Raw genomic sequence first — 115,343 nt, forward strand, 5'->3', positions numbered from 1 at the left:
GGTAGTTTTACCGTGGTCAACGTGGCCGATAGTACCAACGTTGACGTGCGGTTTGGAACGTTCAAATTTTTCTTTAGACATCGCTTGTCCCTCTAAGACACGGATAAATCGGTGATATCACCACATCAACCAGGCATTGCCTGAACTGTTGAATTTTAACGCACAGAGAAGAATCAGGGAGGGAGATTTAGAAGTGGTGCTGATACCCAGAGTCGAACTGGGGACCTCACCCTTACCAAGGGTGCGCTCTACCAACTGAGCCATATCAGCACGGCTTGGAGCGGGCAGCGGGAATCGAACCCGCATCATCAGCTTGGAAGGCTGAGGTAATAGCCATTATACGATGCCCGCATCCTGGAACTCGGCTACCTGTTCTGTCTGTAGCTTGTGAACAACAGAAACGCTTTTCTGCTCTTCGAGTCAACCCGCATTTGCTTGATGACTCCGACTGTGCTTGAGCTCAGTCTAAAATCTGTTGATGAACGCTGTTGCTTTCATCTGGCTTCAGCCGTTAAACGTCAGGACTGAATAGGTGCTTCTTTACAGGAAGGATTCACGTCACTGCGTTCCGTGCCCTTCGGTTCAAACCTTCGAGGTCGAAGCTTCTCGTCCTTCCCCGTGGGGAAGCTGAAAAACTCTGCCTCTCATTAACATCGCGAACGATATTAATGGTGGTGGGGGAAGGATTAAGTCACACTGTTCCTTGCCCTGCCGGGTCAAACCTTCGAGGTCGAAGCTTCTCATCCTTCCCCATGGGGAATCTGGAAGTTTCTGCCTCTCATTAACACTGCAAGCAGTATTAATGGTGGTGGGGGAAGGATTCGAACCTTCGAAGTCGATGACGGCAGATTTACAGTCTGCTCCCTTTGGCCGCTCGGGAACCCCACCTGGGGTACTTGATGGTGCCGGCTACCGGAATCGAACTGGTGACCTACTGATTACAAGTCAGTTGCTCTACCAACTGAGCTAAGCCGGCATCAAGTGGTGCGCATTCTAGGAAGTGTGGCGGCGGGATGCAACAAAAAAATTGCGATAAAAGTTCTTATGGCTGTTATTTGTGCAATTCTTCGCAAAATCTTGCTGCCCGTCAACGGAACCGTACAAAGAAGCGACGATATTGCTATTTTTTAGCCAGCGCAAAAGCGGCGATTTCTTTCTCTGTTTGTCCAGCAGCATTCCCCTGGCGCCTGCGCAAAGCGAATCGGCTGCTGTTTTCGCTGTCGTTTTCATAAAGCGCGCGTTTATTTTTCAATAAATGCGGCCGCCGTTACGTTTGCGTTGGTCGTTTTTATTTTTCCTTCTGATTCCGCCCCGTCTGGTGTTAACCTCCTGCCCATTGTTTTCTGAAATTTACCTTAGTTACGCGAGCGGCAGCAGCGGACAGCGTCTTCTCTGCGCACGCCACAACAGGCAAGTTCTTGCTGGCAGAAGCATGTATATGAGTAAAAAAGAATCCTTGTTGACCACACCCTATCTGCAATTTAACCGTTCGCAATGGGCCGCGCTGCGTGATTCCGTGCCGATGACCCTGAGCAAAGAAGAAATTGCCCGGCTCGAGGGGATAAACGAAGATCTTTCTCTTAATGAGGTCGCGGAGATCTATCTGCCGTTATCGCGTCTGCTTAACTTCTATATCAATTCCGATTTACGCCGTCAGGCGGTGCTGGAGCAGTTCCTGGGCACCAATGGCCAGAAGATCCCCTATATCATCAGTATCGCCGGTAGCGTGGCCGTAGGGAAAAGCACCACGGCGCGCGTGTTGCAGGCGCTGCTGAGCCGCTGGCCGGAGCATCGTCGCGTCGAGCTGATTACCACGGACGGGTTTTTGCACCCCAACGAGGTGTTAAAAGAGCGCGGCCTGATGAAGAAAAAGGGCTTTCCGCAATCTTACGATATGCATCGCCTGGTGAATTTCGTCTCCGCCCTCAAGTCTGGTGCCGCTCAGGTCACCGCACCGGTCTATTCGCATTTGATCTACGATGTTATTCCTGACGGCGACAAGGTCGTGCAGCAGCCGGATATATTGATTTTGGAAGGGCTGAACGTGCTGCAAAGCGGTATGGATTACCCGCACGATCCGCATCACGTTTTTGTTTCCGATTTCGTCGACTTCTCTATCTATGTGGACGCGCCGGAAGATCTGCTGCGCCACTGGTACATTAATCGCTTCCTGAAGTTCCGTCAGGGCGCGTTTACCGATCCGGATTCCTACTTCCATCACTACGCAAAGCTGCCTGAAGACGAGGCCGTAGGCATCGCCACGCAGCTGTGGGAGGAGATTAATCTGATGAATCTGAAAGAGAATATCCTGCCGACTCGCGAAAGAGCCAGCCTGATCATGACCAAAAGCACCGACCATGCGGTCGATCTGGTACGGCTCAGAAAATAGCCTGCCAGACGGCGCCACGGAAGGCGCCAAAGCATTTACCGACGTCCCGCCAGCCAGATAGCGTAAGCCTCATCCCAGATAGCCGCAGGCGTCCCCGCCCTTCCCAGACCAAAACCATGTCCGCCTCGCGTAATTTTGATCTGTTCGACCGGCACGCCCATGCGCCGACAGGCGTCGTGCATGATCTGCGTGTTGTGCGGATTTGAGGTGCGATCGTCGTCCGCCTGGGCCAGAAAGGTAGGTGGGAAGCTACGCGTAACGTAATTTTCCACCGACCAGCCCGCCTCATCCGCTGGCGAAGCGTTTTTTCCGACGATTTCGCTGTGAGTACGCGTATGGGTATAAGGCGCTTCCAGCGTGATCACCGGATAAATCAGGGCAACGCTGTCCGCGACCGGCGCAATCTGATCCAGCGTATCCTGCGGCGCATAGGTCACGAAACCAGGCCGCGCCGCCGACATGCCCATCAGGTGGCCGCCAGCGGAAAAGCCCAGCAGATGTACTTTCCGCTCCATCGAGCGCACCAGCCTGATTGCGCGCTGTGCATCCTGAAAGGGCGCGAGCCGTCCCGCGTGCCATTTTTCGTGCGGCAGCCGATAGCTCAGCACGTAGGCCGTATAGCCACGGGCATTCAGCCAGCGCGCCACCGGCCAGGCTTCGCCGCCCATGCCGATCCAGCGATAGCCGCCGCCCGCCGCGATCAGTACCGCCGAGCCGTTAGGCTCCTGCGGCTGAAAGCGCTGAATAGCGGGACTGACGATATTCGACCAGGCGCCGCTGGCGGACACATGCAGATTGCCGCCCGGCCCGCCCCCGCCCGGCGGCTCGTCAGGCCACAGGGGAATAATGTCTTCTCTGGCAAATAGTTTTCCGGCGGTCATCGCCAACATGGCTGCGCCGGTGCCCATTATTAACCGGCGTCGACTAATCATCTGACATGGTTTTCCTTGGTAACATAAACGCGCCGCGCTCCGTGCCGACGCAGCGCTCTTCGCTAAGACATGCAAAGCGGAGGCCAGAAACGGGCAGGCAGAAGGAGGCGAAGCGGACGAATAATTCTTTATCGGCAAGAAGAACCGCTTTTTTATGCGATTTGCCGGTCGGGAGGCAAGTGAAATTCGCGGCGGGCGCTAAATAACGGCAGGATTGCCCGGAGCCGCTCCGGGCAAAGCGCAATCAGTGCAGGGCGTTTTTATCTTTACGGGACATCGCGTCCAGATAGCCCATCACAAAGGCGGACAGCACAAACGTCAGATGAATAATGACGTACCACATCAGCTTGTTATCAGGAATATTGCGCGCATCCATAAACACGCGCAGCAGATGAATAGAAGAGATCGCCACAATAGAGGCCGCCACTTTATTCTTCAGCGAGCCGGAATCCATTTTCCCCAGCCAGCTCAGCTTTTCTTTGTGCTCGGAGATATCCAGCCTGGAAACGAAGTTTTCATAGCCGGAGAGCATCACCATCACCAGCAGGCCGCCAACCAGCGTCAGGTCAATCATCGACAGCAGCACCAGCACCAGATCGTTTTCCGCCATAGCCAGCACGTTGGGCAGCAGATGAAAAACTTCCTGGAAGAACTTGATCGCCAGCGCCAGCAGGCCCAGCGACAGCCCGAGATAAATAGGTGCCAGCAGCCAGCGCGAGGCGTAAATAAGATTTTCAGTAAGACGTTCCATAGCATTCCATAAGCAGGTTAACACGAGCGGTAGTATACCTGATGGAATGTTAAATTTTTCACGGCACAGGCCTGCACCGGGGGAATTTTACGGATTTACTCCGTTGGCTCGGTCAGTATGCCTGCCGAGGCGGGTTCAAGCACCCGGCGCGCCTGCCGGTCAATGCTGCCGATGCCCAGCGCCAGTTCATCGCCGGCCCGGACAAGCGGTAAGCAAAAACCCGGCTCGCACGCCGTGGTCGTCTGAACGCCCGCTGGCCGAGCGGGAACGGCAGCAAAACCGGTCCCGCTTATCGCCAACGCGATAAGAAAAGCATATTTTTTCATAGGGTATTTATTCAGAGATGCGCGAATTTAGTGCAGCTCGCGATGCTGATTACGATAATCTCTCGGCGTCACGTTAAAGTGTTTTTTAAAGACGCGCTGAAAACACTGCTGGGAGGAGAATCCCAAATCCATAGAGATGGTCATGATGGTTTTATGGGAGGTCACCAGGCTTTTTGCCGCCTCGTCCAGGCGACGATAGCGAATAAAACTGCCCAGCGTCATGCCTTTTTTCTCTTTAAAAGCGCGTTGTAAGTGCCATTTAGAATAACCGGAGCGCGCGGCTACGGCCTCAATATTCAGTCCATCGTCCAGATGCGCTTCAATCCAGTCGATAATCACGTCTACGATTTCACCTTTCACTGACTTTCTCCTGCAGCGGCATCCTGCATATGACGCCGCCATTCCACGATGTAATATTATATCTATATGTTTTTATTAGTTAAATTTTGATATGCAACAAAAGGAATAACTTATCAAAATTTGGCGGAAGGATATAAAGAAGTGTAAAATAGTTCAAATAGATAATTTTAATGTTCGTTAATAGATAGTCTCTATAGAGGTAGCCATGCTGGATCTCAACCTGGTACGCGTTTTTACCGCTATCTATGAAACTCGCAGCGTCAGCGGCGCCGCCGATCGCCTGTTTATTACGCAGCCTTCCGCCAGCTACGCGCTCGCCCGTCTGCGCAGCGAAACCAACGACGAGCTGTTCAAGCGCAGCCGGAAAGGCATGGAGCCGACGCCGACCGCGATGCAGCTCTATAAGGTGTTTAAAAAGTCGCTGACCGGCATAGAAAAAGCCGTGGCGGAAACCCGCATCTTCTCGCCGGAAACCTCGCGCTATAAGTTCCGCCTGGCGCTGACGGACCTGGGCGAGCTGCTGCTGCTGCCCAAGCTGATTACGCTTTTCCGCAGCGTGGCGCCGCATATCCAGCTGGAGGTGATCCCGGTCGACGTGCACAAGCTGGACGAATGGCTACTGACGGGCCGTATCGACGCGGCGCTGTGTAGCCGCAATGAGTCGGTTTCCTCCGCGCAGCGCGAGCTGATGGCCTATGAACGCTATGTCTGCCTGCTCAACGTTGACCATCCGCGAATTAAAGAGAGCCTGTCGCTGGATGAGTATATGCAGGAACGCCACGTCGTGGTCGCTGCCACCAGCGGTCACCACATTGTGGAAGATCGGCTGAAAGAGTTTGAGCTGGAACGCGAAATCGCGCTGGAAGTGCCACACTTCGCCGCGCTGGGCGAGCTGATTGCCTCCAGCGATTTGCTGGTAACGCTGCCTTCCAGCGCCGCCAGGATCTACGCACGTCGCGGCAACGGCCGGATGCTGGAGCTGCCGTTCCACGTGCCGAATCAGGAAGTTTTCCTCTATGCGCACACCGAAATCGGCGATATCACGGCAAAAACCTGGTTCTACAACGTGCTGCGCATCGCCGGGCCGACCATGATCGATCCCTGAGATACCGCGTCCTATAGAAGAGAGCGCGCAAAGAAAACCAGACCCAGTGCACGTTCCAGGAAAGCCGTGTGGCAAGCGCGGCGGATAACGTGCGGAATGTGAAGCGCTTCAAGCCACCTTGTGCATCTTTCTGAATGTATCGCAAAAATTTCCCGTTAATCCCGACAACAGCACAATGACCCGCCTGAAAAGCGCCTCCTATAGTTGATTAAAACGCCCGCGGGCCGTTTTCCTTTCTCTCCTGCCGCTGCGGCAAGCTTCGTCATCTCTGCGCCTGTATTCAGAGCGACAATAAATAAGGGTAAGCACTATGACTGCTAAAAACGGATCGCACGTGCGCGTGTGGATATTAATGCTGATACTGTTTCTTTCCGTTATCGCCTATGCGGATCGCTCTATTTTGTCGATTGCGGGCGGCGCGATTAAAGATGAGTTTGGCCTCTCGCCCATCCAGCTTGGCTTTATCCTGTCGGCGTTCAGCTGGGCCTATGTAATAGGACAGATCCCCGGCGGCCTGTTTCTGGATCGCTTCGGCACCAAAAGAGTGTACGGCGTGACGCTGGTGCTCTGGTCGATCTCCACGCTGGCGATGGGCTTTGTCGGCGAATTCTCTACGGGCCTGACCAGCGCGCTGGTGATCATGTTCACGCTGCGTTTCGCGCTGGGGCTGATCGAGGCACCCAGCTTTCCGGCCAACGCCCGCGTCGCCATTATGTGGTTTCCAAAAGCCGAACGCGGCCGCGCCTCATCGCTGTTCGCCTCCTCGCAGTATTTTGCGGTCGGCATCTTTTCGCCCCTTTCCGGCTGGCTGGTATCCGAATTCGGCTGGCCGTGGCCCTTCTTTGTGCTGGGCGTTATCGGCATCGGGGCCTTCTTCGTCTGGCTTTGGTATATGCAGGAGCCGCGCGCGCACCGCAGCGTGTCGCCGCAGGAGCTGGATCATATCGTCGCGGGCGGCGGCCTGATCGATATCGACTCGGTACAGGAGCGTAAGGAGAAAACCCCCGTTTCCCGCGAAACCTTCCGCAGGCTGCTGACTAACCGGATGCTGTGGTGCGCCTATATCGGTCAGTACTGCATCATCGCGCTGAGCTATTTCTTTATTACCTGGTTCCCTGTCTATCTGGTGCAGGCGCGCGGCATGGATATTCTGCATGCCGGTTTCGCCACCGTGGCGCCAGCGCTGTTCGGCTTTGCGGGCGGGATTTCCGGCGGCATTATTTCCGATTACCTGATCCGCATCGGCTGGTCGGTCTCCTGGGCGCGCAAAACGCCTTACATTGTCGGGATGCTGATGGCCGCGACGCTGATGGCCGCCGCCGTCGCCAACAGCAACTTTTGGGTCATCGCCATTATGTCCTTTGCTTTTTACGGCAAGGGCGTGGCGGCCGGAGCGGGTACCTGGGCGGTGATCAGCGACACCGCGCCGAAGGAAGCGGTTGGCCTGGCGGGCGCTATTTTTAACTGCGTCGGTAATATCGCCGGCATTATCACGCCGATCATGTTCGGTTACCTGGTTGCGCTGACCGGCAGCTACAGCCTGGGCCTGGTGTTTGTCGGCGCGCACTGTATCGTTGCCGCCTGCTGCTTCCTGTTTGTGATGGGGCCGATTGAACGCGTCGGTGGCGAAACGCCGGAAGACAACACTTATCCGACCGGCGCTGCTCCCGTGGTGCGCAGGCTTTAGCGGCCCGTGCGGGAAGACGTTGATCTTCGCACGCAAAACCTTCACTTTAGCGTCATGGTTAATCGGGCAGCGCACCTGCCCGCATCAAGACGGAGTGCCCCTATGTCGCTAACCCTTCTGACGCAGTTGGCCGATCTTCCCGCCAGTCAGTGGGATGCCTTACTGCCGGACGATCAGCCTTTTCTGCGTCACGCCTTTCTCAGCACGCTGGAAGAGAGCGGCAGCCTGGGAAAAGGCACCGGCTGGCAGCCGGAGCACCTGTTGTGGGAAGAACAGGGCGAAATCCGCGCCGCGCTGCCGGGCTACCGCAAAAGCCATTCAATGGGCGAATACGTTTTCGATCACGCCTGGGCAGAGGCCTGCCAGCGCGCCGGCCTGCCCTACTACCCTAAATGGCTGGCCGCCGTGCCGTTCAGTCCCGTTACCGGCGCAAGACTACTGGGCGACCGCGCCTTTGCCGCAAAGCTGCTGCATCACGTGCCCGATTTTCTGCATCAGCGCCAGCTGCACAGCGCCCATATCAACTTTGGCGATGCGCAAACCCGCGAGCTGGTGGCGGCGGAAGCACGCTGGCTGCCGCGTCTTGGCTGCCAGTATCACTGGCGCAACCCCGGCTACCGCGATTTCCAGGACTTTCTGGATACGCTGATGTCGCGCAAGCGCAAGCAGATACGCAAAGAGCGCGAGCTGGTCGCCAGCCAGGGGTTTACGTTCGAGTGGCTGGCCGGTCATCAGCTCAGCGAAGCGCACTGGGACTTTGTCTACGCCTGCTACGCCAACACCTACGCGGTGCGCGGCCAGCGACCCTATCTCACCCGCCTTTTCTTCAGCCTGCTGGCGGAGAAAATGCCGCAGGCCATTCGCGTGGTGCTGGCAACGCAAAACGGCCTGGCCGTCGCGATGGCTTTCAGCCTGATGGACGGCGAAACGCTTTACGGTCGCTACTGGGGCTGCCTGGAAGAGTTTAACCGGCTGCATTTTGAAACCTGTTTTTATCAGGGGATGGATTACGCCATCGCGCACGGGCTGAAGCGCTTTGACGCGGGCGCGCAGGGCGAACACAAGCTGGTGCGGGGTTTTGAGCCGGTGATCACCGAATCCTGGCACTATCTACGGCATAAAGGCTTATTCGAGGCGGTAGCGGACTACCTGAATCAGGAAAGGCCCGGCGTGCAGGCGTGGGCGTTGGAAGCCCGCGCATCGCTGCCTTATCGCCGCGACGGAGAATAACGGGCAGCCTGGACGCTGCCCGCTGATTGATTAATCCTCGCCGACGAAGCCGCCCGTCTGATGTCGCCACAGGCGGGCATACAGCCCATCCAGCGCCAGCAGCTCGCTGTGGCTGCCCATCTCGGCGATGCGCCCTTCCTGCAATACCACCAGCCTGTCCATTTTGGCGATAGTGGAAAGACGGTGCGCGATTGCAATCACCGTTTTGCCGCCCATCAGCGTCTCCAGACTCTCCTGGATCGCCGCTTCCACTTCGGAATCCAGCGCGGAGGTCGCCTCATCCATAATCAGGATCGGCGCGTCCTTCAGCAAGACCCTGGCGATAGCGATACGCTGGCGCTGGCCGCCGGAAAGCTTCACGCCGCGCTCGCCGACCTGCGCATCCAGTCCGACGCGGCCCTGCGGATCGGAGAGCAGCGGGATAAACTCGTCGGCCTTCGCACGATGGATCGCCTGCTGCAACTGTTCTTCTGTCGCATCGGGTCGGCCGTACAGCAAGTTATCGCGAATTGAACGGTGCAGCAGCGAGGTATCCTGCGTAATCATGCCGATCTGCGCCCGCAGGCTTTCCTGGCTGACGTGCGCGATATCCTGGCCGTCAATCACAATGCGGCCGCCGTCCAGGTCATACAGACGCAGCAGCAGGTTCACCAGCGTCGATTTCCCCGCGCCCGACGGGCCGATCAGGCCAATCTTTTCGCCCGGACGAATGGTCAGCTGTAGCTTGTCGATCACCCGGCGCGCGCTGCCATAGTTGAAATCGACGTTCTCATAGCGGATTTCACCCCGATCGACCTTCAGCCTCGGCGCCTGCGGCTTGTCGGCCACGCTGACCGGCTGCGCAATAGTTTGCAGGCCATCCTGCACCATACCGATGTTTTCAAAAATGCCGTTGACTACCCACATGATCCAGCCGGACATATTGACGATACGGATCACCAGCCCGGTAGCCAGCGCGATAGCACCCACGCTAATCAGCGACTGGGTCCACAGCCACAGCGCCAGGCCCGTGGTACTGACGATCAGCAGGCCATTGAGCGTGGTCACCACCACATCCATATTAGTGACCATCCGGCCCTGCTGACGCGTTTTAGCCGTTTGATCGCCGATAGCCTCACGCGCGTAGGCTCTTTCCAAATCGCTGTGCGCAAAGAGCTTTAGCGTGGTGATATTGGTGTAGCCGTCCACAATGGTGCCCATCAGCTTCGAACGCGCGTCGGATGAGGCAACGGAGCGGGATTTCACGCGCGGCACGAAATACCTCATGCTGACGACATAGCCCACAATCCACACCAGCAGCGGGATCATCAGCCGCCAGTCCGCCTCGGCGAACAGCACCAGCGAGGTAATGGCGTAAATCAGCACGTGCCAGAGCGCATCCACGGCCTGGACTGCCGAATCGCGCAGCGCGTTGCCGGTTTGCATAATGCGCTGGGCGATGCGCCCGGAAAAGTCGCTCTGGAAAAAATTCAGGCTCTGGCGCAGCACGTAGTTGTGGTTTTGCCAGCGGATCATGCTGGTCATGCCGGGGTTGATCGTCTGGTGCACCAGCAGATCGTGCAGGCCGATAAAGATCGGTCTGAAAACCAGCGCCACCGCCGCCATCCAGATCAGCTCGCTGGCGTGTTCGCTAAAGAAGCTGGCGGCGGGCGTCGTGTTCACCATATCAATAATGGTGCTCAAAAAGCGGAACAGCGCGACCTCAATCAGCGAAGCGATCAGCCCGATCGCCAGCAGTAAGGCAAAGCTCTGCCACACCTGGCGCAGATAGTAGACGTAAAAAGCCCAGACGCGGTTGGGCGGCGTGTCGCTGGGGGCGTCCTGAAAAATATCGATCAGTTTCTCAAAGCGGCGATACAGCATAGCTAGCTCACTTTTAAAGCCAAAAAATTGATAGTAGTGCATTTTCTGCTGTTATGACCAACGCGGCGCAGGGTGCGGCTTGATTAGGAAACGATCGTTCTCTATTATGAAGTGATGAAAACCTCTTCTTTACGTCAGCCGGGACGCCCGCGCGAATTCGATGCCGATCTTGCTCTGGACGGCGCTATAGCGCTGTTCAGCGAGCAGGGCTACGCCGGGACTTCCATCAGCGAGCTGGCCCGTGCGATGCAGGTCACGCCCGGCAGCCTGTATAAAGCTTTCGCCGACAAGCAGGCGATTTTCCTGGCCGCGCTGACCCGCTACCAGCAGCTGCGCGGCGAGGCGCTGAACCGTCGCCTTGCGGACGCGCCCAACGGGCGGGCCAGAGTGGAGGCGCTGTTGCGCCACTACAGCGAAAGCAGCGTGGGCGAAACCGGGCGGCGCGGCTGTCTGGTGGTGAGCTGCGCCGTCGAGCTGGCGACGCGCAACGACGAGCTGGCGCGCCGTATCACGCAATCGCTGGGGGCCAACGAGGCGCGCTTTGAGGTGTTTCTGCGCCAGGGTCAGCAGGATGGCTCTGTTTCTCCCGATCTTAACGTACCGGCTACGGCAGCCATGCTGCTGTGCCTGACGCAGGGAATGCGCGTGCTGGGAAAAACCGGCCGTACCACAGAAGAGATGGCGCAGCTGGTCGATAACGCCCTGACGCTGCTCGGCTGATATTTCGCTTTTGCGCGCGGCTTGGCGCCGCGCGCCCAACAGACCAAATTACATTCAATTTGGAAACGATCATACCCAAACCGCAGAGGCAACCATGCTTATCTCTACCAACACTGAGGCCGACCGTCAGGCCATTGCCGCCTTTCAAACCGCAACTTTCTGGCAGCAGTTCCGCCAGGAGTACGTTGAGGTCAACGGTATTCGTCTTCATTACGTCACGGGCGGCTGCGGCGAACCCGTGCTGCTGCTGCCCGGCTGGCCGCAAAGCTGGTACGCCTGGCGCTACGTGATGCCGCTGCTGGTCGCTGCGGGCCGCCGCGTGATTGCGGTCGATCCGCGTGGTCTGGGCGACTCGGCCCATCCCGCCGACGGCTATGATATGACCACCACCGCTAACGATATTCATCAGCTGATCGCCACGCTGAAGCTGAACGAGTCTGGCCCGATAGATGTAGTCTGCCACGATATCGGCAGCTGGATAGGCTATGCGCTGGCGGCCGACTGGCCGGAAGATGTGAAACGGCTGGCGCTGTTCGACGCCGCGCTGCCGGGCATCTCGCCGCCGCCGCCGTCCGGCATTCCCACTGACGAAGCCAATGTGAAGAGCTGGCACTTTGCTTTCAATCGACTGAACGATTTGCCGGAAATCCTGTTTACGGGCCGCGAACGCGAGCTGATTAGCTGGCTGTTTGCGGCCAAATCCCTGAAGAGCTGGAGTATCACGCCAGCCGATCTGGAAGAGTATGTCCGCGTTAACCAGCTTCCCGGCGCGCTGCGTTCGGCGCTGAGCTACTACCGCACCGGCTTTTCACCGGCCTCGCTGGCGGCCGCACGGCAGCGGGCGGAGAAAAAATTATTGATGCCGGTTTTGGCCGTTGGGGCGGAAGGCAGCGTGGGCGATACCCTGCTGACGACGCTGCAACAGCTGGCGGTTGAGGTAAAAGGCGGCGTTATCGCCGGCGTGGGTCATTACATTCCGGAAGAGGCGCCCGCAACGCTGGCTGGCCTGCTGGCCGATTTTTTTATACCCTCTGGTAGCCCGACAGACGGTCGGTAGCAGGCCCGCACAGGAAGCGGCAGGCGACGCGCGCATAAGGACAATAACGACCGAGGCAGAGGGGCGGAGATGGAACGGCTTGATTGTGATCGTATGCTGGTGGCGGTAATGGAGCTGGGAAGCTTCGCCGCTGCCGCGGAACGCATGGGCACCAGCAGCGGGCAGGCGTCGAAACTGGTTTCCCGCCTGGAGAGCGAGCTGGGCGTCCAGCTGCTGAAACGCAGCACCCGTGCGCTTTTTCCGACAGAGATAGGCCAGGCCTATTTTGACCGCATCAAAAGCATTCTGGACGACTTCGACGCGCTGGACGCCTCGGTACGTCACGCTTCCGGCAAACCTTCAGGCCGCCTGAAGCTGACCGCGCCGCTGACTTTCGGCACCAGCAGCCTGGCGCCGGTGCTGATAGCCTTTGCCAAAGAGTACCCGGAAATTGAGCTGGACGTCAGCTTCGCCGACCGCATGGTCAATATCGTGGATGAGGGTTTCGACCTTGCGCTGCGTATTGGCAGGCTCAGCGACAGCAGCCTGATTGCACGAAGGCTGAGCGATATCCGTATTATCGTGGCGGCAAGCGAAAGCTACCTGCGCGCGCACGGCACGCCAGAGGATTTGCGTCAGCTGGCGCAGCATGACTGCATCATCGATACCAATTTTCGCGAGCCGCTGAACTGGCAGTTTCGCGACGGCAGCGAACGTATTCTGTCGGTGGCGGTAAAAGGCAGGCTGCGCTTTTCCAATGCTGAAGCCTGCCTGAGCGCCGCCGCCGCGGGGCTGGGCATTGCGCGGATGCCGACGTTTATCGCCGGAAACCAGCTGCGCAGCGGCGCGATCGTGCCGCTGTTTCGCCAGTATGAGATGCCGCCGCTCGGCCTTTACGCTGTCTATCCACCAGCGCGCCATCTGGCGCACAAGGTGCGTGCATTAACGGAATTCCTTGAAGCGCATTACGCAGGCGAGGCCGAGTGGGATCGCGGCTGGTAATTCTTTCCATTTCGGAAGGAATATCCGCGCTGAGCAAGGGATTATCATCCTCATGGGATCCGTGTAGCCTTGAGTGAAACCGTTTCCACAGTGGAGAGCGGCTCAACAGGAGAAGTCCCGTGACGAAAGGATTGATTATTTTACTGCACGGCGTCGGCAGCAACGGTAAGGATCTGGCCGGACTGGGCGCGCATTGGGCAGAAGGTTTGCCTCGGGTGGCTTTCACCAGTCCCAATGCGCCCTTTCCTTTTGAACACGGCGCCGGCTATCAGTGGTTTAGCCTGAGCGGCGTCACGTCTGCTAATCGGGCGGAGCGGGTTTATCACGCGCGGGAGGCTTTCGATCGCCAACTTAGCGCTATTCTGGCAATCCACCAGATGCAGGATCGTCTGGAGAACGTGATGCTGGTCGGCTTTTCCCAGGGCAGCATTATGGCGCTGGACGCCGTAGTTTCCGGGCGCTGGCCGGTAGCGGGCGTGGTGGCGTTTTCAGGCAGGCTGGCGTCGCCGCTGCCTTATGACATGCCGGCGAAAACGCCGGTCATGCTGATCCACGGCATGGCAGACAGCGTTATTCCCTGTGCGGAAAGCGAAGCGGCAGCCAGGCAGCTACGCGAGCTGGGCGCGGTCGTCAGCACCCAATTTGACGCGTCGGTTGGCCATACTATTTCCGCCCAGGGCGCACGCAGCGCCAGCGAATTTATCGCGACGTGCCTGGCGTAGCCGCGCCGTCGTTCAGCCGTTTCTGGTAAAACGCCAGGTTCAGCCAGCGGTCGAACTTCCAGGCGACCTCGTTCAGCGTTCCGACCAGCGTAAAGCCTTTTTTCTCATGCAGAACAATGCTGGCGCGGTTATCCGCGTCAATACTGCCGATCATCAGATGCATCCCTTTTTCCCGCCCCTGCTCAACGATCGCGTCCAGCAGCATTTTACCCAGTCCCTGCCCGCGAAAATCGGGGTGGATATAAATTGAATGCTCAACGGTAAACTGGCAGGCGGCGTGCACGCGAAAAGTGCCGTAGCTGGCAAAGCCCATTAGTCTGCCCGCCTCATCCTCAACGCCGATAACCGGGAAATCATGCTGCCTTTTAACGGCGAACCAGCTCTGCATACTTTCCGGCTGGCGCGGCTCGTAGTCATAGAGCGCGGTAGAATTAACAATAGCGTCGTTGAAAATGGCCAGAATAGCGGCGCTGTGGCGGTCTTCGGTGCAGGTAACGATCTTCATTGCTGGCTGACGTCCTTAATGAGTGGCGATGCGCATAAACAACGGCGGCAGATAGGCCGCTTCGGGCAAAACAGATCGGCGCGGCGGCTCAGGTGGTCAGCAGCGTATGCAGCCTCTGTAAATCTTGCTGGACCGTCGCGATCTCTTCGGCAAATTTTTCCTCGGAGGTAAAGGGCTGCCGGAAGATCGTCATCAGCACTTCCGATCCCTCTTCGTTGCCAACCACCCGCATCGGCACCACTGTCTCCTTGCCAAAACCGGTATCCACGTAGCGATCCATTACGCCATAAGGGTTGTGATCGGTGAAACGGATTTTTTTCGCGCTTTCCGCCCCGACGATTTTCCACCAGGTGCCGTCCTGCTCCAGCGTCGTTTCGCTAAGGGCGCCGATCCATTTCGGAAAATAGTCGGGTTTCCAGATGGTCTCGTAAAGATCAACCCAGTTACGGGGGATGGTCAGACTGATGGTTTGCGATGGCAGCATAGGGCCTCCTGAATTTTTATCGTCAGGGGATTTAACCATCGGCAGGTAAGGATGAAAAGGGGCGGCGGCCCGCCCTTAAAAAGATTTTAACGCTACCTTCGCCGTTTCCGCATCATAAGCGCCTTTCAGGCTGAGATCGACAGGCTGCGGCTGCCAGTTAATCAAGCCGCCTATCTCAAACAGCACCTGACCGTTTTGTCCCGGCGCCCTCTCTGTCACCGGCCGTACCAGCAGCGTTTCCGGAATAATTCTTGGCTCGAAGCGCAGCAGCGCGTTGCGGATGTTTTTCTCAATAATGTGCCAGCTATGGTGGCTGGCATATTTGCCCGTCAGCGGCGCTACGCCATAGTTAAAAACGGAGACCATTAACGCGCCGTGCCGGGCTTCATCCAGCTGTTCTTCAAGGTTCGTGCTGTTAAGCAGGCAGGCGATATCCTTTTGCACGATGGCGCGCAACTCTTTAGCGCTCACATAGCAGGCATCGTAGCTTTCACGCTTTTTTTTCGGCTCGTCGTCCAGCAGCCTTTCCAGCAGCGTAGGCGAAAAACTCTGTTTTCTTTCCATTGCCTACACCTGGCCAAAGCGGATTTCGGCCACTTCCAGCAGGGAAAATTCCCCACTATCAGTAATCAGCACCTTTCTGCCAGCGCCCGTCGCCAGCATAGCGGAAACCTGCTGCCATTCGCTAAGCAGCCCCAGCTTCTCGCTCTGTTCCGCTTCAGCGGTAAGGGGATAGCGGGCAGGCACGTAGCCGTAGTGAAACTCGCCGTCTGTTTTAATATGGGCGGGCGTCCAAATCAGATCGAGCAGATCTTCAGGTCGACGAACGTGCAGCAGCTGCAGCGAGGAAAAAGGCACCTGACGATAGCCGCCAGCGCTGATAAATTCGCAGGCTGGCCCGATACGCCCGTCGCTGTCCGCTATCCAGGCGAACCTTCCCGTTATCTCCCCGCTGCCGGCGCTTTCCGGGGCCAGAGAAAAGGCCTGCTGACGAAGCGTCTCGGCCCGTTCCGGCTCGTTTTCCGCCTGGGCTTTGTTCGCCTGATGCAGCAGCGTCATCCATTCCGGTGCGGCGGCGGTAAACAGGCCAGGGCTGCGTTTACCCGCCAGCACGTCTTCCCGCATCAGCTCGCTGAGGATCAGGTTCTTGCCCAGCTCGCACTGCTTTGGCTCGACGTCATCCAGCAGGGCCAGCGTTTGCAGCTGCATCAGCGCTTTTTCCCATCGTCCATCAAGGCAGTACAGGCCGAACAGTGCATTGCGGCACACGCTATCGTCAGGACGCGCTTTGACATTCGCGGCCGCCTCCGCAATCAGATCGCTTAACGAGGTGGTTTTCAGCAGTGCGGTTAAAGATTTTGCATCATGCATAATGGGTCCATCCTGGGTTAATAAGGGCTGTCCAGCCCGGGCTTATAAAGATCGTGAAAAACCAGTTCCGGTATGGTCTGCTTTTCTTTTGAAGCGATATTCTCTGGGGCCAGCAGTTTTAAAATATCCGTTTTTTCATCATCGAAAATCAGCGGGCCGGTTGTCCCTTCAACGTTCAGCTCCGTCCAGACCTTATCAATCAGCGAAGGCGTCTGGATCAGGCATTCCGTCAACGTTTTCGCCTTCATCTCCTCCCGGACGGCCTCGAAGTAATCATCGCAGTCGGGAAGCCGGGTCAGCGTAGGGCGTTCCTGGGCTACGTGGCGGTGCTGCTCGCCCCAGATAAGAAACTTTTTGTATTCCTCCTCCAGCGCTTCAAGAATGTCCGCGGCGGCTTCTGTCTTCGCCGCCGCGGCCTCGTTAAGGTAGCGATAATCGCCCATATAGTGCCCGCCGCTGGGCAAAATATCGTCCACTTCGGGTAGCGGCCTTTTCTGCAGGGGATCGCCGTCAAGCAGCATATGGCACAGCGCCTCTCCCGGCACGTCTTCATCATCCACTACGGTAAAGCCATAGTGACCCAGCTGGATCGCCGCATTAAGGCGGAGCACGCGGCGCTCGCCCTCTGCCACTCTGCCGTTATCAACCAGACAAAGCAGATCCTTACAGGTATTGAAGATAACTGGCCCGCCAGGCGAGCGGTAAAACCACAGGGCGTCCGACGAACCGGCCTCGCTAAATTGCCCGTTTTGCGGATTGAAGCAGACCGGGCGTTCGACGGTATAACTTTCGCCAAGCGGGAAAGCGGGCTGATTATCGGGCCAGGTCATTAGCAGCTGCACGAGTTAACCGCCGATAGTCACGTTGCCGGAACCGGAGACAACGGCTGCGCCGCAACCGGTGACGTCACCCAGCCTTGCTGCATTGCAGTTGTTGATAAATACGCTGCCCGATCCTGATGCGACGGGCGCGCCGCCATGAAAAGCGCACACTGCGGCGCTGATGCCTGCTGCTGCAGCGCAACAGCCGTTAGTGTGTACATTTCCCGATCCGCTTACTATTGCTCCGCCATGTGCGATTGCATCGCCAAGTCTGGCTGCGCAGCTTCCCATTTTTCACCTCATCTTGCTGTTGGGCTGATGCCAGCCCGGTTACTGATAAAACGCCTGGGGCAACGACGGGCTGGCTATAACGCCGCCGGCTGCTACCCCATGCGCGGTTAAACCACTCTCAAGGCATGGTCGGCACAGGCGTGGTCCTGCCGCCCGGGGTAGGGGCCGGTGTGGTTATCGTCGGCGTCGGCATCGGCGTAACAGTAGGTGTAACCGTCGGCGTGACCGTCGGCGTAACCGTCGGCGTAACCGTCGGCGTGACCGTTGGCGTGACCGTTGGCGTGACCGTTGGCGTGACCGTCGGCGTGACCGTCGGCGTGACGGTTGGTGTAACCGGTGGTACAGGCAGTGGGGGCAGCGGGAAGGGAAGAGCGACAAACCCAAAAACGCTCAGGCTCGGCACGCCCGCGACAAAGCCGCCGCCACCGCCACCGCCGCCACAGCTACAGCAGCTACAGCAGTCGCCAGGATTTAAATCGACTTGTCCTCCCTGAAGCACGATATGGTTAGCGCACAGGATAATTTTTCCCGCGCAGAGCGAAAGCACGCCGCCTGCCGTCAACGACATCGCGCCGCCTGCCGTCGCTGACATAGCGCCGCCCGCAACCATACCGATGTAGCCGCCGACGGCAAGCGAGTAATACCCGCCCACGTTATTCATAAAAGCGCCGCCGACGTTAATCCCTTTCGCACCACCTATCGACTCCGACTGCGCGCCCCCAACCGTAAAGCCCAGCGCGCCCCCCACCATTAACGAACTGCTGCCATTTACCGTGGTGGATTCATTAACGCCAACCACTCTGTTGCTGTTAACACCGATGCTGACAGAGCGCGTCGCGCCGACGGCAAGATCGGAATTCACCCCGATGGTTTGCGTTTCATTACGCTTGGTCAGGCGGGACATATCGCGCTCGGCCTGTTCCCAGTACTGCTCCAGCCCTGGTTTATCCTCAAACTGGATGCCGTTAAAGTTGGTGCGTCCGCCACCTACCGTGCGGCTCACTAATCCGCTTTGCGTGGCGTTGGCAGGCAGATCCCACGGCGGCATGGTGACGTTGTTATAAAGGCTGCCGATCACCAGCGGACGATCCGGATCGCCGTTAATGAAGTCCACGATCACTTCATGACCGACGCGTGGGATATAGATCCCGCCAAAATTGTTTCCGGCCCACGCCTGGCTGACGCGGATCCAGCAGGAATCCGTTTCGCGGTTGTGCCCGTAGCGATCCCATAAAAAGCGCACTTTTATGCGGCCCCAGGTATCCGTCCAGATATCTTCGCCTGGCGGCCCTACCACTACAGCCGTCTGCGGCCCGCTGGTTTTTGGGCGTAGCGCCAGCTGAGGATGGCGATAAATCTTGGTGGTAGGCTGAACGGTGAAATGGCTTTGATAACTGAAATCCCCCATCCCCGTCACCTGGCTGACATCGCTAACGATCAGCTCGCTGGAGATGACCATATATTCCCGGTTCGCTTTCTCCAGCGGGTAATTTTGCAGCTCGAAGTTGGTGCCGCATACCATGCCCCGCAGTTCGCCGGAGCCGGATGCTCTTGATCCGATCGCCCCCCGCTCTTCCATACGGACTTTCGCCAGCTGTTCGCCGATATCTGGCCGATCGTAATCGCCGGGCCAGTGGTAAAGCTCCATGTCGTTAAAGGTGGTTTGACGAGGCTTGCTGTCGGCAGCCGATATATCCGCTCGGGATTTGGTAAAATCGTAATCGTTGGTATACCACCGGCCGGAGGTAATGGTTTCCTGAAATTCAAAACGGGTAATATATTCCTGGCCGGCTTTAGGTTCGCTCGGCATATATTGCAGCACATGATAGGCCTCGCTGGAAAAACGCTTGTGCGCGCCAACGTGATCCACCAGCACCAGCTTATGCTTCTGGTCTTCATGCTCAAAAAACCAGTAAATCCCCCACTCCTCCATCAGGCGCTCGATAAAATTAAAATCCGTTTCACCGTATTGCACCTGAAAATCCAGCTGGGGATAAGAACCGGTTAGCCGTTTTTCCAGCGGAAAGTTATATTCCTCCAGCACCTCGTCAATAATCTCCACCACCGTTTTTTGCTGGAAGATCTTGAAGTCGGAGGTCAGCTCCGTCAGGTAAAGCCAGGGGCGAAGGATAATTTCAAAGATGGCCTGATTCGCATCCCGCCCCAGAAACCTGGCACGCTGCACCAGGCCGGAGATTTCCCGGCTGCCCGCGCCGATGCCCATCAATTCATCCAGCCCGTTGCCGTCCAGCTCTATCGACACGGTCATCTCTTTACCGATCAGCGCTTTAATATCCACGTTCGCCGCTGACTGCCAGGGAATAAGATCGCTGGCTGGCGTTTTGGCAGTTAGCTTGTAGGTATATAAAGAAGAGAACGACTCCTTGCCTTCCAGCTTCGTTAATACCAGCGCGGTTTCACCCAGCAAAAGCGGCATTGCTGAGCTGCTTAACGTTATGGTTCTTGCCATATCAACACCTAATCCTTGGTTTGTATTGCACCCTAAGGGAGCGCCTCTCCCTCTCCTTTTCAGCAGATAATGTGCTGCGAATCGATAATTTTGCCGTAGCGGCTTTGCCGCCAGAGCCACGCTTTGCGATCCGTCTGGATAATTTCCGGCCAGTCCGGCCAGGGCATGCTGCCGACGCCTTTTTCCTCCGTGATGCTTCTGTCGTACTCGCTCAGCTCCGCCAACAGCAAATCCGCATGATAACTGAAGCGATAGCGCTCATTAAGCAGCCGTTCGCGAAACGGGGAGTAGCGAGACCTTAATAAATTAACCCATTTTTTCAAATAGATATCTTGATTAACCACGCCATCCTGATTTTGTTGTGCCATCATAATTCTCGCCAGCCAGAAGGCGATATGAAAGTCAGACGCCAGTTCCTTTTGCAGCCATTGCACGCTGACGGCGGCGTAAATGGCCGAAAGCCCCGCCGCGCGGCTGTTGACCAATGCCCCCACGTAAAAGCGGCCTTTTTTCCGCAACGGCGGCAGAATAAAGCACCACGGGTAATGCGCCGGTAAAAGCTGTCCGGGCAGCGTCGACTGCATCGCCGGCACCACTTTTTCGGCCAGTACGGCGGCGACTTTTTTCCGCTCTCTGCCTGGCAATAACGTTCGCGCCTCTTTGCCAATAATACCGGTACGAATGGCCATATGCCGCTCCGTGCCCCACGGCTTAAAATGCGCCGGGACAGTTAAAATTTTTCAGTAAATCCACGATAAGCTCATCGTTCCAGGTCAGGCCGGTGACCTCGATTTTGACGGGCCGCTGATGCAGATTAAACAGCAGCACCGGCTGGCCGCCAGGCGAAGTCCCAATATCGTTGACGGTATCCAGCCAGCGCATCAGCGCCCAGGGACCGGTGAAGGTCAGGCCGTTTTCCTGCCCCAGAATGCGCGGCTTGGTGCTCATATTGACGACGGATTCCGCACGCGCGCCCGGCCAGTGAAAAAGTTTTGGCGTAACCGGGCCGTGCGAATACCCCATTACGCTGCCGTCAAAGTTGAGGTTAAGCTGGGTAACCGAAGGATCCAGGTAGGGAATGGAAACGGAGAAATCGATACCCGGCGTGCGGCCGCCGTTCTGGAAGAAAGCGCTGCGGATCGCAGCGGCCTGCTCAAAAACATCCAGCGCGTCTGAATCCTGGCTATTAATATCGCCGCGATAGCGCCAGGGCCTTGCTGCCGTATCAACTTTGTCGGCCAGTTTTTTTTGAAAATAGTCATCCAGCACGCCGCCCGTGGCGAAAAAGCGCTCAAAGTCACGCAGGCTGACTTCCTCACTGTTATCCGCAAAAGGATAGCGGCCCTGCAAAGTGTTGCGGCACACTTCGCCCGGCCCTGAGGCGATGGTTTTATTGCTGCTGTAGACGATCTGATGATTGACCCGCCGGTAAGCGCCGTTCAGCAGCGGCGCGATAATATATTTAAAAGGGTCGGGCCAGACGGCGGACTCCGCGCTCAGCCGCTGTCCTGCGTCGGACACCGACGGCAGATTGCCGTTTTTGATCGCGCTGTCGGAGATGACCAGCAGCGTGTACTGATCGTTCAGCACGCCCATAATCTGGTGCAGCTTAGTGCCGGAAGCCGCGCCCATGCCTTTTTCACCGCCGCCCACGAATTCACGCAGCGGCACAAAATAGTTATCCACGCCCTGACGCAGCGCTTTTTTCTCCTGAGCGGCCAGCGCCAGATTAAGCTTTGAGGCGGCATCCACCAGTCGACTGTTGGATAATCCTGAGCTGCTGACACGCTGGTTTTTTAGCAGGTTATCCTGCTGATCCACGGCAAGCGTGGTTTCCCTGACGGCGCGCCTCGCCAGATTTACCAGCGGCGAGTGGGTAGAAACCAGCGTGCGCAGCATGTAGATATCAAAAGAAAGCCCGGTATTGTTCTGGTCTGCATCCTCGCTTTTCAGCCGGATGCTTTGCAAAAAAGCCTGCCATCGCCGCGTATACTCCTTCAGATAAAGCGTCATCAGGGCTTCGCGCGTCGGATCGACAATGCCCGATCCTCTGTCCACCTTCAGCGCTTTCAGGGCGCTTTGCGCCTCGCTATTGCCCATTACCCAGCTATCTTCAGCCTGTAACGCCCGCACGCTGTCGCCCAGCTTTTTTTTAAATACGTGGTGATAGCCTTCCCAGGTAAACAGTCCAGGCATCCCTTTTTCCGCCAGCGCCTCATCGGTAAGGGTAAAAATCTGACCGGCGTCCTCATCGGTCATTTTGCTTAAGGTCAGATTCTCCGGCGCTTCCGCCTGCATCTGCGCTATCACGCGTGCATAAAGTCGATTAACCGGCGTGTTGCGATTAAGTATTTCGCGCGCTTCCGCCACCAGGTTTTTATCCGGTTGCTGGCCATACTGCCGCCAGTCCGGGCGGCTGAATAACGCCTCAAGATGGGCGATAAACAGGCTCCTTTCTTCATAAAGCTGGAGCTTTCCGGCATTGTCCCACTGCCGGGCAATCTCGCTGACCAGCCATGCCCGATCGAACTGGCCCTGTCCTGCCAGCATCAGATAACGTTTAAGCGCGTTGTAAAGTGTCGCAGGATCGCGTTCATAAACGGCGCTCTGCAAAGCCTCATGCGCCTGTTGTTCGATTTGCGGAAACAGCAGCCGCTGCAGAAAATAGTGGTAAAGGCCGTCGGCATCGTGGGTTAAACGCTTGCCGACATAAAGGCCATAGCGGAAAGGAAGATCGGGATGCAACACGTCAAGGCCGTTAAATTCAGGCAGATAGTGCGCCAGATTCAGCAGCAGCGGCAGCTTGCCGGGATCCGCCGCCTGTTGATAGCTTTTGACCTCTGCTTCCAGCCTGGTCGCTTTTTCCCCGGCCGCGACAAGGTAGCCGCCGTTATGATGATAGCTGTGGTAGATCCCGCTCAGTAACCAGCAGCAGGCCGCGATGCAAAGCATATGACCAAAGAAGTTCTGGAAGCGATATTTTGACTCTACCCGTAAATTGCGCCGCACCAGATCGCCATCTTTCAGGATGATGTCGGAAAACAGGGATTTCAGAAAATAGTGCCTGCCCCAGGCAACATCCCTGACCAGCGCCTCGCTCTCACCAGTCAGCGAAGCTGGATAAGCCAACGGCACCGTCTGTCGGTTAGCAATATAGTTGCGCCACTTCTGCATCAGCGTCCCGTTATTGACCATAACGGTATCCTCAGGCTGGTGGCTGCTGACAAAGTAGATACCGCGCAGCGAGGTATAGCCCTGATTTTCATCATAGCGTGAGGCGAAGAAAATCGTCTGCGCCACTTCCGTTACGCTGTCCAGCAGCATGCGGAAATCCTGCGGCAGCACGTACATGCGCTTTCTGTCCGTATTGCTGTATTCCTCCTGTTGGCGCACCGTCATTGCCTTTTCCAGACGATTTTCCAGCAGCGCAAATTCCGCTCCGACCCGTTCGCGCAGATCGCCAATGCCGGTTTTCACCTCTTCCCCCCAGGGGAAAGTCACGCCCCATACCTGCTCGCGCTCCTGCTCGGTCAGGCTGCGGAAATATTCGGCGAACCCCATCAGCCGATCCAGTTTGGTAATCAGCATATAAACCGGAAAGCGTACCCCCAGTCTGCTGCGCATCGCCTCCAGCCTGGCGCGAACTTTCGCGGCCAGATCGTAGAGCTCCGTTTTATTTTTACCCATTACGTCGGTCACGCCGATCGCCACAATCACGCCGTTAATCGCCTCTATCGGACGATATTTTTTAATGGCCTTGATAATACCGTCCCACTCCGGCTGCTCGTCCGACGAATCAAGATATTTTCCGGCCGTGTCGATAAACAGCGCGTCATTCGCAAACCAGCACTCACAGTTACGGGTAGGCGCGCTCTCTTTGCAGACCCTGCTCAGCTGTTCCGGCAGCGGGAAATGCTGGCCCGACGATAAGATCGCCGTGGTTTTTCCCGCGCCCTGCGTCCCGATAGTCATGTACCAGAGAAGCTCGCCGTGCATTTTTCCAAATGAAAAAAACCGCTTAAGCCAGGTACCGTTTTTACGCAGCTGTCTTATATATGCCGCTGCATCACGGATAGCCGCATTAACCTCGCTGACGTCGCCATCGCTTTTAACCTCTTTGCTGCCGAAAAAAGCGTCAAGCAGCTTAGGATTGTTTTTCAGCGCCAGCAGCAGCTTCCAGCCGCCATACAGCAGCGTGACCAGCAGGATAGCGCCAATCAGGCTGGCCCTGGTGGCGATACCGCTTAGCGGATAGCTTTCACCGATCAGCAGGTAAGGCCCAATCGTCCAGACGACAACGCAGGCCGTTGCGGCCAGCAGAAGAAACGACGGTACGTTAAACCACAGCCCAATCAGACAAAGCAGCGCCAGAACAACATAAATCACGCGCGCCTCAACGCCTGCCAGCGGACGCGTGTCGCCAAAGCCCAGTAAAGGGCCGAGAAACCAAACCGCAGCGATAATCAGCATAAAAAAGGCTATGACCATCACTACTTTAAAAACGCGAAGCGAGAACATCCTGTTCAGATTAAACATGGCTAACTCATTAATAGGTCACAAAAAATTCCACGCGCCGGTTCTGCGCACGTCCTTGTGCATGGTTATTACTGCTGACGGGCTGACTCTCTCCGGCGCCCTGAATGCGGATTTTGTCAGGCGCTATCCCTTCGGTAAGAAAATAGCGCGCCACGTCCGTCGCGCGTTTTTCCGACAGCACCTGATTATTGGGAAAAGCTTTTGTCCTGATGGGCGTGGCGTCCGTATGCCCTACGATCACTACCCTGCCATTCACGCGATGAACTTCCTTCGCGACGCGTTTGATAATAGGCTCCATATCGGCGATGACTTTGTCCGATCCTGAAAGGAACACGGAATCGCCACGAAAAACGACCTTGCTCTGACTTTGCGTTTCGTCAACGCTGACCAGCCCCTGCCTGATCTCTTCTTTCAGCAAAATAGCCAGCCGTAGCTTCATTGCCGCTACGGGGCGGCTTATCTTCAGCTGCTGCATTGCGTGGATCCGCTGCTGAAGCGCTATCTGATGCGTACCCAGCCAGTATTTGCACCAAATCCACAGGCTACCGACCAGCAGACAGCTCAGCAGCAGCGTGACGCGCACGGGCACAATGCGCCTTTTAGATTTTTTCTGGCCGCGTATGGCCGCGCCATGCGGCGACAGCGCTGGCGAGAGCGAGTCGCGCGTGCTTTGAATAAGGGTCAGAAGCCGCTGACGGATTTTCATCAGCTGTCGGTCGCCATCTTCCAGAATGCTGTAGCGGCCCTCAAAACTCAGCCCGAGGATACGCAGCAGCACTTCAAGCACGTCTCCGTACTCGTGGGGATCTATAGAAAGACGGCCAACCAGCAGGAAAAATTTGTTGCCGCCGTCGTTGTCGCCTTCGAAATGGTTAAGGATGTTGCTTTGCGACCAGCCGGTCTGCATTCCCCACGTTGTGGTATGTGCCGCTTCATCCAGCGCGGTACAAAGGCAATAGCGAACGATAGCCATCTTTTTCCAGGCGATATTGACCTCGTCACATACCACGCTAAACAGATTGATGTCGTGTTTCAGGCTTTGTTTCAGCAGCTCGACATGTTCGGGATACGGGATGGTTTCCGGCATCTCGCTAAGCGCGCGCAGCAGTGGCTGGGCGGCTTCGAGCAGCGGATTTTCAGCCGCCCTTACCTTTTGCACCCGCAGCTGTACGCCTTCGCTTTGCAGCAAAACCTTACTTTTCTGGCTGGACCAGCCCTGGATAAACGCATCAGGATCGCCTCGTTCCGGCGTTCCTGGGTTTCCCGGATCGTCATCCAGCAGAAACTTGCCCAGCGCCTGCGGCGTCAACGTTTCTTCGGGCGCGGCATCCGGCGCGGCAGATTGGCTCTCGTCGCGCATCAGCTTCTGACTCCCCAAAGCTCCATATTCAGGTCAGGGAAATCACCTGCAATATGTAACGCCAGCGCGCCGGTTGCGGCAATTTTGTCCCAGAACGGCCCGCTTTGCAGCAGGTCGAAATAGACATAGCCGGCATGATAAGGGATCTGACGCGGCGGCACCGGCAGCGCCTGTAACACCAGCCCCGGCAGGTGTGAACGAACCAGCTCATGCAGCTGCTGCGGCGCGCTGATTTTCGCCTGCGCCGAAAACTGCTGTTGCAGCACGTCCATCGGCAGCTGAGCGTGTACGGCCAGCACCAGATTAGAAAACTCGCGCAGCTCGCCCGGCAGCATGGCGGCCGTCCAGACGCCATTGCCCTTCGCATGAAGGTCGATCATTTGACCGGCACGGATCAAAATCTGATTCAGCAAATAATGCAGCTCTTCAACCAGCGGACGAACAGAAGGATAAAGCCTGGCGTGATCGTAGCCCGGCGCGCTCACCGGCCGTCGCGTCTGCGTACGGATAAAGGTCGACAGCTCGCCCGAGAATTTCGCCAGCTCCTGATAAAGCACAATTGGCGGCAGCTCGGGCACGTGCCGCAGATGATCCAACACCGGCTCATATTTATTGAAAATTTGCAGCAGCAGATAGTCGACCACTTCGGCGCTGGCGCTGGCTTTGCCGTCGCTATTAGCCAGTCGGCCCGCCAACATATCGGCGCGCATCCTGACCAGACCGTTAAGATGCGTCAGCCATTCGGCTAACAGTGTGCTGGCCGCATAGCCGGTGACCGGCGGAATATAGTCTTCGGTATGCAGCAGCACGCTGCCATCGGGCTGAATGGCCCTGATGCGGGTCAGCGGCAGACCAATCCAGGATTCCGTCATTTCTTTTTCAGAAACCAGATTCAGGCGCAGCCTTGCCAGCTGGACAGGTTTTGGCCCCTGACGGATCGCATTGGTATCGCTCAGCTCCGTTTCAAAAGCGGCGAAGCGCGCCAGCGAACCGCTGTCGCTGAGATCGAAGATGGTTTCGTCGCTGTTATCCAGCCGCAGCGGCACGGCCAGGAAAATCAGCTGCCCCAGATGATCCGGCGTAATGGTCAGCGGTTCAGGCAGTTCGGCATGGCCTGGTATATCAAAAGGCGTGCCGTCCGGCAGCACGCCGCGCCCGGCGCGCAGCACCAGTTTGCCGTAAGAGAGCGCCTCCAGATCGATATCGTATTGCGCAAACCCCCAAAAAAAAGGCGATATCGTTGCCGCTCGCTTGTGGGCGTAATATTCAAAATAGCGTTCTTGCTGCTGAAACAGCTGCGGACGTAAAAACAGTCCTTCGCTCCAGATAACTTTATTTGTTCTCACTGGCTATTCCCTTTTATCAAGCGCGATGGCTAAGGCATCAAAATGTACCGTCAGCACGACCGCTTCTCCGGGCAACACTTTTCGCCACCAGGATCGTTTTTTATTTTTTTTATAAAGCTCCCACGTTTCACTCCATCCCGCGCGGTCGATATCCCGATAGGCGGCGACGATGCCTAATGCAACGGTATCCTTTTCCGGCGTCAGGCTGATTATTCTGTTTTCGCCAGGCTGTAATATGCCTTCATAGACTTTTTTCGCCTCCGCCTGTAAAGCCGGGTCCGCGCCATCGGTAAGCGTAAAGAAATCGCTGTTTTCAAAGTTATCCAACGATTTTAAAAGATAAAAAGTAATATCCAGCGGCGCAGGCTCTCCCTTTTCATTGGGATTAATTTCTTTTGACGCTTCCAGCCTGATAGTTAACTCCGGCTTGGGAGAGTCGCTGAAAGGGGAACGGCAGCCCGCTGACGTTAAAACCGCCAGAATAATAAGCAAACGACTAATGAATCGGGCTATGTTGATTAACTGCATGGTAAATATCACCTTAAAATCCCGAAGCCAGGCCGAAAAGCTTGTCACCCAGGGATGACAAGCTTTTGTATCGCTTAACGTATTAGCTGCTCAGGTTCGCTTTGACGTCATAGCTTGCGGAGATAACGCCAGATTTGCTGCCTTCAGAGTTCTGCATGACGTAATCCTGCGTCACTTTAGTGAAGGAGAATTTAACCAGCTCACGAGGACGGGTTTCATCCTCTGAAGATCCTGACATATCGACACGGGTAATAATGGTGTCGGTAAAGTTAATGGTTAAATATTCCAGCGGATTGCCGCCCGCTTTACGCACCACGAAGACAATGTTTTTAATATGCTTGCCCGTCAGACAGTGGCTTAATAAATTAGGGCTGGCCTTATCGGTGTAATGGGTAAAGCAGAAATCGGCCACGCTTGCCTTGCCTGAGCCGCCGCCGGATCCGCTGTGCATATTGGAATGCTGTGAAACATCCCAATGCCATTCCAGTACCTCAATTTCATTGGTATGTGCGGCATCCAGCGATTCACCTTCAATGCCGTCGATCTTAATAAACATATCTTGTGCCATGATCATTCCCTTATTCAGCACTATTAAAATCGCTACGCCTGCGCGCAGCGTATGTAGTTAAAGCAGCCTTGCGAACAATGCTGCTGTTAACAATATTAAAATCTGCGATCGTTATGCTGCGCCTTTCAACGACGGTAATTTCGCTACCATACGCAGCGAAACGGTCAGGCCTTCCAGCTGGAAATGCGGACGCAGGAAAAATTTCGCCTGGTAATAGCCTGGATTGCCTTCCACATCCTCAACCACCACTTCCGCTGCGGCCAGCGGACGACGCGCTTTAGTTTCAAAAGTGGAATTAACCGGGTCGCCGTCGACATAATTCATTATCCAGTCGTTCAGCCATTTCTGCATTTCATCGCGTTCTTTAAATGTACCGATTTTGTCGCGCACGATGCACTTCAGATAGTGGGCAAAGCGAGAACAGGCAAACATGTAAGGCAGCCGCGCGGAAAGGTTGGCGTTTGCCGTGGCGTCCGGATCGTAATATTCCGCCGGTTTTTGTAACGACTGCGCGCCGATAAAGGCGGCATAATCGGTGTTTTTACGATGAATAAGCGGGATAAAGCCGTTTTTAGCCAGTTCCGCTTCGCGACGATCGGAGATAGCGATCTCCGTTGGGCATTTCATATCAATGCCGCCATCGTCGGTCGGAAAGGTATGGCACGGCAGGCCTTCGACCACGCCGCCGCTTTCCACGCCTCGGATCAGCGTGCACCAGCCATAGTGTTTGAACGAGCGGTTGATATTGACCGCCATCGCATAGGCCGCGTTGGACCAGGCGTACTTGCTGTGATCGGCGCCGTCGGTGGTTTCTTCAAAATTGAAGTCGTCGACGGGATTGGTATGAATGCCATACGGCAAACGCGACAGAAAACGCGGCATTGCCAGGCCGATATAGCGTGAATCTTCCGACTGCCGCAGCGAGTTCCACGCCGCATATTCCAGATTCTGGGTAAAGATCTTGGTCAGATCGCGCGGATTAGCCAGCTCCTGCCAGGAGTCCATCTGCAGCACGGACGGTGCCGCACCGGTAATAAACGGCACGTGCGCAGACGCGGCGATTTTGCCAATGGAGGCCAGCAGATCCACGTCTGGCGCGGTGTGATCGAAATAATAGTCGGCGACCAGGCAGCCGTAAGGTTCTCCCCCCAGCTGGCCATATTCCTCTTCATATACCTGCTTAAAGAGCGGGCTTTGATCCCAGGCGATCCCTTTAAAGCGCCGCATATTGCGCCTCAGCTCATCTTTGGAAATATCCATAAACCGCAGCTTCAGCTTTTCGTCGGTTTCGGTGTTGTAGACTAAATAATGCAGTCCGCGCCAGGCGCTTTCCAGGGACTGGAACTGTGGATGATGCAGGATCAAATTGATCTGTTCGGACAACTTGCGATCGATCTCGGCAATAAAAGCGGCAATATTTTTATAGGCGTCGTCGGCCATGGTGACCGAGCTGCTCAGCGCCTGCTCGGCCAGCGTTTTGACCGCGCTCTCTACGGCGGTTTTCGCCTGCTCCGATTTCGGTTTGAACTCCTTGCTTAACAGCGTATTAAAATCGCTGTAGCCTGCGTTGGTCGCCTGGTTCTTTTTCTCAGCTTGCATCGACATGATATCCCTCTCTCGCCTTATTCGTTCCCTAATGGGTTGCCGTCTGTTTTCACTGGTTTCGGTGCGGAAGCCAGCGCGGTTAGCAGCGATTTATCCTGTAGCACTTTCATGACCAGACTTTCCGCGCCGGCTTTGCCGTCCATATAGGTTTGCAGATTGGCCAGCTGGGTGCGGGCATCCAGCAGCTGGGAAAGCGAATCCACTTTTTTGGCGATTTCGTCCGGTGAAAAGTCATGAATGCTTTCAAACGTCATATCGATCATCAGCTGCCCTTCCCCGGTCAGGGTATTAGGTACGGCGAAAGCCACGCGCGGTTTCATGGCTTTCATTCGCTCGTCGAAATTATCGATATCAATGCTGAGAAATTTGCGATCGGCAACCGGCGGCAAAGGCTCAATCGCCTTCCCGGACAGATCGGCTAATACGCCCATAACAAAGGGCAATTCTATTTTTTTCTCGCTGCCATAGATCTCCACGTCATATTCAATTTGTACGCGCGGCGCCCTGTTTCTGGCGATAAATTTTTGAGCACTGCCATTTCTTGAAATCATGATATCCCTTTCATCGTGCTTTATTAAAAACAGCCTTTATTCACATTAATAGCGGCCTGTTATGCGGCGCTATTACCCGTTAAAAATCCGTCCTGCCTTGCCGGATTTTCTCGCTTCTCGCCTGTTTTATCATTTATCGCGTTTTCTTCTTCCCCTTTCGGCTGAAAACGGATAACGATATTATCCCCTGCCGTTATGTAGAGACATTGTTCGCTTAGTGATGCCTGGCTGTTTAATATCTGGCGCGCTATTTCCGGCGCGATATTTTGCTCGATAAATCGGATCAGCATTCGTGCGCCCGTTTCAGCCACGGGACACTGCCCGATAATATGCGTCACCAAATCTTCGCCATAATGCAGCGAAGCGCCATGCTGTTCGCGTAAACGCAAAGCCAGTCTGTCAAGCTGCTGCCGGACAATACGTTGTAGTGATGCTTCCTGAAGCGGCAGATAAGGCACCACGGCCAGGCGCCCTAAAAAGGCCGCCGGGAAGACTTTCAGCAGCTCAGGCTGCACCATTTTTCTGACGCTTTCGGCATCGGGTGCCGTCTCTGCATCGGCAAACAGGCTGGCGATCGTTTCGCTGCCGACGTTGCTGGTCAGCAGCAGCACCGTATTTTTAAAGTCGATTTGCCGCCCTTCGCCATCTTCCATACTGCCCTTGTCGAAGACCTGAAAAAACAGTTCATGCACGTCGGGATGCGCTTTCTCAATCTCATCCAGCAGCACTACGCTGTAGGGCTTGCGACGTACCGCTTCCGTCAGCACGCCGCCTTCGCCATAGCCCACGTAGCCCGGTGGCGATCCCTTCAGCGAGGAAACGGTATGGGCCTCCTGATACTCGCTCATATTGATGGTGATCAGATTCTGCTCGCCGCCGTAAAGCTGCCCGGCGATCGCCAGCGCGGTTTCCGTTTTCCCCACGCCGGACGGGCCAACCAGCATAAAGACGCCGACCGGCTTACGCGGATCCGCCAGCCCCGCGCGAGCCGTCTGGATGCTTTCGCTGACCTGACGCAGCGCATAGTCCTGGCCGATGACGCGCCCGGCCAGCCGCTGCGGCAGTTCCAGCACGGCGCGAAGATCGTCTTTTAACATCTGTCCGACCGGGATCCCCGTCCAGTCGGCCACTATCGCGCCGATGACATCCGCATTGACCTCCGCCTGCACCAGCGGCTGCTCGTTCCGGGCCGCCTGCAGGCGCGCTTCCAGCTCCGCCAGCTCATTTTGCAGCGGCACCATCTCTTCCTCAGCCGTAGAGGCCTCGTCCTGTAGTTTTTCACGTACCGCGACGATGGCGGCGACCAGCTCTTTTTCCCGCGTCCAGCGCTGCTCCAGCTGAAGGGAAGCCTCGGTCCGCTCGGCGATCTCCTGTCTCAGGCGTTCGCCGCTGTTGGGCTGCACTTTGCCAAATCGGCTGGCCTTTTCAACCAGGCCCAGCTCTGCGCGGGCGGCGTCCGTCCGACAGTGGAGACGTTGCAGCATGACCGGCGCCGCATGTTGCGCGACGGCCACGCGCGCACAGGCCGTATCAAGAAGGCCTATCGCCTTATCTGGCAGCTGCCGGGCCGGAATATAACGGTGCGACAGCCGCACGGCGGCCTGCAAAGCTTCTTCCATAATCCAGACGCCGTGATGCTTTTCCAGCACCGGCAGCAGCCCCCGCAGCATAGCGACGGCGGCTTCCTCATCCGGCTCTGCAATTTGCAGCACCTGAAAACGCCGAGTCAGCGCCGGATCCTTCTCAATATGGCGTTTAAATTCGCTCCAGGTCGTGGCGCCAATAGTGCGCAGCTGGCCCCGCGCCAGCGCAGGCTTCAACAAGTTAGCCGCGTCGCCCGTCCCGGCATTGCCCCCGGCGCCAATCAGCGTATGAACTTCATCGATAAACAGGATAACGGGCTGGGGCGAAGCGATAGCCTCATCCAGCACGGCTTTAAGCCGCGCCTCAAACTCGCCTTTCATGCTGGCGCCGGCGGCCAGGGCGACGACATCCAGCGCCAGCAGCCTGACTTTTGCCAGCGCTGGCGGCACATTACCCGCCACGATAGCCTGCGCCAGCCCCTCCACGACGGCCGTTTTCCCGACGCCAGCTTCGCCGGTCAGCAGCGGGTTGTTCTGACGGCGACGCAGCAGGATATCGGTCATGGTGCTGATTTCATGCTCGCGTCCCGTTACCGGATCGATTTTGCCTTCGCGCGCTAACGCGGTCAGATCGGTGGCATACTGCGCCAGCCCGCCGCTTTTTGTCTGGCCGCCGATAGCCGCGTTAATTTCGCCGGGCATGACGCCGGCCTCCGTCGTCGCCTCGCTGACTTCCGGGGAAGCCTGAGTGATATAGCCGAAATCGGCGGTCAAATGTTCCAGAGAGATCCGTTCAAAAGCGGAAGAGATAGCAAACAGGGCGCGCCGCAGCTCCATGGTGGTCAACATGGCGATCAGCAAATGTCCGCTGCGAATACGGCTCTCAAAACATTCCAGGCTGGCATAAATCCAGGCGCGTTCGATAGCGAGTTCAATATGATATGAAAAGTCCGAAATAGTGCTGGCGCCTGCCGGCAATCGGGCCAGCGCCTGAGCGAAGCCCTGTTCCAGCGCCTGCGCGTCGACCTCAAAATGGCGGGCTATCAGACGTAAATCATTTTGCTCCTGCTGCCAGATCTGATTTAGCCAATGCACCAGTTCAACATAGGGGTTGCCGCGCAGCTTACAAAGCGTGGTTGCACTTTCAATCGTTCTGAATAATGTCTCATCCAGCTTGCCGAATAAATTTTGCCTTGTAATCGCCACGTATCATTCCTCCGGGTACATTTTTCACAGGCATAAAATCACACAGACCAGAGTCTTCCGGGGAAGGAAAACAAAATATAATACCCTTGTCCACGCCGTAAAAATAAATTAAGAATACCGCCCGAACGCTATTCCTGAATAACAGACCCGCTACGATTATAACCCCTTATTTAAAAAGATCTTTCCTGTCAAATAACCTGGTGACCCGGTGAAATCCCTGGCATTTCCTCACAATGGCATTGAGACTGTTTTTTTCACATGTTATAAAATCTGAAAAAAGCATAAAAACCGCTGCGTGTATTTAACGCGCTTATTAATTAATAACACCCTGTTGTTTTTCAAAAAATAACAGTTAGCTTACTAAAAAACCCTGTTCAGACGGCCAAATTAATAAAGACAAAGCCTACGTTTAAAAACAAGGATAACGGGAGCAATTGTGAATCATAAATTCCTCGATTATTACAATCAGGAACTCACTTTTATGAAAGAGTCAGCGCGTGAGTTTGCTGAAAAACATCCCAAAATTGCCGGGCGTCTGGGGATGAGAGGCATCGAAACGGCCGATCCTTATGTTGAAAGACTGATTGAAGCATTTTGCTTTTTATCTGCACGTACGCATTTAAAACTGGATGCGGAGTTCCCAAAGTTTACGCAGCGGCTTCTGGACATCGTCTACCCTAATTATAATTCGCCCACGCCCTCCATCGGCGTGGTTCAACTTGCGCCTGACCTGAAAGAAGGAGAGCTAGGCCACGGCTATCTTGTTCCCAAAAACAGTGCGTTTTATACCCGCATATTGCCAGGCGAAAATACACGCTGCGAGTTTCGCAACGGTCAGGATGTTACGCTGTGGCCAATAGAAATCGTTGAGGCTCGCCTGACTTCCGTTCCGCCGGATATTCCCAATCTGGAAAAGTACCGTATTCCTTACGCCAGGCTGAAAGGCGCTCTGCGGATCAAATTGCGTGCGCAGGGGGAACGGGTATTCTCGCAGCTGACCGGCTTCGATCGGCTGCCGCTCTATATCGACGGCGATGAGCGCATTGTTTCCCATCTTTTTGAACTTTTGCATACCAGCAATGTGGCTATGCTGGTACGGGCCGGCAACAGCAAAGCAGAAGACGTGGTCATCGCCCAGCGCCCGCTGACTTTTGAAGGGCTGCATCCCGATCAGACGCTGCTGCCGCTCTCCTGGAACATGTTTCATGGACATAACCTGATCCATGAATATTTCGCCTGTCGTCAGCGCTTTTATTTTTTTACGCTGACCCAGCTGGCCGCCGGTTTATCCCGCAACCACAGCAACGAGGCCGAGCTGATAGTGCTGCTGGATCGGCTTCCCCAGCAGCTGATTGGCCATGTTAACGCGTCAAAGTTTTTACCGTTTTGTACGCCGGTGATTAACCTGTTTCCCAAAGTGGTGGACAGGATCGAAGTCAACCGGGCGCTAAACGCTTTCCATGTGGTTCCCGATCGCAGCCGTCCCCTTGATTACGAGGTTTTTTCCGTGCATAAGGTGCGCGGCCAGCAGGCGGAAAGCAGCGAGGAAGTGGTGTTTCAACCGCTTTATCAAACGCGTCACTGCGACTATGGCAATTTTGGCCGTTACTTCTCGCTCAATCGCGAAGCCAGAGTAAAAAGCGAGAGCAAGAGAAAATATGACACCCGCACGCCTTATCCCGGAACAGAGGTCTTCGTCTCGCTGGTCGATCAGCAGGAAGCGCCCTATGCCGACCATATTCGCTATCTTACGGTCGAAGCGATGGTCACCAACCGGGATCTGCCACGCCTGATTGCCAGAAGCGGCAGCTTTGATTTAACCCTGTCCGACGCGGTTCCTGTTCTGGGCGCGGCCTTTGTTTGCCAGCCCAGCGCGCCACGCGAGCCTTTTGCGCTGGGGGAGTCGGCCTGGCGTTTGATCCGCCAGCTTAGCTTTAACTATCTGCCGCTCTCCGATCTGGAGCACGGGCCGGGCGGGGAATCGCTGCGCAATATGCTGCGCCTGTTTTTACACAATGCCGATCGCGAGTCCAATACTCAGGTAGATAGCCTGATCGGCTGTAAAACGTTTCCGGTTACCCGGCGTCTTCCCGGTGACGGCCTGTTGATTTACGGCAGAGGCGTGCGCTGCGTGCTGACGGTAGATGAAGAAGGCTTTTCCGGCGTCAGTCCTTACCTGTTCGGTCTGGTGATGGAGAATTACCTTTCTCGCCACGCCGCTATCAACGTGTTTACCGAAACGGAGCTGCACTCGATGCAGAGGGGCGTCATCGCCAGCTGGCAGGCCCGCCCCGGCAAACGAGGCTCGTTCTGATGCGCGCTTCCTCCGTCGATATGCTGGCCGCCTGGTTTAATAACGAGCGGCCCTGGGAAGCCGGTTTTATCAGTATCATGCGCGCAATTACGGCTAAAACGCCGACGCTGCCGGTGCCCGGTACAGCGGTACTGCCTGGCCAGGAGACGTTCCGCATAGGCCAAAAAGCCTCTCTGATTTTTGCGCCGCGCGAAATCGCTTCTCTCGGCCTGGAGAATGGCCGCATCGGGATAAAACTCTTTGGCCCCGGCGTATGGGGCCCTCAGGGCGCGATGCCGCTGCATTTTTCCGAACTGGCGTACTCGCGAACGGAGGCCCAGGACAATACACTGACCGACTTTCTCGATGTTTTTCATCATCGCGCCCTGTCGCTGTTTTATCGCGCCTGGTTTGTCGCGCAGGATACCGCCTCGCTGGACAGACCGAATGAGGAACAGTTCTCTTTTTATATTGCCAGTCTGGCAGGCATGGATCTGGCCGAGCTACACGATAAACCGCTGCCGACCCACGCCCGACTGGCTTCTTCTGCCCATTTGATCCGCGAGGCGCGCAATCCGGAAGGACTGGCGGGCGCCATCGAATATTACTTCCAGATAAAAGCCCGGCTGGAAGAGTTTGTGACCCAGTGGATCTTTCTGGATCCCGCTGATTGCTCCGTGCTGGGCAACGATGCGGCCATGCTGCTGGGCGATGGCGCAATATTAGGCAATACCGTGCGGGACAGGCAGCACAAATTCAAGCTGCTGCTCGGCCCCTTAACGCTGGATAACTATATGCGCTTCAGCCCGTGGGGATCGGATCTACCCGTACTGCGGGAGTGGGTGCGCAATTTTACGGGGTTCGAATATGCCTGGGATGTCCAGCTGGTGCTGGCTGCCAGCGAGGTGCCGCAGGCGACGCTGGACGGCAGTCATCAGCTTGGCTACGCCGTCTGGCTGGAGAGAAAAGAGGACGTTACGCCGGTTTACGGCATGAGCTTTGAGCCGGAGCGCTATCACCCGTAGCGCCCGGACGCGATATAAAGGACAACATCGTGACGGAAAGCAACAAGCATCATTACTATCAGGATCTGTTACAGCCGGTGCCCGGCGATCGGCCCTGTGGTGAAAACCTGGAATATGACGCCGCTTTTATTATGCTGCAGGCCAGGCTTCAGCCAAGGCTGGACGCGGAGTACGGCAGCTTCGTCGAGGCTGCCGAACCGGTGAACTGGGCGGAGATTGAGCGCGACTGTCAGGCGCTGCTGCAACGAAGCCGCGATATCCGGCTGGTGGTGGCGCTGATGCGCTGCCGTATCAGGCAAATCGGCATGGTGGCGCTGCATGAAGGGCTACTGATATTACGTGACTTACTGACCACTTTCCCCACGGATCTTTATCCGCAGCTGACGGAAGAAGGCGAGTTCGATCCGGTTATGCGGGCTAACGCCCTGTCCGAGCTGGATGATATCAACGGGCTGCTTGCCGATTTTCGTCAGCTGCCTCTGCCGAAAGCGGCAGGTCTGCAAATTGCCATAAAAGATTTTGAAAAAGCGCACGCCACGCCGCGTGAAGAGGGCGCGCTGCCCGAAGCGACGGCGGCGGCTTTGCTACTCGAATGGGAAGCCCGTCAGGATCAAACCCTCCTCTCACTGCAAAAAGCGCACGCCTGCCTGATGGAACTCCGCGCCATCCTGACGACCTCGCTGGGCGATGAAGCGCCGGATTTTGCGCGGTTAGGCGCCATTCTGCGGCTATTTATCAGTCAGGAAACTACGGTTTCGCCGCCGTTGCCAGCCGTTTCTTTTGTCGCAGAAGAAACGGTAGAACAGCCGGTTCAGGCAGAAACGGCGGCAGAAAATGAAGCCGTCAGCGTCCCCCTGATTACGCCCCGCCAGACCGGTATTGCCAGCCGCGCCGATGCGCTGCTCAGGCTACAGGAGCTGCGGCTATGGTTTACCCGAATGGAACCCGGCAGCCCGGCTATCCTGCTGCTTCAGTATGCGGAGAAGACGGTGGGAAAAAGCTTTTCTCAGCTGGTAAAAATGCTGCCGCCGGAAATTATCGACAGGCTCGATAGCGACAAAGAATAGCGTAGCCTGCCGATTGCGGCAGCCAGCCGCGCCCGGCAACTCTGGCAGCACTGTTCGATCAAGGGATTTATCAACGTCAAATCACAAGGCGGCTCTATGGAAAGGAAACCAGCCATTTTTATCAGCATCGCCAGCTATCGCGATCCGGAACTGATCCCGACGCTCCGGGATTTAATTGAGAAGGCCTCCGGATGCTACAGGCTTGCCGTGGCCGTCTGCTGGCAGGATGAGGGCGACCGCCAGCGCTTTCAGCAGGCCGGCATGACGCTCTGCGCGGCAGAATCAACAGCAGAGTATGACCTCCTGACCTGGCGTTATCTGGAGACGGAAATCCGGATGATTTCCCTGCACTATTTCTTCAGTAAAGGCGCCTGCTGGGCCAGAAACCAGTGTGAAACGCTTTACCGCGAGGAAGAGTATGTGCTGCAAATCGATTCCCACTGCCGCTTTGTAGAGGGCTGGGACAGAGAAATGGTTGCCATGCTGGAAGCGCTGAAGGTGCAAAGTGAAAAGCCGGTGCTCTCCTCTTATCCGCCGGGCTATGTACCCGGCAAAGAAGAGGAAAAAACCCAGGCGATATTTCGCCTGGTTTTCAGAGGCTTTTCCAGTGAAAAAATAGTGCAGCTCACTTCGGTTGATTTTCAACAAGCGGCGCCAGTCAGAGGGAGTTATCTGGCGGGCGGCTTTATTTTCGCCGAAGGCCGTTTCGTAAAGGAGGTGCCGAACGATCCGCAAATCTTCTTCGAGGGCGAAGAGATAGCGATGGCGGCCCGGGCCTTTACCCACGGTTATGACGTCTGGCATCCGCATAAAATAGTGCTGTGGCATTTTTACGGCAGGGAAGAGGCCAGTCGAATTTGGGGCGATCATGATGACGAGGCGAAAAAATCCGGTTCCGTAGACCGTGCCTGGCACGAAAGAGACAGCCTGTCGAAAAAAAGAGTCAGAACCCTGCTGGGTATGGAGCAGGCTGAACCGGCCGACATGGGTCGCTATGGGCTGGGCAGCAGGCGCACGCTGGCTGAGTTCGAGGCCGCGCTGGGCATCTCCTTTACCAAATTTGCCGTGCTGCCAGAAGTGCTGGGAACGGAACGTGTCGCCTGGTTTCCACCGCCCTATGGCAACTGGCGGGAAAGATTAAGCAGCCATCAGCAAAAAACTATTGGGTTGACGCAGGAAGAGTTTACCTCGCCGCTGGCTGATATCACCTGCCTGCATATTGGTGTTTATAGCAACGCCAACGATCTGCTTTATAAAAAAATCCTGTCGGGAGAGGAAATAAATGAATGCCTGGCCGGGCATGACGGCGGAGAAATCGCAATCGATCTGGACGTGACATTTCCGATCATGTTCACGCCCGCCGCGATACGTTTTAGCGCTTATGACGATAGCGACGGGTGGAGTAAGGTTGTGGAGAAAGCCTGGTGAAAAGCACAACGCTCTACCATCGCCTGATCTGCATTGATGCCCTGCTCTCTTTTGACGGCATTATTCCTTCCCTGCCGGAATTGCAGTTAATGCTGATCGCGCTTATTGAGCGGTTCAGCAAAGCGCTGATTGCTGAAGGTGAATGCGAACAACTTAGCGATGAGCTGTGCCACGCGCTCTGCTGCTATCTGGATCGGCGAGTCGCGTTACGCCTTCGCGCCGACAATATTGCCTGGGACCGCTATGCGCTGACGCACTATTTTTACGGCTATACGGACGGCCCAATGACGTTGGGCGACAGGCTTGAACCGCTGCTGGCCGACGGCCAGGGCCAGATCTTCACCTACGCCCAGAAATTGTTTCTTGTTTCGGCCTTTACCGGCAGGAACAGTGCTCCCCTGCTGTCACTGTCTGTCACTCAGCCAGCCGCCGCCTGCCAGACAGAAACAGAGGAGGCGGCTCCGGACACCATGCCGCCACGATGGCCGGCATATTTTATGCTGCCGTTGCAACTCATTCTGCTGAGCCTGCTGCTGATCGTGCTCTGGCTGTTTTGTTCTGCCTGGCTGGAGGCGCTTTAACCATGCCAGCTTCGTTGTTAAAAAATCAGCCCGCTGCCGCCGCGCCCGCCATCCTTATTATCGGCCCCTATGCCGCAAAATGGTTTTCTGAACGGCAGCCGGAACAGGAAGACGAGCCGATAAGTTGGATCGTGGTACCGGAAGCGGAAGCGTTGCCGGAAATAGTAAAGCGGATGAGAAAGAAGAAGCATCGCCTCTATGCTTTTTTCCCCTTTTTCCCGGACGGCGAGGAAACCGACGCTCAGGCGCTGGCGAAAATCGCAGCATGGCGCTTATATGAGCAGGAGGCGCTGCCGTGCGTGCTGGGTCTCTATGCCCGTCTGAGCCATGAAAGCCAGGCCGGACAGGCAAAATGGTCCGGTAAGTTTGACCTCCGCAAGGTCGGTGAAACCACCCTCGCGCGCGAGCTGGCAAAACTACTCGCCGTCTCTGAGCCGCTCAGCTGCCACTCAATCTACCGTTACGCCATGACGGACGCGCTGCGCCTGTGGTTGGAAAGTTCGGGGATAGCCAAAGCGCTACAGGCGCTGTTCTCCGGTTCTTCGCTACGGTTAAGCGCCGTTCTGCTGGCCGATAATGGCAACGGCTTTACCCGTCATGGCGCCTGGGCGCAGTGGCTACAGCAGAAATTCGGGCTCTGTCCGGGTCTTTCTCCGGGCGTTATGCTGCCCAGCTTACCTGACGTCATCGACCCGGGCGTGCCTTATCAGCCCGACAGGCAACGCTCGGGGTTTTCATGGCGCTGGCTGCCGGTTTGCGCTGCGCTGCTGCTGGCGATGCTGCTGATCGGCTCCACCTGGTTTGAGGCTAAAAATATCGCTGCGGCGACCCGTACGCTGGCCGATTTCCGGCAAACGGAAGAGACACAGCTGCAGAAAAAAAGAGCGGTTTATCAACGACTGCGCGACCAGAAACAGCAGCTGCTGTACTGCCGCGACGCCTGGTTTAGTCGGCTATGGCGATTTTCGCGCTGTGGGGAAATGGCGGCGCGCGTCAGTGACGCCCTGCAAAATTACAATCCGTCGCCGGTTTTTATGGCGTCAGGCTCCGTCGCGCTGTTTGCCAGAGGAAGCGCCACGCTCGGGCCTGACAGCAGTAAAAATCTGGCCTGGCTGCTGCCGTTAATGCAAAACAATGCCCAAACAACTTTTGCCATCGTTGGGCATTCCGACAATACCGGCAGCCCGGAAGCCAACTACCAGCTCTCGATACGCAGGGCGAAGGCGGTTCGTGACTGGCTGGTCAGCCATGCCAACGTCCCGCCGGACAAACTTGTGATTAAAGGGATGGGCGACAGCCTGCCCGTTGCCAGTAATCAGACCGGAGAAGGCCGGGAAAGAAACAGGCGTGTGGAAATCATCCCATTGGCGGATGCAACAAATAAAACAGGTGAACCATGAGTAAAAAAAAGAGCTACATCATGTACGAAGGCACTTTTCTGACCGAGGCGCCCTTTTATGATCAGAGCATTAACGTCCTGCGTTTTCGCGATCCGGAAGCGAACGAATATACCATCCTGATTAATCGATCATTTAAAAATGAGGGGCAAACGCTGGAAGAATTTTGCGAAACGCAAACTAATTTTATGGCCAACAGCCTGCCCGGCTATAAAAGCGAGGGCAAAATGCTGAAGAATGAAATCGGCCCGGCTAAGTTGCCGGTGATCCAGACGGCCAACTCTTTTCTGGAGAATGGACAGCCGGTTAAGCAGGTGCAGTCTACCGTCGAGCTTCCCTGGCATCCGGTAATCAATCCTGCCAGGCTAAATCTGATTGTATTTACGCTGGCTTCCTCAGCGGAATTTAATGACTTCCAGCGTAAGCATTATGTGCAAATCATCAACAGCTTTAATCCTGAAACCGTGTCGATAGTCGACAGTTAAGCTACCGCTTTATATGGCCCGCTTAAAGGCGGGCCGTAAGATAATGTTACAGGCAGAGCGTATTACCTTTTTTATTACCATATTTCGCTACAAAAGAGGCATATTTGTAAAATTCGACCCGGTTAAGCATCCCCATTTTTCTGATGGCGTTGCGGCAATGCGTACTGACGGTTTTTTTTGAACGCCCTAACATCCTGGATATATTTTCCGTATCGTAGCCCTGGCCAACCATCAGCATAACCTTGCTTTCTGTAGAAGAGAGCTGCATAAAGTCTTTTAGCCCGGTTAACTTATAATTTTCACGGCTGGCAAAGCTGGCCGCGTTAGTAGTGGCTATCAGCATGATTTTTCTAATCTTTCCGGTAATTTGCGGTATATTATCTCCACGACAGATAAAGGGAATGTGTAGCGCTGACAGGTGAGGTTCCGCCTGGCCCTTGCCGGCAATCGTTTCGCGCTTATAGAAAAAAACGCTGATCATAATGTCTCTGAACACAATATCGGCTTCTTTCGTTACCGGGCTACTTGTTTCTGAAACCACTTCAAATAACCCATCCCTGAGGGTTTTCCCTGCACTTGTAATCAGCGATTCAACGCCTTTCCGGTAATATACGTTATCGCTGGAAACGATTATCTTTAGCATAATATTTCATCCTGAATATAAATTACGCAATGAGTTTCTGTTTTATGCAGTCGCGCAGGTTTTTCACAACATTAATATGCTGTGACGGCGGAGATAAACGCCGGTATCGATTTTAAAGGCACAGGAAAAGTAAAAGACGGTTTACCCGCCGATGCCGTGCGCCCATCCTTACGCAAGCTTTTTCCACCTTAAAAAGTGAGTGAAATATGAACAACCCTAAAATAATAATCGATAGCAATGGCTAAAATAGCCTATAAGATCCTGATACTTTCCACTCCGGCGGTAAAACCGGGAAGAAATAACTTGCCGAAACACATCCTTTTCTATTCCGACAGACCTGCATGGATTACGTTATCTTATTGATCCCATAATAAACAGATATAGCAGTATTTTATACAAAAATAATCCGATACCGTGAATAACAAATATTCCTCAAGGAACAGGCTCAACCTTTCTGTGTGCCTTTTATGCCGTATTACTGAAGGTTACCAACAAGTCGCTATTTTATCAAAATTCAGATCGGGCACAACAAATACGGACGGCATTTGCCTGGCGGTAAAATACCTGATGGCATATTGGCATCAAATACAGGCGAAAAAACCGTCCTTACAGGCCTGCCGCTTATCACAAAAATTTTCTACCCATCTGATAATGTTCCCGCTTTACGCAAAATAATATGATGCAGAAAATCTGTAGGCATCATTAATTATTGTTGATGGGCCGTTATCCAGCAGCATATTCCAGGCTCCTGCGGATAGCACTCGCTATATAATTTATCATATAACGATATGCTATCTTTCGCGTGAACTTTACAGGCATCTGCATTCAGGCAGCCCGAAGGCTGCTTTTCGATCGGCAAGGTATAAAATGACAATAGCCTCACCGCCGCGCATGATGAAGCGCGCGCTTTACGTACTGATTTTGACAGGTATTCAGGCTCAGGCCGCTACCCAGGAAGAAACCCTCACTGTAGCCGCCGCGCCGGATAGCGAAGCGGCTGCGCCCGACAGGCAGGTCACGCTGGGTAACCTGGGCAAGCAGGAAATCCGCAATACGCCCTGGTCCGTGCAGCAAGTCTCCCCAACGCTGATGAAGCACCAGCAGTTAAAAAGCATCACGGATATCTATCGCTATATGCCTTCCGTGCAGGGTGACGGCGCCCGCCCGCAAACGCGTGGAATGCAGGGCAGCGTGGTACAGAACTCCATGATTGACGGCCTGAATGTCGTCTCAACTACCGATTACGCTGCCGAGCAGTTTGACCATCTGGAAGTGCTGAACGGTTTGGGTGGATCGCTTTACGGGCCGGCAAATCCGGCCGGGCTGTTTAACTTTGTGGCGAAGCGCCCCACCGACACCGCACAGCACAGCCTTACTTTTGGCGCCGGCACCGGCCTCAGCCGCCTGGTTTCCGGCGACTTCAGCGGCCCGCTGGACGACAATGATCGCCTGCGCTATCGCGCTAATTTTCTGGATGACGAGGGTGACGGCTTTGCGCAAGGCAGTAAAAAGCGCCGTCAGCTGTTCAGCCTGGGGCTGGACGCAACGCTAACCGATCGTACGACGTTAGAAAGCAATTTCAGTTATTACCACTATTATGAAAAAGGGCTGCCGGGCAAATTTGCGCTGGGCAATGGCCTCTCTTTCCCCGCCGCGCCGGATCCCAAAAAGACGCATCTCGGACAATACTATGCCGGTAGCAATAACCATACGCTGACGGCCAGCGTACATCTGAAGCACGATTTTGACGGGAACTGGCAGGGCGAACTGGGCGTGCTGCGGCAGATTGCCGATCGTGAATCCACGGCGGTCACGAATACTTTTACCGACCGCGCCGGTCATTATAAAACCACCACCTCCTCTTCTACGGCCAGCCGCTTTACCATTAACAGCTATATGGCGAACCTGAACGGCGAGCTGGAAACGGGCTGGCTACATCATCAGCTTTCTACCGGCCTGCGCGGCTTTGTCTGGAAAAATTATAATCCGCTGAACGGCACCACCAGCACGCTGGGTAGCGCCTCGCTCGACGAGCCGCAATCCTTTGCCGAACCGGACTACCCGGATTTCACCCATCGCTACCATTCGGCTACCGCCACGCAGCAGGCCTTTTTGCTTAGCGATACGCTGACCTTCTCACCGCAGTGGAGCCTGCTGCTGGCCGGTAGCGAAAGCTTCCTGACTTCCGCTAACTATGCAAAAACCGGCAGCCGCAGCAGCCATTCGGATAACAGCGGCTTTAGCGGATCGGCCAGCCTGATGTTCAAGCCTGTCGAACCGCTGACGCTCTATATGAGCTGGGCAGACAGCCTGCAACAGGGCGATACCGCGCCGAGCGGCTCCACGAACGCGGGCAGCATCCTGGCGCCTTATCGCAGCAAACAGCTGGAAGTGGGCAGCAAGCTGGCGATTGATAAGCTGTTGCTGACCGCCGCGCTGTTCCGGATTGACCGCCCTTTCGCTTATGCCACCGCCAGCGGCGACTATGCCGTGGACGGCAGCCAGCGCAACCGGGGGCTGGAGCTGATGGCCGACGGCGACGTTACCGACAGGCTGCATCTGTATGGCGGCATGACATGGCTCGATCCACGCCTGCGCGATACTGCCAGTCCCGCCACGAGCGGCAGGCAGATAGTGGGCCTGGCTCGCTATACGGCCAGCCTGTTCGCCGCTTACGATTTACCTTTTTTACGCGGTACGGATATTCATGGCGGCATGCACTACGTAGGACGCCGCAGTACCGATAACGCCAACGACAGCTGGACAGGAAGCTATACGACTTTCGATATCGGCAGCAGCTACACAACGCGGCTCTTCAATACGGAAACCATTTTTCGCCTGGATGTCACCAACCTGACTAATCGCCATTACTGGACGAATATCGTGCCCGGCGGCCTGAACGGCTACAGCGGCGCGGGCTATGCCAGCGCCCAGCTCGGCGAACCGCGCATGGCGCAGCTTTCTCTACAGCTGAGGTTCTGATGATAAAACCCCTGATTACGCCGCTGCTGGCGGCTCTCTTCCTGCTTTTTGCTACACCTGGCTTTGCCCGGAGCGTTATTGACGACGCCGGCAACAAGGTCGAGGTACCGCAGCAGGCCCGACGGATCGCCGACGGCTGGTATGCGCATCATTCGCTGTTGATGACCCTGGGCGCGGGCGACCGCATCGTGGCGACCGTTAATCACGCCAGCGATCGCCCCTGGATGTTTAAAATAGCGCCGTCGCTGCATCAGGCGCTGTCGGTTCATGGCCGCACGTTTAACAGCGAGGCGCTGCTGGCCGCAAAGGTCGATACAGTATTTGTAGCGGCAGAAGATGCGGATGCTGACGCTTACCGGCGGGCCGGGCTGCCGACGCTGGTCATGCACTTTGACGATTTTCCCTCTATGCAGCGCTCGCTGCTGACGACGGCCGGGGTGGTCGGCACGGCGCAGGCGCGACGGCGAGCACAAGCCTATAACGCCTGGCTCGATGCCCGGATTGCCGCTATACAGGCGAAAACCGCAGGGCTAAGCAATAGCCAGCGGCCTGGCGTTTTACATATTCAGTCCCTGCATCCGCTGAAGGTTGACGGACGCAACACGTTGATCGACACCTGGATCCGCCTGGCTGGCGGCCGCAATGTGGCGGCGGAAGTAAACGGCAATATGAAAGAAACCTCGCCGGAAAACGTGCTTTTCTGGCAGCCGGATATCATCATTATCGGCGCGGGAGCCGGAAAGCTGGCCGATTCAGACTATGCGGCGCTGTTTGCCAATCTGCAGGCGGTAAAACGCCATCAGGTCTGGCAAAATCCGGCGGGCGTGTTTCCCTGGGATCGCTACGGCACGGAAGCCGGGCTGCAAATTCAGTGGGCGGCAAAACTTCTGCATCCCGAGCTTTTCCCGCAGCTTGATATGGTCAAGGCGACGCAGGATTTTTACCGCCGCTTTTTCGATTACGCGCTAACGGTGGACCAGGCGCAGCGCATATTGCACGCGCAGGGGCCGGCATAAGCGCGGCCGTTACGGCCTGTCGGGCACGTTCCAGCTACAGTCGATTTCATCGTCGTGGCTGGAACAGTCTGCAACCGGATTATGTTGCTGAGCATGACGGTGCCCCATGCAGCCACACAGCAGTAAAAAACAGACCAGAACGCTATATTTTTTCATATTATCTTCAGAGAAAATTGCCTGAAGAAAGAATAAAAACGATAGCGTCAACGTAATGATAACGCGCCGAATAATAGCCAAAAATTAATAGTAAACTTACAACTTTGAAGGAAATAATATTATTAATATGACGCGAATAGCTATTAATTTAATCCACTATTAACACCTGAAACCTTCCCGTTAATTATTATTTATTTCGCAAGCAACACGCTATCGTTTCGGTTTGGTTGATGCCGATAAATTTATGCTTTTTTCCGTATGGCGGATCCCCCTGAGCGGCGGGGCTAAGCCAGTCAGCTAACCATGTGGCAAATAGCGGGTCAGGTTATGGCTTTTCTGACTCACCGGGAGGCACCCGGCGTCATGCGGACGCGTTCGCAGCGCAGGCTGGAAGCCTGCGCTGTGCTGTCATCAGAGCTTGTTCAGATCGTCAATCAGCGTACGGTTAAACATAGCGGGATCTTCCATCTGCGGCGCATGTCCCATTCCTGTGAATTCAATCAGCCTGGCATGGGGGATCAGTTTCGCCGCCTCTTTGCCCAGCTCGTTATAGTGCCCTATTTTCGCTTTTACCTCCGGCGGCGCGATATCGCTGCCGATAGCGGTGGTGTCTGCCGTGCCAATCAGCAGCGTCGTCGGCACCGTCAGGTTGCCAAATTCATAATAAACCGGCTGGGTAAATATCATGTCGTAGAGCAGCGCGGAATTCCAGGCAACCAGCTTGTGGCCCGGCCCGTTATTCAGCCCCGCCAGCATAGTGACCCAGCGATCGTATTCCGGCTTCCACTGGCCGCTGTAATAGGTTTTCTGCTCATACGCCTTGATGCTTTCCGCGCTGGTTTTCAGCTCTCGCTGATACCAGTCGTCCACGCTGCGCCAGGGCACGCCCTTCGCCTTCCAGTCCTCCAGCCCGATCGGGTTAACCAGCGCCAGCTTTTCTACCTGCTGTGGGTACATTAACGCATAGCGTGTAGCCAGCATCCCGCCGGTTGAATGGCCGACCAGCGTGATCTTATCAATATGCAGGCTGGCGAGCAGCTGATGCGTGTTTAACGCCAGTTGCTGGAAACTGTATTGATAGTAAGCAGGCTTGGTTGAGGTGCAAAAGCCGATCTGATCCGGCGCAATTACCCGATAGCCCGCATGACGCAGCGCCTCTATGGCATCCTGCCAGGTCACGCCGCAGAAGTTTTTGCCGTGCATCAGCACTACCGTCCGCCCGTTCGCTTTCCCTGCCGGTCGCGCGTCAATGTAGCCCATAGAAAGCGGCTGCTGTTGTGATGAAAAATTAAACTTTTCAATTGGATAAGGGAAATCGAAGCCCTGTAGCTCTACGCCATACTGCGGCGTATTGTTGGCAGCCACTGCGCTAAAGGTCAGCAGCGCGGCTGCGAGCAGCCCTGTTTTAGCCTTTTTTAACACCTTAACTCTCCTCATTAACGTTCAAAGCGAAACGATGACTTCTGAGCTTAGCGGTTAATCGTCCCGATAAGGCGTGCAGCCCTTGCTGTATAACGCCACAGCGCTTAGCAAAAAGAGCTACGCCTGTGGCGAATTCTCCACGGGTGAGTAAAGTTAATTTGTTACCATGTGTTCAAAGGGAAAACAAATGTTAAACAATGCGGGTTGGCTGGTGTCACTGCTGTGGCTAAGCCTCTGTTGCCGACTGGAGCCGGAAGCGCCAGCACGGTCGAGCTTCTTTATGAGCGCGTGACAGGTTTTGTAAATATTTGCCTGTGGAAATAAGCGGTTAAGCCGTTTCCACAGGCAAGCCAGCTTTAGCCAGCGTGGGTGTCAGCAGTAAAATCAATCACCATACGGCCTTTGATTTTCCCTTCCAGCATTTCGTCGAAAATTTCATTAATCTCCTCAAGAGAACGTTTGGTGACTTTCGGCACCACTTTTCCCTCTGCCGCGAACTGAAAAGCCTCAGCCAGATCTTCACGCGTGCCCACCAGCGAGCCGACCACCTGAATACCGTCCAGAACGAGACGTGGGATATTCAGACTCATCGACTCCGGCGGCAGGCCAACGGCCACGATACGGCCACCGGCACGCATGGCGTCTACCGCCGAATTAAATGCCGCTTTGGCTACTGCCGTTACCACTGCCGCATGCGCACCGCCCGTTTTTTCCTGAATGATCTTCGCCGCATCCTCCTTCAGCGAGTTGATAACTAAGTCGGCGCCCATTTCTTTGGCGAAAGCCAGCTGCGCATCGTTTACGTCCACGGCGATGACTTTGGCATTAAAAACATTTTTGGCATATTGCAGCGCCAGATTGCCCAGTCCGCCCAGGCCGTAAATTGCCAGCCACTTGCCTGGCTGAATGCCAGAAACCTTTACCGCTTTATAGGTGGTGACGCCCGCGCAGGTTACGCTGCTGGCCGCTGCCGGATCCAGCCCGTCCGGCACTTTCACCGCGTAGTCCGCTACCACGATACACTCTTCCGCCATGCCGCCGTCGGCGGTAAAACCGGCATTTAATACGTTGCGGCACAGGGTTTCATTGCCCGTCGTGCAGTATTCGCAGTGGCCGCAGCCTTTATAAAACCACGCCACGCTGGCCCTGTCGCCCACCTTCAATGAGGTCACGCCAGGCCCGACCTCGCTGACGACGCCGACGCCTTCATGGCCGAGCACCACGCCGGTACGATCGCCAAAATCCCCATTTTTAACGTGCAGATCCGTGTGGCAGACACCGCAGCATTCCATTTTTAACAGCGCTTCGCCATGCGCCAGCGCGCGCAGCTTTTTCTCAACGATATCGACAGTATGATTCTTGTTGACCACGGCAGCTTTCATTGTGCTTTCCTCTTCGGTTGGGTTTTTAACTATATAAACATTTTCACCGCTGACTTTGATTTAACGCCATAAAATCAACCACAGATCGCAACAAATCTTGCCTGGCAAAGCCTGAATGGCTAATTCAATAAAATTGAAACGCCATTTTATTAAATTAGTGAAGCCGCCCGCCGCTATCTTCTTTTCTTCGCCACCGCCTTATATCGGCTGGCAAAATCGCAAAGGTTTTCTGGACGTCATAACTCTAACGTACTTCCTCTCCCGACATACAGCCGGGCTGTGCATGTTGGTTACTCAGGATGAACATTATGACAATACGTAAACCAGGAACGCTTAATTATCTCGCCTATGGATCAGGGGATTTTCTGGGTGCCGGTACGATGGCATTAACATCTGCCTGGCTGCTTTACTTTTACACCACCTTCTGCGGCCTCAGCCCTATTGAAGCCACCTCTATTTTCGCCATGGCGCGCATTGTGGATGGCGTGGTCAGCCCGCTAATGGGCTACTTAACCGACCACTTCGGCTCTACCCGACTCGGCAAACGCTTCGGCCGCCGTAAATTCTTTATCCTTCTGGGCATTCCCCTTGTGTTCAGCTACAGCCTGATGTGGGTCGGCGACATGACCTACGTCTACTACCTGCTGACCTACCTCTTTTTTGAAGTGGTCTACACCTCGATTCTGGTGCCTTATGAAACCCTGGTGCCGGAGATGACCGACGACTTTAAAGAGAAAACCAAATTCTCCGGCGCACGCATCGCGCTGGCGCAGCTTTCCGCTATTCTGGCCGCTTTCCTGCCGGGTATCCTGCTGGCTTATTTCGGCAAGGATAATCCGCTCTCTTTCTTCTATTCCAGCCTGGTCTTTTCCGTGCTGTGCGCCATCGTGCTGACGCTGGTTTATCGCTATACCTGGGAGCGCCCGGCCGAGAAAAAATCCGCCGCCGCGCTGGCAGCCGAGCAGCAGAAGCTGACGCTGGGGCAAAGCCTTGGCCGCCTGAAAACCGAGCTGTTATCTACGCTGCGCATCCGTATCTTCCGTCAGCATCTGGGCATGTATCTGGGCGGCTATATCGCGCAGGACGTTTTTAACGCCGTGTTTACCTACTACGTGGTATTTGTGCTGATGCAGCAGGCCACCGTGGCTTCCAACCTGATGGGCACGATGGCGATCCTCCAGTTTGTTGCCGTGATCGGCATGATCCCGCTCTGTATCCGTATTGGGCCGGCGCCCGCCTACCGCATCGTGGTGGCGCTGTTTGCGCTCAGTACGCTTTCCTACGGCGTGCTTTATTACAGCGGCATGAGCGATGTCTTCTCGCTGCTGCTGCTGATCTCCGCTATCGCTGGCCTGGGCCGCGGCGGCATTAACTACGTGCCGTGGAATATCTATACCTACATTGCAGATGTGGACGAGGTGATTACCGGTCAGCGTCGCGAAGGCATTTTCGCCGGGATCATGACCCTGACGCGTAAGGCTTCGCAGGCTGGTGCCGTCATGCTGGTCGGCATCCTGATGCAGCTTTCCGGTTTTGTGGCGGGCAGCACCGAGCAGGCCGAAAACGTCAGTCATGCGATCCTGATGATCATGTGCGGCGGCACGATCCTGGTCCTGTGCATGGGCTTCCTGATCTCCCTGCGCTTCAAGCTGAATTTGACCACGCACAAAATCCTGCGTGACGAAACCGAGAAAATGCGCATAGCGGGCGGCGTCGTCCCTGACAGCATCACGCCGCAGGCTCGCGCTACCGTCGAGATGCTGGCCGGAATGCCTTACGAATCGCTGTGGGGCAATAACAACATTGGTTACCTGAATCGGCATAAGCCAGCGGCCGGCACTCTGCCCGCTCAGACCACAAAAGCGGCGCCCGGCGACAATTTAACGCATTCATAGTCAACTTAAGATCCACGAGGACAGAGCAATTATGGTCGTATACCCAGTAAAACACAGCCCACTCCTGCGCCAGCCGGAAAGGTTTATCTCCAGCCAGGAGCTGCATCAGCTGATCAACAAACTGGTGGACAATTTGGTGAATATTACCGACGAAACCGGCGAGTTTTTACTGAGGCTTGACGATGGCCGGGTGATTGATACCAAAGGCTGGGCAGGATGGGAATGGACGCACGGCATCGGCCTGTACGGCATTCATCAGTATTACCGCCAAACCGGGGACGATCGGCTGCGAGCCATCATTGATAACTGGTTCAACGACCGTTTTGCTGAAGGTTCCACCACCCGTAACGTGAACACGGTTTGCCCGTTTCTGACGCTGGCATACCGCTATGAGGAAACCCGCGATCCACGCTGGCTGCCCTACCTGGAAAGCTGGGCAGACTGGATTATGCATGATATGCCGCGTACCGATATGAGGGGTTTGCAGCACATCACGCTGGCGGAAGAGAACCATCAGCAGCTGTGGGATGACACGCTGATGATGACCGTGCTGCCGCTGGCAAAAATCGGCAAGCTGCTGAACCGCGCGGACTATATCGAAGAAGCCAAGTATCAGTTTATGTTGCATATCCAGCATCTGATGGATAAGGAAACCGGGCTGTGGTTCCACGGCTGGACGTTCGATGGTCACCATAATTTTGCTAACGCTCGCTGGGCGCGCGGCAACAGCTGGCTGACCATCGTTATTCCGGAATTCGTTGAGCTGCTTGAGCTACCGGAAGGTGATGCGACCCGGCGCTATCTGCAACAGGTGCTTTCCCGCCAGCTGGAGGCACTGGAAAAATGTCAGGACGAAAGCGGCCTGTGGCATACGCTGCTGGACGATCCCAACTCCTATCTTGAAGCCTCCGCGACGGCTGGCTTCGCCTTCGGCATGTTAAAAGCCGCGCGTCGCCGCTGTGCCGATCCCCGCTATATAGCGGTGGCGGAAAAGGCGATTAAAGGATTGATCTCCCGCATCAATAAGGACGGGGAGCTGACACAGGTTTCCTTTGGCACCGGCATGGGTAAAGACCTCGATTTCTACCGCCAGATACCGCTGACCTCCATGCCTTATGGCCAGGCGATGGCGATACTGTGTCTGGTGGAATACCTGCACGTCTATCTATAAATAAGGAAACTGCATGATTCTTGACGATTTTTCTCTACAGGGAAAGGTGGCTGTGGTCACCGGTTGTAATACCGGCTTAGGGAAAAGTATGGCAGTGGCTCTGGCACAGGCGGGCTGTGACATCGTGGCGATTAATCGCCGCGATCCCGCCGATACCGCGGCGGAAGTCGGCGCAACGGGAAGACGCTTTCTCAGCTTGCAAGCCGATCTCGGCCGTCAGGATCGGCTGTCATCACTGTTGGAACGTGCGGTAGAAGAGATGGGGCATATCGATATCCTGGTCAACAACGCGGGTTTGATCCGCCGCGAAGACGCGCTGAACTTCAGCGAACAGGATTGGGATGACGTGATGAACGTCAATATCAAGACGCTGTTCTTTTTATCGCAGCTGGTCGCCCGTCAGTTCATTAAGCAAGGGAGCGGCGGCAAGATTATCAATATTGCCTCGATGCTCTCTTTCCAGGGCGGCGTGCGCGTGCCTTCCTATACCGCGTCGAAAAGCGCGGTGATGGGGCTGACGCGTCAGCTGGCCAACGAGTGGGCGAAATACGGCATCAACGTTAACGCGCTGGCGCCGGGTTATATGGTCACTAACAACACGGAGCAGCTACGCAGCGATGAAGAGCGCAGTGCGGAAATTCTGGCGCGTATCCCGGCTGGCCGCTGGGGTACGCCGCAGGATTTAATGGGTCCGGTGATTTTTCTGGCATCAAAAGCCGCTGACTACATCAACGGCTATACCCTTGCGGTAGATGGCGGCTGGCTGGCGCGCTGATGCGCCATCGGCCTCTCAATGACTGAATACTGGAGAACAAAGATGAATATTGCACTGATGATGGAAAACAGCCAGGCGGCGAAAAACGCCGTGGTGCTGGAGCAGTTACAGGCCGTAGCGGCGCAGAATAAAGACGCGGTGTTTAACGTCGGCATGAGCGACGAGAACGATCATCATCTGACCTATATCCACTTAGGCATTATGGCCAGCATTCTGCTGAACGCAAAGGCGGTAGATTTCGTGGTCACCGGCTGCGGCACCGGTCAGGGCGCGCTGATGTCGTTAAATATCCATCCTGGCGTGGTGTGCGGCTACTGCCTCGATCCGGCGGATGCGTTTCTGTTTGCGCAAATCAATAACGGCAACGCGCTATCGCTGGCCTTCGCCAAAGGCTTTGGCTGGGGCGCCGAGCTGAACGTGCGCTATATGTTTGAAAAGGCCTTTACCGGCCGCCGTGGCGAAGGCTATCCCGTCGAGCGTAAAGAGCCGCAGGTACGCAACGCCGGTATCCTCAATCAGGTAAAAAGCGCGGTAATCAAAGATAACTATCTGGATACGCTGCGCGCAATCGACCCGGAACTGGTGAAAACCGCCGTTGGCGGCGAACGCTTCCAGAAATGCCTGTTTGAACAGGGCAAAGATGCAGAAATCATTGCCTGGGTTAAGCAGCTATTACAGAAATAAAAACGTTGGTGGTCGGCTTCGGCTGACCATCTTTTTTTTACCCTCTCGGCTCCTGTCGTTTGCACTGACCTCCTTATTTACACAGCGCATTTTCGCTATAAAAACCCTGCCTTTATCTCAGCTTATTAAAAAAAACACATCTGTATAATATAAATAATGTTATTCATATTTATTATTACCGTTAATACTAAATAAATAATTAACACAGCGCTTACAATATTCGACGCTTATCGATGTGATCTCTATCAACCCACGGGCACAGTCTTTTTTTATCTCTGCGAACGTTTAATGTCCGTTTATTAGCTTCTGGTATTTTAGCTTTATTAAAAACACAAATACTACGGAGATAATTAATGAAGGCTGGATTAATTGGTTTGATGATTGCCGGCGTGCTTACCAGCTCGGCGGCTTTTGCTCAGGAGAGTACTTCCTGCGTTAAAATGACCGAGCAGGAAGTTGCCTCTATGTTCGATCGCTGGAATGATTCGCTAAAAACAGGCGATGCCAACACCGTTTCGCAGAACTATCTGTCAGATGCCGTGCTGCTGCCAACGCTGTCGAACAAAGCTCGCCTGACGGACGAAGAGCGCGTTGATTATTTTAAAAAATTCCTGGCGAAGAAGCCGGTTGGCCATATCGACAGCCGTACCGTTCGCATCGGCTGTAATAAAGCTATCGATACCGGCACCTATACCTTTACCTTTGGCGATGGTTCTAAAGCCGCCGCGCGTTATACCTTTACCTATGCATGGGACGGACAGAAATGGCTTATTTCAAGCCATCATTCCTCCGCCATGCCAGAAGGTTAAGATTGCTGTCTCCACGGTTGAGATCGTGGAGACTTTTGCACCTCCTTCTTATTCCTCCCGCTAAAACTATTCAGGCGCTATAAAACACCGTTCCCGGTGATGGTTACTAAAATCGCCTTTCTGACCGTGTAGAAGACGCTGCACTACCAGCCAGCTTTCCTGCCCGGGACTGGTGATAGCGGGCGACGATCGCGTCAATCCGCCGCCGCAGGGCATTGCGCTGTTTGATATCGTGGCGGCGGCAGAGAAAAAGCAGCATGTAGAAGCGGAGGCAAAACGTTACGCTCGCTACAGCGGCCCGCGCTTCGATCACCTCATCGCGCAGCAGATCGACTGGTACAGAGCCTGGCTCTGAATTAAAGTATTTACTCTTCAGGCGTACGGTGCCGGCCCGCTACGGAAGCGCTATCCTTAACGGGCCATGCCGAACCGGCCGAACGTAAATCCTTGTGAAGGAGCAAATATGAAAAAAATAATGCTGCTGCTTGCCGCTCTGGCGGTAACTGGCGCAGCGCAGGCTGCAGACTCAGACGATCCGGCCCAGGGCTATATCGCTAACCTTTGTACGCTGGTGACGCAGGATAAAGCAGCCGACTCGGCGGATGGCTATATCACCAAGCTGAAAGCGCTGCACATGCGCGGCCAGTCGCCTTCCGCGCAGGAAAAACCGGACTTTGACGAAGACGAAGCCCGAACCGTGGTTGCTGCCTGGATGAATCTGAGCGAAGACCAGAAGAAGCAGGCCAGCCAGAATATGGAAGCCTGTCAGAGCGCTACGCTGGACGAGTACCAGAGCCAGGATTAATGGCTTTCCGCCCTGCTGGCTGTGACGCAGTCAGCAGGACGGCTTCTCTTTGACGCCGTGGCGTCATCAAAACCGGCGGGCGGCAGAAAACGCAGACGTAGCAAAGCGCTAAAAGCCAAAACGGTCATTGTCATCAGCAAACCGGAAGCGATTAAAAAGCAAAGAGCATGTAGCGAGTCGAAAACGATCGAAAAACGGGATAAGCGAAGAGTGTTTTAACGAGATGAAAACGGTTGAAAACGGAATAAGCGAAGAGTGTTTTAGCGAGATAGAAACGGTTGAGAGCAGGACAGGCGAAGAGTGTTTTAGCGAGATGAAAACGGTTGAGAGCAGGATAAGCGAGGAACGTTTTAGCGGGGTAACAGGTGATAACCATCGGTCTTTCCCTGACCGCGGCTATCGAGGGTTTCGGGCCGGAGCCATTAATACATAGCGCCTGGCGGTACGTGTTTAAATGTTTCAACATAGCTACGGAACACGTAATTGATAACTTTTTTCATTTTTTGCACCTGAAATTCAACTTTTATTGATAGAACGCAAAAAAAGTATACAAGAAGCGCACTTTCCAGGCAAATAAATTTGAACCAGATCACATAATTCGCAAGATTATGCGAAAGCAAACCTAAACAAAAGCTAAACGAGACGGGTAAACCCGGCCTTTTGTCTGCACCTTTACAGGATGCCCAGGTGCTCAACCAGGATACTGGTGCCAATGCCAATCAGCACCACGCCGCCGAAAATCTCCGCCCACTTGCCCATTACCGGGCCAAGAAAACGGCCCAACAGGATGCCCGCCGAAGCCATTACCAGCGTGGAAGCGCCAATCGCCAGCGCGGTCGTCACAATATTCACCTGCAGGAAAGCCAGGCCGACGCCGACGGCCATGGCATCGAGACTGGTCGCGACGGCGGTCATCGCCAGCAGCCAGAATCCGTGACGCTGGGGCGCTTCGCACTCTTCATCCTTTTTACGGAAACCCTCCAGAATCATGCGGCCGCCAAGCACCAGCAGCAGCGTAAAAGCGACCCAGTGATCCCATGCCATTACGTAGCGGCTGGCTGCAATGCCTACGCCCCAACCAATCAGTGGCGTCAGCGCTTCAATCGCACCGAAAATCAGGCCGATGCGCAGCGCTTCTCTCAGACCCGGACGCTGCAGGCTTGCGCCTTTGCCAATCGCGGCGGCAAAAGCATCCATCGACATGCCGAAGGCCAGAATAAGGGTTGCATATAGGTTCATTGTGGTTATACCGGTCTGGCGGTTATCTTATCGCCCAGACATCAAAAGAACGGTTCTTGTTGAAGAAACAAGCCCCTCAGGCTTAATGTGCGTGCATCCTACCACGCGATTGCGCGTATAAAAAGACAATAAAATCAGGTGTTTAAGTATAGCCTTGGCTATACTTTTTAACGAATGCTAATTTCGCGCAAAAAAGAGGCGCAAAAACACTAAAGGAATTACCGGGTTAGTCTGCTCAACCCTGGAGATAATGGGGGATTTTAAGGGGAAAAAAGAGGCCGTCGCTTGATGTAATGTTGCCGATCAATCAGGCGACCTGGCGGGCTGCCGCCTGATGAAATGTTGCCGATCAATCAGACGACCTGGCGGGCTGCCGCCTGATGTAATGGCCCTGATCAATCAGACCATCTGGCGGGCTGTCGCCTGATGTAATGGCCCTGATCAAACAGGTGACTTAACGGGTAGCCGGATGCTACGCCGGAATTTGTTGCGTAATGCAGTGGATATTCCCGCCGCCAAGCAGGATCTCCCGCGCTGGTACACCGGTGATCGAATAATCAGGATACATTTCCCTGAATAAAGCTTCAGCCGTCCGGTCTGTCTTTGCCTCCAGTAACGGGAAGATAATTTGCCCGTTACTGACCAGGTAATTGATATAGGAACCCGCCAGCCGATTACCAGGATAGCGTTCCGTGGCCGTCCCCTGTATCAGCCCCGTGATTTCCTCTTTGGTAGCGTAAAGTGGTTTGGGCGCGGGTATTTTCCATATTTTCAGGCGGCGACCACGCGCATCTGTCGTATTTTCCAGCACCTTTAGCGCGGCGGCAGAACGGGCATACTGTGGATCATTTCGATCTTCCGTCCAGTGCAAAGCCACTTCTCCGGGGCGAACGAAACAACACATATTATCGATATGCCCATTTGTCTCATCGTTAAACACGCCATAAGGTAACCAGATAATCGACTCCACGCCCGTATAATCCCGCAGATAGCGCTCAATCTCTGCCTGCGTCAGCTGAGGATTACGATTTGAATTAAGCAGGCACTCGGCGGTCGTCAATAAGGTTCCTTCGCCATCGGTATGGATCGATCCGCCTTCAAGCACCAGGCCGGCGTGATAGCAGTAAAAGCCATGATAATCAGCAACCTGATGGGAAATCGCGCCATCGCGTTCCCAGCAGGCGTACAGCCCTTCCTGCGCTCCACCCCAGGCATTAAACATCCAGCTTACTGCGCGCCGCTCGCCCTGATGATTCACCAACACCGTCGGGCCGGTATCACGCATCCAGGCATCATCGCTTTCCATCTGCACCAGGGTAACCAAAGGAGATAAGGTCTGGCGCGCAGACTCCATTTCAGCCGCCGGTACGGCCATAAAAACCGGGGTGGTTCGGGCTATAGCAGCGGCGACAGCGGCAAACGCCAGCTGCGCGGGCCTTCCGGACAATCGCCAGTTATCAGGACGATAAGGCCAGATCATCCACACCGCCTGCTGCGGCGCCCACTCCGCAGGCATAGCGAATCCATCATGATAAGGGCGGGTAAAAGAAGGCATACGTTATACCCTGCCGTCGGAAGTCGCGATAACGCCGTACATCTCTGGTCGTCGATCGCGAAACAAACCCCATGCAGCCCGCTGGGCGGCGATAGCGTCCAGATTGAAAGTATGCACCAGTACGCATTCCTCTGTTTTACCGGCCTGCTTTACCAGTTCTCCCGTCTGGTCGGCAATAAATGAAGAACCATAAAAGGTCATTTCAAGGCCCGGGATATAACGGCTTTGTTCCGTTCCAATACGGTTAGACGCAATAACGGGCAGGATATTAGCCGCCGCGTGTCCCTGCTGAACCCGCGTCCAGTGCGGCTGGCTGTCAATATCGGGATAAGCAGGTTCCGAACCTATCGCCGTGGGGTAAAAGATCAGCTCAGCTCCCTGAAGCGCCAGACAGCGTGCGGTTTCAGGAAACCACTGGTCCCAGCAGATGCCGACGCCGATTTTGGCATACCGCGTTTCCCATACCTTAAAACCGCTGTCGCCGGGAATAAAAAATTGCTTTTCCTGATAGGCCGGGCCATTGGGAATATGCGTTTTACGGTAGGTATCCAGCAAGGTACCATCCGCATCGATCGTTACCAGCGAGTTATAATAAGCGTTATGGCATTTCTCAAAAAAGCTCAACGGTAGCACCACCTGCAATTCGCTGGCAAGGGCGGAAAAATGCTGAATAATCGGGCTGGATGCTTTTTCCTGTGCCAGCAAATAATGCGCCGGATTTTGATCGATACAAAAATAAGGGGTGGCGAAAAGCTCCTGAATTAAAATAATTTGCGCACCCTGAGCATGGGCCTCGCGCACTTTACTTTCCGCCTTAGCGATATTTTTCTCCAGCTCCCAGCAGCAGCGCATTTGTGTTGCCGATACCGTTACGTTTCTCATAACCCTCCTTAAATCAGACAGAAAAACCCTTAAAATTTAGAACGGGAATCTTGCATTTTTCTTTCATATTGCAACAGGCAGCATTCTCCGGCGATTAGCGTAGCGATAATCCCTGCAATAATCGGCAGGCTATGTCTGGCATTAATATTCCCTTTAAATAAATCCGGAAAAATAAACAGCACGATCCCCTGAATAATAAATAGCAGACAGGTAATCGTTACCAGCCACTGTCCCACCATCCCGCCCGGTACGCGATAAGGACGGTAAGCATGGGGAGCCTGATAACGTAACCAGAACCAGCCGCTGAACAGAAATAAATAAGGAAGCAGAAAAATACAGCTGGAAAAAGAGAAAATCACCCAGAATAATTCACTGTTGTCGTTGGCAAGCTGGCTGTAACAAATAATCACCAGAGTAGAAATAATGCCCGTAGCAACGTTCGCGCCCACAGGCGTTTGATATCGGGAGCTGATTTTCCCCAGGCAGGCAGGGAGTTCGCCACTTTTAGCGGCTTCTGCGGCGGTGCGGCTGGAACCCGAAGTCCATGTCACCATGTTACTGATAAAACTGAATAAAGTCAGGGCGCATAAAACATGTAACATCACTTGTGACATCCCGCCGCCGCCAAAAATGATTTTCATTGCATCGATAATGCCGGATACCACGTTGATTTCCTTCAGCGGCAACGCGGCAAGCAGGCCAAAGGTGCCAAACAGATAAAGCAGCGAGATCAATAATGCCGAGGTTAACATCGCCAGCGGCAGCGTTGTCTCCGGTTTTTTTATCAGCTTTCCCATACTGGCAACCAGTTCCAGCCCGAGAAGGCTATAAATAATGGCGGGCAGAAAGCGGGTGCTTTCATCCAGACGAGGAATAAAACGTTCAGCCTGGAAATGATTAGCCAGACCGTGTTTTGCCAGATAATGCACGCCAGCCAGACCAAGGACGACAATCACCGTTATTTTCGCCCAGGCTCCCCAGCGGGCTATTTTCAGACAAACGCTCGTTGAGATATTACAAAATCCTACCGTCAGCCATGTCAGCATCAGACACAACATAATTTGCCAGTAAAGACTCATTTGGGGCCAGTAGAGTGAAGAGAAGGTGCCGGCAAACAGAATATATACCGAAGGCATCCACAGGCCGACATTAATCCAGTACAGAAAGGAGGTTCTGGCTGCCATTCGTTGACCAAAGGCTCTTTTGACCCACTCATATATTCCCCCTTCGGCAGGCCAGGCGGTGCCTAATTCCGTTACCACCAGCGTATAGGGAAGAATAAAACCAGCCAGCATGATCCCCCACCAGGCAAATGCCGAAGGCCCCATAGCAGCAGACGCAGCAAGCGTATCCAGAATGACCACGGCGCAAAGCGTAAACATTGTCAGGCTGCCCGATCCTATTTGCTGATTATTATTTTCACTCATCCATAACCTCTGCCTGTTTCCGGTTTAGCGGAAATATATCAGTGTCAAAACTCATGAATAAAATGTATTGTTTACATCAGCTAATGAAAGGAATGCATAGCCATGTTGGATCTGAATCTGCTGCGTCTTTTGCTGATTCTGGCAAAAGAAAAGAATGTTACTCGTGCCGCCCGCAAAGCCAATATTACCCAGTCCGCTTTCAGCCATGCCCTGAATCGTTTACGCGAACAGTTAAATGATGACGTTTTTGTTCGCACCCGTAACGGTATGGAACCCACGCCCTACGCGGCATCCATTATTCCGGTTATAGGCAATGTTCTGGACAGGCTGGATGCCGCCACCCGGGGCGCGCATCCCTTTGATCCTATGCTGGATGCCCATACTTTCTACCTGGGCGCCGTGGATTATTTTGAATTTTTATTTATGCCCGTCCTGACCGCCAGGTTTAAAACCGTGGCGCCAAACGTCCGGCTTTCCGTGGATATATTATCGGAAACGATAAAACTGGAGCGCATGGAGATGGGCCAGCTGGATGCGTTTATTGCCGTGGACAGCCTGCAACATATTCCGCATTATTTTCATAAATATTCGCTGATAACCGATCGTTATGTGGCCATTGCCGCCAAAACACGCACGGATTTACCCGATCGGCTCACGCTTAGCCATCTGGTTACGGAGGCACAAATTCATCTGCCCGCCGTAAGCTCAGGCGCCGATCATATCGATCGCTGGCTGGCAGAACAGCACTTATATCGACCGTTAGCCGCCGTGGTGCAGAGCTATGCCGTTGCCGGCAGGATCGCCGTGGCTTCGGGGTATTTAATGTGCGTGCCTTTTCGCATTGCCAAAGAGCTGGCAACCATGCTTCCTCTACAGATACTTGAACTACCGCAGGGCTTACCCGCTTATGAGCTGATATTACTGACGCACAGCTTGTTCGATCGTCAGCCTGCCCTGCGCTGGCTTACAGACGAATTGAAAAATGCCGGTATTGACCATAGTGGGCCTGCCGTTTCAGCCATTCCTTGTCCGCTTATCCCGAAAAAAACAGGCTTATAATTACGGTTGTCCAATATACCCATAGCAAAAAGGGAATGGATAAATTTCCCAAAAAGCCAACGGCCGGGAAGCTCTTTATTATTTTTCCCAAAAAGTAATTTAATTCACCAACAAACTTCAAATAAGAATGAAATGCTTAGCTAAAATACAACAGACATTCAGGTTATCAGCCTTACGTGCCGCTCCTGAAGCAGGTCTGTTTTTTTGCGCCAGGCCGTGTTCAGAGTTGAACCCGCCATCCGTTTACCGGAAAATGGCCGTCACTGACCGAGACGGAACCGCTATGAACAATCCTTTTCTGACCTTTTTAATGCCGATGAGCACGCTGATGCTGGGCTTTCTCTCCGCGCTGCTGCTGCCCGCCCCCTGGTTTGGCGTGGAGCTGACGCGCCGCCTGACCACGCTGTTTCATCTCAGCGATGTCGGCCAGCTCTATACGCTGGTGTTCTGCCTGTGGTTTTTACTATTAGGCGCGCTGGAATACTATGTGATTCGCTTTATTTATCTGCGGTTTATCAAGGTATAAACAAAATTTTGCCGGCCCTCCACGCGGGTTCCGGATCAGGTTGACGACGGCGCGGCAGGCTTCGTTTACAGCTTCTGCCAACCGCGCCCGGCTCTATACCTGCTCCTTTTCAGTGGCCGAAGATCATCAGCAGGCCGCTGGACAGGATAACTAACGCAACAAAGAACAGCACGATAGCAGTGATGGCGTTGTTATATTTCATCTTTCCTCCTCAGAACCACTGGCCGAAACGGCGGATATAAAGGCGCTTCATTCCCTGCGTCACCAGGCAATAACCCAGCAGCGTCGCTACCAGCCACGGGAAGTAAGCCCAGGGCAGCGGCGTCAGCCCAACCGCTTCGCCCAGCGGTGAAAAGGGGATGGCGATCCCCAGCGCCATCACCAGCCCCGTCATCAGCATCACCGGCAGCGCCGCGCGGCTCTGGATAAAAGGGATCTTCTGCGTGCGCAGCATATGCACCACCAGCGTTTGCGACAGCAGACCTTCGACAAACCAGCCTGACTGAAACAACGCCTGATGCTCCACGCTGTTGGCGGCAAAAACGTGCCACATCAGCAGAAAGGTGGTGACGTCAAACAGCGAAGACGTCGGGCCCATCCACAGCATAAAGCGGCCGATATTCCTTGCGTCCCACTTACGCGGCTTGCGCAGGAACGCCTTATCCATTTTGTCCCAGGGCAGCGCCAGCTGGGAAAGGTCATACATCAGGTTCTGGATCAGCAATTGGATAGCCAGCATGGGCAAAAAAGGCAGGAATGCGCTGGCGATCAGCACGGAAAAAACGTTGCCGAAGTTGGAGCTGGCGGTCATATTCAGGTACTTAATAATGTTGCCGAAAGTCTCGCGGCCTTTGATAACACCCTGCTCCAGCACCATCAGGTTTTTTTCCAGCAGAATAATATCGGCAGACTCTTTCGCAATATCCGTAGCGCTGTCGACGGAAATCCCGACATCCGCCTCCCGTAACGCTGGCGCATCGTTGATGCCGTCGCCCAGGAAGCCGACCGTATGGCCGTTTTGTTGCAGCATATTCAGCACGCGGGATTTTTGCAGCGGCGTCAGGCGGCAAAAAATGGTGCGTGAGTCCGCCAGCGTCGCCAGTTCGCGGTCATCCAGCCGCTCAATTTCGCTGCCGCACAGCGGCTCTCCTGGCTCCAGCCCGACATCGCGGCAAATCTTACTGGTGATAATGGCGTTATCGCCGGTCAGCACTTTTACCGTTACGCCGTGCTCGTGCAGGGCGGCAATCGCTTCTCTGGCGCTCTCTTTGGGCGGATCAAGGAAGGTCAGCAGGCCGCAAAGCGTCAAATCCCGCTCATCATCCTTGTGCAGCGGCAGCGTTAGCGGCATATCGCTCAGATCGCGCTCGCCGATAAGCAGTACGCGAAAACCCTGCTGATTCCAGCGCGCCGCCTGTTGGCTCCACTGCTGACGCGCGGCCTCATCCAGCGGACGCCGTTCGCGTCCGTCCTGCCAGTGCGTGGCGACAGACAGCATTTCGCCCGCCGCGCCCTTGCAGATCAGTTTCTGCCGATCGTGCTCGTCCGCCACCACAATGGACAAACGGCGGCGTTCAAAATCAAACGGCAGCTCGTCGATTTTGCGATAGCGATGCAGCCCGCTAACCACCCATTTTCCCTGGCTGAAGCTCAGGATCGCCCTGTCCATCAGGTTTTTTACGCCGGTCTGATGGCGGCTGTTCAGCCAGGCCAGCTGCAAAACCCGATCGCTGCTGTGCCCGTGCGCGTCAAGATGCTGCGCCAGGATAATGCGATCCTGGGTCAGCGTGCCGGTTTTATCAGTACACAGCACGTCCATCGCGCCAAAATTCTGAATAGCGTTAAGCCGCTTCACCACCACTTTGCGCCGCGACAGGGCAATGGCGCCTTTCGCCAGATTAGAGCTGACAATCATCGGCAGCATCTCCGGCGTCAGGCCAACCGCCACGGCCAGCGCGAACAGCGTGGCGTCTGCCCAGTCGCCTTTGGTAAAGCCGTTGATAAACAACACCACGGGCACCATCGCCAGCATAAAGCGCACCAGCAGCCAGCTGACGCTGTTTACGCCGCGATCGAAAGCGGTTTGTGGCCGGCTGCCGGTCACGGATTTTGCCAGCGAGCCAAACCAGGTACGGTTGCCTGTCGCGACTACGACGGCGGTAGCCGTACCGCTGGCGACGCTGGTGCCCATCAGGCAGATATCGGGCCTGTTCAGCAGATCGTCATCTGGCTGGCACCGATCTGACGCGGCATGTTTTTCTACCGGCACCGCTTCGCCGCTTAGCGAAGCCTGGCTGATAAACAAATCTTTAGCGGTCAGCAGGCGCACATCTGCCGGCACCATGTCGCCAGCCGACAGAAAGATCACGTCCCCGGGCACCACGTCCTGTAGCGCAACTTCCATTCTGACCGGCGCGGCGTTTTCGCTACTGCGGCGAATAGCGGTTGCCGTCGTACGTACCAGCGATTTCAGCGCTTCCGCCGCTTTATTGGTGCGGTACTCCTGCCAGAAACGCAGCAGGCCGCTGAGCGCCACCATGGTCAGCATGATGATAATGCCGGTAAGATCGGTCTCTTCGCCCTGCCGCAGCGGCAGCAGGTAATCCGTGAAAAAGCTGATGGCGGCCAGCACGATCAGGATCCAGATAAAGGGGTTATTAAAGGCCTGGATCAGCTGGATCAGCGCGTGCGGCGCCTGAGCCGTGGCGACCTCGTTTTGGCCATATTCCAACAGGCGCTCGCTGGCATCAGCGGCGGTCAAACCATTGCGTTGGGTGTTCAGACGAGCCAGCGTGCTGTCCAGGCTCAGTTTTATTTCTTGTGCGATAGCCAGATCGCGGGAGCGGGATTTTTTCATGTGCCTAATCCTTTATTTTTATTCAGGCGCAGAGAAGCGACCCTGCGCATGAGGATTTGATTTTTGGGGTCAGGATTGGGCGAGGCGGGGAAGAGGAAAAGAGGACGTTACGGGAAGCGTGTACGCTTAACTCTGCCTGTTTGCCATCGCCCGTCGCTGGTCGGAGGTTCTTTCATCGTTAATCCTTGCCCGGCGGCTGCGCGGGAGAAAAAAGTTATGACGGGGACGTAATGCTCAGGAGAGAGAAAAACAGTGCCCACCGGTTATCGGCAAGCAAACGGCGTAGCCTGCCTTATGAGTTAAAACGTAAAGGATGACTGTCCAATTATTGGCTCCGTTAAGGAAATCGCCGCCACTATAATCCCGCTTACCGGGGAAGTAAACCCAGACGGCGGCGAGCGAATTTTTCAGCGTAAACAATTATTTTTCATTTATAATCAATAGATTAAACTAATTTATAACCGTAACTAACCGCTGAGTTAATCTAAACCCTGACTCAACGAGTGCGATTTAATGGGTCACTTGGTAGGTACGGCACACCAGCGCGAATGATGACGATCAACGCTATCGTCCTGATTTCCTCTATACTTCCTGCGCAAATTTGCCAACGGGAACAGCCATGCTACAACGCACACGATTCTGGATAAGACGCCTGGTGTTACTGGTTGTCCTGCTGGCCTTCCTGCTGCTGGCGCTGCGTGTTGTCGTTACCGAGCGCGGGCCAGCCCTGGAGCCGTGGCATACCTGGCTGCCTGCCGAAATGAGCGACCGTCAGATGGACCGCAGCGACTGGTCCGCCTATTTGCGCAATGAGCAGCAGATCTTTGCCCGGATGAAAATCGACGTCAGACCGTCGGAAGACAGCGCGGATAGCTATAACCGTTATGCGGAGAAAAGCCCGGTTTATCCGGCGCGTTTCGCCACGGACTGGAACCGTTCTTATCAGTTATTGCCGCAGGGAAAGCCTCGCGGTGCGGTGGTGCTTTTGCACGGGCTGACGGATTCGCCCTATAGCCTGCGACATTTCGCCGCAGATTATCAGCAGCATGGTTATGTGGTGGTCGCCATCCGGCTGCCGGGTCACGGCACCGTCCCGGCGGCGCTGACCCAAACCGAATGGGAAGACTGGCTGGCGGCGACCAGGCTGGCGGTGCGGGAAGCCCATCGGCGCATTCCGGCGGGCACGCCGCTGCAAATAATGGGCTTTTCCAACGGCGGCGCGCTGGCGATGAAATATACGCTGGACGCGCTGGAGGATCCCTCGCTGCCCGTGCCGAACCGGCTAATTTTGATTTCGCCGATGATTGGCGTCAGCAGCTATGCGCGCTACGCGGGCCTGGCCGGATTGCCTTCTCTGCTGCCCGCGTTTGCCCGTTCGGCCTGGCTGAGCATCCTGCCGGAGTTCAATCCCTTTAAATACAACTCCTTTCCGGTGAAAGCGGCGCGGCAGTCGTGGCTGCTGACCAGCGCGCTGCAAAGTCAGCTGCACCGCGATCGCGCCAGCCGTTTGCTGGACAAGCTGCCGCCGGTGCTGACCTTCCAGTCGGTGGCCGATGCGACGGTCAGCACGCCCGCCGTGGTGCGCGGCCTCTATAATCTGTTGCCCGCTAACGGCAGCGAGCTGGTGCTTTTCGACGTTAATCGTTCGGTGGCGCTTTCTCCGCTGATGCGTCCCACGGCGCTGCACGCGGCGGATAATCTGCTGCCGGCGACGCCGCGCAATTACGCCGTTACGCTGGTGACCAACGCGGCGCCGACCAGCAACGATGCCGTTGCCCGCACCACGCCCGCGGGCAGCAAGGTGACCACCAGCGTGCCGCTGGGCGTCCGCTATCCGGCGGACGTCTATTCCCTCTCGCACGTGGCGCTGCCCTTTCCGTTCAGCGATTCGCTGTATGGCCGTCAGCCCGACCGGCCGAACGAGTTTGGCGTCAGCTTTGGCGTCCTGACGCCGCGCGGCGAGCGCAGCGTGCTGATGGTCAGCCTGGATATGCTGATGCGCCAGGCCTCCAATCCGTTCTGGTTCTGGATGCAGCAGCGCGTTAATCAGACGCTGTGAGGCCTGCCGTCGCCAGGAGGTCTGCCGTCGCTGAGCAGCAGCGCCAGCCGTTCGCCGCCCGGCGTCTGCTCCAGCGCTATCTTCACCACGATGGTCAGCGGCACGGAGAGCAGCATCCCGACCAGCCCCAGCAGCCAGCCCCAAAAAATCAGCGACAGAAAAACCACCAGCGTGGACAGGCCCAGCCCGCGCCCCATCCAGCGCGGCTCCAGCATATTGCCAATCACCAGATTAATCAGCAGATAGCCGACGGCCACCACCACACTTTCCCAACTACCGTTAAAGATTAAGGCCTGGATCACGGGTGGAACGGCGGCGATAACCGAGCCGATATTGGGGATGTAGTTCAGCGCAAATGCCAGCACGCTCCACAGCAGCGCAAAGCGCACGCCCATCAGCCACAGCAGCAGCCAGACCACCACGCCGGTCAGCAGGCTGATAGCGGTTTTCAGGATCAGGTAGCGGCTTACGCTGTCGAGCGCCTGCTGGATAGCCGCCATGCCATCGCCGGGTCGGCTGAGGATCCGCCGTAGCTTTCCCGGCAGCAGCGGCGCTTCGAACAGCATAAACACCACCGTCATCAGCAGCAGAAAGATGCCGCTGATGGCGCCGGAAAGCTGCGATACCAGGCGACTGACCAGGTTGATGGCCGCGTTAGGATCGGCCAGCGCCATCGCTTCGCCAAAAGAGAACGGCACGCCAAAACGCGCCATCAGCTGCCGCGTCTCTTCCAGCCAGGCAAGCATCACCAGCCGGTATTGCGGCAGCGTGCGGGCAAAGTCGTTGAGCATTGCCGCCAGCGTGGTCAGCAGCAGAACGCTTGCCAGCACGATAATGCCGATAATCAGCGCAACGGCCAGCAGCCTCGGCAGGCCAATCCGCTGCAACAACATCACCAGCGGATTGAGGATGACCGCCACGAACAGCGCCAGAATAAAGGGCACCACGATATCGGCCCCCGCCCGGATGCCCGCAAAAATAATGACCAACATGCCCAGCATCACAACGGCTTTCAATGCCCTGTCATGGTGGGCCATTAACGCGTTCCCCGGGGCCGTTTGCGCCACTCCCGCAGGCGCTGAATATGCAGCCAGAGCGCGGGAATAAATAAAATGCCAAACAGCGTGGCCGCCAGCATGCCGCTAAAGACCGTGATGCCGATAATCCGGCGGCTGGCCGCGCCGGCGCCGCTGGCCATCACCAGCGGCAGCACGCCGACGATAAAGGAAATGGCGGTCATCATTACCGCACGAAAACGCTGGCTGGCGGCCTGCTTCGCGGCCTGGCCGATCGGCACGCCGCTGGCGCGGCGATCGCGGGCAAACTCGACCAGTAGAATGGCGTTTTTGGCGGCCAGGCCCATCAGCAACACCAGCCCAATCTGCGCATAGACATCGTTGGTAAAGCCCATCAGATGCAGGCCGGCTACGGCGCCTGCGGCGGCGAAAACCACCGACAGCATTACCGCCAGCGGCACGCTCCAGCTTTCATACTGCGCCACCATAAACAGCCAGGCGAACAGCACCGCCGCCAGATAGATCAGCACGGCCTGATTGCCGGTTTGCTGCTCCTGATACGACATGCCGCTCCAGCTGTAGTCGTAGCCTTCCGGCAGATGCTGCGCCAGCACCTCGGTCATCGCCTGCATCGCCTGCCCTGAGCTGACGCCCTGCGCGCCGCCGCCGCCGATCGCCAGCGCCGGAAACTGGTTGTACTGCATAATGTAAGGTGCGCCGAGCGACGGCTTCAGCGTAACCAGCTGATTCAGCCTGACCTGCGCGCCCGTGTCGCTACGCACGGTCAGCGCCAGCAGCTGCTCGCTGTGCTGACGAAAGCGCATCTCATTTTGCACCTGTACCCGAAACTGGCGGCCGTTCCGGGTAAAGTCGCCTGCCTCGCTGCCGCCGAACGCGGTTTGCAATACGGCAACAATTCGACTGACCGGCACCTGCATCAGCGCGGCCCGCTCGCGGTCAATGGTCAGGCTCATTTCCGGCACCGTCGCGCTGAACGTGGTAAATACCCGGCTAAGCTGAGGATGCTGGTTCGCCGCCGTAATCACGGCGTGGGCAGCCTGCGCCAGCGCCTGCGGCGACTGTCCTTCCAGCGCCTGAATACGCAGATCGAAACCGGCAGCGTTGCCCAGACCGCTGACCGGCGGCGGCACGAAAGCCATAATGGTGGCGGCAGGAATGGCGGCCAGCTGCTGCTGAAGCGGCGGCAAAAGCTGCGCGATGGGTGGACGCTCGTGCCACGCTTTCAGCAGCACGATGCCGAAGCCGCTGTCGGGCGAATTACCGCCGCCCAGCAGGCTGAAACCGGTGATTTTGATTACGTCCGCCACCGCCGGATTTTTTTTCACGACCTGGTACATCTGCTCCATCACCTGCTGCGTTCTGGGCAGCGCCGCGCCTTCCGGCAGCTGAACGTTGATAAACAGGTAGCCTTCATCTTCCTGCGGCAGAAAGCCATCGGGCAGCTGCTGATAGCTCATCCAGGTCACGACGCCTGCCGCCAGGATCACCGCAGCCGTGGTGATGGCGTAGCGATTAATTTTTTGCGTCAGCGCGACATAGCCGTCACGCGTCCGGTTGATAAAACGGTTGAAGCTCGCCAGCGGCCCTGTCGTCGGCACGACGCGCCGCCGCAGCAGACAGGCGCAAAGCGCGGGCGTCAGCGTCAGCGCGCAAACGCTGGACAGCACCATCGACGCTGACAGCGTGACGGCGAACTGCCGATAAAGTTCGCCCACGATGCCGGGCAGCACGGCAGTCGGCACAAACACCGCCAGCAACACCAGCGTGGTGGCGATAACCGGCCCGGCAATCTGCGCAAGCGCCTTGCGCGTCGCCTCGGCTGGCGACAGCAGCGGCTCCTCCTCCATCAGGCGCTCGACGTTTTCCACCACGACGATGGCGTCGTCCACCACGATGGTCAGCGCCAGGATAATGGCGAACAGGCTCAGCGTGTTGGCCGAGTAGCCTGCCGCCAGCAGCACGGCAAAGGTGCCCAGCAGCGAAACGGGAATGGTCAACGCCACGATAAATGTCGCGCGCAGGCTTTGTAAAAACAGCCAGACCACCACCAGCACCACCACCAGCGTGACAAGCAGCGAAAGCGCGATCTCATGCAGCGTGGCGGTCACGGGCGTAGTGGCGTCAAACTTGATCTGATACGCCATATCCTGTGGGAAAACCCGCGCCTGCTCCGCCATTTCGGCCCGCACCGCTTTCGCCACGCTAAGCGCATTGGCGGCCGGAGCGGGATAGACCATCAGAAAAACGCCCGGCGTATTGTTCAGCGCGGCGTTAATCTGATAATTCTGCGCGCCCAGCTCGGTGCTGGCGATATCGCCAATACGCACCATGCCGCCGCGTGCGTTGCTGCGCAGCACAATCTGCGCAAAGGCTTCCGGCGTCAGCAGCCTGCCCTGGCCGCTGACGGTCAGTACGGTTTGCTGGGTCGCAGGCGTTGGCGCGGCGCCAATTTGCCCGGCGGCGGCCTGCACGTTTTGCTGCCTTAGTGCCTGCATCACGTCATCGGTCGTGATGTTTAGCGCCTCCATGCGGTGCGGATCGAGCCAGATACGCATACTGTAATCGCGCGCGCCAAAGACCTGCACGTCGCCTACGCCATGGATACGCGCCAGCGCGTCGCGCAGACGCACCGAGGCGTAGTTGCTGAGAGAGAGCGCATCAAGCCTGTTGCCCGGCGACAGCACGCTGATGCTCATCAGAATATTGCTGGCCCGTTTCCGCACGGCGATGCCGTTTTGATTGACCTCAGCAGGCAGGCGGGCGCTGATTTGCGACAGCCGATTCTGCACTTCCACCGCCGCCATATCGGGGTCGGTGCCGCTGGCGAAGGTAATGCTCAGCTGATAGCTGCCGTTATTGCTGCTGGTGGACTCCATGTAAAGCATATTGCTGACGCCGTTGAGCTGCGCCTCGACCGGCCCGCCCACCGCTTCGGCCACGTCGCGGGCGCTGGCGCCGGGATAGATCGCCGACACGCTAATCACAGGCGGCGTGATCTGCGGAAACTGTTCAACCGGGATCGCTTGCAATGCCATCGCGCCGGTCAGCGTGATAATCAGCGCAATCACCATGGCGAATTTAGGCCGCCTGATAAAAAAGTTCAGCATAGGCTTCCTTATAACGCTTCGCTGGCGGCGACCTGCATACCCGGCCTGACGCGCTGCGTGCCCGCAACGATAACCCGATCGCCTGCGGCAAGGCCGGCGGTGATGATATAGCGCTGTCCAATCTGCGCGCCGACTTCAACAGGGACTTGCTCTACGTGCTGCTGCCGATCCACCCGAAACACGAAGTAGCCGCCGCTGTCCTGCTGTAGCGCCGGCGCGGGCAGCAACAGCCGTTCCTGCGCCGGCGGCTGAAGCTGCACCTCCACCATGCCGCCCGGCAGCAGCAGGTGCTGCGGATTGGCGAAGGCCAGGCTTACGGCCACGGTGCCGGTTTGGTTATCAATATGATTATCCAGCGCAAAGAAACGGCCGCTGTAAGGGTAAGCAGCGCCATTGGCCAGCTGAATGCGGGCCGTTATCGCCTCGTTCGCCTGCTGCATATCGCCCTTCAGCGTTTTCTGCCAGTCGGCCAGATAGTCGCGCTCGTTGATGGCTATCACCACGTGCACGGGATCGAGCTGCTTCAGCCTGACCAGCGCGCCGCGGGCAGGATTAACCAATGCGCCTTCGTGAATAGCGCTGTGGCCTGCGCGTCCGCTAATCGGCGCGGCGATGCGGGTGAAAGCCACGTTCAGCCGCTGGGTCTGTAAGAGCGCTTCGGCCTCTTTCAGCGCGGCGCGCGCCATATCGCGCTCGGCCAGGGCATTATCCAGCTCGGACTGGCTGACCGCCGTCCCCACGCCCAGCCGCTGCAGACGCGCAAGGTGCAGCTGTGCTTGCCGGGCCTGCGCCGCCGCCTGATTGACCTGTGCCTGGCTGCGCGCCAGCGCGGCGTGATGCTCTGCCGGATCGAGATCAAACAGCGGCTGCCCTTCGCGGATATTTTCACCGTTTTTGAAATAGCGTTTGACGATAACGCCTTCGGTTCTCGCCATCACGTCAACCTGCCGGAGCGCCTCAACGCGCCCCAGGTAGCGGCGAGGATGGGCAATTTTTTCGCGGGTAAGCGTGGTCACAGTCACGGCAGGCGGCGGCGCAGCGGTAACCGTAAAGGTAAACAGCAGCAGCGGTAAAAGGCGCGTCAGCGCGCGGGTGGGAGTCAGTCGCATCCGGGCAGAACCTTCCAGAAATTCAGAGGAAAAAAGTGTCAGGGGAGTTTATTAACCAGGCAAACTGACGAGCTGTTTTCGATCAGGAAAAAGCCGAATGACGGCAGAAAAGCGGGGTTGATTTAAGGTTGATTTAACCGGCGCCGACATGCTTTGTAACCGCCCGACGGCGCGTACCCTGAATGCCGCCCTCAGCCGAAAATGCCGCCGGGTGCGCAAAAAGCAGGCTGGCGCAGGCATTTTTACCTGAAGAGATACTTTTTATCGCATCTTTGCTGGTGGATCTTGCCATGAAAAGGGCGTTTCGCCCGGCTATCAGCCAGCGCCGGCGCTATCTTACGCACGATCCTCTTTTCCGCACCTGCACCCCGGCTGGCCACCATTGAACGAACGGGATCCAGTGCGTAAGATTCCTTTTCACGTATTAAAAATAAGAAACAATTATGCAAGCCTCCATCGCACCATCGCTCGACGCCGAACAGGACACCCAGCCCGTCAATTCACGCGGCAAAGTGGTGATCGCTTCGCTGGTCGGCACCGCTATCGAATTTTTCGATTTCTATATTTACGCCACTGCGGCGGTAATCGTTTTCCCGCATATTTTCTTCCCGCAGGGCGATGCCACCGTCGCAACGCTACAGTCGCTGGCAACGTTCGCCATCGCCTTTATTGCGCGCCCCATCGGCTCCGCGCTTTTTGGTCACTTCGGCGACCGCGCGGGCCGTAAAGTCACGCTGGTCGCGTCGCTGCTGACGATGGGCATTTCCACCGTAGTTATCGGCCTGCTGCCGGGCTACGAAACTATCGGCGTCTTTGCGCCGCTGCTGCTGGCGCTGGCGCGTTTTGGACAGGGCCTGGGGCTGGGCGGCGAATGGGGCGGCGCGGCGCTGCTGGCGACCGAAAACGCCCCGGCGAAAAAACGCGCGCTGTACGGCTCCTTTCCGCAGCTTGGCGCGCCCATCGGTTTCTTTTTCGCTAACGGCACTTTCCTGCTGCTCTCGTGGCTGTTAACCGATGAGCAGTTTATGCAGTGGGGCTGGCGCGTGCCTTTTATTCTCTCTGCGGTGCTGGTGCTGATCGGGCTGTACGTGCGCGTTTCGCTCAATGAGTCGCCGGTTTTCGCTAAAGTTAAAAAAGAGAAAAAGCAGGTCAAAATCCCTATCGGCACGCTGCTGTCGAAGCATATGAAGGCGACCATTCTGGGCACCTTTATCATGCTGGCGACCTATACGCTGTTCTATATCATGACCGTCTATTCCATGACCTATGGCACCACGCCTGCGCCAAACGGCTTAGGCTTCCCGCGTAATACCATGCTGTGGATGCTGATGCTGGCGGTGATCGGCTTTGGCGTAATGGTGCCGATTGCGGGCCTGCTGGCCGACCGTTTTGGTCGCCGCAAGACGATGATTGTGATTACGCTGATGATTATCGCCTTTGCGCTGATTTTCCCTTCGATGCTGGGTTCCGGCAGCCAGTGGATGGTGATGGCTTTTCTGCTGTGCGGCTTAAGCGTGATGGGGCTGACCTTCGGCCCGATGGGCGCGCTGCTGCCGGAGCTGTTTCCGACCGAGGTGCGTTACACGGGCGCGTCGTTCTCTTATAACCTGTCGTCGATTCTGGGCGCTTCGGTCGCGCCTTATATCGCGACCTGGCTGGCACACAACTATGGCCTGTTCTACGTGGGGCTCTATCTGGCGGCGATGGCCTGTCTGACGCTGTTCGCGCTGCTCGCCAGCCGGGAAACCCGCCACGAGTCGCTGTTCGACTAATCCGGCTCGTGATGCTGAACCGGCCCTCGGCAGTTTGGCAAAAAAAAGCCCGGCACAATCGCCGGGCTTTTTTTATTTCTTTTTCATCTGCTGCAGGACGTTAACGCACTGGTTCTGCTCGTTATCGCTGGGCGAAATCAGCGCCAGCAGCGCGGCGGCAGGCGCTACTACCGCCCCCAAAGCTACGGCCGCAGCGCCACGGGCAATCAGCGGCCCGGCTTTTACGCCCGCGTCGGGATTTTTAAAGGTGCCCTTGACGTAAAGCGGCGAACGCAGCGTGACGATACGCATTCCTTTACTCTCTGGATTAATCGAGAGATCCAGCCGTTCGTTAGCAAAGTTCGTGGTGCCGGTGATGTTGATCACCGCGTTCTCCGTATCGAAGACAAAGAGTTTGGTCGAGGCCACCCCGTTCGCCACGTTCAGATCGGCCGCCGCGCAATTGATACGCACTTCGTCATCGCCGAACAGCTTGCCAACCACATAGTTACCTACGTTAAGACCGACGATTTCCATCAGGCCACGGCTGATCACGCCGTCATTCATCAACAGTTTTACGCTGCCGTCGCTGGTCGCCAGAATATCGGCAACGGAGTTGCCCGTACCGCTCAGCGTGGCGTCACCGTTGATCTGTCCCATGCTGCTTTGCATCGACTCTACGCTGGAAAACAGCTGCTTCAGCTTCAGATTACGCGCGTGAAGATCGGCGCGCGCCCGCATCGGCGAACGGTCGCCTTCCATGCGGATGGTTGAATTAAGGCTGCCGCCCGCCACGCCGAAACGCAGCGGATCCAGCAGCAGATTGCCGTTTTTCAGCACCAGATGCGTATAGAGATCGCTGATGGGCAGGGAATCGCTGTGTTCGATACGCGTGCCGCTAAACTTCACGTCGGCGTCCATTACGTCCCAGTTTTTGGTATCGAATCTGTCGTGCGGCAGCACCCGATCCGCAGGCTGATTAGGTGCCTCGCCTCTTTTCGCCTTCGCCTGCTCGGTTTTATCACTGCCCTTACCGGATTTAACGCCGATCAGCGGCCCCAGATCGGCCATGCGCAGCTGGCGTGATTCCAGCGAGCCTTCCAGTTTAGGGCGCGGCTTCACCTGGCTGTAGGTCAGCGAGCCGTGAATATCGCTGTCGCCGATATGGCCGTTAAAATCGTTGTAATGAAAGACCGGGCCGCCTTTCTGTTGAAAACGGGCAATCAGATGGCCGTCGGTTTCATAAGGAGGCGTATCCGGCAGCAGCACGCCGGTCAGGCCATACAGGTTCGCCAGCGTATCGCCGGAGAAGCGCAGGCGGATATTCAGCCCGCCCAGGTTCATTGGATCCTGCAGGCTGCCCGCCACCTGCACGCGCGTGGTGCCGTTACGCACATCGGCCTGAATGGGGAACGGATTGGTTTTGCTGCGCAGCGAGAGCATGCCGCCGAGTTTACCATCGCCGGTCAGCTTCTCATCGTTATAGGTCCCGGCCGCTTTCCAGCCGAAAACAAAGTCTGATGCGCCCTTCTGACCCGCTTCATCCTTGCCGCCTGCAATCTGCGCGTAGGGAACGGGCTTGCCCAACGGATTGACCGTCACCTGCACGTCCGCCTTGTTGATGGCGTCACGGTAAGCGATTTTTGCCTGATCGAACAGGATGTTGTCCATGCGGAAAGTCCACGCGGAAGGCTGCGCATCGGACGAGGCGCTGTCGCTGGCGGCCAGGTCAAACGTCCAGTTATTTTTGCCCTTCGCCGTCTGGATCAGACGCGTATCGGGCTGCTCCAGCTTGATCCACGGGATAAAGATTTCTTTATGCAGCAGCGCCAGCGGAGAGAGCGTTGCGTCCACGCGCTGCAAATGCACCATCGTAATATCGTCAATAGCAGGCGGGTTGCCCAGCAGGATATCCTGCGCGTGCACGTGCGGCCACGGCACCCAGCTGCGCCAGCCCGGCTCGTCGCGATTACGCTCCCAGGCGACGCCCAGATCGCCGCGGATGGCGAAAGGACGATTCAGCTCTGTGGAGACTTTCTGGTTGATAGTTGGCTTCAGGCGGTTCCAGTTAAATGTCGCGATAACTACCACTACCACCACAACCAGCAACAAAAAAATCCCGACAATCCAGCTAATTACTTTTCCTGTGCGCGACACTGTTTATCTCCTTGTTCGCTTCGTCTCCTGTAAAGATAGACGAGCAGGGAGAAAACGGCATTACGCCAGCTTTAGCGGCAGCGTTTCCAGCCGATCAAACGGCATAGGATGCGCGAAATAATAGCCCTGCGCCGCGCAGGCGAACGAGTTCTTTACCTGATGCCACTCCTCCAGCGTCTCGACGCCTTCTACAATCACGCCTTTGCAGTAGCGGTTGATCAGCGCCAGCAGCATATTGAACAGGCTGCGGCCCTCTTCCGATTTTCTCAGCAGGATAAACAGCTCACGTGCCAGCTTGATATAGTCATATTTCAGCTCCGATAGCGCAGAAAAATTCGCCATGCCCGAACCGAAATCGTCCAGCCACAGCGGCCCCAGCTCCGGGATCTGCGCGACCAGCGCTTCCTGCGGCAGCACCTGATGTTCCACCAGTTCAAAACGCACCCACGGACAGCGCGCGATAAGCTGGCGAACCAGCGGATTGTGCTGGACGGCCTGTAGCGTCGGGCCATCAATATTGACCGAGGCCACCATGCCGCCTTCGATAAATTTTGTTTTCCACTTCTCCAGCAGTTCCAGCTGCTCGCGAACAATCAGCATCCGCTCCGTAGCGTCAAGCGCGGCAAAATAGGACTCCGGCGATACTCTCTGGCCCGGCGCGGAAGGATGAAACACCGCAGTGAGCAGCTCAATTGCCATCAGGCTGCCGGTTACCCGGTAGATCGGCTGAAACGTGTAGGTGCGCTGGCATTCTCGCCAGTAAAGACGCTCCTGCTGCTGCTGTTTCACGACAGTTGAGGGAGGAAGCCGGTGTCTGATGTTCTTCAGCACCATATTAAGATCCTTGTTATTTTTGAGGCCGTAATGGGTGGGGCTTCTGCAATCAGTATCGGCATTCGCCTGGATAACTTTATCGCGTTCTTTGCGGCTAAAGCGGCTCGTGAGGCCTGCGCTAAAAAAATAAAACAGCGTTTTAAAATATTGACTGCGGCGGTCAGCACGGCGAAACTGGGGCAAAAAAACGTAGCGAGCGGAATATCATGACCAGGAAAAATATCGCCGTTATCGGCGAATGTATGATTGAGCTGTCCCAAAAAGAACAGGGCCTGAGCCGCGGTTTTGGCGGCGATACGCTGAATACGGCGGTCTATCTTGCCCGCCAGACCAGCCAGCTGGCCGTCCATTACGTCACCGCGCTGGGCACGGATACGTTCAGTAGCGATATGCTGGCGGCCTGGCAACAGGAAAAAGTGCAGACCGGGCTTGTCCAGCGCATGGAGAACAAACTGCCCGGCCTTTACGTGATAGAAACCGACGCCCACGGCGAGCGGACTTTCTATTACTGGCGCAATGATGCGGCCGCGCGCTTCTGGCTGGAAGGCCCGCGCGCCGAGGAAATTTGCCAGCAGCTGGCGCAGTTCGACTATCTCTATCTGAGCGGCATCAGCCTGGCCATCCTGACGCCAGCGGGTCGCGAAAAGCTGATAACGCTGCTGGCGCGCTGCCGCAGCAACGGCGGCAAGGTTATTTTCGACAACAATTATCGTCCCCGGCTGTGGGCTTCCGTTGCAGAGGCGCAGGCCGCTTACCGGTCAATGCTGGCCGTGACCGACATCGCCTTCCTGACGCTGGACGACGAGCATTTGCTGTGGGGCGAAACCGGCGTGGAAGGCGTCATTGCCAGAACGCATGAAGCCGGGGTGTCAGAGGTCGTTATCAAGCGCGGGGCAGAAGCCTGTCTGGTTTCCGTAGCCGGCGAACCGATTGTGGAAGTGCCTGCGCAGGCGCTTCCCGCCAGCCGTATTGTGGACACCACCGCAGCCGGTGACTCGTTTAGCGCCGGCTATCTGGCGGTACGCCTGAACGGCGGCGACGCGGCAGAGGCAGCAAGAAGAGGCCATTTGACGGCCAGCACGGTGATCCAGCATCGCGGCGCGATTATCCCGCTCTCCGCCATGCCTGATGTACTTGCCTGACGCCTGTTCCCCCGCGCCGCAAAACGCGGCGCGGGGGAACAGGCAGGATGCAGGAACGATATCGCGTTTGAATGCCTTAAGTATAAAGGGCCGCTGCCACGCGGCAGATATCACATTGAACGTCCTGAAGCCGTACATCGTTCTGCAGGAAAATATGTTTTACGCCTCCCCCCCTTGCCGGGGAACAGCATGTGTAACAGGGATGGGTTTCTTATTCAGGATGATAATGGCAAAGGAACTGCATCAACAGGCTGTATTGTCTCACTTATAATCGGCAAAAAATTGCGGACAGCAGGGATCAGGAGCTAATCGTACAATGAGAAATAGTCTCTAACAGCGTTATTTATCTTTACACATGGGTTTGCGGGCGCCAGCCTGCCTTGATATAAACAGGAGCAATGGGATCAGTATGACCGATGCCCTGATTGAAGATTCAGGTATCAAGGAGAGCGATATTCTTTTGCAGCAAACTAAACTGACCCTCGTCAGTGCGAATAAAGTGACGCCTGAGCTGGCAGAGCTTCTGGCCAGGAAAAGCTATAATTCAGAAAGCGAGCACTTTACCCCGATTGAAAAATACAAGGAAATTTTTCTGCAGAGCAATGCTCAGAATATTATTGTCCAGTATGATTATATTAATCATAACAATAAACACAACATCACTTTAGCGTCACTTCTGATCGATAACGACGAATGCTCCGTGAAGTTTAACGGCTATATTATAGTAAAACGTGAGCTTTAACCGATCACAGCCAGCATCCGCCGGGGAAAAAGCTACACCCTATTATTTCAATTTCGCTCGCTAAACTTTAGCGTTATATTCACGCCTGCATAAGAACGAAATTAACCTCTGGGAATCGGGTGCTGTAGCTCCCTTTAACGCGCTGAGGCAACAGGCAGCAAAGAAGCAAACGGGTAACAGGCAACAGCAACAGCAACAGCAACAGCAACAGCAACAGCAACAGCAACAGGTAACAGGTAACAGGCAGCAAGCACCAAACTAACAAATTACACAGCAGCTGTTTGCGCCTAACGGGCAAATTTAATGATATTTACCCTAAATTTTCCATCTTACCTAAGCCAAATAAAAAGTGGATTATTCAGAAAGCGATGCCAGGTAGCTTTTAAAAACTTAACGGTAATTATTTCCTCTCAATAAAAAACAAACTTCCAGCATTTAATACTACTTATTTCTGCTGTCTTATCGCGACCAGAATACCTGCTAAACTTCCTGGATAAATTCTGAAATAGATGAAATTAAGCGCTGAATAGTGGACGGCTTAGCCCAAAATCGGTGATGCTGAATTTATTACCATAAGGTATTTGAATTTTTAGCTTCGCCTGTATGACCAATAAGGCGGAGCGGGAGCGTTTATGAAAGCCGACATTATCACTATCTGGCCCCACGGCGATGCGCCAGGCGCCAGCGATTCACGCGTTAGCCCACAGATTGTGGATATGGCTAAAGAATATGAGCCTTTCGATCGTGCTGCTTCGGGCGTGCGTTGCCCGGAGCTGGCGTTCTGGTATCCCGAAACCTCCAACGGCGTAACGCTGCTGGTTGCGCCAGGCGGTGGTTTCGAGCGCATTATGATCGACAGAGAGGGCAGCGCGCTGGCGATGTTCTTTACCTCTATGGGCTATACGCTGGCGGTGATGACCTACCGTTTTCCGCAGGACGGCCACCATGAAGCGGCCGAAGCGCCGTTAGCAGACGCCCAGCGCGCCGTGCGCGTCTTGCGCCATCGCGCAGCGCGCGGCCTGAACGGCAAACGGATAGTGATGATGGGTTTTTCAGCCGGAGGCTATGTCGCGGCCAGCGTCGGCACGCGCTTTGACGAAAAGCTTTATCCTGTGCAGGATATCGCCGATTCACTGGCCGCCAGGCCCGATGCGCTGGTGCTGCTCTATCCGGTGATCAGTATGCGTGAAGGACTGGCGCACGCCGGTTCACGGCAGCAATTGCTGGGCGACTGCCCGACCCAGCGCGAAATCGAAGCCTACTCTCTGGAAACCCGCGTAACGGCGCAAACGCCGCAAACGCTGCTGATCCATGCCGTTAATGACGAATCGGTGCCGATTAATAACAGTATGGTGATGTTCAGCGCGCTGCGTGAGCACGGCGTGCCCAGCGAACTGCATTTCTATGAGAAAGGCGGTCACGGCTTCGGCATCCGCAACGTGGCGGATCTGCCGCTTGCCAGCTGGCCGATGCTGGTGAATGAGTGGCTGCGCGCGCGCAAGTGGTAGCGCGCGACCGCGGATAAGAGCGAATCTGGTCTACGCTACGCAGCCTTAATTAAGCGACTGCGCCGGGATTGCCAATCAGGCTTATGCAGCCTGACTGAAAGCGCCTGCGACGAGTGCTAATCTGGCCGCAGCCTGGATGAAAGCGCCTGCGACGAGTTCTAATCTGGCCGCAGCCTGACTGAAATCGCCTGCGGCCGATTGAGCTGAGCCGCAGGACGAAAAAAGAACGGCGCCCCGGGTCGATTAATTCTGCGTGGCGGGGATATCCGACACTTCAGGCCGGGTCTCGTCCACCGCTGACGGAGCGGCTTCAGCGGCAGGCGCAGGCTGCATAATTTTCTGCCAGCCGTCGTAAAGCGCCTGCACGTTGGTTTCCGCCTCGCCCTGCGGCTGCATCAGCAGCATGGTCAGCGGCTGCGAAAGCTGTTGGCGCAGCTCCTGGTTCATCATCTGCAGCGTCAGCTCTGACAGGAACTTCTGCCGCAGCTTCTGGTACTGCTCAGGGGCGATATCCACCACCGCATTCTGCTGCGAGCGCAGGCGCTGGCTCATCAGCACGTCCGTATTGGTGCGCGCGTAGGTCGCAAACAGCTTGTTCAGCTCGACGGTTTTCTGCGCCATCAGCGCGTCGAACTCTTCCTGCGGCAGACCGTTATCGCGAATATTCGCCATCTCATGCGCGATCAGGTTCAGATTAGGGGCCAGCGTGTTGTTGTCCGCGTCCAGATTAATCCCGCACTGAGCGCGCTGATAAAGTACCCGACAGTCAAAGCCGACCTGCACTTTCTGCGCTTTATTGTCGCTCAGTACGCGCTGTACGTGCCAGAAAAGCGCCTCGCGCGCCAGATCGCTCTGCCAGTAACGCTGTAGATTTTGCGAATCGCGGATCGGCTGCCACGGGTTATCCCACACCAGCGACAGGCGATCCTGGTTCAGTTTAGCGTTGACCAGATTGACAGGCTCCTGCGGCAGGGAAGAGAGCGTCGGCACCGGCGCGGGCGTCTCACGTTTGCCCTGTAGCGGCGCAAAAGTGCGGTTAATCTGTTCCACCAGGCCACGGCTTTCCACGTTGCCGACCACGAACAGCGTCATGGCGTCCGGCGTATACCATTGTTTGTAGAAAGCGTTCAGCTTTGCCATATCCACCGGCGTGCTGACCGGCGAAGCGGGATCGTGGCCTAACAGCGCGGAGCCTTTCAGCCGGTAGCGCCACCAGGGATCCTGCGGGTCGGCAGGCCAGGTAGCGATAGGATCGTCGGCGTTCAGCGCGGTATTAACGGTCTGCTCGTTGACCGTCATATCGCTGACCGTAGCCGCCAGCCAGTTCATCGCTTCTTTCAGCACTTCAGGGCGGTTGTTAGGCAGGCTAAGCGAATAAAGCGTGAAGTCATACGAGGTCACTGCGGGCGGCTGAGGGCGATCCGGATTCATGCTTTGCTGCCACAGCGAGCGCTGCTGCGCGGTGTCCAGCCTGGCGTTATGCACCAGCGCCAGGCGCGGCAGCAGATGGCTGTAGCCTGCCTGCTGGGTGCTTTCCACCAGCGACCCGGCATCAACCATCAGGCGGACTTCCACGCGGTCGCTGGGACGCTGCGGCGTGGTCAGCACCTGCCAACGAAAACCGTTCTCCAGTTTTCCCTGCTGCCAGGCGGGATCGGGTTGAAGAGTTTCAGCCTGCACCGAACTGCTGGCGAAGGCCAGCGCTATCCCACCCACTAAAAGACGAATTGTGGTGCCCTGCATGTGAACCCCTACTCAATCACAAACCAATAAAATCGCTGGTGGCCTACGGCTATCGGTGGAAAGGATAACTCAGGGAAGCCGACGAATAGCTTCTTAGACCACGCGACGGCGGGGATGTCCCACCGCAAAGTGAAAAATAGTCAAACAATGGGGGTTATTATGCAAATGCCCGACGTGAGGGCAAGTCACGTCGGGCATTTCGGCGGGATATTTATGTTATTAACTGCTTACAGGCGGGTTTCCGACAGTTTTTTCGACTTTTTCGGTGCGTTAAGCGTCGCTTTCAGCTGTTTTTCATCCAGCTGGTCAACCCACTTCGCGACCACCACCGTTGCCACGCCGTTGCCGATAAGGTTGGTCAGCGCGCGCGCTTCAGACATAAAGCGGTCGATGCCCAGAATCAGCGCCAGGCCCGCGACCGGCAGATGACCGACGGCGGAAAGCGTGGCGGCCAGCACGATAAAGCCGCTGCCCGTCACGCCAGCCGCGCCTTTTGAAGAGAGCAGCAGCACCACCAGCAGCGTGATTTGGTGGACAATATCCATATGCGCGTTGGTCGCCTGAGCGATAAACACGGCGGCCATCGTCAGGTAAATTGAGGTGCCGTCCAGGTTAAAGGAGTAGCCCGTTGGGATCACCAGGCCCACCACCGATTTTTTACAGCCCAGCTTTTCCATCTTATCCAGCATCCGCGGCAGCGCAGATTCGGAAGAGGAGGTGCCCAGCACGATCAGCAGTTCTTCTTTGATATAGGCGATAAACTTAAAGATGTTGAAGCCGGTCACCCGCGCGATCAGGCCCAGCACGATCACCACAAACAGCACGCAGGTAATATAGAAACAGATAATCAGCTGGCCGAGCTGCACCAGCGATCCCACGCCATATTTACCGATAGTAAAGGCCATTGCCCCGAAGGCACCGATCGGCGCAAGGCGCATAATCATATTGATAATGCCGAAAATGACCTTCGAGAAGCTGTCGATAAAGTTAAAGACCAGCGTGCCTTTGTCGCCCATGCGGTGCAGCGCAAAACCAAACAGAATGGCGAACAGCAGCACCTGCAGAATATTGCCGCTGGCGAAAGCGCCGATAACGCTGCCGGGGATAATATCCAGTAAAAAGGCCACGATGCCCTGCTGTTCCGCCTGCTGCGCATAAACGGCGACGGCTTTGGCGTCCAGCGTAGCGGGATCGACGTTCATCCCTGCGCCCGGTTGCAGCACGTTCACCACGATCAGGCCGATAATCAGCGCGATGGTGCTGACCACTTCAAAATAAAGCAGCGCGACCGCACCCGTACGGCCGACGGCTTTCATGCTTTCCATCCCGGCGATCCCTGTCACCACGGTACAGAAAATCACCGGCGCGATAATCATCTTGATCAGCTTAACGAAAGCGTCGCCCAGCGGCTTCATCTGCGCGCCCAGCTCCGGATAAAAATGCCCCAGCAGTACGCCGACGGCGATGGCGGTTAGCACTTGAAAATAAAGGCTTTTAAACAGGGAAGTTTTCATAAAATATCCGTTAACGGCCTGGATGGCGGGTGACGTGGCTATGGTTATTTTGACAACAGGCCAAAAATAACACTGCGTTAACTGGATTGATATAATCTGATAAACATTGCGCGAACGGAGACGTGATTTTAAGAGCTGAATCACTTCAGCAGCGGTGAAATGGGGTTTCAGCCAGGCTGGTTTTCTCAAAAAAAGCACTGTACATGAAATAATAATGTATCCATTCAGTCGTTCCTTAACGCTGCTGCAACGAAGATAGTGAACCCTGCAGATACGCCATTCAGGGCAAGAAATTTTATTAAACACCTTGCTCACCTGTCTTATATAAAAGACAATTAACACACAAGGGAAAGCGTGGAGGATGCCAGGAGATGGCATATAAGATTAGTCGTTATCAGGACAGGAAAGGCAATGTTCCTTTTGCAACATGGATGACGACGCTACGTAAAAAACAGCGGGAAGCGGCCGCCAGGATCGATAATCAGATCGATCGCACCGCTGCCGGGAATTTTGGTGACCATAAATTCGTGCGCGATGGGGTTTGGGAAATGCGCATTAACCACGGGCCGGGTTATCGTGTTTATTACGCTATAGAAGGAAAAACCGTCATTCTTCTTTTTTACGGTGGCGATAAAAACAGCCAACCTGCTGATATCGCTAAAGCCATTTCTTATTTACACGATTACAATGCGAGGAAAGATTGTGACAACCATTCATAAAACAGCTAAAAACTTTCCGCCTACGGTCGATCATGATGCCGCAACGATTGCAGAGCTGAAAGCCGATCCGACTTACGCCGAAACCTACCTACAAATTGCGCTGGAAAATATTTATGAGGATGGCGGTATCGCTGCCTTTTTAACGGCGTTACGCCGCGTGGTAGAAGCTCGCGGAGGGATTAGCGAGATCGCGAAAAGATCAGGGCTTTCTCGCCAGCAGCTTTACAAAACGCTGTCGGCAACCGGAAACCCGACCCTGACCACGCTGACAGCAATCACCCGCGCTGCGGGCGTCAGGCTCAGCTAGTCCCGCAACAGATTGAGCAACCTGCGGCCCTTAAAAATAGAGGCGCTCGAACTCCGCGATCGGTAACGATTTAAACTGACTCAGCCTATGCCGAGATCATTCAGCAGTGAATACCGGCATAAAAGTACGTGAGGGCTTTGTTAAAACCTGAGTGACTATTTTTGCCAGCACCAGGGGTTAAGCAGCATCACGCCCAGCCCGGCAAAGTCTTTAACGTTACGGGTGACGAGCGTCATATTGTGGCAGTAAGCGATAGCGGCAATCATGGCATCATTGGCAGGACGTCGGTCGGGTATATGTAGCCCCGCGCAATAAACGGCGGCTGCCGTGTCAAAAGGCAAAATACGATCTTTAAATTCCGGCATCACCAGGCGTGTAAACCAGCCGCGCAATATCTTTTCCTGGCGAGGATCTTTACGGGCAAGATTAAGAATGCCCTTTTCAATTTCCATCACGGTAATAGCCGAGATAAACATATCTCCTGCATCGACAGTGTCAGTCCAACACGCCACCGCAGGATCTATTTTTGGCGTCCGTGCCTTACGAAGCTCAGAAACCACATTGGTATCAAGCAAATATCTCATGAGAAATCCACGTCCCTGAATACGATATTTTCACGTTCTGGCTCGAAGTCCATCTCCGCCGCCTCTGGCATGGCAAGCGCATCCTGAATATTACGGCTTGAGCCGGTCAATCTTTTATAGTCTTCAAAAGTCAGCAGTACGTGGGCAGGCTTACCGCGATCCGTAATGTAAACCGGCCCGGCTTCTGCGGCCCGTCTGGCGGCCGAAACGGCCTGATTGAACGCCCGGCTGGACATTGTGGTGACAGACATATTGCCTCCCATCGGCGGATGATGTAGAAACGTAACTACATTTTACGCCTGGCGTGCAATATTTCAACCATCGACTTTTGCTTCCGCCAGGCCGGGATCAAAGGCGTGCCGGTTGTTTCTTTCAGTCACAAAAGCCCGCCCTTAAAAATAAAGGCGCTCGAACTCCGCGATGGGTAACGCGCCAGCGTAGAGATAGCCCTGCCCGATATGAATGCCGCGCGCCAGCAGCCAGTCGCGCTGCTCAACGGTTTCCACGCCTTCGGCAATCACTTCCAGCTGCATGATCTCTGCGATAGCCGCCACGATACGCACCATGGCGTTCTCTTCCGGCAGCGGGCTGACGAAGCTGCGATCCATCTTCAGCTTGCTGACCGGCAGCGACTTAAACTGGCTCAGCCAGTTTAAATTGGCGTAGCCCATGCCAAAATCGTCCAGCGCGACAGCGACGCCCGCCTGCTGCAAATCGTTCAGCAGCCGCAGCGCCAACGCTGGTTCACCGACCTGTGCCGTTTCGGTAAGCTCCAGCATCAGGCTGCCTGGCGCAATCTGATACTGTTGGATCAGCGTTTGCAGATGCGCCACCCTGTCCGGTTCGCGCAGCTGCACGGCGGAAATATTCACGCTGAGCGGCAGCGTGATACCGCGTTTTTGCCAGCCAGCCAGCACGCGACAAGCCTCTTCAAATACCCAGCGGCCCAGCGCGTGGATCACGCCGGATTCTTCCGCGCTGACGATCAGGTCTTCCGGCAGGCTCCAGCTGCCGTCCGGCTGACGCATACGCAGCAACACCTCTGCGCCGACCGGCTGGCCGCTGCGCATATCAATCTGCGGCTGCAGGAACAGCGCGAACTGCCCGTCGCTCAGCCCCTGCAAAATATCGTGCTCCTGCGTCAGCCGCTTATGCGCCCGTTCGGTCATGGTGGCATCGAAAAAGAGGATCTGATTTTTCCCTTCAAGGCGCGCCGACATCATGGCCGACGCCGCCCGGCTCAGCAGCTCCGTCGCGCTCAGATGAGCGTCTTCCCGCGTCGCCATACCGATGCTGAGGCTGGGCCGGATCTGCATCTCATGCAGCATAACAGGCTGGGTCAGGCGCAGCAGCAGCAGCCGGGCCATGCGCATGGCGCGGACAGGCGTAGCGCGTTTCATCAGCAGCACAAAATCGCTGTCCGACAGCTGGCCGGTCAGCGTCTGCCCGTCGATGCAGTTGCGAATTTTATCCAGCAGCGTCAGCGTCAGCGCGTCGCGCTGCTCGTCCGCCACCACGCCGTTCGCTTCCTGTAGCGTCTCGATGCGCAGCACCATCAGCGTGAAGCCGTCTTTATCCGCTATTGCGTTGATGTGCTGCTCAAGCAGCGCCAGGAACAGCGTCTGATTGGGCAGATTGGTCAGCGCAACGCGCGTAGTCAAACGACGCATCTCATCGTGCACCGTCTCGATAACTTGCTGATTGTGGTTATAACTGCGGATCAGCATGCCCAGCTCGTCGTCGCGATGGCGGGCGGGCAGCGCCAGCTGATGGCCGATCGCCTCCTGCGGCGGTAGCTCGTGCAGCTCGGCGGCGATCCTGCGCAGCGGCCTGACGATCAGTTTATTAATGCACCAGCTGATAGCGACCGACAGGATCAGCGCCAGCAGCAGGTAGGTCGTCACCATGGTGGAGAGCGCGCTGAGGATAAACTGATAAACGCGCCAGGAGTCCGCCTGCAACACCAGCAGCGCCAGCGGCTTGGGGTTGGAAGGCCCCACCGAATAGAGCGGCACCGTGATTTGCACCGGCAGTTCAAAAATAGTGGCGATAAGCTTCGGCACCGGCTTCGTCGGTTCAAAATCGGTGTGCAGCGTCTGTAGCCCGTTGGGCAACACGACTTCGGCGCGCGCCAGAATACCGGCGGGCTTAAGGGAATTAAGAATACGTTCAGCCTGGCCGATATCCGCCTTCAGCACCGACTGCGACAGCGGCTGGCGCACGGTATGCGCGACGTTTTCCATCTGCTGGGCATAGTCAATCCTGCGCTGCTGCACAAAATGGAAAAGTTGAATGACGATAAAAATCAGGATGGTGACCACCGCGACGCCGGATACCGTCGCCATCTGTTTTATCGTTAACGAACGACTAACGCGCAAGCCTGTTCTCCGCAAAGCTGACTGCCGCCAAAGCGGGCGGCAAAAACAGCCCTGAGTATATCCTATGACAGGCGCTTGTTAAGTTATCCCTTGCAGCCAGGGGTCGATTAGGTGTTTTCCGACAGGAAATCGGCGCTCGGACAACACAGATCGCTATTTAAAGTCCGCATAAGGCGTCAGCGGCTGCGACGGCATATCGAGATCGCCTTCCCAACCCGCCATGGAATAGCGCAGATAAATCATGCCGTGGCTGGGCGTATAGTCCTCCGCCTGCTGAATATCCATTCCCAGGCCCAGCGTCCAGTGCGCGCTTAACCGACGCTCTACCGCCGCCTGCAGCGTATAGCCAAAGCCGCTGCTACTGCTGCTGGTGCCCTGCGGATTATCGCTGGTCAGCGCGCCGAAACTTAACGGATAGCGCGACTGCGCGTGGGTGCGGGAGTGGGACCAGGAAACCGAACCGCCCACGTCGAACGACCAGTTTTCCGTGCGCTGACGGTAATTGAGCGGCACCGACAGCGAGTTATAGGTTTGCGGGCTGTAGTAGCCGCCCTGGCCGAGCGAATAGTCGCTTAAGTCGCGGGTGTAGTGCCATAACATGCCGTTCAGGCCAATAGTTGCCCGTCGGTTGTCTTCGTTGAGCAGCTTATAGTAGTAGCCGACCATCAGCCGTTCACGGGCGTTGTCCTTGACGTTTTCACCGGTGATCTGATGGGCGCTGATATCGGCCCAGACGCCGTGCGCGCCGCCTTTGTCGTAGCTCAGGCCCACCGCGCCGCCGGTGGCGACCACGCCGCCCCAGGTTTTGCCGCTGGCGGTATTGGGATCGCGCGCGCCCGCGTAGGCCAGCAGCGAGCTGGAAATGGGACGGCGGGAGGCGGTGAGCGACACGCCAAGATCGCTCAGGCTGGTGTTCCAGGTGAAGCCGCCAACCCAGTTGGTTACCTCAAAGCCCAGCGGCGTGGTGCCGATATCCGCCGACCATTTGTCGCTGTTGTAGCCGACGCCAACGCTGGTGCCGTTCTGATGCTGGCGGAAATCCCGGTTGCAGGTTGCGTCAGCATTGGCGCAGGTGCCGAAATTTTCATCAATATTGCCGAGGCTGTTGGGCGAGAAGGTGCCCGCTGAAATATCCACGTTATCCAGCCGCAGCCAGCCTTTGCCCTGGCCGAACGGCGTTTCCGCCTGCGCCATAGTAGTGTGCGCGGTGAAATCGGAAACACCGCCGGTGCCTTTATTTCTGGCGTAATCCTCCGCCAGCGTCAGCGTGGTGTCCTGCTGGCGCGCCAGATCGGCCGCTTCGCTGCGGATGCCGCGCTTCAGCCAGTCATCCTGCTCGTTATTGCGCGTCAGCCGCGTATAGTCTTCGGTGCTTTGCGGCGCCGTCGTAGCGATGCCGCTGGCGACCATCGCCTGACGATAATCATACTGCGCGGCGGCAGGATCGTTCTGCGCCGCTTCCAGCCTTGCCGCATCGCGAAACACCAGCGCGCTGCTTTGCGAAGGCATCTCCTGCGCCGCCTTTGGCTTGAGCAGGCCATACAGCGTGGCGGCGCGGGCGGTATCGCCGACGCTTTGCGCCGCGTTCGCCACCCGCCGTCCGGTATTGACGCTGGCTTCCGCTACGGCCGACGGTAAAGCCTGCAACTGCTGTTTGGCGGCGGGCAGATCCCCTAACGCCACCAGCGCTTCGATTTCGCCCAGCCGCGCGTCGTTATTCTGCGGCTCTTTCTCGCCGACGTCGCGATAGCGCGTCAGCGCCTGCTGCGCATCGCCGCGCGCCAGCGCCCAGTCCGCCTCGGTCAGCGCAATGCGGCTGGAAGGCGGCAGCTGGCCCAGCAGGGCAACGGCCTGGCTTTCCTGGCCGTTGGCGCGCAGCTCTTCGGCGCGGGCAATAACCCTGTCCGTTTCCAGCCGATCGTTCAGCGCCTTAATGTTCGCGTCCCATTTTGCGGCGGGCAAAGCCTGAAGCTGCCGCATCGCCTCCTCTGCGCGATCGCTGCCGGAAAGATAGAGCGCGTAAGCATAGGCCTGCGTCGGCACGCCGGGTTGGCGCTGCGCCATTGCCGCCATCTGCCGATCCGCCGCCTGGGGCTGGCCCGCCTGACGCAGCGCGCCCGCCAGCCGATAATTCAGCCAGATATCATCCGGTGCGCCCTGCTGCGCCTGGCGATACTGTTCCGCCGCCTCTGCCCAGCGTCCGGCCGCCGCCTGTTTATCGCCTTCCGCACTCAGCGTGCTGCTGCGCAGGCTGGCGAGGGTCGCGCCAAGCGAGCGCTTCTGCGCCGCAGGCAGCCCGTTGATAAAGGCCAGCGCCTTTTCCGGCGACTGCTGTTGATAGAGCGTGACCAGCCGCTGCGTCGCCGTGGCGTTGTCCGGATCAAGCTGGCGCGCGCGGCGGAAAAGCGCCTCGGCGGCGGCAGCATTTTTCTGCGCCACTGCCACGTCGCCCAGGCCGATCAGCGCGTAGCCGTCGGTGTTGTCCAGAGCTTGCGCCTGCTGATAGCTCCGCGTCGCGCCGCGAACGTCGCCTGCCGCCAGCGCTTTGTCGCCTGCGGCAATCGCCAGCCAGTAACGGTTGGATTGCAGCAGGCTTTGCCATTTACCGATGTCCGTGCCCTGCGCATCTGCCGCCACGGCGCGCTGGAAATAGCCGTCCGCTTCTTCACGTTTGTTAGCGCGCGACAGCGCCTGCCCCATCGCGCCCAGCAGATCGGGATCGTTGGGGCTGGCCTGTAGCGCCGCCCGCAGCGCCGGGACCGCCGCCGTGCTCTCGCCTTTATCGATCAGGGCCAGTCCGCGCAGCCGCTGTTGATAGGCGGGATCCGCCAGCATTTGCTCCTGCCGCGCCAGCTCAAGCTGGCCGTCCGTCTGCGGTTTATCGCTGGTAAAGGTGCGCAGATAGGTTTGCAGCTGCGCCACGGTCTGCGAGGTAACCGGCTGCGACCTGATATCGTTCAGCCACAGCTCGGCGGCCTGCGTCCTTCCCGCCGGTTCGTTGGCGACCTCCTGTAGCTGCTTAATCGCGGCCGCGCGGTTGCCCTGGCTAAGCTGCATCTGCGCAATCGCCATTTTGACATTGACGTTGCCCGGCGCGTCCCGATCCAGCGCCTCCAGCTGCGTTAAGGCCAGCGGCTGCTGCTCGGGCAGGCGAGCCACCAGCCGCCAGTATTCCAGCGCGAGATCGCTGGAAGGAAACACGCCGTGGAACAGCTTGTCCCAGGCCGCTCGCGCCTCGGGAAGATGGCCGGAAGCCGCCAGCAGTCTGGCCTGCTGCAGCTGCTGCCGTCCTTCTTCGGCAACCAGCAGCAGGCTCGCTTCGGCCTGGCGAGTGGCTACCGCGTCGGGGGCGATTGTTTTCAGTCGCGTCAGCCTTTCCCGCGCCCGATCCTGCTGGCCCGAGCGCAGATCCTGACGGATCTGCGCCGCCAGCACCTGCGGATTGTCCGGCGCAATCTTTTCCAGCCGATAAAGCGACTGGCTGACCAGATCGAACTTGTTGGTCGCTTCGCCGACGCGCACCTGCTGTAGCAGCCAGTCAACGGGCGAAACTTGCGCCGTCTCGGCCGCCATGCCGCTCAGCGGCAGCAGCAGCGCGGGTGCCAGCCAGTTCGGGTTCATTACAGATCGTCCTCATCGCCTAAGCGACGGCGGCTGATGCTGCGCATTAAACGCCACAGCAGCAGCGCGAACAGGATCACCACCACGGCGGCAAACGCGGCCAGCATAATCGGGTGCGTGGCCAGCGCGTTCCAGACGCGCTCCCACCACGGCAGATGGCCGACATACCAGATGTCGCCCACGCGCAGGCTGTTCACGCCGGATTCCCGGATCACCGAAGCCGAACCGAAAATCGCCGCGCGTTTATCGCTGTCGATCAGCGCGCCGTTCAGCAGCTGCCAGGCGCGAGGACTGTCCGCCAGCAGCGCCACCACGCTTCGCTGGTCGTGGAAAGGCGATTTAAAGCTGACGATCGCCGCCATCGGCCCGCTGGAGCTGATGGTGGTCTGGCTTTCCGCGTACATGTCGTCAGTCGACAGAGGCCGCGTGGAAAAGTCGTTCTGGCGATTAGGCTTGTTGACCCAGCTTTTCGCCGCGTCCACCAGCAGGTTGATTTTGCTGTCGTCCTTCAACGTCTGCGGGATTTCGCCAATCATCAGCAGATCGTCATCCTGCTCTTGCGCCTTGCTCCAGTCGTCGGTCATTTTCACTTTCAGCGCCGGATAGCCGGTCTGCGCAGCAATATTGCCCAGCGCGTTCAGCAGCGCACTGACCTTGTCCGCCTCTGGCCGCGCGTTAACCAGCACCAGCGTTTGCGCCAGGTCGGCGTTGCGGCTGAAAGGGAAACCCGCGTTGGCGAAGGCGCGCAGCGACGGCATCTGTATATAGTGGCGGTAGCCGGAGAAATCGATAGTGGAGTTATCATCAATCACCACATGGTTGGACACCGGGGTAACGGTGGCGCAGCGGCTCTCTTTCGTGGCGCTGTTATAGGTGCCGCCGTAAAAGAGGCTGGCGTAATCGAAGTCAAAGCGCAGCTGGTTTACCACGCCCAGGCGCAGCGCCGGAATAGTCAGCTGGGTGCTGCTGTCGGTCAGCCCCTGCACCAGCGGGATGCGCAGCAGCTGTCTGCCGTGGTCGTGCTTGCCCGACAGCGGATAATCCTGCACGAACTGGTTGTTCAGGTTAACCGCCAGCCGGGAGCCGTCTTCCTGCATCGGCGTGGTGTAGCGATAGGTGATATTCATATCGATGCCGCGCGCGCGCACCAGGAAGAGATCCGGCGGCAGTTTCAGCGTCAGCGCAATGGGGTTCGGCTGTAGGCCGTCGCTCTGTAGCTGGTTGGCATACTGCTGCAGCTCGCCAAAGGTGGTCGGCCTGTCGGTGCGCACCCAGTTCGGCGCGTCATACGGCTTGCGGGGCATCAGCTCTTTCACCTCGTCCACCGTTGCGCTTTGCCCGCGCAGCAGCACCTCGCCCTGCGCAATCCCCTGCACCGCCTTCAGCAGATCGTTATCGTCGCGTCCCATCACCAGCAGCATTTTCTCCCAGGGATTTTGCGGCTGATTGACGATGGCGATGGTCGGCTTATCCACCGGCGGCAGCGTTTTTAAAAAGTCCGGCCGCTGGTCGTTGGTGGCAAACACCACCGCGTGCTGCTGCTCCGGCAGCTGGTTATAGAGCACCGGAAACGACTGCCCGCGCCAGTCCGCTTTGGTGCCGAACCAGGAAGCCAGCACGGCGGCGGCTTTTTGCTGCCCCAGGCCCGGCGCGCCGGCAAAGACCATCGGCAGGATCAGCGGACGGTTATCGCGCGAATCAAAAAACGGCTCCGGGAAATGCGAGAGATCGTCCTGCAGCGGCAGCTTTTGCAGCGTCAGCGCCAGCGAGCTTTCCTTGCCGATATCCAGCCAGACGGCGCTGTTAGCGGGGTTTTCGCACATATTGGCGTAGTGGCCGACCAGCTCCAGCCGGACGCGGTTAAAGTCGCTGATAAAACGCGGATCCAGCGGCAGCTGGATCTGGCTGGTTTTGCCTGCCTGATCCTGCGCGATCGGCACCAGTCCGACCATTTCATCGTTCAGATAGACCTTAAGATGCGAAACCACAGGCAGCAGCGCAGGCGAAGGGCGATAGCTGAGCGTCAGCAGCGCTTTGGTCACCAGCTCGTCGCTGCGCACGCCGAATTCAATCTGCCCCTGGGTTCGGGTGCCGGTCAGCGTGAAAACGCCCGGCGGCGGCGCGATCTGGGCAAAAGTGCGCGTCACGTCGCGTACCGGCGCGGCGGGATCGACAGCGACCGGCGCGGCAGGCTCGGCCGCGGCAGGCGCGTCCGTAGCGGTCATCGGCAGCGGCGCAGAGTCGGGCGCCGCCCAGGTCAGCGGCATAACGCCCATCAGAACAGCAGTGAACCAGCGTAGTTTTCTCGTCATCGTTTCATCATCAACTTTGCGTCAGTGGATCGTGGGATCGGGTCGCCCTGGGCCCCTCGGGAAAAAGGAAGCCAGCCAGCTGGTCAGACGCGTCAGCCCGGCAAACAGCCCGCGCAGCGGCTGCGGGCCGTACTCCGCCAGGCGCAGATAGCCTTTAAAGCCCAGCACCATAATGTCAGCGAAGCTCTGCATCGGTTTGTCTTCAGGAAAACTGTCCTGCCACAGCGCCCAGGTATCGGCGCGGGCGAAGGTGCACTGGATAAATTCCACGTGCTGTCCGGTAGTCAGCTCATGCAGGCGGATCCCGGCACGGCGGCCAAAGGTACGCTGCACCACACAGGGAAAACTGAATTCCTGCTGGCCTCGCCGCAGCAGCAGCCAGACCTTTTCATGTTCCTTCAGCTGGTTTTCCTCGCGCAGCTCCAGGCCGACGCCGCCGTCGGAGTAGTCGCGCAGCGTGCACGGCAGCATATGGCCATCTTCACGAGCCAGCGCCGCCGGCATGGCGATCTCTACCCTGTGCGCTTCACGCAGCTGGCGCGCCTCGACGGAAACCGCCACCGCGCCGCCCAGGATAATCATGTTGTAAATCACCCAGACCACGCTGACGAGCACCGTCAGGATTTCCGTGGGCGGGCCATAGTTCAGCCGCCAGACGGCAGCTATCAGACCGGCGACGTTAATCAGCACCAGCAGCATATAGGGCCGGGTGATCACCCAGTCGAGATGCTGCTCTTCCACCAGGCCGCCCTTGGCCGTCACGTTGAATTTGCCCTTATGCGGATTGAACAGCGCCACCGTGGTCGGCCGCGCGATATACCAGGCCAGCACCGTTTCGTAGACCTCGCTCCAGAACGAGTGTCGCCAGCGGCCCTGAATACGCGAGTTGGTCAGGCTGGTGTGCAGCATATGCGGCAGCACGAAAATGGCGATAGCCAGCGCGGGGGCAAAAATGATGTAGGCGTGAAAAAGCAGAAAAGCCAGCGGCGCGAGCAGGAAGATCAGCCGGGGAATGCCGGAAAGGAAGTGCAGCATGGCGTTGGCGTAGCAGAGCCGCTGCACCAGCTTCAGCCCTTTGCCCGTCAGCGGATTATCCAGTCGGAAAATCTGCACCATGCCGCGCGCCCAGCGGATGCGCTGCCCGATATGGGCAGACAGGCTTTCTGTCGCCAGCCCGGCCGCCTGCGGAATACGAATATAGGCGGAGGTGTAGCCTTTGCGGTGCAGGCGCAGCGAGGTATGCGCATCCTCGGTCACGGTATCCACCGCGATACCGCCGATTTCATCCAGCGCGGTACGTCGGATCACCGCGCAGGAACCGCAGAAAAACGCAGCGTCCCACACGTCGTTGCCGTCCTGCACCAGCCCGTAGAACAGCGTGCCTTCGTTCGGCGTCCGGCGGAAGCGGCCCAGATTGCGTTCAAAAGGATCGGGCGAGAAAAAGTGGTGCGGTGTTTGCAGCATCGCCAGTTTGGGGTCTTTCACAAACCAGCCCAGCGTCATTTGCAGGAACGAGCGCGTTGGCACGTGGTCGCAATCAAAAATCGACACGAACTCGCTGCGGCAATGGGTACGCAGTGCGTGGTTGATATTGCCCGCTTTGGCATGTTCATGCGTTGGACGCGCCACGTAGTGCACGCCGATTTTCTCCGCAAAGGCGCGGAACTCCTCGCGATTGCCGTCATCCAGCACGTAAATATTGAGCTTGTCTTTAGGCCAGTCGATACCCAGCGCGGCGTACAGCGTGGGCTTCACCACGCTCAGCGGCTCGTTATAGGTCGGCACCAGCAGATCCACCGTCGGCCAGCTGCTGATATCTTCCGGCATGGACACCGGCGGACGATTAAGCGGCCACAGGGTCTGAAAATAGCCGAGGATCAGCACCACCCAGGCATAGGTTTCCGCCGCGATCAGCAGCACGCCGAAAGTCAGGCTCAGCGGATCGTCCCAGTTCAGCGTCGAGGTGTAGCGCCACCACAGATAGCGGCAGGAAATCGTCAGCGACAGCACGATCAGCATCATGGTCGACAGGCGGCCAGGGATGCGCCGTACCACCATCGCCACGCCCCACAGCAGCGCGACAAAGATAAACTGCGTAAAGAGATCGAACGGCTGCGAGATGCAAAGCAGCGCCAGCGCCGTAGCGATCGCAATCGCCACGCCGAACAGCGCTTTACGCAGCGTTGGCGGCACGCGACGCAGCTGGCGTTCAACCCGCTTTTCCATGTCGCGCGCGGCCGCTTTTTCCGGCAGCTTGTCCAGCCAGTTATAGAAGCGCTGGCGCGGCGTTCTCAGGGTATAGCGGCCTGCACGCTCGCTGAGCGAGACGCCGTTAAAAGGAACCACCAGCAGCAGCCACAGCGTTTGCAGCAGATAGCGTAAAATATCCGCAGGATGCGGCCTTTCCGGCGAAATATGCGGATAAAGGCGGCGACGCTGCGCCTGAACCCGCTGCCAGGCTGGCGTTTCAAAACGGAGGAAGGCCCAGCCGAGCGTGACCCAGAAGCACTGGAGCGCGGCGGTTGCCGCCGACGCGCCGTGTTGGCGATAGCCCGCATAGCGTTCGTGCAGCGCCGCCGTTGCGGCGGGCATCAATAGCCAGTGCAGCGACCTCATGCGCGCGCCTGCAGATTAATCAGCGCCCAGCTGGCGAAGGTCATCATGCCTTCCGCTGCCAGGCTGTGTGGCCGGTATTCGCCCAGCGGCTGCTTGCTCATCAGCGCTTCCGCCACCGCTTCATCACGATGCAGGGTTAAAGGAATAAAGTTGTTCAGGCTGTTGACCCAAAGCTGATGCAGATCCTGCTGCGCCTTGCTGACCGGGGAAAACTGATTGAGCAGAAACAGCGTGTTGGTGGGGAAAGTTTGCTGAAACAAACGAATATGACAGTTAGCGTCCGGCGTCACCACGCTAAGGATATGGTCGGCCAGCGCCACCATGGCTCGCGTCCAGGGCGTATCGCCAGAGGGCACGTCGAGCAGGATCCAGGGGTAGAGCTTTCTTAACGCGTCGATTTGCGTCAGCCAGGCGTGGGCGTATTTTTCCGGATGGCGAATAAAATCCATCCGTTCATCGTCGTTAAGCCGCCCCGCAGGCACAAAATCCAGCCCCGGCGCGTAGCGCAGCGCGCTCTGCTGCCACGGCTGCCCGTCCATGGCCGCCCGCAGCCAGCCGCGCGACTGCCCCACCGGCATATTAAAGTGCATCCGCAGCAGATTATCGGCCGATAAATCGACGGTAATGACCTGTTCGCCCAGCTGATTGAGCGCCCAGGCAAAAGCAGCGGTCAACGAGGTCGCCCCGGCGCCGCCTCTGACGCTCTGTAGCGCAATCACCGCCATTACTGCTCTCCGGACGACGTAGGATCGGCCAGCTCGGCCAGCAGCGGCCAGCGGTCCAGGATCCCGGCCAGCCTTTCCTGGCGATCGATATCGATATAGCGCCAGTTCTGTAGCGAAAAAGCGCGTTCCAGTTGCGCAATATCGTCCTGGGTTCCACGCGCCAGCGGCCGCGTTTTGTCAGACTGTTGACTCATAGAGATAGCCCCAGAAGGCAGCAAAAAATTCCCCCCGAGCAAGAAAATTCTTAGGTCGGGTGCAGGTCGGTTTGCTATAAGTTGTAATGTATATTAGCCAGAATACAATGATGCTACTTCATTTTTTAACTGGACTACACTCTAGCCGTAGAACAAGCCGGGTTGCGAAATATCTTATGACACCTCCATTTACGTTAGGATTTGAACAGGTCAGAGATGAGTTGATGCTGATGCAGCCGTCGGGATGTTACTGGCTGACGGCCAACCGTCAGGAAGACGCCCGTTGTCTGGCCCGTCAGTGTATCGCCGCGCAGCATACCGTTACGCTGATAGCGTCAGGCCTGGCGCCGGATACGCTGCTTTCGCCCGCGCCCGTCGGCGGGCCTGCGGCCATCCCGCTTTTCTCTCTGCCGGAGACCCGTCGGGCGCTGCACGCTTTTACCGACGATCTGGCTCGCGTGTTGTCAGAAAAACCTCGTCTGGTCCTGTTTTTTGCCCCCGCTTCCCTGTGGGAAAAGTTAACTCAGGACGAGCTGCGGCTGTGGACAAAAAAGATACAACACTTTCTTAATGCTAAACCCATCACGCTGCTAATCATTAGCTTTGGTTCAGTAATCAACGCGCTGCGCACCCGGCTGCAAGGTCTTTATCGTCATGTCGATGGCCTGGCGCAGCTGGACTGGCAGCAGGACTGCTGGGATTACCGCATCAACTGGTGGGCCAACAGCGGCGGAATGCTGGCCGATCGCGCATTACGTCTGGATCTGAATCTGGACCAGTTCAGGCTGTTGGAGGCAGAGCAAAGCACGCCGCTGACGCTGAACGACGAGGCGCTCTATCTGGCGGAGAAAACAGTACTGGAAGGCGCGCCGCCGCTGTCGAGCCAGTGGACGCTGTTTGACAGCAATGCGGAACTGCACAACCGCGCGCAGCAGGCCAGCGCGGCAACGGTGATTTTCAGCCTACAGCACAACGACCAGATCCCGGCGCTGGCGGAACAGATCCATAGCCTGCGCCGCACACGCGGCAGCGGGTTGAAAATCGTGGTGCGGGAAATGCGGGCGTCGCTGCGCTACAGCGACGAGCGGCTGCTGCTGGCCTGCGGCGTCAACAGCATCGTGCCGATCAACGCCACCATGTCGCGCTTTCTGACCATGCTGGAAGGCATTCAGGGACAATCCTATAACCGCCACGTGCCGGGCGATCTCAGCGCGCTGATGAAGTCGATGCAGCCTTTGCAGGCGCGTGGCTATCTGCCGCTGGCGGACTTTTGCCAGTCGGTGACGCTGCTGGTGAACAATACGCTACTGCCGGAAAACGGCAAAGGGCTGCTGGTGGCGCTGCGTCCCGTGCCGGAGCTGAAGCCGGAGCAGGCGCTGACGCTGTGCAAGCCGCGTCGCTACGGCGATCTGGTTACCCTGCTGGACGACCGGCTCTATCTGTTTCTCTCCTCCTGCCGCTTCAGCGATTTGAATACCGCGCTGAAATTTATTTTTCATCTGCCGCACGACGAGATTTTTACCAACCGGCTGGTCTGGCATGAAGACCTGCAGATCCTGTCGGAAGTCCGCCAGCTGACCAGCCAGGTGCCGACCGCCTGGCGGGATGCGCCCGCGCCTGTCGCCGCGCCGTCGGCGTCGGCCGTGGCCGCTCCGCAGGCGCGCCGTCAGCCGCACAATATCACCCTTGGCCAGGACACCACGACATGACGTTAATGGATGGAGTGCAAATCCTGATCCTGGCGGTGCTGCTGCTGCTGTTACTGAAACCCTTTTACGCCCGCTGGCTGCCCAGGCAATGGCGGGGACTGATGCTGCGGGTCACGCCGCCTCGCGCGCTGAAGTACGAAGGCCTCTGGCGGCGTAACTCTTCAAAATCGGATAAGACATGAGTCAACCAAAGACCCCAAAGCCAACGCTCCTGCTGCACTGGCGCGGTCTCGGCGGCTGGAATTTCTATTTCCTGATCAAATTCGCGCTGCTGTGGTTTGGTTATCTGAATTTCCACGCCCTGACCAACCTGGTATTTCTGGCATGGCTGCTGCTGCCGCTGCCCAACGAGCGGCTGCACCGCTGGCGCAACTGGATCTCCGTTCCCATCGGCCTGGGCCTGTTCTGGCACGATACCTGGCTGCCCGGCCCGCAAAGTATTCTCAGCGAAGGCAGCCAGCTGGCCGGTTTCTCCGGCGCCTATCTGCTGGATCTGGTTAACCGTTTCGTTAACTGGCAGATGATTGGCGCCGGGTTCGTGATGCTGGTGATCTATCTGTTTGTCTCCCAGTGGGTGCGCGTGTCGGTGCTGGTGTCGCTGATGCTGCTGTGGATCAACGTGGTCAATATGGCCGGGCCTTCCTTCGCGCTGTTGCCGACCAAAGAGGCGACGCCGCCGGTGGCGCTGAATACCGCGGCGCAGCCGAACAAAGCCGCGGCCAACGCCAACGCGATGGATCAGTCGGCGCCGCCGACCAGCGCCAACCTGACCGCCTATCTGAATAAGTTTTACGCCAGCGAAAAACAGCGCGTAACGCCTTTTCCCGACACGTTGCCTGCCGATTCAGCGCCGTTCGATATTCTGATCGTCAACATCTGCTCGCTCTCGTGGTCCGATGCGGAAGTGGCTCAGCTACGCGATCATCCGCTGTGGAAGCATTTCGATATCGTGCTGAACAACTATAACTCCGCCACCGGCTACAGCGGCCCGGCGGGGATCCGTCTGCTGCGCGCCAGCTGCGGCCAGACCTCGCACAGCGATCTTTATAAGCCGACCGATCGCCGCTGCTATCTGTTCGATAACCTGGCGAAGCTGGGCTTTAAAGAGCAGCTGATGATGGATCATACCGGCGTGTTCGGTAACTATTTGCAGGAGCTGCGCAACGATGGCGACCTGCAGGCGCCGCTGATGTCGCAGGCCGGTATCAGCGCGTCCTGGACCTCGTTCGACAGCACGCCGGTCTTTAACGACGGCGAACTGATGCAGCGTTGGCTGGATGAGCGGCAGAAGAGCGCGGACGCCCGTACCGCCACCTTCTATAACCTGATCCCGCTGCACGACGGCACCCGCGAGCTGGGCAGCACCAAAACCGCCGCCTGGCAGCCGCGCGCTAAGCTGCTGTTCGATCAGCTTGATACCTTCCTGACCAATCTGGATAAATCGGGGCGTCGGGTGATGGTGATGATCGTGCCGGAGCACGGCGCGGCGCTGGAGGGCGATAAAATGCAGATGTCCGGCCTGCGCGATATCCCCAGCCCGCACATCACGCACGTGCCCGTCGGCATTAAGTTTGCCGGGATGAAAGCGCCGCACCAGGCGCAGCCGATGACCGTGGAGGCGCCCACCAGCCTGCTGGCGCTCTCCGATCTGGTTTCCCGCGTGGTGGACGGCCAGGTGTTCAACGCCGCCAACGTCAATATGTCGGTGCTGACCGAAAACCTGCCGCAAACGCAGGTGGTGTCAGAAAACGACAACGCGGTGGTGATGATGTATCAGGGCAAGCCGTGGATCCGGCTGAACGGCGGCGACTGGGTGGCCTACCCGCAATAGCGGAAGGGGCATCGGCCGATGCCCCTTTTTGCTCAGGTCATTTTTTTGCCGTTAAGATCGTACACCGTGCGCCGCCAGCGGTTATCGGGACGATTAACGAAAGCCCCCTGCTCAACCGGCCTGACGGCATGAATAATGTTGCCGTCAGCATCGGTTTGCACCTCGTTCCAGTTGGCCGAACAGTGCAGATAGTCTGCCGCCAGTAAAGCGATTTCCTCCTCGCTGAAGCCGACCGCTTCCCGCCCGTGGCGAGCGGCATGGCTCAGCGCCAGCGCTTTGTCACACAGCGGCAGCAGCTTATCCGGTAGCGCCAGCGCCTGGTCGGCTTCATCAATAGCGGTAAATACCACGCCCGCCGCCCGGGCCGCCTCCATCATCACCCTCAGCGCCACTTTCGCCCAGTCGTTGCGCACGGTGCGCCGCAGTACCGCCGCCGCGCCGCTGCGTTTTTGCAGCATTCCGTAGCGATCGGCGGGCATCCTGTCGTCAAACCAGCTGCGTATTTCTACCTCGCCGTTATCAACGTAAGGCGCAATCGTCGGATAGCCGCGCAGGGCCTCCAGCGCTTTGCTGGCGGCGCGGTAGACCCTGGTCTCTTCGTCCGGGGTAGAGAGCGGCACGGTTTCAAACTGCGGGCGGGTCAGAAAACAGCTTTCCTGTTCGACAGCGTGATAGCCGCCGCCGATATCCGAATGGGCGCCCGGCAGCGCCACCTCAGGCCAGGCAGGCCGCACGCTGTTCAGCGCGAAGTTAAAGCGGCATTCGTGCTGCGCGGTAAGATGAAAGACTTTCTCCGCCACGCCGGGCCGCAGCGCCAGATTGACGTCGCCGCTGTCCGCGCTGTTAGGGTTCAGACCGTTCGCCAGCGTCGCCACGGCGGCTACCGTATCAAAGAGGCCCAGAAAACGGGTTTTCCCGGCTGGCGAACCGCGATATTCCACGCCCTCCAGCCCTCTTTCGATCGCTTCAATAAGGGCGCTGTCGCCATTAAACACGCGGTTGGCAAAATGGCGCGCGGCGGCGGCGCCCCGGCTGAAGCCGAAAAGATCGAATTGCAGCTCGTTGATAACCAGGTTCGGCTGGCGGATAGCGTAATTGCGCAGCGCCTCAACCAGCGCGGCAACGGCTTTGTTGGTTTTCGCCACGATGCCCCGGCTGCCCGTGCCGAACGCCATATTCAGCGCCCTGTCCGCCGCGCCCGCTTCCGTGCCGATGCCGTCGATATAAAGACGCTGCTGGCTCTGCCCACCCGCAAGGTCGGTAGCGTACAGCGAATGCAGCCGATGGATGTTGGTGTAGTGACCAATATGGCTGCCGAGGGCGCTATCGCGAAAGCCCAGCGTCTGCTTTGCGGCCTGCCGCCAGGCCGCCAGCGCTTCGCTGTCCTCCGGCGCAGGGCCGCCCGTCTCCAGACTGCTGCGGGCGTTCAGCGCGTTATTGCCCGTGCCGTCAAAAAAGATGCCGAGGGTAAGAGTGACGACGGCTTGCTGCTGTGCGCTCTGGTCGTCCGCAGAGGCGCGCAGTAGCAGGCTCATCTGGGTATCCGGTCAGTTTCAGGGGCGGTCAGTAAGCCGCTATAGCCGGATCAATACAAGGGGTTTACCGTCGCCAATTTTGCCGGTCACATGGTAAAAATTAGTAGGGTATTCAAATCGTTAATTATTTCAGGCGGGGAAGGAGGTGGACGGTATCGCCGAAGAGAACGCGCACGACGGCAGACGGGTGACCTTCCGCAGCAGACAGGCCGTTGCGGAAGGTAAATCGTCACGGAAAGGATATTACTGGCTCTTATAAGCCAGCCAGGCCAGCAGCTGCAGGCTGGCGGAGTAATAATCCTGGCTCTCCGTCAGCTGGTCGCTGAGGTAGCCGGTCTGATTCAGGGTTAAATCGCGCACCGCCAGCAGGCCGCCAGCCATATTGTAAGGCGCCTTATTACTGTTGCTGACGTCGATCCACGCAGGCGTTTTATCGCGCGCGAAGCCCGTCCAGAAATGCTGGAAAGGCACCAGCTGCAGGCTCTGCGCATCGTACCAGTAGAGATAAAGCGGCACGCGGATAGCATCGTAAGAGAAGCGCGGCGGCCAGCCAATGCCGGGCGCGACGCTGCCGTCGGCGTTCAGCGCTACCCAGTCGGTTGGCAGCGCGGCGTCGCCAAAACGCATTTTCGGCAGCAGATCCATCCCGCTGTCGATCAGGTTCGTCCACACCTTAAGATGGCTGCGCGCGGCAAAATCCCGCCAGGCCGGGAACAGGAAATAAGAAGGATTCAGCACCACGTAGCTGGTTTTATTAAACCCCCGATCGCCCGGCAGCATCACGGTGTGGCCCGCGTAGGTAATCACTTCTTTGGCGACAATGGCGCGCTGAATAGCGTCGGACGCCTGCAGCCAGGCGTTGTTCTGCCATTTCTGACCCGCTTGCAGCAACGCCCAGGCGATCAGCACATCGCCGTCGGAGGCGCTGTTCTTATCCGCTACCGGATCGGCCGCGTCAGGCACGTATTTCCAGTAGAACAGCCCATTTTGCGGATTTTTCAGGTGCTTTTGCGTCCAGTTCCACAGGTTAGCGAAGCTTTCGCGATCGTTATTGGCCACCGCCAGCAGCATGCCGTAGCCCTGGCCTTCGGTGTGGCTGATATTTTTGTTGCCGGTATCCTGAATACGGCCTTCACTGGTTAAAAAGCGGCTTTTAAAGGTGCTCCAGCCGTCGGCGGCGCTGGCCTGCATACAGCCCAGCACCATTACAATCATCAATACGCTCGCCCTGAGCAGAGTCATGGATAGATTCCTTACAGCTGATAGCGAAAAGTAGCAGTCGTGCTGCCGGTATCGAGGCAGGTCAGCGAAACGGTCGGGCTGCCGCCCTGCTCGCCCAGCCAGCGGGCGTAGAGGCCGCTCAGCACCGCGCCCAGCGCCTGCCGCCACTGTCGGTCATCCATCTGACCGCCTGCCGACGGCAGGGCCATATGGTGGATCAGCATCGCGGTTTCATGCGGCTGCACGTCGACAAAACCCCAGTTAAAGCGCGCCAGCGCCAGATTGATCTGCTGTTCCAGCTCGCCAACGGTGCGCGCCGCGCCCAGCGGATAACGACCGGCCAGGCTGTCGCCCATCTGCCGTAAAAACGCGTGGCTTTCCTGCTCGCCCGCGTTGTTCAGCATGCCGTTAATCATCAGGCTTAGCAGATCGAACCAGCCGGGCTGATACTGCTGCTGGCGGTAGTAGTTCAGGGTACGTTCCTGAAATTCACTCATTATTTGTCTCCGAGCCTGTAACGGAAGTAAAGTTGAGCCGTGCTCTCGTTGTAGTCACCAAAGGTGTCGTAACCCAGCTGACCGCCAACGGTGACGTCCTTGCTGACCTTATAATCCGCGCCCGCATGAAGATTATAGCCAATGCCGTTTTTACTGCCGCCCGCGTAGTAAGCCTCGGTGGCGTAACCGGCGTCATAGTAGCTTTGCAGCTCTGCCTGTTTGCCCGGATCGGTCGGGAAGTAGGCGCTGCGATCCTGGGAGTAAGACTGATAGCCCACGGAACCGCCCACTTTCACCTTCAGATCGTCGTAGTTTTTGCTCCAGTCCACCGGGAACGACACGGCTACGAAATCCTGCGGGCTGAAGTAGCCACCCTGGCCGTAGCTGTAGTAGCTGAGGTTCTTTGAGAAATCCATCCAGCTCATGCTGATGCCGGTTTTCAGCTCGCTGTTACCGTCGTGATAAGGACGCACGTAGGCGCCGGCCGTGCCGTTCAGGCTCTGGTTGCTGGCAACGTTCTCACCGATATAGCTGTAGCCGCCTGCGCCAACATAAAAACCGGCGTCGCCGTTGTCATAGCTCAGCAGCGCGTTGCCGCCGTTTTTGGTGACGGCGCCCCATTTTTTACCGCTCAGCTTGTCTTCGGTGCCGACATAAGAGAGCAGGCTGTCGGTGACGGCGCGCCGTTCGCCGGTCAGGATCAGCGTCAGATAGTCGGTGAGCTTCGGCGACCACTGGATGCCACCCACCAGCGTGCTGAGATCCTGACCCAGCGGCGTCGATCCCAGGTCGATCTTAAAGTTGTCGTTGGTCAGGCCCAGGTTGACCTCTACGCCGGAGGCGGTCTGCGATCCTGGCGAGTTGAGCAGCACGGCCGAAGGCGCGCTGTTATTCGCCTGGGCGATGCGGCCCTGCTCCAGCGCCTGGGTGCCGACGCGAGCGAGCGACGTGCCCGACGCGCTGCCCGCGTTCAGCGTCACCGGCGTCAGCGTAAAGTTGAAGCGCGTATCGCCGTAAGGCACGCTTGACCAGCTCAGCGGCGCTTTAGCCTCGGTCAGCTTGCTCAGGCCCGTTTCGCCGTCGCGTCCTCTGACCTGCACACCGCCCTGCGCCCAGCTGCCGGTACGTTCCTGTAAGCCGTCTATCATGGTATCGATCTGGTGCAGCGTTCGCGCCTGCTGCGAGGCTGCTTCGGTGTCGGCGCCATTACCCGTCGGCGCCTGCTGCCACGGCATTACGCCGCCGTAGGCGGAAGGCGATTTGCGCGCTATCAGCGTGGTGCGATCCACAAACGGGTTATCCGCCAGCGCCATGCCACCAATCACCGGCGTCGGGCCGCCCTGCAAACCAATCATCCCGCCGCGCGCGCTGCGCAGATAAGCCAGCGCCTGCTGGTGGTCACCGTCGGCTTCGGCCACGCGCGCCATCAACAGCAGGCGCTCCGGCGTCTGTTCGCCCTGTAATCCCGCCATCAGCGCTTTGGCTTTCGCCAGGTCGTGCGTCGCCAGCGCCACGTCGATAGCGCCCACGCGCGCATCCTGCATTGGCGTGTCGCGGGTCATCAGGTAGTCATAAACCACGCCCGCTTCTTTGTTCATTTTGCCGGACTGATAAAGGCGGCCCATCGCAAACATCAGATCGCTGTTCTGCGGATCGCGCTGCAGCGCGCCGATCAGCTTGTCGTAGGCCGCCGCATATTTGCCCTGAGTGCGCAGACGGTCGGCTTCGTTGATCAGATAGCCGTTCTGGATACCGGCCAGCTGGTCTGGCGTACTGTTAGCCTGAAGCGTCGGGCTGCTCAGGAAGCTTTGCGCTTCGCCGCTCAGTCCGGCCTGGTTCAGCACCGCGACCTGAAGCGCGTAATCGCCCGCGTTGCCCTGCACGCCGCGCTGCATATTGCCGCGCACCACGGCGACGGCCGCATTGAGATCGCCCGCGTCGGCCAGCCCTTTCGCCAGGCTGCCCGCATCCGCCGGGTTGGTTGGCGGATTCACCGTCAGCGCCCGCAGCGTGTTGGCCGCGGCGGCCGTCGATCCCTGCGCCAGATACTGCTGCGCGACCGCCATTTGCAGATTGAAGTTCACGCGGCGAGAAAGTTCACGCATGTCGCCGTTCTGCTGATGAACGCGCGCCAGCAGCGACTGCGCCTGCTGCCAGGCACCGCTTTCGCTGGCGAACAGCGCGGCGGCATAGATTTCACTGCTGCCGGCGCTGGCGCGGAAAGCGGGCTGCATCACGCCAGCCGCCTGCGCGGTGTCGCCCTGCTGCTGATAAAGGCGAGCCAGGTCAAGCCGCAGCCAGGCATCGTTCGGAAAACGCTGCATCCCGGCGGACAGCAGCGCAATAGCCCGCTGAGGATGGCCGGACTGCGCCGCCTGTTTGGCTTCGCGGCGCAGCGGATCGCTGGTAACACCGGGACGCGGCGCGACGCTGGCCCGCACGCTTTCCGGCAGCGCGGCGAGCAGCGCGTTGGCCTCGCTGCCCCGGTTCTGCTGGCGCAGCACGTAAAACAGGCCTTCCTTCGCCGGACGGTTATCCGCATCGCTTTGCAGAATGGCGCGATAGGTTTGTTCGGCGGCGTCCAACTGATTGTTGCGGCGCTGCACGTCCGCGCGGAACAGCTTCGCCGCCATGCCTTTTTCGCCTTCCGCCTGGCTCAGCGGCTCGCTCAGGCTCAGCGCCTGCGCGACGTCGCCCGTCTTCAGCGCCTGCTGCGCGGCGGCCAGCTGGCCGTAGAAACGGGCATCGGCAGCCTGCTGCTGGCGCTGCTGGCCGTTATCGCCGCCCTGCTTCGCCGCGCGCTCAAGGTAGTCGGCAGCCGCCGCATAGTTGCCGCTGCGCTGCGCCACATAGCCCAGCCCCGCCAGCGCGTCGGCGTCTTCGGGATTGGCCTGCAAGACATGATCGAAGGCGTTCTGCGCGCCGGATACGTCGCCGCTGTTCAGCGCGGTAAAGCCTTCGCCTTTTTCCGCACCGCCCGCGTTTTTACGGAAATAGTCCATTACCGCGCTGTCCTGCGGATGGCGCTGCTGCCACGCCTGGTAGAGCGGCGCGTCTTCCGGCTTCGCGGCCAGCCACAGCATCGCCTGGCGCAGCGAGCGATCGGCATCGTCATTGCCCTCTGCCATGCCGCTTAACGTCTCCATGCCTTCGCGTCGGGTGGCGGCGTCGTAGGTCAGCGCCTTGCCCAGCGCCAGCCTGGCACCGGTATCCTGCGGATGGGCAGCGGCGAACTGGCGCAGCGCGTCAACCGCCTGCGGCAGCAGCGTGCGGTCGCCCGCCATCGTCAGATAGTATTCGGCGGCCACGCTGGCCGGCGGCTCGTTGCCGCTGAAGGTGTTGCGCCAGGTTTGCAGCGAGGCGGCGATATTGCCGCTGCGGGCCTGCTGACGCGCCAGCGCCAGCTGCGCCGCAGGGATGGACTGAAGCTGACGGGCGTTATCCAGCTCGCTCAGCCGTGTATCCTCTGGCGACGCTTTGCTGAGCCGCTCGCGGAAGGCGGACGCCGTTGTTTTATCGCCGCTCTGCTGTGCCCACAGCGCCATCAGATACAGAGCCTGGACGTTATTGCCGTCCACCATCAGCACCTTATTCAGCGCGTCACGCGCCAGCTCGTCATGCGCCTTCTGATGCCAGTAGTTAGCCTGGTCGAACAGCGCCTGCAGGGCCGGATTAGCGCCGGTGGAAGCCGCGCCCGCCGCCAGCGTAATGCACGGCAGGCCCAGCGCGATAAGCGTTTTGATCGTCATAGTCATTTTTTCTCGCCCGGCGTCTGCCGCTCGTGCTGCGGATTCAGCCGTTTCCAGGCGTGCCGCTTCAGCAAAATAAAGGTGCTCAATCCCACTATGGTGGAGAGCAGCAGCGCTATCAGCGCCAGCACGACCGCGTGCTGGCTGGCATACCACACCACCATCATGTACCACGGCATTTCCCCGCTCGGGAACTGCGCGCCGACGCGGAAACTGCGGATGCCGTTTTCGCCGGTGATTATCGCGGTATCGCCCCGGATCCCGGCGTTAATGCGCTGCAATTTCAGGTCATTATGCAGGCTCGCCAGCTGCGCATCGTCGGTCGCTACGGTCGCCACCACCACGTGTGAAGGGCTCCACGGCGAGCGATAGCTGATAAAACCGCGCCAGTCTTCGTTAGAAGAGAAATAGCGATCCGCATCCACCGCCTGGCGACTCCAGTCGCCGGCCAGCCAGCCGCGCAGGTTATCCAGCAGCGTCGGCTCTTTCACGCCCAGGGTGTGGCCGTTTACTTCAAACGGCGAATGCCGCAGCAGCGCCTGGTTGAAGTCGCTTTGCGCCAGCGTGGAGAACGCCAGCACGTCGCTGTTGCGCAGCCAGTCAGGCTTGCCGGCGGGCACGCCGAACAGCACGCGGTTGCCGCTCAGCGCCACGCCGGTAGCGCTACCGGCACGTCCCGCCATATCCAGCAGCGCGCCGATCTCCGCATCGCTGGGCGAGGCAGGCAGCAGCAGCACGGTTTGCGAATAGTCAGCAAAGCGCGTAAACGGAAAAGCGGCGCCGACAAAATAAGAAAGATTCGGCAGCAGAGTGAAGTGGCGCGTATGGCTCAAATCGATCCAGGCGTCATCCTCGATGCGGCTTTTGATGTTGTTATTGGTCAGTACGCTGCACGGCGCGCTGGCCTTCGGCTTGATGTTGAAATAGAGCTGGAGCTGGTTGTCGCCGTAAATCAGATAAGGATCGAACTTCAGGGTGTATTTCTCCTGACGCGCGTCGCCGCCCAGCCGGTGCCAGATGTTTTCCAGCAGCCCGACTTTATTTACGGTCAGATTGCGCAGGAAGGTGCCGTTCAGACTGACGTTGAGGAAGGAGTTATCTTCATCAATCCAGCTTTCCGACGGGAAACGATAGTTCAGCTGCACCGGCACCGTTTCGCCATCCCACAGAAATAAATCAGGCGCGGCGCGGAAGTTTACCTTCAGGGCATCGTGCCAGATGCCGGTAGTGGTCAGGCTTTGATCCTTGCGCAACAGCTCCCTCAGGCGCACCGGCCGATCGGTGTTGATCCAGCGCGGCGCGTCATAGGCCTTGCTCGCGGGAATAGCCTGGCGGCCGACCGCCAGCGAGTCGCTGTCGACGCTCAGCGGCTGGGTCAGTCGCCACGCGGCCTGACGCAGATCGTCATCATTATTGCCGATCACCAGCATCAGCTTGTAAACCGGGTTAATCGGGTTATCGACCATCTGCAACGTCGGCCCGTTCACCTGCGGCACGGTTAAGCCTGCGATGGTTTCGCCTGGCTTCGCGAAGACAATGCCGTTTTTCTCCGGCATATCGTTACGCAATACCGGGAAGTTGACACCGCGATAGTCGGTCTGGATCCCCAGCCAGGAGGAGACGGTCGCCGCCGCGCTGACTTTGCCCGGCGTGACGGCCGCGCCAAACACCATCGCGATGCTGGCGGGCGTCATGCGCTGCGCATCAATAAACGGGCGCGGGAAATTACGCAGTTTATTGCCGATATTCAGCTGCTGTCCTTCAAGCGCCAGCGTGGTGGCAGGCAGAATAGTCACCTGATAGCGATCGTTATCGCGCTCGCACAGCAGCCGATCCGCGTCGTTGATCTTAAAGCTCAGGTTGTTGCTGGACACCACCATCGCGGCCGGAATATCCAGCTGATACTCTTCGCTGGCGCTGTCGGAAGCGCTCAGCGGCAGCGTGCCCAGCGGCTGGCCGTTCAGCATCAGCTGCATGGAAGCGTTGCGCGCCGCCAGCGCTTTGGAGACCTTGAGCGACAGGTTCAGCCGCGCATTGGTGATCACCTCATCAGCGGGCAGCGTAAAGACGATGCCGGACTGCAGCTGGCTGCCGGTCAGCAGAATGCCGTTGGCCTGGCCCATCTGCGCCACGGAGATGGTGCTGGTCAGCGGCTGGTTCAGCAACGCCACCGGCGCGGCGTTATCGGCGATGGGCGGCAGCGGCGGCAGGTCTTCTGCCGCTCCGGTTCCAGCCGGCGGCGGGATCTGCGACAGCGCGCTGCTGTCCTGCGTCACGCTGTCGGCGGCATACGCCTGTCCCAGCGTCATGGCGCCAAGACAAAGGATGGCTAAAAGCTTTTTCATGCCGCGCTATCCTCATTGGCCTTGAGTGCCTGACGTTTGGCGCGTCGGTCTTTCCAGGTGAGCCAGAACAGTTCAAAGACAGTGCGGACGATGGTCAACAGCGAGCGCAGCGGCTTGTCCTTCGGCCCTTCCGGCTTGATCCACGCATCGGCGCGGGCGAGCACCACGCGCACCAGTTCACGACGGCGCGACAGCGGAATTTCGGCAAATTGCAGACGGATCACGCCGTCATCGGCGCCAATTGTGCTGACAGGAAGCGAGATCGCGCCAGAGTGCAGCATCAAATCGATCGCCTCAATATCGTCCGTTTCATGACGACTGTCCGGTGCCGTAACCTGCACGCCGCCCATAGAAAGGTTCACCGTGGTGGAGCGCGACGAAATGCCGCTGGCGTAGTGCATGATCACCGGAATATCGACGTCGATACGAATGGTTTTGCGCGTCTGTTTGGTTTCACGCGCCACGGCAATCGCGGCCATCAGAATAATCAGGCTGAACAGCGCCCAGCCGACGTTAAGCGCGATAACGTAAGGATCGACGCCAAAATAGTTATGCGCTGCGGCGCGCACGACGCCGCTGACCACGCCCGCCAGCAGCAGGGCGGCGCAGATCACGTGCGGACGCACGATGTTAAAGTCGAAAAAGCCGGTATTCAGCAGGCCGCCTTTGTCGGTGACGTTGAATTTGCCGTGCTTCGGCGAAATCATGGTCAGCAGCGTGGGGATAACCAGATGGAAAGCCATCACCGTTTCGTAGATCTCGCCCCAGAAGGTGGCGCGGAAACGCCCGTTCATCCTGGAGTTGACGTACAGCGACATCACCAGATGCGGCAGCACGTAGGCGAAAATCAGGCTGGCGGAAGAGTGAATAATATTCAGGTCAAACAGCAGGTAAGCCAGCGGCGCGGTCAGAAAGATCACGCGCGGCAGGCCAAACTGGAAGTGCAGCATGGCGTTCAGGTAGCACAGACGCTGCTGCCACTTCAGACCGCGCCCCAGCAGCGGATTATCGACGCGGAAAATCTGCGTCATGCCGCGCGCCCAGCGGGTACGCTGAATAATATGCAGGCCCAGACGTTCGGTCGCCAGACCGGCGGCCAGCGGCAGCGCCAGGAAAGCGGATTTCCAGCCGCGCCGCTGCATTTTCAGGGCGGTATGCGCATCTTCGGTCACGGTTTCGGTGGCGAAGCCGCCAATCTCTTCCAGCGCGCTGCGGCGGATAACCGCACAGGAGCCGCAAAAGAAGGTCGCGTTCCAGTTATCGTTGCCCTGCTGAACCGGGCCATAGAACAGCGCGCCTTCGTTCGGGATTTCACGCGCGGCCTTCAGGTTACGCTCGAAGGGATCCGGCGAATAGAAATAGTGCGGCGTTTGCAGCAGCGCCAGCTGGGGATCTTTCAGGAAAGGCGCGACGGTGGCCTGCAGGAACGTTCGGGTCGCCACGTGGTCGCAGTCAAAAACGGTAATCAACTCGCCTTTGGTGATGGTCATCGCGTGATTCAGGTTGCCTGCCTTGGCGTGGCGGTTGTCGTCGCGCGTGATGTAGCCCACGCCGACATCGGCGGCGAATACCGCGAACTCGCTGCGCTTGCCGTCGTCCAGCAGATAAATTTTGAGCTTGTCGCGAGGGTAATCGATGCACTGCGCGGCCAGCACGGTATCACGCACCACGTCCAGGCTTTCGTTATAGCTCGGCACGTAAATATCGACGGTCGGCCACAGGCTGATATCATCCGGCATCGGCTCGATGGTTCTTTTTAACGGCCATGACGTTTGCAGATAGCCTAAAAGCAAAATTACCCAGACATATACCTCGGCAATAAATAAGCCGACGCCCAATATAGCTTCGATTTCGGAATTAAAAGCCAGGGTCTCCGTCGCGCGCCAGTATATATATCGCGTTGACATCAAGGCCGAAAGAAACACCATTACCATGGTAATTTTACGGCTTTTGCTGAGGCCCAGCACGAAAAGAAGGGCGATGGCGATCAGGCCGAAAATATATTGTTTCTGGCTGTCCATCGGCGTGATAACAATCACTGCGGCCAGCGGAAATAATATCAGCAGCTGCAGGTAATACAGGACTTTTTTCATAAGTCATCCTGAAAACAAAACGAGAACTTGCGGAGCGCAGCAGCGCCCCGGCATGGAAGCTATCTTTACGGGCGGTTTAGCGCGAGGTCAGCGGCGCCTGCAGCTCGCCGTCGCCGACTTTAATATCCAGCAGCGCGGCAACCCTTTTGCCGACCAGCTCAATATCGAAAGCGGCTGCGGAAACCTGGCTGAAATCGAATATCGACTGCTGTGACGCGTTCGCTTCCGCCACGCTTTCGTCGCGGTTAACCACGCCAAGCAGCCTGTCGCCCAGCCGCTGCTGCATAAAGGCCGTCACGTCGCGGCTGATATTGCGGCGGCTGTCGCTCTGGTTAAGCACGAAGAAATGGCCGGCTTTGTGATTAAGCGCGCCGCCGATCATCTTTTCGTTTTCGATTTGCGGCAGCAGCGACAGCGAAGCGGTATCCGCCAGCATCACCACCAGGTGTAAATCGGCCAGATCGGTCATCGCCTTCAGGGCTGGGCCGGGGCCGGGCGGAAAATCCGCCACGATAATCAGGCCGGGATAGTTGAGCACCGTTTGCAGTCCACGGGCGAGAAAGTGGGCATCGTTGGCCAGATTGCTTTCAAATTCAATGCGCTGCGCTTCCGACACGTCGCCGTACGGCAGCACGAAAATATTGCCACCGGTGGTCAGGATCGCCTGGCTCCAGTCCGGCGATTCCGCCGACCTGGCCACGAAACCGCGCCCGTCGGAGAGCGGCACGCCAAAGTGCAGGCGCAGGGCGTTCTGCACGTCGAAATCGATCGCCAGCACCTTGCTGCCGCCGCGTGCCAGCGTATAGGCCAGGTTGGCGGCCAGGGTGGTTTTCCCTACGCCGCCCTTTGGAGAACAAACACAAACTAACGGCATAGGGCGATTTTCTCCAGCAGGGGTTGTAGCAGAGTCTCTTTCGGTAAGGCTTTTTCTTCCGCCGCGCGGACGCCGGAAACGCTGAACAGCGGCTTAAAACGCGCTGCCTGACCGGCTTCTGGCGGGACGGACGAGGACGCCGGGCGGGCGATGTCTGACGGCACAGGCTGGGCGCGCACCGCATCCAGCAGCGAAGCGCCTGGCAGACATGGGGCTATCGGCGACGATGCGCGAACGGTTTCCGGCATCCGCGCGCCGATAGTTTCCGACGGCAAAGCGGATCCCTGCGGACGAACCGCTTCCGCCAGCGAAGCCGTTTCCTGCACGCGAGCGGCTTCCGGCAGCGAAGCTGTTATTTGCGTGCCGACAGTTTCCGACGGCGAAGCAGATCCCTGCGGATAAGCGATTGCCGACAGCGAAGCCGTTTCCTGCACGCGAGCGGCTTCCGGTAGCGAAGCCAACCCAGGCTGGGCCGCAGGCTTCAGCGAAGCGGAAATGCTCTCCAGCAGCGATCCACTCTGCGCCGCCGGTTTAGCCGCCACAAACGCGGCCACGCGGGAGGAAAGCGGCGCTGAAGCTTGCGCCGGGATTTTCACCGGCGCGGGCTGGTTAAAGAGATCGGCGGCGGCAGGCTGCGGTGCGGCAACATCCGTACGCTGACCGTTCCCCAGCGCTGGCTCTGCACCCTCGTTCATCAGCTGCCTGATGATGGCCCAGTTGGTCTGGTCGGCATTCCGTGTCTGTTCAGACATATCTTTGAATTCGATATGGTTTGTTAGCGTTTTTTCTTTAAAACGCTGCAGGTCGTCATAGCTTTTCATGGGAACGATCGCGGGATAATAAGAAAACTGGCGGCAATATATCATACAATTTTTAACTACATCAGATTATTCTTACCGCTGATAAAAAAAGCTGTTGGCCTGTAATTATATTAACCGCTTGCGGCGCAATAATAATTACGCAGGCTATCAATCAGGTCAGTTATTATTTGGCTTAATTAAATAATTGTCTTACATTAAGTCAATGGCATGCTGCTTTAATCGCGGACAGAGACGGCATAAAGCGCGCCGCTTTTTACGCGGCGCGTAAGCCAAACATTCGTCAGACGGCGGTTAATTTGACATAAAGCACTTTATTGCCTCTGACGTTTGACGTTATTACGTGCTCACAGGCCTTTATCTGTCAGTGGCGATAAAATACTTACGCTAAGTCAAATCTGCCACCATCGCTCGTTTTTGCTAATCGTTTGCACAGGGCACCAGGCGAACGGCAAGTGGAAAAAACCTGATTGATTCATACGGGGCTACTATGTCAGAAGTTTGCCAGGCCGTAGCAACGGTAGAGTAAGGGACAGACGCAATCCAACGCCGTTGTAAGGAGTCTGCACGCTGCGGCACGATGAGCTGGAGTTAACTCAATCAGCAGAACCGGAAACCGTTTTGCGTAAGATGATGGTGGCTGTGAAGCAAGCCACGCTAATGCGCGGTGTCTGTGAGGAGTCTGGTCATGATAGTGCCCGCCAGACGGCGGGCCGCATCTCTACCCGTCACGTTTTTGCTTCAGGGAGGCTGAAAGCCATCTCAAAAATTCTACGGGCGAAGGGCGCAAAAAAGCCATACTTGTCCCACATATTTCTTCCAGAGCCGGGTTGGCTGATTTATTGTCCGGATAGCGCTCTAAAAAATCGTCAATTTCCTCAGCGAGATTATCATCAGCCCCATCCAGATGATCAACATAGGAGTTCACGATTTCTTGGCTGGTGTCCCCCCAATCCGGATTAAAAAAAATCCGGAAGAAGAGACGAATCGATTCGTATCTTTTCATAAATTAATCCAGGATTGGGTAAGCAGTCAGAATATAGTAAGGGCGATTATTATATTGCTCTTTATAAATGACCAATTCGAATTTATTTGTTTCAGCTAACTTTCCCGTTTGTACTTTAATAACAGTACCAACCGAGCTACTGTGCGCATATCGCAGTTCGAGGTATAAATCCTTTCGGTCAGCAGGAGTACTTCTGGCCCACGCTCTGATCCTTCCCCGGTTAGCTTTAATCGCTTTACTTAATGCCTTTTCAGCCGTTTTCAAATCATAAAACGAACTCACACTGCCAGTAACAGGGGAAAGCGTGCCTGATTGCAGACCGCGCTGAATTTTATCCCTCATATCCGACTCTGTTTTGCCAACATGTTTCTTAATAGTGTGTCCACCTCCTTTTAGTCCCTTTTGCGCTTCGTGTTCCATCAACCGGATCTGCCCCATTTTGACCGAGGCTACGCGCGCAGATCCTGCCACAGCAAACGGTATCACCATATCAACAGCTATACCAATCTGCTTAGCCGTTTCATTTGAAGCTCCGAGTTCACTGGCAATACCCGCCGTAACGCGAGCGGTCATTGATGCGGTCTGTTTGCCGGTATA

93 protein-coding genes, 4 tRNA genes, 1 other RNA gene and 2 pseudogenes (1 of these 100 running past the window's edge) are annotated in these 115,343 nt (G+C 57.0%); 37 read left to right on the top strand and 63 right to left on the bottom strand.

Annotated elements, in window-relative coordinates:
• From ACMGEE_RS12860 to ACMGEE_RS12890, 7 genes and pseudogenes are all read right to left on the bottom strand, one after another.
• A pseudogene (locus ACMGEE_RS12860) lies at nt 1–81 on the bottom strand (GTP-binding protein); the annotation flags it as partial.
• Nucleotides 82–194: 113 nt separating this feature from the next.
• Nucleotides 195–270 (bottom strand) — tRNA-Thr (locus tag ACMGEE_RS12865).
• 6 nt (nt 271–276) lie between these two features.
• Nucleotides 277–351 (bottom strand) — tRNA-Gly (locus ACMGEE_RS12870).
• 318 nt (nt 352–669) lie between these two features.
• A non-coding RNA gene (locus ACMGEE_RS12875) (RtT sRNA) lies at nt 670–765 on the bottom strand.
• Nucleotides 766–803: 38 nt separating this feature from the next.
• Nucleotides 804–888 (bottom strand) — tRNA-Tyr (locus tag ACMGEE_RS12880).
• Between the two features lie 12 nt (nt 889–900).
• Nucleotides 901–976, bottom strand: a tRNA-Thr gene (locus ACMGEE_RS12885).
• A gap of 17 nt (nt 977–993) precedes the next feature.
• Nucleotides 994–1,230 (bottom strand): hypothetical protein, encoded by a 237-nt coding sequence (locus ACMGEE_RS12890; protein WP_253456297.1) that lies wholly within the window; start codon nt 1,228–1,230, stop codon nt 994–996.
• A 208-nt stretch (nt 1,231–1,438) separates the two neighbouring features.
• On the opposite strand from ACMGEE_RS12890, the gene coaA reads away from it, so the two are divergent.
• Nucleotides 1,439–2,389 carry a type I pantothenate kinase gene (gene coaA / locus ACMGEE_RS12895; protein WP_253456300.1) on the top strand — a complete coding sequence of 317 codons (951 nt, stop codon included), beginning with the start codon at nt 1,439–1,441 and terminating at the stop codon, nt 2,387–2,389.
• A 35-nt stretch (nt 2,390–2,424) separates the two neighbouring features.
• On the opposite strand, the gene ACMGEE_RS12900 is transcribed toward coaA, so the two are convergent.
• From ACMGEE_RS12900 to ACMGEE_RS12915, 4 genes are all read right to left on the bottom strand, one after another.
• Entirely contained in the window at nt 2,425–3,321 is an 897-nt protein-coding gene (locus ACMGEE_RS12900) for an alpha/beta hydrolase (RefSeq protein WP_253456303.1), read from the bottom strand.
• 244 nt (nt 3,322–3,565) lie between these two features.
• On the bottom strand, nt 3,566–4,072 hold the full coding sequence (locus ACMGEE_RS12905; protein ID WP_125289362.1) for a TIGR00645 family protein: 507 nt from the start codon (nt 4,070–4,072) through the stop codon (nt 3,566–3,568).
• A gap of 95 nt (nt 4,073–4,167) precedes the next feature.
• Nucleotides 4,168–4,398 carry a hypothetical protein gene (locus ACMGEE_RS12910; protein ID WP_370734917.1) on the bottom strand — a complete coding sequence of 77 codons (231 nt, stop codon included), beginning with the start codon at nt 4,396–4,398 and terminating at the stop codon, nt 4,168–4,170.
• Nucleotides 4,399–4,425: 27 nt separating this feature from the next.
• Nucleotides 4,426–4,758, bottom strand: coding sequence for a helix-turn-helix domain-containing protein (locus tag ACMGEE_RS12915; protein ID WP_125289360.1), 333 nt, complete (start codon nt 4,756–4,758; stop codon nt 4,426–4,428).
• A 205-nt stretch (nt 4,759–4,963) separates the two neighbouring features.
• Between ACMGEE_RS12915 and ACMGEE_RS12920 the strand changes: the two genes are divergently transcribed.
• The 3 genes from ACMGEE_RS12920 to ACMGEE_RS12930 all read left to right on the top strand — a co-directional run bounded on the left by ACMGEE_RS12920 (nt 4,964) and on the right by ACMGEE_RS12930 (nt 8,780).
• On the top strand, nt 4,964–5,863 hold the full coding sequence (locus tag ACMGEE_RS12920) for a LysR family transcriptional regulator (protein ID WP_125289359.1): 900 nt from the start codon (nt 4,964–4,966) through the stop codon (nt 5,861–5,863).
• Nucleotides 5,864–6,173: 310 nt separating this feature from the next.
• On the top strand, nt 6,174–7,550 hold the full coding sequence (locus ACMGEE_RS12925; RefSeq protein WP_253456309.1) for an MFS transporter: 1,377 nt from the start codon (nt 6,174–6,176) through the stop codon (nt 7,548–7,550).
• Nucleotides 7,551–7,652: 102 nt separating this feature from the next.
• On the top strand, nt 7,653–8,780 hold the full coding sequence (locus ACMGEE_RS12930; protein WP_436830162.1) for a GNAT family N-acetyltransferase: 1,128 nt from the start codon (nt 7,653–7,655) through the stop codon (nt 8,778–8,780).
• Between the two features lie 30 nt (nt 8,781–8,810).
• Here the strand turns inward: ACMGEE_RS12930 and ACMGEE_RS12935 are convergent, their stop codons facing one another.
• Entirely contained in the window at nt 8,811–10,643 is a 1,833-nt protein-coding gene (locus ACMGEE_RS12935; protein WP_253456315.1) for an ABC transporter ATP-binding protein, read from the bottom strand.
• A gap of 114 nt (nt 10,644–10,757) precedes the next feature.
• Between ACMGEE_RS12935 and ACMGEE_RS12940 the strand changes: the two genes are divergently transcribed.
• From ACMGEE_RS12940 to ACMGEE_RS12955, 4 genes are all read left to right on the top strand, one after another.
• Complete coding sequence (locus ACMGEE_RS12940; protein ID WP_253456318.1) at nt 10,758–11,363, top strand: TetR/AcrR family transcriptional regulator; 606 nt, start codon at nt 10,758–10,760, stop codon at nt 11,361–11,363.
• 94 nt (nt 11,364–11,457) lie between these two features.
• Complete coding sequence (locus ACMGEE_RS12945; protein ID WP_301730635.1) at nt 11,458–12,420, top strand: alpha/beta fold hydrolase; 963 nt, start codon at nt 11,458–11,460, stop codon at nt 12,418–12,420.
• A 69-nt stretch (nt 12,421–12,489) separates the two neighbouring features.
• Nucleotides 12,490–13,401, top strand: coding sequence for a LysR family transcriptional regulator (locus tag ACMGEE_RS12950; RefSeq protein WP_301252810.1), 912 nt, complete (start codon nt 12,490–12,492; stop codon nt 13,399–13,401).
• Nucleotides 13,402–13,520: 119 nt separating this feature from the next.
• Nucleotides 13,521–14,123 carry an alpha/beta hydrolase gene (locus tag ACMGEE_RS12955; protein WP_301730634.1) on the top strand — a complete coding sequence of 201 codons (603 nt, stop codon included), beginning with the start codon at nt 13,521–13,523 and terminating at the stop codon, nt 14,121–14,123.
• Here the strand turns inward: ACMGEE_RS12955 and ACMGEE_RS12960 are convergent.
• From ACMGEE_RS12960 to tssH, 16 genes and pseudogenes are all read right to left on the bottom strand, one after another.
• Entirely contained in the window at nt 14,101–14,628 is a 528-nt protein-coding gene (locus ACMGEE_RS12960) for a GNAT family N-acetyltransferase (protein ID WP_436830163.1), read from the bottom strand. The two genes, ACMGEE_RS12955 and ACMGEE_RS12960, sit on opposite strands and share 23 nt — an antisense overlap.
• Nucleotides 14,629–14,716: 88 nt before the next feature.
• Nucleotides 14,717–15,112 (bottom strand): polyketide cyclase, encoded by a 396-nt coding sequence (locus ACMGEE_RS12965; protein WP_253456333.1) that lies wholly within the window; start codon nt 15,110–15,112, stop codon nt 14,717–14,719.
• Between the two features lie 75 nt (nt 15,113–15,187).
• Nucleotides 15,188–15,676 carry a type VI secretion system baseplate subunit TssE gene (locus ACMGEE_RS12970; protein WP_253456336.1) on the bottom strand — a complete coding sequence of 163 codons (489 nt, stop codon included), beginning with the start codon at nt 15,674–15,676 and terminating at the stop codon, nt 15,188–15,190.
• Nucleotides 15,677–15,679: 3 nt separating this feature from the next.
• Complete coding sequence (locus ACMGEE_RS12975) at nt 15,680–16,483, bottom strand: type VI secretion system accessory protein TagJ (RefSeq protein WP_436830164.1); 804 nt, start codon at nt 16,481–16,483, stop codon at nt 15,680–15,682.
• A 17-nt stretch (nt 16,484–16,500) separates the two neighbouring features.
• A complete protein-coding gene (locus ACMGEE_RS12980) occupies nt 16,501–17,313 on the bottom strand; it encodes a TagK domain-containing protein (protein ID WP_370734912.1) in 813 nt (270 codons plus the stop codon).
• 15 nt (nt 17,314–17,328) lie between these two features.
• Nucleotides 17,329–17,595 carry a PAAR domain-containing protein gene (locus tag ACMGEE_RS12985; protein ID WP_253456345.1) on the bottom strand — a complete coding sequence of 89 codons (267 nt, stop codon included), beginning with the start codon at nt 17,593–17,595 and terminating at the stop codon, nt 17,329–17,331.
• A gap of 118 nt (nt 17,596–17,713) precedes the next feature.
• Nucleotides 17,714–20,032, bottom strand: a complete 2,319-nt coding sequence (locus ACMGEE_RS12990) for a type VI secretion system Vgr family protein (RefSeq protein WP_436830231.1) — start codon at nt 20,030–20,032, stop codon at nt 17,714–17,716.
• Nucleotides 20,033–20,124: 92 nt separating this feature from the next.
• Nucleotides 20,125–20,754 carry a hypothetical protein gene (locus ACMGEE_RS12995; protein ID WP_436830165.1) on the bottom strand — a complete coding sequence of 210 codons (630 nt, stop codon included), beginning with the start codon at nt 20,752–20,754 and terminating at the stop codon, nt 20,125–20,127.
• Between the two features lie 22 nt (nt 20,755–20,776).
• Nucleotides 20,777–24,601 (bottom strand): type VI secretion system membrane subunit TssM, encoded by a 3,825-nt coding sequence (tssM, locus tag ACMGEE_RS13000; protein ID WP_436830166.1) that lies wholly within the window; start codon nt 24,599–24,601, stop codon nt 20,777–20,779.
• A gap of 10 nt (nt 24,602–24,611) precedes the next feature.
• The gene (gene tssL / locus ACMGEE_RS13005; RefSeq protein WP_436830167.1) at nt 24,612–25,961 is read right to left on the bottom strand and encodes a type VI secretion system protein TssL, long form; all 1,350 of its coding nucleotides are present in this window, start codon (nt 25,959–25,961) and stop codon (nt 24,612–24,614) included.
• Nucleotides 25,961–27,307 carry a type VI secretion system baseplate subunit TssK gene (tssK, locus tag ACMGEE_RS13010; protein WP_301252824.1) on the bottom strand — a complete coding sequence of 449 codons (1,347 nt, stop codon included), beginning with the start codon at nt 27,305–27,307 and terminating at the stop codon, nt 25,961–25,963. Before tssK ends, tssL begins: the two co-directional genes overlap by 1 nt.
• 3 nt (nt 27,308–27,310) lie before the next feature.
• Complete coding sequence (gene tssJ / locus ACMGEE_RS13015; RefSeq protein ID WP_253456361.1) at nt 27,311–27,835, bottom strand: type VI secretion system lipoprotein TssJ; 525 nt, start codon at nt 27,833–27,835, stop codon at nt 27,311–27,313.
• A gap of 82 nt (nt 27,836–27,917) precedes the next feature.
• Entirely contained in the window at nt 27,918–28,403 is a 486-nt protein-coding gene (locus ACMGEE_RS13020; RefSeq protein WP_253456364.1) for an Hcp family type VI secretion system effector, read from the bottom strand.
• 111 nt (nt 28,404–28,514) lie between these two features.
• A complete protein-coding gene (gene tssC, locus ACMGEE_RS13025) occupies nt 28,515–30,002 on the bottom strand; it encodes a type VI secretion system contractile sheath large subunit (RefSeq protein ID WP_369895430.1) in 1,488 nt (495 codons plus the stop codon).
• A gap of 23 nt (nt 30,003–30,025) precedes the next feature.
• A complete protein-coding gene (gene tssB / locus ACMGEE_RS13030) occupies nt 30,026–30,559 on the bottom strand; it encodes a type VI secretion system contractile sheath small subunit (RefSeq protein WP_436830168.1) in 534 nt (177 codons plus the stop codon).
• A 179-nt stretch (nt 30,560–30,738) separates the two neighbouring features.
• Nucleotides 30,739–33,348: pseudogene (gene tssH / locus ACMGEE_RS13035) on the bottom strand (type VI secretion system ATPase TssH); the annotation flags it as partial.
• A 436-nt stretch (nt 33,349–33,784) separates the two neighbouring features.
• Here tssH and tssF point away from each other — a divergent pair.
• From tssF to ACMGEE_RS13070, 7 genes are all read left to right on the top strand, one after another.
• Nucleotides 33,785–35,662, top strand: coding sequence for a type VI secretion system baseplate subunit TssF (gene tssF / locus ACMGEE_RS13040; protein WP_301730628.1), 1,878 nt, complete (start codon nt 33,785–33,787; stop codon nt 35,660–35,662).
• A complete protein-coding gene (gene tssG / locus ACMGEE_RS13045) occupies nt 35,662–36,666 on the top strand; it encodes a type VI secretion system baseplate subunit TssG (RefSeq protein ID WP_253456375.1) in 1,005 nt (334 codons plus the stop codon). Before tssF ends, tssG begins: the two co-directional genes overlap by 1 nt.
• A 29-nt stretch (nt 36,667–36,695) precedes the next feature.
• Entirely contained in the window at nt 36,696–37,733 is a 1,038-nt protein-coding gene (locus tag ACMGEE_RS13050) for a type VI secretion system protein TssA (RefSeq protein ID WP_436830169.1), read from the top strand.
• A 96-nt stretch (nt 37,734–37,829) separates the two neighbouring features.
• Nucleotides 37,830–39,161 (top strand): GlcNAc-transferase family protein, encoded by a 1,332-nt coding sequence (locus ACMGEE_RS13055; protein WP_301730625.1) that lies wholly within the window; start codon nt 37,830–37,832, stop codon nt 39,159–39,161.
• Nucleotides 39,158–39,742, top strand: a complete 585-nt coding sequence (locus tag ACMGEE_RS13060) for a DotU family type IV/VI secretion system protein (protein ID WP_301730624.1) — start codon at nt 39,158–39,160, stop codon at nt 39,740–39,742. The genes ACMGEE_RS13055 and ACMGEE_RS13060 overlap by 4 nt, the downstream gene beginning before the upstream one ends.
• Nucleotides 39,743–39,744: 2 nt before the next feature.
• Nucleotides 39,745–41,142 (top strand): OmpA family protein, encoded by a 1,398-nt coding sequence (locus ACMGEE_RS13065; protein WP_301252833.1) that lies wholly within the window; start codon nt 39,745–39,747, stop codon nt 41,140–41,142.
• Entirely contained in the window at nt 41,139–41,624 is a 486-nt protein-coding gene (locus ACMGEE_RS13070) for a DcrB-related protein (protein WP_253456389.1), read from the top strand. The genes ACMGEE_RS13065 and ACMGEE_RS13070 overlap by 4 nt, the downstream gene beginning before the upstream one ends.
• Nucleotides 41,625–41,670: 46 nt before the next feature.
• Here ACMGEE_RS13070 and ACMGEE_RS13075 read toward each other — a convergent pair whose 3' ends face one another.
• On the bottom strand, nt 41,671–42,267 hold the full coding sequence (locus tag ACMGEE_RS13075; RefSeq protein WP_301730623.1) for a helix-turn-helix domain-containing protein: 597 nt from the start codon (nt 42,265–42,267) through the stop codon (nt 41,671–41,673).
• An 867-nt stretch (nt 42,268–43,134) separates the two neighbouring features.
• Between ACMGEE_RS13075 and ACMGEE_RS13080 the strand changes: the two genes are divergently transcribed.
• Both ACMGEE_RS13080 and ACMGEE_RS13085 read left to right on the top strand, forming a co-directional pair.
• Nucleotides 43,135–45,249 carry a TonB-dependent receptor gene (locus tag ACMGEE_RS13080; protein ID WP_436830170.1) on the top strand — a complete coding sequence of 705 codons (2,115 nt, stop codon included), beginning with the start codon at nt 43,135–43,137 and terminating at the stop codon, nt 45,247–45,249.
• On the top strand, nt 45,249–46,265 hold the full coding sequence (locus tag ACMGEE_RS13085) for an ABC transporter substrate-binding protein (RefSeq protein WP_253456398.1): 1,017 nt from the start codon (nt 45,249–45,251) through the stop codon (nt 46,263–46,265). The genes ACMGEE_RS13080 and ACMGEE_RS13085 overlap by 1 nt, the downstream gene beginning before the upstream one ends.
• A gap of 9 nt (nt 46,266–46,274) precedes the next feature.
• Here ACMGEE_RS13085 and ACMGEE_RS13090 read toward each other — a convergent pair whose 3' ends face one another.
• The 3 genes from ACMGEE_RS13090 to adhP form a co-directional block, all read right to left on the bottom strand.
• Nucleotides 46,275–46,421 (bottom strand): hypothetical protein, encoded by a 147-nt coding sequence (locus ACMGEE_RS13090; protein WP_253456401.1) that lies wholly within the window; start codon nt 46,419–46,421, stop codon nt 46,275–46,277.
• A 411-nt stretch (nt 46,422–46,832) separates the two neighbouring features.
• Complete coding sequence (locus ACMGEE_RS13095) at nt 46,833–47,843, bottom strand: alpha/beta fold hydrolase (RefSeq protein ID WP_301730620.1); 1,011 nt, start codon at nt 47,841–47,843, stop codon at nt 46,833–46,835.
• 356 nt (nt 47,844–48,199) lie between these two features.
• Nucleotides 48,200–49,225, bottom strand: a complete 1,026-nt coding sequence (adhP, locus tag ACMGEE_RS13100) for an alcohol dehydrogenase AdhP (RefSeq protein ID WP_253456406.1) — start codon at nt 49,223–49,225, stop codon at nt 48,200–48,202.
• A 308-nt stretch (nt 49,226–49,533) separates the two neighbouring features.
• Between adhP and ACMGEE_RS13105 the strand changes: the two genes are divergently transcribed.
• From ACMGEE_RS13105 to ACMGEE_RS13135, 7 genes are all read left to right on the top strand, one after another.
• Nucleotides 49,534–51,120: an MFS transporter gene (locus tag ACMGEE_RS13105; protein ID WP_301252841.1), complete on the top strand. Its 1,587-nt coding sequence runs from the start codon at nt 49,534–49,536 to the stop codon at nt 51,118–51,120.
• 31 nt (nt 51,121–51,151) lie between these two features.
• Entirely contained in the window at nt 51,152–52,291 is a 1,140-nt protein-coding gene (bglB, locus tag ACMGEE_RS13110; RefSeq protein WP_253456411.1) for a beta-galactosidase BglB, read from the top strand.
• Nucleotides 52,292–52,304: 13 nt separating this feature from the next.
• Complete coding sequence (kduD, locus tag ACMGEE_RS13115; protein WP_436830171.1) at nt 52,305–53,066, top strand: 2-dehydro-3-deoxy-D-gluconate 5-dehydrogenase KduD; 762 nt, start codon at nt 52,305–52,307, stop codon at nt 53,064–53,066.
• A 42-nt stretch (nt 53,067–53,108) separates the two neighbouring features.
• Nucleotides 53,109–53,750, top strand: coding sequence for an RpiB/LacA/LacB family sugar-phosphate isomerase (locus ACMGEE_RS13120; protein ID WP_301252843.1), 642 nt, complete (start codon nt 53,109–53,111; stop codon nt 53,748–53,750).
• Between the two features lie 353 nt (nt 53,751–54,103).
• On the top strand, nt 54,104–54,559 hold the full coding sequence (locus ACMGEE_RS13125; protein WP_253456419.1) for an SgcJ/EcaC family oxidoreductase: 456 nt from the start codon (nt 54,104–54,106) through the stop codon (nt 54,557–54,559).
• 172 nt (nt 54,560–54,731) lie between these two features.
• Nucleotides 54,732–54,914, top strand: a complete 183-nt coding sequence (locus ACMGEE_RS13130; RefSeq protein WP_436830172.1) for a hypothetical protein — start codon at nt 54,732–54,734, stop codon at nt 54,912–54,914.
• 108 nt (nt 54,915–55,022) lie between these two features.
• Nucleotides 55,023–55,364 (top strand): hypothetical protein, encoded by a 342-nt coding sequence (locus tag ACMGEE_RS13135; protein WP_253456425.1) that lies wholly within the window; start codon nt 55,023–55,025, stop codon nt 55,362–55,364.
• A gap of 422 nt (nt 55,365–55,786) precedes the next feature.
• On the opposite strand, the gene azuC is transcribed toward ACMGEE_RS13135, so the two are convergent.
• From azuC to ACMGEE_RS13160, 5 genes are all read right to left on the bottom strand, one after another.
• Nucleotides 55,787–55,864 carry a stress response protein AzuC gene (gene azuC / locus ACMGEE_RS13140; RefSeq protein ID WP_367317866.1) on the bottom strand — a complete coding sequence of 26 codons (78 nt, stop codon included), beginning with the start codon at nt 55,862–55,864 and terminating at the stop codon, nt 55,787–55,789.
• A gap of 172 nt (nt 55,865–56,036) precedes the next feature.
• Entirely contained in the window at nt 56,037–56,603 is a 567-nt protein-coding gene (mntP, locus tag ACMGEE_RS13145) for a manganese efflux pump MntP (protein WP_253456428.1), read from the bottom strand.
• Between the two features lie 472 nt (nt 56,604–57,075).
• On the bottom strand, nt 57,076–58,158 hold the full coding sequence (aguA, locus tag ACMGEE_RS13150; protein ID WP_436830173.1) for an agmatine deiminase: 1,083 nt from the start codon (nt 58,156–58,158) through the stop codon (nt 57,076–57,078).
• 3 nt (nt 58,159–58,161) lie between these two features.
• Nucleotides 58,162–59,040: an N-carbamoylputrescine amidase gene (gene aguB / locus ACMGEE_RS13155; RefSeq protein ID WP_436830174.1), complete on the bottom strand. Its 879-nt coding sequence runs from the start codon at nt 59,038–59,040 to the stop codon at nt 58,162–58,164.
• A gap of 29 nt (nt 59,041–59,069) precedes the next feature.
• Nucleotides 59,070–60,467: an APC family permease gene (locus tag ACMGEE_RS13160; protein ID WP_436830175.1), complete on the bottom strand. Its 1,398-nt coding sequence runs from the start codon at nt 60,465–60,467 to the stop codon at nt 59,070–59,072.
• A 102-nt stretch (nt 60,468–60,569) separates the two neighbouring features.
• On the opposite strand from ACMGEE_RS13160, the gene ACMGEE_RS13165 reads away from it, so the two are divergent.
• Nucleotides 60,570–61,526 carry a LysR family transcriptional regulator gene (locus ACMGEE_RS13165; RefSeq protein ID WP_436830176.1) on the top strand — a complete coding sequence of 319 codons (957 nt, stop codon included), beginning with the start codon at nt 60,570–60,572 and terminating at the stop codon, nt 61,524–61,526.
• A gap of 283 nt (nt 61,527–61,809) precedes the next feature.
• Nucleotides 61,810–62,052: a DUF1158 family protein gene (locus ACMGEE_RS13170; protein ID WP_125289315.1), complete on the top strand. Its 243-nt coding sequence runs from the start codon at nt 61,810–61,812 to the stop codon at nt 62,050–62,052.
• 211 nt (nt 62,053–62,263) lie between these two features.
• Here the strand turns inward: ACMGEE_RS13170 and mgtA are convergent, their stop codons facing one another.
• Nucleotides 62,264–64,909, bottom strand: coding sequence for a magnesium-translocating P-type ATPase (gene mgtA, locus ACMGEE_RS13175; RefSeq protein ID WP_436830177.1), 2,646 nt, complete (start codon nt 64,907–64,909; stop codon nt 62,264–62,266).
• A 619-nt stretch (nt 64,910–65,528) separates the two neighbouring features.
• Here mgtA and ACMGEE_RS13180 point away from each other — a divergent pair.
• A complete protein-coding gene (locus ACMGEE_RS13180) occupies nt 65,529–66,968 on the top strand; it encodes an alpha/beta hydrolase (protein WP_436830178.1) in 1,440 nt (479 codons plus the stop codon).
• On the opposite strand, the gene ACMGEE_RS13185 is transcribed toward ACMGEE_RS13180, so the two are convergent.
• From ACMGEE_RS13185 to ACMGEE_RS13195, 3 genes are read right to left on the bottom strand one after another with little or no spacing between them, the layout of a single operon-like run.
• Entirely contained in the window at nt 66,956–68,005 is a 1,050-nt protein-coding gene (locus ACMGEE_RS13185; RefSeq protein ID WP_369895398.1) for an AI-2E family transporter, read from the bottom strand. The genes ACMGEE_RS13180 and ACMGEE_RS13185 overlap by 13 nt on opposite strands.
• Nucleotides 68,005–71,112, bottom strand: a complete 3,108-nt coding sequence (locus ACMGEE_RS13190; RefSeq protein WP_436830179.1) for an efflux RND transporter permease subunit — start codon at nt 71,110–71,112, stop codon at nt 68,005–68,007. Before ACMGEE_RS13190 ends, ACMGEE_RS13185 begins: the two co-directional genes overlap by 1 nt.
• 8 nt (nt 71,113–71,120) lie before the next feature.
• Nucleotides 71,121–72,221 (bottom strand): efflux RND transporter periplasmic adaptor subunit, encoded by a 1,101-nt coding sequence (locus ACMGEE_RS13195; protein ID WP_436830180.1) that lies wholly within the window; start codon nt 72,219–72,221, stop codon nt 71,121–71,123.
• A gap of 443 nt (nt 72,222–72,664) precedes the next feature.
• On the opposite strand from ACMGEE_RS13195, the gene ACMGEE_RS13200 reads away from it, so the two are divergent.
• Nucleotides 72,665–73,993, top strand: coding sequence for an MFS transporter (locus ACMGEE_RS13200; RefSeq protein ID WP_253456447.1), 1,329 nt, complete (start codon nt 72,665–72,667; stop codon nt 73,991–73,993).
• A gap of 72 nt (nt 73,994–74,065) precedes the next feature.
• Here ACMGEE_RS13200 and ACMGEE_RS13205 read toward each other — a convergent pair whose 3' ends face one another.
• Together ACMGEE_RS13205 and pdeH are read right to left on the bottom strand one after the other, a co-directional pair.
• A complete protein-coding gene (locus ACMGEE_RS13205; protein WP_436830181.1) occupies nt 74,066–76,129 on the bottom strand; it encodes an AsmA family protein in 2,064 nt (687 codons plus the stop codon).
• 60 nt (nt 76,130–76,189) lie between these two features.
• A complete protein-coding gene (pdeH, locus tag ACMGEE_RS13210) occupies nt 76,190–76,963 on the bottom strand; it encodes a cyclic-guanylate-specific phosphodiesterase (RefSeq protein WP_125289307.1) in 774 nt (257 codons plus the stop codon).
• Between the two features lie 206 nt (nt 76,964–77,169).
• Here pdeH and kdgK point away from each other — a divergent pair, with 206 nt between their 5' ends.
• The 4 genes from kdgK to ACMGEE_RS13230 all read left to right on the top strand — a co-directional run bounded on the left by kdgK (nt 77,170) and on the right by ACMGEE_RS13230 (nt 80,355).
• Nucleotides 77,170–78,105 carry a 2-dehydro-3-deoxygluconokinase gene (kdgK, locus tag ACMGEE_RS13215; RefSeq protein ID WP_253456455.1) on the top strand — a complete coding sequence of 312 codons (936 nt, stop codon included), beginning with the start codon at nt 77,170–77,172 and terminating at the stop codon, nt 78,103–78,105.
• A gap of 3 nt (nt 78,106–78,108) precedes the next feature.
• The gene (locus tag ACMGEE_RS13220) at nt 78,109–78,414 is read left to right on the top strand and encodes a tlde1 domain-containing protein (protein ID WP_436830232.1); all 306 of its coding nucleotides are present in this window, start codon (nt 78,109–78,111) and stop codon (nt 78,412–78,414) included.
• A gap of 100 nt (nt 78,415–78,514) precedes the next feature.
• Nucleotides 78,515–78,847, top strand: coding sequence for a hypothetical protein (locus ACMGEE_RS13225; RefSeq protein ID WP_436830182.1), 333 nt, complete (start codon nt 78,515–78,517; stop codon nt 78,845–78,847).
• 632 nt (nt 78,848–79,479) lie between these two features.
• Entirely contained in the window at nt 79,480–80,355 is an 876-nt protein-coding gene (locus tag ACMGEE_RS13230; RefSeq protein WP_253456460.1) for an alpha/beta hydrolase, read from the top strand.
• A 243-nt stretch (nt 80,356–80,598) separates the two neighbouring features.
• On the opposite strand, the gene ACMGEE_RS13235 is transcribed toward ACMGEE_RS13230, so the two are convergent.
• Together ACMGEE_RS13235 and ACMGEE_RS13240 are read right to left on the bottom strand one after the other, a co-directional pair.
• The gene (locus ACMGEE_RS13235; protein ID WP_253456463.1) at nt 80,599–82,098 is read right to left on the bottom strand and encodes a M16 family metallopeptidase; all 1,500 of its coding nucleotides are present in this window, start codon (nt 82,096–82,098) and stop codon (nt 80,599–80,601) included.
• Nucleotides 82,099–82,325: 227 nt separating this feature from the next.
• Nucleotides 82,326–83,612 (bottom strand): dicarboxylate/amino acid:cation symporter, encoded by a 1,287-nt coding sequence (locus tag ACMGEE_RS13240; RefSeq protein ID WP_253456466.1) that lies wholly within the window; start codon nt 83,610–83,612, stop codon nt 82,326–82,328.
• Nucleotides 83,613–83,983: 371 nt separating this feature from the next.
• On the opposite strand from ACMGEE_RS13240, the gene ACMGEE_RS13245 reads away from it, so the two are divergent.
• Nucleotides 83,984–84,331: a type II toxin-antitoxin system RelE/ParE family toxin gene (locus ACMGEE_RS13245; protein WP_253456469.1), complete on the top strand. Its 348-nt coding sequence runs from the start codon at nt 83,984–83,986 to the stop codon at nt 84,329–84,331.
• On the top strand, nt 84,324–84,638 hold the full coding sequence (locus ACMGEE_RS13250; RefSeq protein ID WP_253461162.1) for an addiction module antidote protein: 315 nt from the start codon (nt 84,324–84,326) through the stop codon (nt 84,636–84,638). The genes ACMGEE_RS13245 and ACMGEE_RS13250 overlap by 8 nt, the downstream gene beginning before the upstream one ends.
• Before the next feature lie 155 nt (nt 84,639–84,793).
• Here ACMGEE_RS13250 and ACMGEE_RS13255 read toward each other — a convergent pair whose 3' ends face one another.
• The 8 genes from ACMGEE_RS13255 to bcsR all read right to left on the bottom strand — a co-directional run bounded on the left by ACMGEE_RS13255 (nt 84,794) and on the right by bcsR (nt 97,068).
• Complete coding sequence (locus tag ACMGEE_RS13255; protein WP_301730610.1) at nt 84,794–85,222, bottom strand: type II toxin-antitoxin system VapC family toxin; 429 nt, start codon at nt 85,220–85,222, stop codon at nt 84,794–84,796.
• A complete protein-coding gene (locus ACMGEE_RS13260) occupies nt 85,219–85,473 on the bottom strand; it encodes a type II toxin-antitoxin system prevent-host-death family antitoxin (protein WP_253456475.1) in 255 nt (84 codons plus the stop codon). Before ACMGEE_RS13260 ends, ACMGEE_RS13255 begins: the two co-directional genes overlap by 4 nt.
• 141 nt (nt 85,474–85,614) lie before the next feature.
• Nucleotides 85,615–87,600 carry a biofilm formation regulator HmsP gene (hmsP, locus tag ACMGEE_RS13265; protein WP_436830183.1) on the bottom strand — a complete coding sequence of 662 codons (1,986 nt, stop codon included), beginning with the start codon at nt 87,598–87,600 and terminating at the stop codon, nt 85,615–85,617.
• A 153-nt stretch (nt 87,601–87,753) separates the two neighbouring features.
• On the bottom strand, nt 87,754–91,221 hold the full coding sequence (bcsC, locus tag ACMGEE_RS13270) for a cellulose synthase complex outer membrane protein BcsC (RefSeq protein ID WP_436830184.1): 3,468 nt from the start codon (nt 91,219–91,221) through the stop codon (nt 87,754–87,756).
• A complete protein-coding gene (gene bcsB / locus ACMGEE_RS13275; RefSeq protein ID WP_436830185.1) occupies nt 91,221–93,533 on the bottom strand; it encodes a cellulose biosynthesis cyclic di-GMP-binding regulatory protein BcsB in 2,313 nt (770 codons plus the stop codon). Before bcsB (ACMGEE_RS13275) ends, bcsC begins: the two co-directional genes overlap by 1 nt.
• A gap of 21 nt (nt 93,534–93,554) precedes the next feature.
• Nucleotides 93,555–96,149 (bottom strand): UDP-forming cellulose synthase catalytic subunit, encoded by a 2,595-nt coding sequence (gene bcsA / locus ACMGEE_RS13280; protein ID WP_253456488.1) that lies wholly within the window; start codon nt 96,147–96,149, stop codon nt 93,555–93,557.
• Nucleotides 96,146–96,874 carry a cellulose biosynthesis protein BcsQ gene (gene bcsQ, locus ACMGEE_RS13285; RefSeq protein WP_253456491.1) on the bottom strand — a complete coding sequence of 243 codons (729 nt, stop codon included), beginning with the start codon at nt 96,872–96,874 and terminating at the stop codon, nt 96,146–96,148. The genes bcsA (ACMGEE_RS13280) and bcsQ (ACMGEE_RS13285) overlap by 4 nt, the downstream gene beginning before the upstream one ends.
• Nucleotides 96,874–97,068 (bottom strand): cellulose biosynthesis protein BcsR, encoded by a 195-nt coding sequence (bcsR, locus tag ACMGEE_RS13290; protein ID WP_369895389.1) that lies wholly within the window; start codon nt 97,066–97,068, stop codon nt 96,874–96,876. Before bcsR ends, bcsQ (ACMGEE_RS13285) begins: the two co-directional genes overlap by 1 nt.
• Before the next feature lie 176 nt (nt 97,069–97,244).
• Here bcsR and bcsE point away from each other — a divergent pair, with 176 nt between their 5' ends.
• The 3 genes from bcsE to bcsG are packed head-to-tail and all read left to right on the top strand — an operon-like array spanning nt 97,245 to nt 100,608.
• Entirely contained in the window at nt 97,245–98,777 is a 1,533-nt protein-coding gene (gene bcsE / locus ACMGEE_RS13295; protein ID WP_436830186.1) for a cellulose biosynthesis protein BcsE, read from the top strand.
• The gene (gene bcsF, locus ACMGEE_RS13300) at nt 98,774–98,959 is read left to right on the top strand and encodes a cellulose biosynthesis protein BcsF (RefSeq protein WP_436830187.1); all 186 of its coding nucleotides are present in this window, start codon (nt 98,774–98,776) and stop codon (nt 98,957–98,959) included. Before bcsE ends, bcsF begins: the two co-directional genes overlap by 4 nt.
• Nucleotides 98,956–100,608 (top strand): cellulose biosynthesis protein BcsG, encoded by a 1,653-nt coding sequence (gene bcsG / locus ACMGEE_RS13305; RefSeq protein ID WP_436830188.1) that lies wholly within the window; start codon nt 98,956–98,958, stop codon nt 100,606–100,608. The genes bcsF and bcsG overlap by 4 nt, the downstream gene beginning before the upstream one ends.
• A 32-nt stretch (nt 100,609–100,640) precedes the next feature.
• On the opposite strand, the gene ACMGEE_RS13310 is transcribed toward bcsG, so the two are convergent.
• From ACMGEE_RS13310 to ACMGEE_RS13355, 10 genes are all read right to left on the bottom strand, one after another.
• Nucleotides 100,641–102,143, bottom strand: coding sequence for a T6SS phospholipase effector Tle1-like catalytic domain-containing protein (locus tag ACMGEE_RS13310; protein WP_436830189.1), 1,503 nt, complete (start codon nt 102,141–102,143; stop codon nt 100,641–100,643).
• Between the two features lie 243 nt (nt 102,144–102,386).
• Nucleotides 102,387–103,385: a family 8 glycosyl hydrolase gene (locus ACMGEE_RS13315; protein WP_436830190.1), complete on the bottom strand. Its 999-nt coding sequence runs from the start codon at nt 103,383–103,385 to the stop codon at nt 102,387–102,389.
• A gap of 11 nt (nt 103,386–103,396) precedes the next feature.
• Nucleotides 103,397–103,861 carry a cellulose biosynthesis protein BcsD gene (gene bcsD / locus ACMGEE_RS13320; protein ID WP_253456512.1) on the bottom strand — a complete coding sequence of 155 codons (465 nt, stop codon included), beginning with the start codon at nt 103,859–103,861 and terminating at the stop codon, nt 103,397–103,399.
• Entirely contained in the window at nt 103,861–107,610 is a 3,750-nt protein-coding gene (locus ACMGEE_RS13325) for a cellulose biosynthesis protein BcsC (RefSeq protein ID WP_436830233.1), read from the bottom strand. Before ACMGEE_RS13325 ends, bcsD begins: the two co-directional genes overlap by 1 nt.
• A gap of 2 nt (nt 107,611–107,612) precedes the next feature.
• Complete coding sequence (gene bcsB / locus ACMGEE_RS13330; RefSeq protein ID WP_436830191.1) at nt 107,613–109,955, bottom strand: cellulose biosynthesis cyclic di-GMP-binding regulatory protein BcsB; 2,343 nt, start codon at nt 109,953–109,955, stop codon at nt 107,613–107,615.
• Nucleotides 109,952–112,048 carry a UDP-forming cellulose synthase catalytic subunit gene (gene bcsA / locus ACMGEE_RS13335; RefSeq protein ID WP_370734884.1) on the bottom strand — a complete coding sequence of 699 codons (2,097 nt, stop codon included), beginning with the start codon at nt 112,046–112,048 and terminating at the stop codon, nt 109,952–109,954. Before bcsA (ACMGEE_RS13335) ends, bcsB (ACMGEE_RS13330) begins: the two co-directional genes overlap by 4 nt.
• A gap of 76 nt (nt 112,049–112,124) precedes the next feature.
• Nucleotides 112,125–112,922: a cellulose biosynthesis protein BcsQ gene (gene bcsQ, locus ACMGEE_RS13340; RefSeq protein ID WP_253456521.1), complete on the bottom strand. Its 798-nt coding sequence runs from the start codon at nt 112,920–112,922 to the stop codon at nt 112,125–112,127.
• Nucleotides 112,913–113,743 (bottom strand): cellulose biosynthesis protein BcsO, encoded by an 831-nt coding sequence (gene bcsO, locus ACMGEE_RS13345; protein ID WP_436830192.1) that lies wholly within the window; start codon nt 113,741–113,743, stop codon nt 112,913–112,915. Before bcsO ends, bcsQ (ACMGEE_RS13340) begins: the two co-directional genes overlap by 10 nt.
• Nucleotides 113,744–114,461: 718 nt before the next feature.
• A complete protein-coding gene (locus ACMGEE_RS13350; RefSeq protein ID WP_253456527.1) occupies nt 114,462–114,746 on the bottom strand; it encodes a contact-dependent growth inhibition system immunity protein in 285 nt (94 codons plus the stop codon).
• A gap of 3 nt (nt 114,747–114,749) precedes the next feature.
• On the bottom strand, nt 114,750–115,343 hold the 3' portion of the coding sequence (locus ACMGEE_RS13355) for an RNase A-like domain-containing protein (RefSeq protein ID WP_253456530.1). The gene runs 249 nt beyond the window's last position; the window shows 594 of its 843 coding nt (coding positions 250–843); its start codon lies beyond the right edge, outside the window — the gene reads right to left on this strand; it ends in the stop codon at nt 114,750–114,752.

The organism is Erwinia artemisiae, from assembly GCF_051400835.1.
In the GTDB taxonomy this organism is placed as follows: Bacteria; Pseudomonadota; Gammaproteobacteria; order Enterobacterales; family Enterobacteriaceae; genus Erwinia; species Erwinia aeris.

Excerpts from the sequence above, each read along its gene's own strand:
- ACMGEE_RS13080 (WP_436830170.1), top strand. The coding sequence starts at position 43,135 with ATGACAATAGCCTCACCGCCGCGCATGATGAAGCGCGCGCTTTACGTA.
- bcsB (WP_436830185.1), bottom strand. The coding sequence starts at position 93,533 with ATGACGAGAAAACTACGCTGGTTCACTGCTGTTCTGATGGGCGTTATG.
- ACMGEE_RS12990 (WP_436830231.1), bottom strand. The coding sequence starts at position 20,032 with ATGCCGCTTTTGCTGGGTGAAACCGCGCTGGTATTAACGAAGCTGGAA.
- tssB (WP_436830168.1), bottom strand. The coding sequence starts at position 30,559 with ATGATTTCAAGAAATGGCAGTGCTCAAAAATTTATCGCCAGAAACAGG.
- ACMGEE_RS13170 (WP_125289315.1), top strand. The coding sequence starts at position 61,810 with ATGAACAATCCTTTTCTGACCTTTTTAATGCCGATGAGCACGCTGATG.
- bcsG (WP_436830188.1), top strand. The coding sequence starts at position 98,956 with ATGAGTCAACCAAAGACCCCAAAGCCAACGCTCCTGCTGCACTGGCGC.
- pdeH (WP_125289307.1), bottom strand. The coding sequence starts at position 76,963 with ATGGTGCTGAAGAACATCAGACACCGGCTTCCTCCCTCAACTGTCGTG.
- tssL (WP_436830167.1), bottom strand. The coding sequence starts at position 25,961 with ATGCGCGACGAGAGCCAATCTGCCGCGCCGGATGCCGCGCCCGAAGAA.
- bglB (WP_253456411.1), top strand. The coding sequence starts at position 51,152 with ATGGTCGTATACCCAGTAAAACACAGCCCACTCCTGCGCCAGCCGGAA.
- bcsA (WP_253456488.1), bottom strand. The coding sequence starts at position 96,149 with ATGAGGTCGCTGCACTGGCTATTGATGCCCGCCGCAACGGCGGCGCTG.
- ACMGEE_RS12975 (WP_436830164.1), bottom strand. The coding sequence starts at position 16,483 with ATGCATGATGCAAAATCTTTAACCGCACTGCTGAAAACCACCTCGTTA.
- mntP (WP_253456428.1), bottom strand. The coding sequence starts at position 56,603 with ATGAACCTATATGCAACCCTTATTCTGGCCTTCGGCATGTCGATGGAT.
- bcsD (WP_253456512.1), bottom strand. The coding sequence starts at position 103,861 with ATGAGTGAATTTCAGGAACGTACCCTGAACTACTACCGCCAGCAGCAG.
- bcsR (WP_369895389.1), bottom strand. The coding sequence starts at position 97,068 with ATGAGTCAACAGTCTGACAAAACGCGGCCGCTGGCGCGTGGAACCCAG.
- ACMGEE_RS12965 (WP_253456333.1), bottom strand. The coding sequence starts at position 15,112 with ATGCTGCCATCGCAAACCATCAGTCTGACCATCCCCCGTAACTGGGTT.
- ACMGEE_RS12925 (WP_253456309.1), top strand. The coding sequence starts at position 6,174 with ATGACTGCTAAAAACGGATCGCACGTGCGCGTGTGGATATTAATGCTG.
- tssC (WP_369895430.1), bottom strand. The coding sequence starts at position 30,002 with ATGCAAGCTGAGAAAAAGAACCAGGCGACCAACGCAGGCTACAGCGAT.
- bcsF (WP_436830187.1), top strand. The coding sequence starts at position 98,774 with ATGACGTTAATGGATGGAGTGCAAATCCTGATCCTGGCGGTGCTGCTG.
- ACMGEE_RS13135 (WP_253456425.1), top strand. The coding sequence starts at position 55,023 with ATGAAAAAAATAATGCTGCTGCTTGCCGCTCTGGCGGTAACTGGCGCA.
- ACMGEE_RS12970 (WP_253456336.1), bottom strand. The coding sequence starts at position 15,676 with ATGGAAAGAAAACAGAGTTTTTCGCCTACGCTGCTGGAAAGGCTGCTG.
- ACMGEE_RS13070 (WP_253456389.1), top strand. The coding sequence starts at position 41,139 with ATGAGTAAAAAAAAGAGCTACATCATGTACGAAGGCACTTTTCTGACC.
- ACMGEE_RS12900 (WP_253456303.1), bottom strand. The coding sequence starts at position 3,321 with ATGATTAGTCGACGCCGGTTAATAATGGGCACCGGCGCAGCCATGTTG.
- aguB (WP_436830174.1), bottom strand. The coding sequence starts at position 59,040 with ATGAGAAACGTAACGGTATCGGCAACACAAATGCGCTGCTGCTGGGAG.
- ACMGEE_RS13120 (WP_301252843.1), top strand. The coding sequence starts at position 53,109 with ATGAATATTGCACTGATGATGGAAAACAGCCAGGCGGCGAAAAACGCC.
- ACMGEE_RS13185 (WP_369895398.1), bottom strand. The coding sequence starts at position 68,005 with ATGGCCCACCATGACAGGGCATTGAAAGCCGTTGTGATGCTGGGCATG.
- azuC (WP_367317866.1), bottom strand. The coding sequence starts at position 55,864 with ATGAAAAAAGTTATCAATTACGTGTTCCGTAGCTATGTTGAAACATTT.
- ACMGEE_RS13325 (WP_436830233.1), bottom strand. The coding sequence starts at position 107,610 with ATGACGATCAAAACGCTTATCGCGCTGGGCCTGCCGTGCATTACGCTG.
- ACMGEE_RS13315 (WP_436830190.1), bottom strand. The coding sequence starts at position 103,385 with ATGACTCTGCTCAGGGCGAGCGTATTGATGATTGTAATGGTGCTGGGC.
- ACMGEE_RS13160 (WP_436830175.1), bottom strand. The coding sequence starts at position 60,467 with ATGAGTGAAAATAATAATCAGCAAATAGGATCGGGCAGCCTGACAATG.
- ACMGEE_RS12940 (WP_253456318.1), top strand. The coding sequence starts at position 10,758 with ATGAAAACCTCTTCTTTACGTCAGCCGGGACGCCCGCGCGAATTCGAT.
- ACMGEE_RS13225 (WP_436830182.1), top strand. The coding sequence starts at position 78,515 with ATGACCGATGCCCTGATTGAAGATTCAGGTATCAAGGAGAGCGATATT.
- bcsQ (WP_253456491.1), bottom strand. The coding sequence starts at position 96,874 with ATGGCGGTGATTGCGCTACAGAGCGTCAGAGGCGGCGCCGGGGCGACC.
- bcsA (WP_370734884.1), bottom strand. The coding sequence starts at position 112,048 with ATGAAAAAAGTCCTGTATTACCTGCAGCTGCTGATATTATTTCCGCTG.
- ACMGEE_RS13190 (WP_436830179.1), bottom strand. The coding sequence starts at position 71,112 with ATGCTGAACTTTTTTATCAGGCGGCCTAAATTCGCCATGGTGATTGCG.
- aguA (WP_436830173.1), bottom strand. The coding sequence starts at position 58,158 with ATGCCTTCTTTTACCCGCCCTTATCATGATGGATTCGCTATGCCTGCG.
- ACMGEE_RS12935 (WP_253456315.1), bottom strand. The coding sequence starts at position 10,643 with ATGCTGTATCGCCGCTTTGAGAAACTGATCGATATTTTTCAGGACGCC.
- bcsQ (WP_253456521.1), bottom strand. The coding sequence starts at position 112,922 with ATGCCGTTAGTTTGTGTTTGTTCTCCAAAGGGCGGCGTAGGGAAAACC.
- ACMGEE_RS13105 (WP_301252841.1), top strand. The coding sequence starts at position 49,534 with ATGACAATACGTAAACCAGGAACGCTTAATTATCTCGCCTATGGATCA.
- ACMGEE_RS12920 (WP_125289359.1), top strand. The coding sequence starts at position 4,964 with ATGCTGGATCTCAACCTGGTACGCGTTTTTACCGCTATCTATGAAACT.
- tssJ (WP_253456361.1), bottom strand. The coding sequence starts at position 27,835 with ATGCAGTTAATCAACATAGCCCGATTCATTAGTCGTTTGCTTATTATT.
- ACMGEE_RS13055 (WP_301730625.1), top strand. The coding sequence starts at position 37,830 with ATGGAAAGGAAACCAGCCATTTTTATCAGCATCGCCAGCTATCGCGAT.
- ACMGEE_RS12985 (WP_253456345.1), bottom strand. The coding sequence starts at position 17,595 with ATGGGAAGCTGCGCAGCCAGACTTGGCGATGCAATCGCACATGGCGGA.
- tssG (WP_253456375.1), top strand. The coding sequence starts at position 35,662 with ATGCGCGCTTCCTCCGTCGATATGCTGGCCGCCTGGTTTAATAACGAG.
- ACMGEE_RS13020 (WP_253456364.1), bottom strand. The coding sequence starts at position 28,403 with ATGGCACAAGATATGTTTATTAAGATCGACGGCATTGAAGGTGAATCG.
- kdgK (WP_253456455.1), top strand. The coding sequence starts at position 77,170 with ATGACCAGGAAAAATATCGCCGTTATCGGCGAATGTATGATTGAGCTG.
- ACMGEE_RS13200 (WP_253456447.1), top strand. The coding sequence starts at position 72,665 with ATGCAAGCCTCCATCGCACCATCGCTCGACGCCGAACAGGACACCCAG.
- kduD (WP_436830171.1), top strand. The coding sequence starts at position 52,305 with ATGATTCTTGACGATTTTTCTCTACAGGGAAAGGTGGCTGTGGTCACC.
- ACMGEE_RS13090 (WP_253456401.1), bottom strand. The coding sequence starts at position 46,421 with ATGAAAAAATATAGCGTTCTGGTCTGTTTTTTACTGCTGTGTGGCTGC.
- bcsE (WP_436830186.1), top strand. The coding sequence starts at position 97,245 with ATGACACCTCCATTTACGTTAGGATTTGAACAGGTCAGAGATGAGTTG.
- ACMGEE_RS13085 (WP_253456398.1), top strand. The coding sequence starts at position 45,249 with ATGATAAAACCCCTGATTACGCCGCTGCTGGCGGCTCTCTTCCTGCTT.
- adhP (WP_253456406.1), bottom strand. The coding sequence starts at position 49,225 with ATGAAAGCTGCCGTGGTCAACAAGAATCATACTGTCGATATCGTTGAG.
- bcsC (WP_436830184.1), bottom strand. The coding sequence starts at position 91,221 with ATGAACCCGAACTGGCTGGCACCCGCGCTGCTGCTGCCGCTGAGCGGC.
- ACMGEE_RS13125 (WP_253456419.1), top strand. The coding sequence starts at position 54,104 with ATGAAGGCTGGATTAATTGGTTTGATGATTGCCGGCGTGCTTACCAGC.
- ACMGEE_RS12930 (WP_436830162.1), top strand. The coding sequence starts at position 7,653 with ATGTCGCTAACCCTTCTGACGCAGTTGGCCGATCTTCCCGCCAGTCAG.
- ACMGEE_RS12945 (WP_301730635.1), top strand. The coding sequence starts at position 11,458 with ATGCTTATCTCTACCAACACTGAGGCCGACCGTCAGGCCATTGCCGCC.
- ACMGEE_RS13230 (WP_253456460.1), top strand. The coding sequence starts at position 79,480 with ATGAAAGCCGACATTATCACTATCTGGCCCCACGGCGATGCGCCAGGC.
- ACMGEE_RS12960 (WP_436830163.1), bottom strand. The coding sequence starts at position 14,628 with ATGAAGATCGTTACCTGCACCGAAGACCGCCACAGCGCCGCTATTCTG.
- ACMGEE_RS12995 (WP_436830165.1), bottom strand. The coding sequence starts at position 20,754 with ATGGCCATTCGTACCGGTATTATTGGCAAAGAGGCGCGAACGTTATTG.
- ACMGEE_RS13240 (WP_253456466.1), bottom strand. The coding sequence starts at position 83,612 with ATGAAAACTTCCCTGTTTAAAAGCCTTTATTTTCAAGTGCTAACCGCC.
- ACMGEE_RS13350 (WP_253456527.1), bottom strand. The coding sequence starts at position 114,746 with ATGAAAAGATACGAATCGATTCGTCTCTTCTTCCGGATTTTTTTTAAT.
- bcsO (WP_436830192.1), bottom strand. The coding sequence starts at position 113,743 with ATGAAAAGCTATGACGACCTGCAGCGTTTTAAAGAAAAAACGCTAACA.
- ACMGEE_RS12905 (WP_125289362.1), bottom strand. The coding sequence starts at position 4,072 with ATGGAACGTCTTACTGAAAATCTTATTTACGCCTCGCGCTGGCTGCTG.
- mgtA (WP_436830177.1), bottom strand. The coding sequence starts at position 64,909 with ATGAAAAAATCCCGCTCCCGCGATCTGGCTATCGCACAAGAAATAAAA.
- ACMGEE_RS12980 (WP_370734912.1), bottom strand. The coding sequence starts at position 17,313 with ATGACCTGGCCCGATAATCAGCCCGCTTTCCCGCTTGGCGAAAGTTAT.
- ACMGEE_RS12890 (WP_253456297.1), bottom strand. The coding sequence starts at position 1,230 with ATGAAAACGACAGCGAAAACAGCAGCCGATTCGCTTTGCGCAGGCGCC.
- tssM (WP_436830166.1), bottom strand. The coding sequence starts at position 24,601 with ATGTTTAATCTGAACAGGATGTTCTCGCTTCGCGTTTTTAAAGTAGTG.
- ACMGEE_RS13075 (WP_301730623.1), bottom strand. The coding sequence starts at position 42,267 with ATGCTAAAGATAATCGTTTCCAGCGATAACGTATATTACCGGAAAGGC.
- ACMGEE_RS13165 (WP_436830176.1), top strand. The coding sequence starts at position 60,570 with ATGTTGGATCTGAATCTGCTGCGTCTTTTGCTGATTCTGGCAAAAGAA.
- ACMGEE_RS13310 (WP_436830189.1), bottom strand. The coding sequence starts at position 102,143 with ATGAGCCTGCTACTGCGCGCCTCTGCGGACGACCAGAGCGCACAGCAG.
- ACMGEE_RS13065 (WP_301252833.1), top strand. The coding sequence starts at position 39,745 with ATGCCAGCTTCGTTGTTAAAAAATCAGCCCGCTGCCGCCGCGCCCGCC.
- ACMGEE_RS13260 (WP_253456475.1), bottom strand. The coding sequence starts at position 85,473 with ATGTCTGTCACCACAATGTCCAGCCGGGCGTTCAATCAGGCCGTTTCG.
- ACMGEE_RS13255 (WP_301730610.1), bottom strand. The coding sequence starts at position 85,222 with ATGAGATATTTGCTTGATACCAATGTGGTTTCTGAGCTTCGTAAGGCA.
- ACMGEE_RS13235 (WP_253456463.1), bottom strand. The coding sequence starts at position 82,098 with ATGCAGGGCACCACAATTCGTCTTTTAGTGGGTGGGATAGCGCTGGCC.
- ACMGEE_RS12910 (WP_370734917.1), bottom strand. The coding sequence starts at position 4,398 with ATGAAAAAATATGCTTTTCTTATCGCGTTGGCGATAAGCGGGACCGGT.
- bcsB (WP_436830191.1), bottom strand. The coding sequence starts at position 109,955 with ATGAAAAAGCTTTTAGCCATCCTTTGTCTTGGCGCCATGACGCTGGGA.
- coaA (WP_253456300.1), top strand. The coding sequence starts at position 1,439 with ATGAGTAAAAAAGAATCCTTGTTGACCACACCCTATCTGCAATTTAAC.
- ACMGEE_RS13180 (WP_436830178.1), top strand. The coding sequence starts at position 65,529 with ATGCTACAACGCACACGATTCTGGATAAGACGCCTGGTGTTACTGGTT.
- ACMGEE_RS13245 (WP_253456469.1), top strand. The coding sequence starts at position 83,984 with ATGGCATATAAGATTAGTCGTTATCAGGACAGGAAAGGCAATGTTCCT.
- ACMGEE_RS12950 (WP_301252810.1), top strand. The coding sequence starts at position 12,490 with ATGGAACGGCTTGATTGTGATCGTATGCTGGTGGCGGTAATGGAGCTG.
- ACMGEE_RS13195 (WP_436830180.1), bottom strand. The coding sequence starts at position 72,221 with ATGCGACTGACTCCCACCCGCGCGCTGACGCGCCTTTTACCGCTGCTG.